Origin of the sequence: Dyella sp. A6 (assembly GCF_036320485.1) — a bacterium.
GTDB lineage: Bacteria > Pseudomonadota > Gammaproteobacteria > Xanthomonadales > Rhodanobacteraceae > Rhodanobacter_A > Rhodanobacter_A aluminiiresistens.
Genome location: NZ_CP132911.1, coordinates 1 through 115,343 on the forward strand (window position 1 = coordinate 1; position 115,343 = coordinate 115,343).

Sequence of the window (115,343 nt, forward strand, 5' to 3'; positions counted from 1 at the left end):
ATGAGTGATTTGTGGCGGCGCTGCCTGGAGCGTCTTGAAGGCGAATTGAGCGCCGAGGATCTGCACACCTGGCTGATGCCGCTGCAGGCCCGCGAGGACGAGACCGGGTTGCAGCTCTTCGCGCCCAACCCCTATACCCTGGATACCGTGCGCGACCGTTACCTTGCGCGCATCGAGGACGTGCTCAGCCAGTTGACCGGACAGGCACAGTCAGTGCGGCTGGATGTAGGTTCCAGCGCACGCGCCACGCCGGGCAAACCCGCGGCCGCGACAACCGCACCGCGCACCCAATCGTCATCGACGGCGGCTACGCCGTTCCCGCACAACCTCGACCCGCATTACACCTTCGAAACCTTTGTCGAGGGCAAGTCCAATCAGCTCGGCAAGGCGGCAGCCATGCAGGTGGCGCAGAACCCTGGGCGAGCCTACAACCCGCTGCTTCTGTATGGCGGCACCGGCCTGGGCAAGACCCACCTGATGCACGCAGCCGGCAACCTGATTCGCCAGCACAAGCCCGATTGCAAGGTGTTGTACCTGCGCTCGGAACAGTTCGTGGGCGCCATGATCGAGGCGCTGCGTACCAAGAACATGGATGAGTTCAAGCGCCGCTTCCGCTCGGTCGACGCGTTGCTGATCGACGACATCCAGTTCTTTGCCGGCAAGGACACCACCCAGGAAGAGTTTTTCCACACCTTCAATGCGCTGTTCGAGTCGAAGCAGCAGATCATCCTGACCTGCGACCGCTACCCCAAGGAAGTGGACAAGCTCGAGCCCCGCCTGAAGTCGCGCCTGGGGTGGGGCCTGTCGGTGGCGATCGAGCCGCCGGACTTCGAGACGCGCGCAGCCATTCTGCTGGCCAAGGCGCACGACAAGGGCGTGGCGGTAAGCGAGGACGTGGCGATGCTGCTGGCCAAGCGCATCCGTTCCAACGTGCGCGATCTGGAAGGAGCGCTCAACACCCTGGCCGCACGGGCCAACTTCTACGGCAAGCCGATCACCACCGCTTTTGCGGAGGAGACCCTGCGCGACCTGCTGGCGACCCATGCACAGGCGGTCACGGTACCGAACATCCAGAAGGTCACCGCGGACTACTTCAACGTGCGCCTGCAGGATCTTCTGTCCAAACGCCGCGTTCGTTCGCTGGCCCGTCCGCGACAGATCGCGATGGCGTTGTCCAAGGAACTTACCGACCACAGCCTGCCCGAGATCGGCGAAGCCTTCGGTGGTCGCGACCACACCACCGTGCTGCATGCCTGCCGCACGATCAAAAAGTTCTGCGAGACCGATACCCGCATGCGCCAGGACTGGGAGCAGCTGATCCGGATTCTGACCGGCTGACCGGTGTCGCAGGATCGGCAATGGGCATAAAGCATTGAACGAAACCGGGGTAAGCTGTGGATAATAGGTGGATGGATGAGCCTCTCGATTTATCCACAACTGGCGCACAGCTTCCGGACCCGTCAAGGCACAGCCTTTTTTTTGAACAATTTGTTGATTCTAAACGAATTATTCTGAGATAAAAGTTATCCACCGTGCCTAAAACAACCACCATAACTTCTTTAAAAAACAGAACAGCAGTGTAGGGGACGCGCATACCATGCAATTCAGCATCCAACGAGAAGTCCTGCTCAAGCCGCTTCAGCAAGTTGTCGGTGTCGTGGAGCGTCGACAGACTCTGCCTGTACTGGCCAACCTGCTCGTGCGGGTCACCGATGGACGCCTTTCGCTGACGGGTACCGACCTGGAAGTCGAGATGGTGGCAACCACCGATGCGGAGAAGCTTGAAGAAGGCGACATCACCATTCCGGCCCGCAAGCTTTTCGATATCGTGCGTGCGCTTCCAGATGGTGCCCGCATCGACCTCAAGCTCAACGGTGATCGCGTGGCATTGAATGCCGGTCGTAGCCGTTTCACGCTGGCGACGCTACCGGCCAGCGAGTTTCCGACCATCGACGAAATCGAACTGGTCGAGAAGGTTGCCTTGCCGGAAGAAGTGCTGCGCGACCTGATGGAACATACCGCGTTCGCCATGGCGAACCAGGATGTCCGTTATTACCTCAACGGCATGTTGCTCGATCTGCAGGAGCACACCCTGCGCTGCGTCGCTACCGACGGCCACCGCCTGGCCCTCAAGGAAACCCAGCTGGACAGCTCGGTCTCCGCGCGTCGACAGATCATCATTCCACGCAAGGGCGTGAACGAGCTGATCGGTCTGTTCGAAACGGGCGATGGCCAGGTCGAACTGGAGTTCGGTCGCAATCATCTGCGCGTACGCCGTGGCGACGTGGTGTTCACTTCGAAGCTGATCGACGGGCGTTTCCCCGACTACGAAGCCGTGATCCCGCTGGGTGCCGACAAGCATGCAACACTCGACCGCGAAGTACTTCGTGGTGCACTTCAGCGCGCAGCGATTCTTTCGAACGAGAAATACCGTGGCGTGAAGCTCGAATTGTCGCCCGGCAAGCTGAAGATCGTGGCGCATAACCCGGAACAGGAAGAAGCCGTCGAAGAAGTCGAAGCCGATACGGTGGTTTCCGATCTGGCCGTGGGCTTCAATGTCGGTTACCTGCTGGATGCACTGTCCGCTCTGAACGGGGAAAAGGCACGACTCAGCCTGCGCGACGCGCAATCGAGCTGTCTGGTGCAGGAAGAGGAAGGTGCCGAAGCTCGCCACGTGATCATGCCGCTACGTCTCTGATCGTTGACGTGTCATCCCTCAGGCTTCACACCAAACCAAGACGCCGGGACCATCGAGGCCCCGGCGTCGTCTTTTGCGGATGTCGTCCGGATGCTGCTTGAACGGCTGAAGGTACAAGGGCTGCGCTGTCTTGCCGACCTGGACCTGTCACTTGAGCCGGGGGTGCAGATGCTTGTGGGCCCCAACGGTGCGGGCAAGACCAGCGTGTTGGAAGCGGTTTACCTGCTTTCGCATGGCCGCTCGTTCCGCACCGGATCACGCGATGCCCTGACGCAGCGTGGCGCGACCGAACTCCACGTTTTCAGCGAGTGGCGAGGCGAGGATGGTTCGCGCTCACGGCTTGGCCTGGGGCGTAACGGAAATCGGTGGCAGGCGCGCCTGAATGGGGAGACGGTGCCTCTAGGCGAGTTGATCCAGGCGTGTGCGGTGGTGTGTTTCGATCCGGGATCGCATGCGCTGATTGCCGGTGGTGCCGAAGAGCGTAGGCGGTTCATCGATTGGGGCGTGTTCCACGTGGAACATGACTTTCTCGTGATATGGCGGCGCTATCAGCGCGCATTGAAACAACGAAACGCACTGCTTCGTGAAGGCGCGATCGATGACGATGCGTTGTTCCTGCCTTGGGAGCATGAGCTGGCCGAGACCGCTCGTGTGCTCGACGCATGGCGGCGAAGATATCTCGACATGTTGCGGCCCCGTATCGAGACGCACAGTAGGGCGCTGTTACCGGAACTGGGTACGCCGGTGCTGCGTTATCGCCCGGGTTGGCCTGAAGAGCGAAACTTGGCCGAGTTGCTCTCAACCCAGCGCGTCCGCGACAGGGCCCGTGGGCATACATCGTACGGAGTACATCGCGCGGACTGGAGCATGGCCTACGATGAAGCTCCGCTACGCGAGCATCTATCGCGTGGGCAGGAAAAGCTCGTGGCACTGACCTGTCTGATGGCGCAGGCGAATCTGATGGCCCTGGACCGTGGCTACTGGCCGTTGGTGTGCCTGGATGACCTGGCATCGGAGCTGGATCGACCGCATCAGGAACAGCTCCTGCAATCGCTGCAGCATAGTGGTGCCCAAGTTCTTATCACGGGGACGGATGTTCCTCCATCGCTCGATACGAATACAGCGCGCGTGTTCCACGTGGAACACGGAACCATCAGCTGATTCAGGGGAGCAAAGCCCTGTGGACGGGTTGGGGGTCAGCCCCTGAGTGGGTATCCGCGCCTGCTATAATGAAAAGCTACGCCCGTGTCTATCCCGGCAGGATTTGCCGAGGAGGGACGATGACGCCAGGATCCGTCGACGCATGAACGAAAACCAGTACGACTCGAGCAATATCAAGGTTCTCAAGGGCCTGGAAGCGGTACGCAAGCGCCCCGGCATGTATATCGGCGACACGGACGATGGCACCGGCCTGCACCACATGGTGTTCGAGGTTGTCGACAACGCGATCGACGAGGCACTGGCCGGGTATTGCGACCGTGTGGTCGTGACGATCCATGACGACGGTTCGGTCAGCGTGAGCGACAACGGCCGCGGCATACCGGTTGATATTCATCCGGAAGAAGGGCGCTCGACTGCAGAAGTGGTCATGACCGTGCTGCATGCCGGCGGCAAGTTCGACGCCAACTCCTACAAGGTCTCCGGCGGCCTGCACGGCGTCGGCGTCTCGGTGGTCAACGCACTCAGTGATCACCTGTGGCTGACCATCCATCGTGACGGGCATGAATATCAGCAGGAATACGCGCTGGGCGAACCGCAATACGCACTCAAGCAGGTACAACCCTCGACCCGCCGCGGGACCATCGTCCGCTTCCTGCCCAGCCCGCAGACGTTCAGTCAGACCGAATTCCACTATGACGTGTTGGCCAAGCGCCTGCGCGAACTGGCCTTCCTCAACTCCGGTGTCACGATCGAGCTGAAGGACGAGCGGGGCGAGCAACGCGCCGACATCTTTGCGTACGAAGGCGGCATTCGTTCCTTCGTGCAGCACCTGGCGCAGATGAAGACGGCATTGCATCCGAATGTGATCAGCCTGAGTTCCGAGCAGGACGGCATCACGGTCGAGGTCGCAATGCAGTGGACCGACTCCTATCAGGAGACGATGTTCTGCTTCACCAACAACATTCCGCAGCGCGACGGCGGTACGCACCTGACCGGGTTCAGGGCGGCGCTGACCCGCTCGCTGCAGAACTACATCGAGAAGGAAGGGCTGGCTAAGAACGCCAAGATCACGCCCACCGGCGATGACATGCGCGAGGGTCTCATCGCGGTGCTGTCGGTCAAGGTGCCTGATCCGAAGTTCTCCTCGCAGACCAAGGACAAGCTGGTTTCTTCGGAAGTGAAGACAGCCGTGGAGCAGGCTGTCGGCGAAAAGCTGGGCGAATTCCTGCTGGAGCATCCGAACGAGTCCAAGGCCATTGCCTCGAAGGTGGTGGATGCCGCGCGTGCCCGCGAGGCTGCACGCAAGGCCCGGGAGATGACCCGCCGCAAGGGGGCCCTGGATATTGCCGGGCTGCCCGGCAAGCTGGCGGACTGCCAGGAAAAGGATCCCGCCTTGTGCGAACTGTTCCTGGTCGAGGGCGACTCGGCAGGCGGTTCGGCCAAACAGGGCCGGAACCGCAAGTATCAGGCCGTGCTGCCGTTGAAGGGCAAGATCCTCAACGTGGAGAAGGCCCGCTTCGACAAGATGCTTTCGTCGGCCGAGGTGGGCACCCTGATCACCGCGCTCGGCACCGGTATCGGCAAGGAAGACTACAACCCGGACAAGTTGCGCTATCACCGCATCGTCATCATGACCGACGCCGATGTGGACGGTTCGCACATCCGCACGCTGTTGTTGACCTTCTTCTACCGGCAGATGCCGGAGCTGATCGAGCGTGGCCATGTCTATATCGGTCTGCCGCCGCTCTACAAGTTGAAGCAGGGCAAGCACGAGCTGTACCTCAAGGACGATGCGGCACTGAACGCCTACCTGATCTCCAACGCCGTGGATGGTGCCGAACTGGTGGCCGATCCGAACGCACCGGCGATCACGGGTGAAGCGCTGGAGAAACTGCTGCGCGACTACCAGACGGCGCTCGACCAGATCGAACGCCTTGGGCATCGCTTCGATGCCAGCGTTCTTGGCGCCTTGCTGGAGCATGCGCCGATAACCTCGACACTGTGGACCGATACCGGCGCCATGCAGGCATGGCTGGATGGCCTGGCGAAAAAGCTGGCCAGCAGTGGCCTGGGCAAGCCGCGTTACCGGCTGTCGTTGCGGCATGCGCAGGACGAGCAACCCACGGCCATCGAGGTGGTACGCGAACAGCATGGCCTGAGCCATACGCTACTGCTGCCGCAGCCGTTCTTTGCCGGCAACGAGTTCCGTTCGATCCTCACCGTCAGCCAGGCACTCGACGGACTGGTACAGCAGGATGCCGTGGTCCGGCGTGGCAATGCATCACGCGGCGTGACGCGCTTCTCCGAAGTCCGCCAGTGGCTGCTCGACGAGGCGAAGAAGGGCCGCAGCATCCAGCGCTTCAAGGGCCTGGGCGAAATGAATCCCGAGCAGCTGTGGGAAACCACGGTGAATCCGGAAACCCGCCGCATGCTGCAGGTCGGCATCGAAGACGCCTTTGCCGCGGACCAGATGTTCTCCATGCTGATGGGTGAAGCGGTCGAGCCCCGCCGCGACTTCATCGAGGCGAACGCGCTGAAGGTCGCCAACCTCGACATCTGATCACGCTGGCCTGCATGCCCATCCGGATCGTCATGTCCGGATGGGCATCAAAATCAGTGTTGAAGTGAGCAATCGGCGCACCGATCAAGCACGTAAATGTATGAATGCATTAATGTGCTCTCATGCGGTCACAGTCGTGCCGACAACCCCGTTCAAGTCACTGGCGATGCAGATCCAACGCTGTGCGGGGAAAAAATGCGCGTGCGTATGGTCTTTGTGTTGCAAGTATTTGATTTGCTTGGTCCTCAATGTCGCGCTGCGACTTGTTATAAGGCGTCAGCTCGGGTTAATCTCCAAGATCCCCTGCACACTTCGTGCATGACACCCGAACACAGAGGAACGCCATGAAACACGCTCCCCTTACCCTGATGCTGACCAGCGCGGCACTAGCCCTGGCGCTGGGCAGTACCCCGGTACTGGCTCGCAGTCACCATGACGAGTCGAAGGCGAAAGCGGCGTCGCTCTATCCCAATGCCACGCGCAAGGCCCCCAAGCTGGACCTCACCAGCGAGAAGGAATCCAAGGCACTCAACGCCGGTCTCCAGGCCGTGAACGCTGGCGACAAGGCCAAGGCCACCCAGCTGCTGCAGCCGATCATCGATGGCAGCAAGAGCAAGTACGCGAAGGCGCTGGCACTGCAGGGCATGGCCAGCATCAGTTACAACGCCGGTGACGTGAAGGGCGCGATCAAGCTGCTGCAGCAGTCGCTCGCCGACGGCGTCATGCCGAACGACACCTACTTCCAGCTCGAGTACGAGTTGGGCCAGTTCTACATGGCCGACCAGCAGTACCAGAAGTCGATCGACACGATCGAGCAGTGGCGGGCCCAGGGCAAGCGCGAGACCGCCGAGTCCTATGCGCTGGAAGGTAACGCCTACTACCGCATGCAGAAGTATCCCGAGGCCATCGCCGCGATCAAGAAAGCGGAGTCGATGAGCACAAAGCCGGAGCCGACGTGGAACGAGATCCTGATGGCCAGCTACTCCGAATCGGGGCAGGGCGATCAGGCCATCAAGATCGCCGAGCAGCAGCTGGCGGCCAACCCCAGCGACCAGACCGCGCTGAATAACGCGGTTACCGTTCTGATGCAGGCGCAAAAGTATCCCGAGGCCATCAAGGTGCTGGAGCAGGCGCGCGCCCAGGGCAACCTCAAGAGCGAGAAGCAGTACATCAACCTGGCTAAGATGTATCTGATCACCGGCCAGAATTCCTCGTCCGATCCCAAGCCGTATGCCGACAAGGCGATTGCCGTGCTGAACGATGGCATGAGCAAGGGCGTGGTCACCTCGACCGCCGCCAACTACACGCTGCTGGGCGACGCTGCACTGATCGGTGGCGAGAAGGCCAAGGCGCTGGCTGCATACAAGAAAGCCATCCCGACGGCCCAGGATGGCGAGGCTGCTGTGCGTGCTGGTCAGGTCATGCTGCTCGACCACCACTACTATGACGCCAGGAAGCTGATCAAGCAGGGCATCGACAAGGGTGGCCTGAAGCACACCGGCACCGCTTACATGATGCTGGCCGAAGCATATCGCGGCATGAAGGACAAGCCGGATGCGATCGCTGCGGTACGCAAGGCTGAGCAATATCCGGAAACCGCAAGCAAGGCCAAGGCATGGCTCCAGAAGGCCCATGTAGGCCGCTAAAAAGCGTTCTGGCGAGGTAAGATCGGTGGGGCAGGATAGACGTCCATTTGAATGCCCCATCGACGCTATACAAACGCCATGTGCTGTTGTACCGTTGGTAATCTCCCGCATTGTCCAGTGGCAAATGTCATCCCTTGGGACAGACCTTTGCCGTCGGGTGCTGCGACCACGTCATTCCCTTGACTAGCTCCTGATCGAAAGTGACAGATGGCCTCAAGTAACGAAGATACCGGCGCCAAGCCGTTCAGTTGGGGACGCACGATCGCGTTAGCGTTCGCGTTTGCCCTGCACGGGTTCGCCTTTCTGGTGCTGCTTGCCCCTGCCGGTCCGCCCTCGGCCGCCAAGGCGAAGAAAGAGCAGATCACGCAGGTGAGCTTCATCGAGCCGCCGCCGCCGCCGCCGCCGCCGCCGCCGCCGCCGCCGGAGCCGCCCAAGCAGCCGCCGCCGAAGATCATCCACCAGGTGATCCCGCCGCCGCAGCCGCCGCCGCCTGCCCCGCCGCCGCCGGTGACCGAGCAGTCGAACAATGCGGTTGCCGCGCCGCCGCCGGCACCACCGGCACCACCGGCACCGCCGACCGATATCACGGCTAGCCAGGACATCAGCTACAACAGCCGGCTGCAGCCTCGCTATCCTCCACAGGCCATCCGTCAGCGCCATCAGGGCGTGGTGACCCTGCTCATTCTGGTTGGTGTCGACGGCAAGCCGAAAGACATCAAGGTCGAACAGTCCAGCGGTTACCGCGAGCTGGATCGTGCGGCCATTGAAGCGGCCCGTAGATGGCGCTTCAATCCTGAGATGAAGAACGGCCAGAAGGTCGAGGGCTACGTACGCGTACCCGTCAATTTCAATCTAAGCCAGCTGTAATCCACCACGTTTACTACTGTTCACGCTTGACTTCCCAAGGGTAGCGTTATGTTCTTCCAAGACACTCCTGTTTCGTCCCCCGCCGCAGGGGCCAACTCCGCCGCCGCTGCCATGCAGCAGATGGGCGTCGGCCAGTTCCTTCGCCACGAAGATCCGCTTGGCTGGATCGTGGTGATCACGCTGTGCCTGATGTCGATCTCCTCGTGGTACTTCATCATTGCCAACGCCATTCGTAATTCGATGGTCAAGAGCCGCGCCGACAAGGTGATCAACGGCTTCTGGAACAACCCGTCCACGCAGGACGCGATTCGCGAACTCGAAGCCCAGCCCAAGGGCGAACCGTTCTCCAAGATCGCACTCGACGCGGCTTCCGCCGTGGCCCATCACCAGCAGGCATCGGCCCAGGCCACTGCCACCGGTGGTCGTCTGGCCGAGTCGCTGAGCCGCTCCGAGTTCGTCGACCGCGCGCTGCGTCAGGCCGTGGATCGCGAAAGCCTGCGCCTCGAAGGTGGCATGACCCTGCTCGCCACGGTGGGTTCGGCTGCACCGTTCGTGGGTCTGCTCGGTACGGTGTGGGGCATCTACCACGCCCTGATCCGCATTTCCGCTTCGGGCAATGCCTCGATGGAAGCGGTGGCTGGCCCGGTGGGTGAGGCGCTGATCATGACCGCGTTCGGTCTGTTCTCCGCGATCCCGGCCGTGTTCGCCTACAACTTCTTCACCCGTTCCAACCGCCTGACCTACGCCCGTTTCGACGAGTTCGCGCACGACCTGCACGACTTCTTCGCCACTGGCTCGCGCGTCGAAGGCAAGTGAGGTACTGACCCATGGCCATGAGTACCGGAGGTGGCGGCGGTTCAATGTCCGACATCAACGTCACGCCGCTGGTCGACGTGATGCTGGTGCTGCTGATCATCTTCATGATTACTGCACCGCTGATGTCTCACACGGTTGTCGTCAAGCTGCCGACCACGACAGCAGTGAAAACCGAAAAAGCTACCGACAACCGCCCGGTGGATCTGGCTATCAAGGACGATGGCAGCACGTACCTCAACGACAATCCGGTGACCGAAGCAGAGTTGAAGGCTAGGTTCGCCGTGTTCGCGAGCATGTCGCCGCAGCCGGAGCTGCAGATCCGCGGTGCCAAGGACACCCAGTGGAAAATCATCCGCAAGGTCCTTGGTGAAGCGAAAAATGCGGGACTGGTGCACGTCGGCTTCATGACGACCCACCCTGCTGCGCAGGTCCAGGAGTAAGCCGATGGCCATGAGCGGAAGCAGTAAGAAAGGGGCCATGGCGGACATCAACGTCACGCCGTTGGTGGACGTGCTGCTGGTGCTGCTGATCATCTTCATGATCACGGCACCGATAGTTACGCAGAAGGTCAAGATCGACCTGCCGCAGCCCAACCCGAACGTGCACCAGCCTGACAATCCGAAGGCGCCGATCCACCTGAAGATCGATCAGGGTGGTCAGCTCTACTGGAACGACACGCCGGTCGACGAGCTGGGCATGCGGGCGCAGATGGCAGTGATCGCCCAGGAAACCAACCAGCCGGAGATCCAGATCTACGGCAACGACAACGTGGCTTATGAGTACGTTGCCGAAGTACTGGCCGATGCCAAGAGCTACAACCTGACCAAGATCGGTTTCACCGACAACGGTCAGTAAGCGCGCAAGCGCTGCATCCAAGCGTTACCCGCAACAACCCCCGCCTGGTGCGGGGGTTGTTGTTTGTGTATTCGGAAAAAAAGTGCGACGTAGAATGTGGCGACCCGTCGCATACAGCGAACTCAGGAAAGTATCTGCAGATAGCTGCGCACCGTGTTGGCAAGGCCGTCGTACAGGGCTTCACCGATCAGCGCGTGACCGATGGAAACCTCGGCCAGACCGGGGATCGCGGCGCGCAGTGTGCCCAGGTTGGCCTGGCTCAAGTCATGACCTGCATTGACGGCCAGCCCGGCCTGTTGCGCACGCCTGGCGGTATCCACACAGCGTGCCAGTTCGCTGCGCGCATCACCGTCGGCAAATGCCTGGGCAAAGGGACCGGTATAAATCTCAACGCGTTCGGCGCCAATCGCGACCGCATGGGCGAAGTCGACTATCCCAGCGTCGACAAACAGGCTCACGCGACAACCCAAGGTGCGCAGCTCCGCCACCAACGGGCGCAGACGCTCGGCATCGCGTTCCAGGTCGAATCCGTGATCCGAGGTCAGTTGTCCATCGCTGTCGGGTACCAGGGTGACCTGGGTCGGCCGCACTTCGCGGGCGAGTTCGATCAGCCCGGGGTAACTGCCGCGGGGCGCGGCAAAAGGATTGCCCTCGATGTTGTATTCCACCCGACCGCGCACAGCCACGGCGAGTGCGCGCACGTCGTCGGGACGCACGTGCCTCTGGTCGGGCCGTGGATGCACGGTGATGCCGCCACAGCCGGCCTCGATACAGGTCTGTGCCGCGCGAATGATGTCCGGTTCGGCATCGCCACGCGAATTGCGCAGCACGGCGATCTTGTTGAGATTGACGCTGAGCAGGGTCATGACGGTGAGTGGCGACCTTTGCGATGGCCGCCCACAGTGCGCCGTTCAGCCCCTCTCGGCAAGTGTCATCGATCGAATGCGGCGCGGAGGCCCGCGCCAGGCCAGCGTGCCGACGTGCGCGGAGTCGCAGGCAAGCGGGTGGACCTGCCAGGCGCTTGCAGCGTCCTCGTCCAATCGAAGCAGACGCAGTGGCTCCGGCAGGACGGTGAATTCCAGCCGGTCGAGGCCGAACGCGAGCCCTCGTCCGGTCGCCTTGAGCACGGCTTCCTTGGCGGTCCACAGCGCGAGGAATGCGGGGTCAAGCAACGCGGGTGCGAGCCGGGCCAATGCCAGGGCTTCGGCAGTACTAAAGAAGCGGTGCGCGAGATCCAGGCTGCGTCGGCGCGGGCGCAAACGCTCCAGATCGATACCCGGGCGGATGCCGCGCGCCACGGCCACTACGGCACGGTCGCCACTGTGCGACCAGTTGAAATACAGACCGGCGTGCGGTGGAGCCAGTTCGGGGCGGCCATGGGCATCGTCGTGCAGCACCAGTGCATCGGCAGGCTCGTCCAGGTAGCTCGCCAGGATCGCGCGCAGAGGCGCACGGCCCAGCTCGCGCCGGTAGCCGAGCCACCAGACGTGAATCTCGTCATCGCCAAGGGGCTCTGTTACTTTCTGCAAGGTTGGTCACCGCTCGCGCACATGGCTGCATGCTGCCGGACGGGGGCGACTAGGTACAAGCGTGATGGGCCGTGGGTCGATCCGGGGAGAGCGCACACTTGATCGCCGGCTGGGTATTGCTGCTGGTTTCCGTTCTGTATGTTGGCCTGTTGTTCGGCGTGGCATTCGTGGGCGACCGGCGCCCGTTATATCCGCGTCAGCCGAAACTGCGGCCCTACGTATACGCGCTCGCGCTGGCCACCTACTGCACGTCATGGACGTTCTACGGGGCGGTCGGCACTGCGGCCCGTTCCGGACTGTCCTATCTGCCAATCTACCTAGGACCGGCCCTGTTGTTCCTGGTCGGCTTCGGACTGATGCGCCGGCTGGTGCGCGTGGCGACACGGCGCAACATCACCTCGATCGCCGACTTCATCGGCGCCCGCTTCGGCAAGTCACACGGGCTGGCTGCGCTGGTAGCGGCGATCGCCGTGGTGGCAGTCGTGCCCTATCTAGCACTGCAGTTGAAAGCCATCGCGATGTCATTCGCGGTGCTGCATGGCAGCTCGGCGCTTCCAGTGACCGGGACCAGCACCGATACGGCATTGTGGTGCGCTTTGTTGCTGGCCTTGTTCGCGATCCTGTTCGGCACGCGCAGCATCGATGCCAGCGAGCATCATCACGGCCTGATGCTGGCGATCGCCCTGGAAGCGCTGATCAAGCTGCTCGCCTTCGTGGCGCTGGCCTGGTACGCGTACCAGCACGGGCCGAGCATGGCCCGCATGATGCAGTTGCCGCTGCAGCATGCCGGTCAGGTGGTGGAGCCGGCCTTCATCGCGCAGACCCTGCTCGGGTTCTGTGCCGTGTTCTGCCTGCCAAGGCAGTTCCAGATCGGCGTGGTGGAATGCGAGGACGCCGATGACGTCGGTCACGCACGCTGGCTGATCCCGCTCTATATGGTCATCATCAGTGTCGCGGTGCTGCCGCTGGTGGCGGCCGGCACCATGCTGCCGCGGGTGAGCGATGGTGCGCCCGATGCCTGGGTGCTGAACCTGCCGATGGCCTACGGCAACCATGGCATGGCCCTGCTGGCGTATATCGGCGGGTTCTCGGCCGGAACCGGCATGGTGATCGTGGCGGCGGTGGCCTTGTCCATCATGGTCAGCAATGACCTGGCGATGCCGTTGCTGTTGCGCATCCGGCGCTTGCAACTGGAACAGCGTAGCGATCTGTCGCAGCTGCTGCTGCGGGTGCGGCGCTGGTCGATCGTGGCGCTGGCCCTGATGGCATACGCCTATTACCGGGTGGCTGCGGATGTCGAAAACCTGGCTGCCACCGGACTGTTGTCGCTGGCGGCGGTTGCCCAGTTCGCGCCCGCGATCGTGGCGGCACTGTACTGGCGTGGAGCCAGCCGCCGTGGCGTCATGCTCGGTCTGAGCGTGGGCTTTGCGGTATGGGTCTATACCTTGCTGCTGCCGGCGATGGATCACGCCGCCCCCTGGCTGCGCAGCGGTCCGCTGGACATAAGCTGGCTGCGACCGCAGGGCTTGTTCGGCACCTGGGGCTGGGATCCCGTGCTGCACTGCGTGTTCTGGTCGCTGCTATTCAACGTCGCCTGCCTGGTGTTCGTGTCGCTGCGCTGGCGGCCGAGTCTCGAGGAACGCCTGCATGCGGCCATGTTCATCGACCCGTATGCGGCCAGCCGCATGGGCGCCGGCGATTGGCGCGGCCGCGTGCGGGTCGCGGACCTGCGCACTATCGCCGAGCGGATCATCGGCGTGCGCGGTACCCAGCGCGCCTTCGAGGAATATGCGCGCCGCCGCGGCAAGCCGCTGCAGCCCGGAGAGGCCGCCGAACGTGCCCTGATCCAGCGCACCGAGCGGCTGATGGCTGGTGCGGTGGGGGCTGCCAGCGCACGCCGCATCCTGATGGGCGTGCTTTCCGGTTCGGGCCTCGACGTCGCCGAGGCAATGGCGCTGATGGATGAGGCTTCGCAGGAACTGCGCTTCAACCGCGAACTGCTGTCCACCACACTGGAAAACGTCACGCAGGGTATCAGCGTGGTCGATGTGGACATGCGGCTGGTGGCATGGAACCGACGCTACCTGGAGCTGTTCGACTATCCGGACGGCATGGTCTACGTGGGCGTGCCGGTGGCCGACCTGATCCGCTGGAATGCCGAGCACGGTGAATGCGGGCCGGGCGAGGTGGAGGCGCATGTGGCCAAGCGCATCGGGCACATGCGGGCGGGTTCGCCGCATCTGTTCCAGCGCATTCGCCCGGATGGCAGCACCATTGAGATGCGCGGCCGGGCGCTGCCGGGTGGCGGCTACGTCACCACCTATTCGGACGTGACCGCCTACAAGCATGCCGAGCAGGCGTTGATCGAGGCCAACGAGACGCTGGAGCAGCGGGTGGAACGACGTACCGCCGAACTGAGCGAGGCGCTGGCCGCCACCGCGCAGGCCCGGCGCGTGGCCGAGGCCGCCAACGTGTCGAAGACGCGCTTCCTGGCCGCGGCCAGCCACGACCTGCTGCAACCGCTGAATGCGGCCCGGCTGTTCACTTCCGCGCTACGCCAGCATCCGGGCCTGGACACCGAGGCGACGCAGCTGGCCGAGCGCATCGAAGTGTCGTTCCGCGCCGCCGAAGACCTGCTCGACGCGCTGCTCGACATCTCGCGCCTGGATACCGGCAGTTACCGGCCCGAAGTCAGTGCGGTGGCGTTGTCAGACATCTTCGAGTCGCTGCGCGCACAGTTCGCCGTGGTGGCCGAACAGCGCGGCCTGCGCCTGCGCGTGGCTGGCACGAAACTGGCGGTGCGCAGCGACCCGCAGCTGTTGCGGCGGATTCTGCAGAACTTCGTCTCCAACGCCTTGCGCTATACCCGCAGCGGCAGCGTGCTGATGGGCGCACGTCGTGTGGGGGAAGAGGTCCGAATCGAGGTATGGGACACCGGTCCGGGCATACCGGCGGAGCAGCAGGCGCGTATCTTCGGGGAGTTCCAGCGGCTGGAACGACCCTCGCCCTGGGGCGAAAAGGGCCTTGGGCTGGGCCTTTCCATCTGCGACCGCATTGCGCACATGCTCGGACACAAGCTCGGTCTGGCCTCACGTGAAGGTCATGGCAGCCGGTTCTCGGTGACCGTGCCGCGAGGCATGGCCGAACCGCGGGCCGCGCACGTGGTCCGCGGGATGGGGCCGTCGACCGAACCATTGTCACTGACGGTACTTTGCCTGGATGACGACGCGGCCATCCTGGACGGCATGCGTGCCCTGCTGGGGCGCTGGGGTGTGGATTGCCGGACCGCCGGCAGCCTGGCCGAGGCGCAGGCCGAACTGCACAAGGGTCCGGTCGACCTGATTCTGGCGGACTACCACCTGGGTGCGGACATCGACGGCTTCCAGGCCCTGAACGAACTCAGTCGTACGTTCGTTCCATTGCCCCCGGCGGCACTGATCACCGCCGACGGCAGCAGCGAGCTGAAGCAGCGGGCCCGTGCCCAGGGTTATCCGGTGCTGCACAAGCCGGTGCGTCCGGCGGCGCTGCGCGCGTTGCTGACGGCTCTCTCGCGGCGGCAAGCGACCCAGGACAGTCCGCGCTGAAGAAACATCGGCTATGGGTCGATGCGTCGTGGGCATAGTCTTCCAGCTGGACGTCCAAACCTCCAAATTTCCAGATGACAAGCTTGGCCGTCCAGACTTATATACGTCTATACAAAGACTAGTTCGTCGAATTGCTTGCCTTTCTGTTGCGGCGCACTATAGTCGGGAGTATTGCTTGTAGTCTTGCGTGCTTCCGGGGAGAGGAAACAATGGGCCAGCCACCTGCGCAGGGTCTCTACGACCCACGCCATGAACACGACGCCTGTGGCGTGGGTTTTGTCGCCCATATCAAGGGGCGCAAAAGCCATACGATCATCCAGCAGGGGCTGGCGATCCTGCGCAACCTGGACCACCGCGGCGCGGTGGGAGCCGACCCGCTCATGGGCGACGGTGCCGGCATCCTGATCCAGATTCCCGACCAGCTGTATCGCGAAGAGATGGCCCTGCAGGGCGTGACCCTGCCGCCGCCCGGCGAATACGGCGTGGGCATGATCTTCCTGCCTAAGGAAGAGGCATCGCGGCTGGCCTGTGAACAGGAGCTCGAGCGCAAGGTCCGTGCCGAGGGCCAGGTCGTGCTGGGTTGGCGCGACGTGGGCGTGGACAGCGAGATGCCGATGTCGCCCACGGTCAAGGCGCGCGAACCGATGATCCGCCAGATCTTCATCGGTCGTGGTCCCGACGTGATGGTGCCCGACACGCTGGAGCGCAAGCTGTACGTGATCCGCAAGACGTCCAGTCATGCGATCCGTGCCTTGAAGCTGAAGCATGGCAAGGAATACTTCGTCCCCTCGATGTCCACCCGCACGGTGGTCTACAAGGGGCTGCTGCTGGCCAACCAGGTCGGCCGCTACTACCTCGACCTGGCCGATCCGCGTGCCACCTCGGCGCTGGCGCTGGTGCACCAGCGGTTCTCGACCAATACCTTCCCCGCCTGGGAGCTGGCGCACCCGTACCGCATGGTCGCCCACAACGGCGAGATCAACACGGTCAAGGGCAACGTCAATTGGCTGAATGCGCGTACCGGGGCGATCGCCTCGCCGGTGCTGGGCGACGACCTGCCCAAGCTGTGGCCGCTGATCTACCCCGGGCAGTCCGATACCGCTTCGTTCGACAACTGTCTGGAGCTCCTCACCATGGCCGGCTATCCGCTGGCCCATGCGATGATGATGATGATTCCCGAGGCGTGGGAACGGCATACCTTGATGGACGAAAGCCGCCGCGCCTTCTACGAGTACCACGCGGCGATGATGGAGCCGTGGGACGGCCCCGCCGCGCTCGCCTTCACCGATGGCCGCCAGGTCGGCGCCACGCTGGACCGCAACGGCCTGCGCCCGGCGCGCTATCTGGTTACCGAAGACGACCTGGTGATCCTGGCCTCCGAGGCCGGCGTGCTGCCGGTGCCCGAGTCCAGCATCGTCAAGAAGTGGCGGTTGCAGCCGGGCAAGATGCTGCTGATCGACATGGAGGCCGGTCGCATCATCGACGACCGCGAACTGAAGGACCAGCTGGCCAACTCGCGGCCGTACAAGCAGTGGATCGAACGGATCCGGATCAAGCTGGAAGATCTTTCCGTCGCACCGGTGGAAACGCACGCTAGCGACAGCCTGCTCGACCGCCAGCAGGCCTTCGGCTACACCCAGGAAGACATCAAGTTCCTGTTGCTGCCGATGGCCCAGGCCGGCGAGGAAGCGATCGGCTCGATGGGCAACGACGCACCGCTGGCGGTGCTGTCGGGCAAGAACAAGCCGCTGTACAACTATTTCCGCCAGCTGTTCGCCCAGGTCACCAATCCGTCGATCGACCCGATCCGCGAACAGCTGGTGATGTCGCTGGTGTCCTTCATCGGGCCCAAGCCCAACCTGCTGGACATCAACAACATCAACCCGCCGCTGCGCCTCGAAGTGCCGCAACCAGTGCTGGGCTTCGCCGAGATGGCGAAGATCCGCAAGATCGGGCGTTACTCCAAGGGCAAGTTCCGCAGCTTCACTCTCGACATCACCTATCCCGCCGCATGGGGCAAGGCCGGTATCGAGGCGCGGCTTGCCTCGCTGTGCGCGCAGGCGGTGGACGCCATCGCGCAGGGCAACAACATTCTGGTCGTTTCCGACCGCGCGGCCGATCGGGAGCGGGTGGCGATCCCCGCCCTGCTGGCCACCTCGGCGGTACACCTGCATCTGGTCGAGAAGGGCCTGCGCACCAGCACCGGTCTGGTCGTGGAAACCGGCTCGGCGCGCGAGGTGCATCACTTCGCCCTGCTTGGCGGTTACGGTGCCGAAGGCGTGCATCCGTACCTGGCGATGGAGACGCTGGCGCAGCACCACGCGCAGGTGCCGGGCGGGATCAGCCCCGACAAGGCCATCGCCAACTACGTCAAGGCGATCAACAAGGGTCTGCAGAAGGTGATGTCCAAGATGGGCATCTCCACCTACATGTCCTACACCGGCGCGCAGATCTTCGAGGCGGTGGGTCTGAACCGCGAGCTGGTGGACAACTACTTCACCGGCACCACGTCCAGCATCGAGGGCATTGGCCTGTTCGAGGTGGCTGAGGAAGCGCTGCGCATGCATGCCGCCGCCTATGGCGGCGACCCGGTACTGGCCGAAGCGCTCGATGCCGGTGGCGACTATGCCTGGCGCGTGCGCGGCGAAGAACACATGTGGACGCCGGACGCGATCGCCAAGCTGCAGCACGCCACCCGTGCCAACAGTGCGCGCACCTACGAGGAATACGCACGCATCATCAACGAACAGAGCCGCCGTCACATGACCTTGCGCGGCCTGTTTGAATTCCGCACCGATCCAGCGGCCGCGATTCCGCTGGAGGACGTCGAGCCGGCCAGCGAGATCGTGAAGCGGTTTGCCACCGGCGCGATGTCGCTGGGCTCGATCTCCACCGAGGCGCATGCCACCCTGGCGGTGGCGATGAACCGTATCGGCGGCAAGTCCAACACCGGCGAGGGCGGCGAGGACGAAGCGCGCTACCGCAACGAACTGCGCGGCATTCCGATCAAGGTGGGCGATACCCTGGCCGGCATCATCGGCAAGGAGCGCATCGAGAGCGACATCGCACTGGAGCCCGGTGATTCACTGCGTTCGCGGATCAAGCAGGTGGCCTCCGGCCGCTTTGGCGTCACGGCCGCCTACCTGGTGTCGGCCGACCAGATCCAGATCAAGGTGTCGCAGGGGGCCAAGCCCGGCGAGGGCGGTCAGCTGCCCGGTCACAAGGTGTCCGAATACATCGCCAAGCTGCGCTTCTCGGTGCCCGGTGTGGGCCTGATCTCGCCGCCGCCGCATCACGACATCTATTCGATCGAGGATCTGGCCCAGCTCATCCACGACCTGAAGAACTGCAACCCCGACGCCTCGATCTCGGTGAAGCTGGTTTCCGAGGTGGGCGTGGGCACGGTGGCTGCAGGCGTGGCAAAGGCCAAGTCGGATCACGTGGTGATCGCCGGTCACGACGGCGGTACCGGTGCCTCGCCGTGGTCGTCGATCAAGCATGCCGGCACGCCGTGGGAACTGGGCCTGGCCGAAACCCAGCAGACACTGGTGCTGAACCGTCTGCGCGGACGCATCCGGGTGCAGGCCGACGGCCAGATGAAGACCGGCCGCGACGTGGTGATCGGCGCCCTGCTCGGTGCCGACGAGTTCGGTTTCGCCACCGCGCCGCTGGTGGTGGAAGGCTGCATCATGATGCGCAAGTGCCACCTCAACACCTGCCCGGTGGGCGTGGCCACGCAGGACCCGGTGTTGCGTCGACGCTTCGCCGGCAAGCCGGAGCACGTGGTCAACTATTTCTTCTTCGTCGCCGAGGAAGTGCGCAGGATCATGGCGCAGCTCGGCATCGCCCGTTTCGATGACCTGGTCGGTCGTGCCGACCTGCTGGACACCCGTGCCGGCATCGAACACTGGAAGGCAAAGGGGCTGGACTTCACGCGCGTGTTCCATCGTCCCGACGTACCGGCCGGGGTGGCCTGGCGTCACCTCGAGGAACAGGAACACGGTCTGGGCCACGCGCTGGATCACGTGCTGATCGAGAAGGCGCAGCCGGCACTGGAACGTGGCGAGAAGACCCGCTTCATCGTCGACGTGCGCAACGTGAACCGCACCGTGGGCACCATGCTCTCGGGCGAGGTGGCGCGTCGTCATGGTCATGCCGGCCTGCCCGACGAGACCATCCACGTGCAGCTGAACGGCACCGCCGGGCAGAGCTTCGGCGCTTTCCTTGCCCGCGGCATCACGCTGGATCTGGTCGGTGACGGCAACGACTACGTCGGCAAGGGTCTGTCCGGTGGCCGCGTGATCGTGCGCTCGCCGAACGATTTCCACGGCTTCGGTCCCGAGCACATCATCGCCGGCAACACCGTGCTGTACGGCGCCATCGATGGCGAAGCCTATTTCAACGGCGTGGCCGGCGAGCGCTTCGCCGTGCGCAACTCCGGCGCCTGCGCGGTCGTCGAAGGCGTGGGCGACCACGGCTGCGAGTACATGACCGGCGGCACGGTGGTGGTCCTGGGCGAGACCGGGCGCAATTTCGCGGCCGGCATGTCGGGCGGTGTGGCGTACGTGTACGACCCGCACGGAACCTTCGAGCGCAAATGCAACCTGGCGATGGTGGCGCTGGAACCGGTGCTGTCCAGCGTCGAGCAGGAACTGCGCATTCCTCGCCAGCACTGGCATACGCCGGTACGCGGCGGGGTGGCGACGACCGACGAGGCGATCCTGCGTCAGCTGCTGGAAGCGCACTTCCGCCACACCGGCAGTTTCCGCGCCAAGGAGATCCTGCACGACTGGCGCGTGGCACGCGCCCGCTTCGTCAAGGTCATGCCGAACGAGTACAAGCGCGCGCTGATCGAAGCGAAGAGCGACGCGGTACTGGAATCCACCGAGAAGGCCACCGCCTGAGGAGCACACTGATGGGCAAGATCACCGGCTTTCTCGACCACCCGCGTCAGCATGAAACCAGCGAGGCGCCGCCGCAGCGCAAGCGACACTGGCACGAGTTCGTGCGCGAACTCGATGACCAGGCCGCGCAGCTGCAGGCCGCCCGCTGCATGGATTGCGGCATTCCGTTCTGCCACAACGGCTGTCCGGTCAACAACATCATTCCGGATTTCAACGACCTGGTGTACAAGCAGGACTGGAAGCGTGCGCTGGACGTGCTGCATTCCACCAACAATTTCCCCGAATTCACCGGACGCATCTGTCCCGCGCCATGCGAGGCGGCCTGCACGCTGAACATCAACAGCGATGCGGTGGGCATCAAGTCGATCGAGCACAAGATCATCGATCGCGGTTGGGAAGAAGGCTGGATCGAGCCGAAGCTGCCCGTGCAGCGTACCGGCAAGCGCGTGGCCGTGGTCGGCTCAGGGCCGTCCGGGCTGGCCGCCGCACAGCAGCTGGCACGCGCCGGGCACGACGTCACCGTGTTCGAGAAGAGCGACCGCGTGGGCGGGCTGTTGCGCTACGGCATTCCCGACTTCAAGCTGGAGAAGTCGCACATCGACCGCCGTACCGAGCAGATGCGCGGCGAAGGCGTGCAGTTCCGTACCAGCGTTTTCGTCGGCAACGCACACGATGCGGCGGCCTACGGCGAGGTGGAGACGGTAACTCCGGCGCAGTTGCGGCAGGACTTCGACGCGGTGGTGATCGCCGGCGGTGCGGAAAACCCGCGTGATCTGCCGGTGCCCGGCCGTGAGCTGGCCGGTGTGCATTTCGCGATGGATTTCCTGCCGCAACAGAACCGCGTGGTGGCCGGCGACGTGCTCGACACGCAGATCCACGCGGGCGAAAAGCACGTGGTGGTGATCGGCGGTGGCGACACCGGTTCGGACTGCGTCGGCACGTCCAATCGCCATGGCGCCGCCACGGTCACCCAGTTCGAGCTGCTGCCGCAACCGCCGAAGCAGGAAGACAAGCCGCTGGTATGGCCTTACTGGCCGCTGCGTCTGCGCACTTCCAGCTCGCACGAGGAAGGCTGCCAGCGCGACTGGGCGGTTGCCACCAAGCGCTTCAACGATGACGGCAAGGGTCGCGTGAAGAGCCTCACCGCGGTACGCGTGGCCTGGCAGGACGGCAAGATGAGCGAAGTCGCCGACAGCGAATTCGAGATTCCGGCCGACCTGGTGCTGCTGGCGATGGGCTTCGTCTCGCCGGTGCAGAAGGTACTCGACGCCTTTGGCGTGGAGCGCGATGCGCGCGGCAACGCCAAGGCGTCCACCGAGGGCGCGGGCTGCTACCGCACCAGCGTCGACAAGGTATTCGCCGCAGGCGACATGCGGCGCGGCCAGTCGCTGGTGGTGTGGGCCATCCGCGAGGGCCGGCAGTGCGCCCGGGCGGTGGACGAGTTCCTGATGGGAGCCTCGACGCTGCCGCGTTGAGTCGGTCCTGCGAGTGTCGGCGCGCTGGCGGGCTGATTGCCGGCGACCGGGCACGGATGGCTTCCGATGCGGCCGGGTCATGCGGTCTGACCATGTAGTCAGGTCAGGATGATCCGGCGCATCGCATGCCCATGGCCGCTTTCACCAACGCAGGCCATGCGATCGAGGTCGTGACTCAGTCCTCGTCGGCAGGCAGCGGCGGTACGGCATCCTGGTCGACGGCGAGCTGACTGGCGAGCAGTGCGACCTGGGTGCGGTTGTTCACGCCCAGCTTGCGCATGATTGCGGTCATGTGCGCTTTCACGGTGGCTTCGGACACGCCCAGGTCCCAGGCGATCTGCTTGTTGAGCAGGCCTTCGGCGATCATCGTGAGCACACGGAACTGCTGCGGGGTGAGCGTGGCGATGCGTGCTGCCGCGTCGGCTTCGTCCGGCTGCAGGGCCTGGTGGCCGCCGAGCAGTTGCGGCGGCAGCCAGGTGTCGCCATCGAGCACGTGACGGATCGCCTCGGCGATGGTGCTGCCGTCGGTGGACTTGGGAATGTAGGCGGCGGCGCCGTGGGCCAGCGCGCGTTTGGCCACAGCCGGTTCCTCGTGGCCGGAAACCACGATGATCGGCAGTCCGGGGTACTGGCCGCGGATGTGTGCCAGCGCGGAGTAACCGCGGGCGCCTGGCATGTGCAGGTCGAGCAGCAGCAGATCGGCGTCGGGGTAGCGCTCGATCAGGCTCATCAGGTTGTGCACGTCGTCGGCCGCATGCACGCGTGCCTGTGGCAGCGCGCCCAGCACGGCGCGCTGCAGGGCGTCGCGGAACAGTGGATGGTCGTCGGCAATCAGGACGTCGGGCATGGGGGAGGAGGAGCCGCTGGGGATCAGTGTGGCGAGGGCTGCATCGGCGGCGCCTCGCCACGTGTCTCTGGATGTGCTGTTCTAGCTGAGTTCGTCCGGATGAACTCGCCGCTTACTTGATCAGGCGTTCCTCGACAAGGTTGCTCACCACGCCGGGGTCGGCCAGGGTGGAGATGTCGCCAAGCTGGTCGGGCTGGTTCTCGCCGATCTTGCGCAGGATCCGGCGCATGATCTTGCCGGATCGGGTCTTCGGCAGGCCGGTGGCCCACTGCAGATAGTCGGGCGTGGCGATTGGACCGATCTCCTTGCGTACCCAAGCGATCAGCTCCTTGCGCAGCTCGTCGCTGCCCTGCTCGCCGGCAACCAGGGTCACGTAGGCGTAGATGCCCTGCCCCTTGATCTCGTGCGGGCAGCCGACCACGGCGGCTTCGGCGACTTTCGGGTGTGCCACCAGCGCGCTTTCCACCTCGGCGGTGCCGATGCGGTGGCCGCTGACGTTGATCACATCGTCCACGCGGCCGGTGATCCAGTAGTAGCCGTCCTCGTCGCGGCGGGCGCCGTCGCCGGTGAAATAGTTGCCGGGGTAGGCGCTGAAGTAGGTTTCGATGAAGCGCTGGTGATCGCCGTACACCGTGCGCATCTGGCCCGGCCAGGAATCGGTGATCAGCAGGTTGCCTTCGCAGGCGCCTTCCTGCACTTCGCCGTTGGTATCGACGATGGCCGGCTTCACGCCGAAGAACGGCTTGGTGGCGGAGCCCGGCTTGGTGGCGGTGGCGCCCGGTAGCGGGGTGATCAGGATGCCGCCGGTCTCGGTCTGCCACCAGGTGTCGACGATCGGGCAGCGCCCATCGCCGACCACGCGGTGGTACCACTCCCAGGCTTCCGGGTTGATCGGTTCGCCCACCGTGCCGAGCAGGCGCAGCGAGGCGCGCGAGCACTTCTTCACCGGCTCCTCGCCTTCGCGCATCAGCGCGCGGATCGCGGTCGGCGCGGTGTAGAACAGGGTCACCTTGTGCTTGTCCACCACCTGCCAGAAGCGGCTGACGTCCGGATAGTTCGGTACGCCGTCGAACATCAGCACGGTGGCGCCGTTGGCCAGCGGGCCATACACCACGTAGCTGTGGCCGGTGATCCAGCCCACGTCGGCGGTACACCAGTAGACGTCGTCCTCGCGCAGGTCGAACACGCATTCATGGGTGTAGCTGGTGTAGACCAGATAGCCGCCGGAAGTGTGCAGCACGCCCTTGGGTTTGCCGGTGGAACCGGAGGTGTACAGGATGAACAGCGGGTGCTCGGCTTCCATCGGTTCGGCCGGGCACTCGGTGCTCTGGCCGTCCATCAGGTTGTGCCAGTAGCGGTCGCGCGGCGATTGCATCGGCACGGCGCTGCCCGTGCGCTGCACCACCACCACGGTTTCCACGCTGCTGGTGCCGGGACGGTCCAGCGAGGCATCCACATTCGCCTTCAGCGGAATCTTCTTGCCGCCGCGCACGCCCTCGTCGGACGTCACCACCACCTTGCACTGCGAGTCGGCGATGCGTCCGGCCAGCGAGTCGGGCGAGAAGCCGCCGAACACCACCGAGTGGACCGCGCCGATGCGCGCGCAGGCCAGCATCGCCACCGCTGCCTCGGGGATCATCGGCATGTAGATCGCCACCCGGTCACCCTTGCCCACACCGAGGTTTTTCAGCGCGTTGGCGAACTTGCACACTTCGCCGTGCAGCTGGCGGTAGGTGAGGCTGCGTGATTCGCCGGGGTCATCGCCCTCGAAGATGATCGCGGTCTTGTCGCCGCGCTTTTCCAGGTGCCGGTCGAGGCAGTTGGCCGACACGTTGAGCATGCCGTCCTCGTACCAGCGGATGTGCAGGTCCCTGGGGTCGTAGGAGACGTTCTTGATCTTCGTCGGCGCCCTGGCCCAGTCGATCCGCTTGCCCACCTCCGCCCAGAAGCCTTCCGGGTCGCTCACCGATTCGGCATACAGCCGTTCGTAGTCGTCCTTGCGAATGCGCGCTTTGGCGGCGAACTCGGTTGAAACCGGATGAGTGGTGGACATGCGTGCCTCCTGCTGGTTTACGGATGGGCAATGCGGATAATGTGTCGTGCCCGATGCGGCGGACGAAGCCCGAGTGTAACGGTTGCCGCAACAGGCGAGCCACGTGCGGATTTCGACTTTGGTCGATTCTCGACCAATGGCCAATAGGCGTGCGCGACAACCCGCATCCATGCTCGCAACCACATATAAGATTTCTGGGGAGACCATCGATCATGAGCACGACTAGCCACCGTCGTCGTCCTGGCGCGCTCGCGCTCGCCGTCGCGTGCGCGCTGGGCCTGCCGCTTGCGGCGCAGGCGCAGACCAGCACGTCCACCAGCAGCACGCGTGAGCAGCAGCTTGAGCAGCGGGTCGACCAGCTGCAGCAGGAAGTGAACCAGCTGAAGCAGATGATCGAGACGCAGCGGGCACAACCCGCCGCCGCGCCGGCTGCGGCACCGGCTGCGCCGGTACAGAACGTGGCCGCGGCCGCGGCACCTAGCAAGCCCGTATTCACCAGCGCGCCGGGCGTTTCGGTAGCGCTGCATGGCTTCATCAGCGCCAGCGCCTTCAGCCAGAACAAGTCCTTCACCTACGGCAACGGCCAGAACGCACTGTTCCCGCAGCCCGGTTCCAACGGAACGCTCAGCGGCTTCGATGTGCGCAACACGCGCTTCTGGCTGGACTTCAGCGGCGCCAAGTTCGCCGGCGACTGGGTCGGCGGGGGTCGTATCGAGATGGACTTCTTCGGTGGCTTCAACGGCACCGGCGCCTACAGCCGGCAGCAGCCGCTGCCGCGCCTGCGTCAGGCCTATATGGACCTGACCAACCCCGATACCGGCAGCACCGTGCGCATCGGCCAGCAGTGGGACCTGATGTTCCCGCTCGACAACGTGACCACGTCACTGGAACACGTCGCATTTCCGCTCGCGTTCGGCAGCGGCATGATCGGCTGGCGTTTCCCCGGCGTGGTCTGGATGCAGGACCTGAACCACGGCAGCACCGGCGCGAAGTGGCGGCTGGATCTGGGCGCCTTCGACGGCTCGTGGGCAGGCCCGGGCAACAACGTGAATTACCTCACCGCCGGTAATGCAGGATTCCGGCCGCAGCTGGAAGCGCGCCTGCATGTGAAGGACAAGGACTGGCTGGCCTACGCGGCTGCGCATTACAGCCAGGTCGACCTGCGTGGCGTCGGCAACGACACCACCGCGCCGATCAAGTCGCAGGTCAAGAGCGTGGGCTACGAAGTCGGTGGCCAGTGGAAGCCCGGCCCGTGGTCGTTCAAGGGGCAGGTGTATACCGGTCAGGGTCTGGGTGAGCTGTTCGGTGCCATGTCGCAGTTCGGTGACATCAAGGAAACCGGCGGTTATCTGCAGGCCGGTTACAGCTTCACCTCGAACTGGAGCATGTTCGGCACCTATGCCTATGCGAAGCCGAACGCGGGTGACGTGATCCGCTGGATGGGTCATGGCGCCACCGGCCTGCTGCGCAACCGCCAGGCTGCGCTGAGCCTGCAGTACGCGGCCGGATCGTATGCGCTGGGCGTGGAACTGCTGCACGACAAGCTCGATTCCACCACCAACGGCAGCGACCGCAAGACCACCAGCGGCAACCAGCTGAGCCTCAACGCGCTGTATCACTTCTGAGCCCGGGGCGGCGGCCGTGCGGTCGCCGCCATGCTTCATCCGGACCCAGGCGTGTCCACGGTTTCATGCATACGGACGCGGCGTCGATGACCCGCGGCGGGTCCGCATGGCCGCGACGACCACGAACCGACCACGGAGAAGTTCACGATGAGCGATGCAAGCACGCAAGCGAAATTTTCCAATCCGGCCCCGTTGGGGCTGGCCGGCTTTGCGCTGACCACCTGGCTGCTCAGCATGATCAACGCCGGCTGGTTCGGCGGCGAGGCGATGGGCATGGTGCTGGCCTGCGCCCTGGCCTACGGCGGCACCGCGCAGGCGATCGCCGGGGTGATGGAATTGCCGCGGGGCAATACCTTCGGTGCCACCGCCTTCATAAGTTACGGCGCCTTCTGGTGGTCGTTCGCGCTGTTCGTGCTGTTCCTGCACGACAAGGTGCCCGCTGCGTTCGTGGGCTGGTACCTGTTCCTGTGGGGCGTGTTCACTTTCTACATGTGGCTGGGCACCCTGCGGGCGCCACGCGCGTTGCAGCTGGTTTTCCTGTCCTTGTGGATCACCTTCTTCCTGCTCGCGGCCGGTGAATGGACCGGCATGGCCGGCCTGCACCATGCCGGCGGTTACATGGGGCTGCTGACCGCGGTGCTGGCGTTCTACCTGTCGGCGGCGGAGATCATCAACGATTCGCAGCAGCGCACGGTGTTGCCGATCGGCGCGCCGCGCGGCTGAACCGGCACGCTTCCAGCAACAGCACGAAAGCGGTGACAGGGTGGCGTCTGCCGGGATGTCGCCTGTCCTGAGACGCCAGCGGCGCACCATGCGCCGATGACCGAATCGCAACCGCGTGCATTCAAGGGCCGGGGCGCCGCCTCCAATCCGGAGGGGCGCTTCGAGTCCATTCGCCATCACGCCGAGGACGACGGCTGGCAGAGCCTGCTGCTCGACGACGAGGCACCGCGTCCGCGTACCGAAGTCACCGACGAACGGGCACGCAGCGTGATCACCCGCAACGATTCGCCCGACATCGCCTTCGAGCAGGCAATGAACCCCTATCGCGGTTGCGAGCATGGGTGCATCTACTGCTTCGCCCGTCCCAGCCACAGCTATCTCAACCTGTCGCCCGGGCTGGACTTCGAAACCCGGATCCGTGCCAAGGGCAACCTCGCCGAGGTGCTGCGTGCCGAACTGGCGAAACCCGGCTACATGCCCAGGCCGATCAACATCGGCAGCAACACCGACCCCTACCAGCCGGTGGAGAAGCGCTGGCGGCTGACCCGCGCCGCGCTGGAAGTGCTGGCCGGCAGCCGGCACCCGTGCACCATCGTCACCAAGAACGCGCTGGTCGAGCGCGACATCGACCTTCTTGCGCCGATGGCGCGCGAGCGCCTGGTGCAGGTGTTCGTCTCGGTGAACTCGCTGGACAACCGGCTCGCGGCGAAGCTGGAACCGCGTGCCAGTGCGCCGCACCGACGCCTGCAGGCAATCCGTGCATTGGCCGAAGCCGGCATACCGGTGGGCGTGCTGGTGGCGCCGATCATTCCCGCGCTCAACGATCGCGACCTGGAGGCGGTGCTGGAACGCGCCCACGACGCAGGCGCCCGCTGCGCCGGCTACACCGTGCTGCGCCTGCCGTGGGAGTTGAAGCAGCTGTTCCGCGAATGGCTGGCGCTGCACGCGCCGCAGCGTGCCGAACACGTGATGAGCCTGGTGCGGCAGATGAACGGTGGGCGCGACTACGACAGCGATTTCCGTACCCGCATGCGCGGCCAGGGCGTGTTCGCCGAGCTACTGCGCCGGCGCTTCGAGGTGGCCTGCCGCCGGCACGGCTACGGGCGTGCGCGCGAGTTGCGGCTGGATACTTCGCGCTTCGTGCCGCCGCGCGAAGTATCGCCGCAGGGCAGTCTGTTCTGAACGACCGGTGTGCATCCGCGATGCACGCATGAACAAAGGGCGTCGATCCTGCAGGATCGACGCCCTTGTTTCGTTTCACCCACATGTCGCTGCATGTTGCAGCGACAACGGGTCATTACTTACTTCGTCGCGGGGAGGTACTTGGCGAACCAGTCCAGCGAGCGTTGCAGCACGTCCCGGATATGTGCCGGGTTGCTGAAGGCGTGGCCCTCGTTGGGGTAAACCACCAGCTGGGTGGGTACGCCGAGCGTCTTCAGGGCATGCCAGTATTCGAACGACTGCGGTGCGGGGCATTCCTCGTCGCGGTCACCGACCACGATCAGCGTCGGGGTCTTCACGTTCTTCACGAAGTTGATCGCCGAGCTCCGCGCATAGGCCGCCGGATCGTCGTACAGCGAGGCACCGAAGTACGGGATCATCCACTGGTCGATGCGGTTCTCGCCGTAATAGCTCTGCCAGTCGGACAGGCCCGCACCGGCCACGGCGGCACGGAAGCGGTGGGTCTGGGTCGGCGCGAACATGCTCATGAAGCCGCCATAGCTCCAGCCGGTCAGGCCGAGGCGATGGTCGTCGACCGGAGCCATCTTCTCCACCGCATCGATGCCGGCGAGGATGTCGCGCAGGTCGCCGTAGCCGAAATCGCGGCGGTTGGACTGCACGAAGGCCTCACCCTGGCCGAAGCTGCCGCGCGGGTTGGGCATGAACTCGAAATAGCCGGTGGCGGCGTACATCGCGCGGGTGCCGGGCCAGCTGGACAGCACGCCCCAGGCCGGGCCGCCGTGCACGTTGACGATCATCGGGTAGGTCTTGTGCGGATCGAAGTGGGCCGGGTACAGCAGCCAGCCCTGCACCTGGCGGCCTTCGTTCGTCCATTCCACCGAAACCGCCTTGCCCCAGCTGGGCTTCAGGCTGGCGTTGTACGCGGTGACCGCGGGCGGCGGGGTGGCGCCGAGCGGACCGGCGTGCACTTCCGGGGCATGCTCGAACGAGCTCTGCTCGAAGGCCACGCTCTTGTGGCCGGCCGACAGCGAAACCGACAGCACAGCACGGCCGTCTCCGATCATCGCCGGCAGCGTGAAGTACGGTGCCTGCGCGGTGGCACGGTCGCCGTGCACTTGGTATTCGGCCAGCTGCACCTTGCCCTTGGCATTCTGGCTGACCAGCAGCGACTGCGGCGAGGACCATGCGAACCATTCCGGCGTGACGTGGATGCCCGGCGTCAGGTTGCTCACCGCGCCACCCATCGACGGCACGCGGTAGAGGTCGCCGCCGGTGGCGCCCTGGTCGCTCATCAGGCCGCCGATGAAGGCGATCCACGAACCATCCGGCGACCAGCGCGGCAGCGCCATCTGCAGACCGTGCAGCGAACCCTTCACCGTGGCGGTGTCGACGATCACGCGCGGCGTGGCCTTGGCCCGCGCGTCCTGCACGTACAGTTTGGCGATCCACCAGTTGTCGTCGCCCGGCGGCGGCGCGGCGGTGTAGGCGATGCGCGAGCCGTTCGGCGACCAGCCGAATTCATAGGCGTACAGCGAGCTGGGCGTCAGGATGTCGACCTTGCCGCTGGCTACGTCCAGACGCGCCACATGCTGGATCTGGATGTCGCCCTCGCCGATCACGCCCACCTGCGGCTTGCCGGCCGCGGTGGCGCGCGCATGACGGGTAGCGCCGGGCACGAACAGGAAGCCCAGCGACTTGCCGTCGCGGGTCCAGGCCAGCGCGCGCGCGAAACCGCTCAGCGCGGCCAGCTCGCGGGGCGCCTTGCGGCTGCCGACGTCGCTCAGGTAGACATCGTTGTGCATCGCCTTGGTGTTGGTGAGGTCGTGGCTGCAGTCGGCGATGAAAGCCAGGTGACGCGAATCCGGCGACCAGGCGATATCGCGTTTGTTGCACTCAGCCAGCTTCGAGCCGACCTCCAGTGTGTGCGCGTGCCGGCCGTTGGCATCGGCCACTTCGATCACCGGTTTGTGCTTCACCGACATGGTCCAGGCCAGCTGCTGGCCATTCGGCGAAATGGCCACCTCGCCGATCCGCTGCACCTTGCCGAGCTGGTTCAGCAGGTGCTCGATGCGCGGATCGGTCGGGTGCGACCCGGGCAGGGTGCCGGCAAACGCGGCGGGAATGAAGGCTGCTGCCGCCAGGGACAGCAATAGATGGGAGCGCTTCAGCATGGCTGAACCTCGTGACGCGGGCGGAAAACCGCCACGCTAGCAGTTCGGTGCGATGCTGCCTATGTGAGTTATGGCATGGGTCCGCGGCCCAGATTGGCGGGATTAGCGCATCATGCGGACATGTTCGTGCCGGCTTCCAACATGCGGCGCAGCGCCCGCAGCGTGATTCGTGGTCCGATCACCTCGCCGCCGGCGCAGCGCACGGTCTGGCTGTCGAAATACAAGGCGCGCGGCACTGACGGAACCCAGCCTGTGATCGTCATTCTATGCCGGTGTCCCGAGAGCCACGCTTCGATGCGTGCCTGATCGCCGGTGGCGATGCGCATGCGCGAAGGGGTGCCGCCGACCAGCGAGGGAAGCATGCCGGCGCAGCAGCCGACGAGCACGATCACTGGCCAGTGCATGAACCAGAGCAGCAGCGCAGTACTCGCGGGAATAAGCAGAAACAACACCACGCGATAGGTATCGCGTGATTGTTCCCGCAAGGGCATCGCGCGAATGGCATATCGTATCGAAGGAGCGGACATATCGTCGTCGACCGGTTGCGAGGGTAGGGTGCTGCTGCGGATGGTGGTGCCAGCCGGATGCGGGGTGCGCATCCGGCTGGCCTTCGGGCAGACCTCAGTTCTTCGGCGCCGGTCCCTTCACTGCGGTGACCAGTCCGTCCGGGCGCACGTACCTGGCGAACGCCTGCTGCACCTGCGGTGCGGTCAACGCCAGGTAGTGCTGGCCGGCGAGGGTCATGCCATCCAGCGGCTTGCCTTCCATCGACAGCGTCAGCAGCTGTCCGCCGATCGCGCTGAAGCTGGATTCGCCCAGCGGAATGCGCCGCAGCAGGATGCCCTTGGCCTGCTTCAGCTCGGTCTCGGTCACCGGCTGCTGCTGCATCTGCTTCAGGTCGCGCACCACCATGGCGCTGGCTGCGCTGACCTTGTCCGGATCGCAGCCGAAGTAGACGCTGTAGGTGCCGCGATGTTTCTCGGGCGAGAAACCGACGCCGACGGTGTAGACCAGGCCGTGCTTTTCGCGCAGATCGCGGGTGAGCCGCGAGGCATAGAAGCCGCCGCCCAGCACCTGGTTGCCCAGGTTGATGGCGAACCGTGCCGGGTCGTTCCAGGTTACGTCGATGGTCTGGGCCATCGTCACAGTGTCCTGTACCGCGCTGCTGTCGGGCACATGCAGCTTGCCGGGCTTGTTCGCCGGTACGGCAGCGTAGTGGGTGTCGGGTTTTGGCCCGGTCGCCTTCCAGCCGCCGAAGGCCTGCTCCACGACCTGCTTCGCCTGTGCCGGGTCGACCTTGCCCACGATCACGATAGTGGTCATGTCAGGACGGAAGGTCCTGGCGTAGTACTGCCTGACCTTGTCCAGGCTCAGGCCCATCACGCCCTGCGGCGTGGCGTGGCGCAGCGAGGGATCGTGCGCGGGCAGCAGCGCCTTGTTCAGGCCGTAGCGGAACAGGAAGCCGGGCGACTGCAGGGCGCCGGCCACTTCACCCGCGGTCTGGTGCTGCACCACCGCGAATGCCTGCGCCGGCAGGGCCGGATGCAGTTCGTTGTCGGCCAGCAGCTGCACGCCCTGGGCGAAGTGCGCTGATGGCACCGACAGCGAGAAGCTGGAACCGGCGTCGACATGGGCGCTGATCTCATCCAGCGCGCGCTGGAACTGCAGCCGGTTCATGTGCTCGGTGCCGAACGGGAACAGGCCGTCCAGCACGTCGGCCACACCCTCTTCGCCCTTGGGCGACTGCAGGTCTTCGTTGGTCTTGATGCTGCCGTACAGCTCCACCGTGTTGCTGACCGACTCCGGCTGCACGATCAGGGTCAGCCCGTTGGGCAGCACGTAGCGGGTCGGGTGCAGGGTGGAGCGCGGTACCTCCAGCTTGCCGAAGGCCTTGGCCGCCCAGGCCGGCAGCTGCACCGGCTTGTCCGGCGTGCTGGCGAAGCTCTCGGCGCCGCCGAAGCCCTTGCCCGCGACCGGCTTGCCAGAGCTTTCCGGGGTGAGGATGGCGGTGATCGCGTGGGCCGGCTCGAAGGTGGCCCTGGCCAGCGCGTTCACTGCGGCCGGGGTCACTGCCTCGATCGCCTGCTTCATCTCATCCGGCGATTCGAGACCCTGGAAAGCCAGTGCCGACGACCAGGCATTGGCCAGGCCGTCCACCGAGTTCTTCTTGAATTCCAGCGCGGCGATGGCCTTTCGCTTGGCCGCGTCGACCAGCGACGGGTCGATGCCCTTGCTGGCGGCCTGGGCCAGGATCGTCTGCATCCGGGTCAGGATCGGCTGCGGGTTGCCGCCCTTGGGGAAGATGCCCACCGCCATGCCCACGCCGGCATGCGGCATGGCCTGGTCGAAGAAGCCGCCGTACAGCGCGGTACCGTCGAAGCGCATGCCGGCCAGCGCGGCCCGCTGCGAGCCCATTGCCTGGCTCAGCACCAGCGCGGTGGCGTAATCCTTCGAGGTGAGCCCGGGCATGCGGTAGCTCAGGTAGACCGAGCCGTAGGGGCTGTCGGTCGGCAGCTTCACCGTCTTCGCCTCGACCGGTTTGAAGTCGAAGCGGGGCCGTGCCGGAATCGTCTTGCGCGGGATGTCGCCGAATTCCGACTTCACCTTCGCCAGCGTGGCGGTGGGGTCGACGTCGCCGGCGATCACCAGGATCGCGTTATTCGGCGCGTACCAGGTGTCGTGGAAGTGCTTGAGCATGCCCGCGGTGGTCTTGTTGAACGAAGGCCGCGTGCCCAGCGGCGTATGCGCATACGGCGTGCCGGCGAACATCTGCTGCAGCAACTGGGTATAGAACTTGAAATCCGGGCTGGACAGGTCGCGCGAGACTTCCTGCTCGATCGCGCCGCGCTCCTTCGACCACTCCTTCGGGCTCATGTCCACGCCGCGCATGCGCAGGCTCTGCACATGCAGGGCTACATCCAGGTCCTGCGACGGCGCCACGAAGTAGTACTGCGTCACGCCCTGCGTGGTATCGGCATTGAAGGCGCCGCCCATGTTCGCCGCGATCGCCGCCAGCTGGTTCTTGCTGAGGCCGGGACTGCCGCGGAACATCATGTGCTCCACCGCGTGCGCGGTACCCGGGAAGCCCGCCGGCGCTTCGTCGGAACCGGCCAGGTAGTTGAGTTCGGTGGTCACCACCGGGGCCAGCGTGTCGCGCACGATCACCACCCGCAGGCCGTTGTCCAGGGTGGCGCGGGTGACGTCGGCTTCATGCGTGGCGGCCATCGCGCCGGTCGCGGCCAGGGCCAGTGAAATTGCCGCCGTCAGGCGGAGCGCTCGCTTCTTCATCGTGCTTTCCTTGTATCAGTTGCGATAAGGGATGCGTGCCTCGCGTCCCGGTGTGAAAGGCGGATCGATACCTTCGCGGCGGTCATCTTGCCGGCCATGTGCATCCATGCCAACCGCGCTTGCGACACATGGCCATGTCGCGTCGTCAGCACAGAGACAGCGCAGGTCATCGTCTGTTCCCATGACTCATGCGCTGGGCATGAATGGGTGCGGAAGGCGTTGCAGCTCGCGCCAGCCGTGCAGCGCCAGTCGTATCAGCAGGGTCAGGAAGGTCGCCCACAGCACCGCGATCACCATGGCTACGAGCGGTCTCCATGCAAGCGCCTGGGGATCGCCGAACAACGGCAGTACCAGACCGCAGGTAATGTTCATAAGTGCATAGCCGTAGGCGACCAGCCACCAGCGACCGTGGTCGACGTGGCCAAGCACCGCCAGGCCGAAGGCCACCAGGATGGCCATGCCGGCCAGCTGGGCGAGCAGCAACAGGGCGCAGCCGGCAGCATTGATATGCAGCTGGCCCGCCAGCAGCAGGGTCACCGGCAACAGCACGGTTTGCACCACCAGCACCGGCAGCAGGGTGGCTGCCAGCACCTTGCTCCGCACGTGTCCGCTATCGCCCATGCCGGGCAACAGCGCCAGCAGCGGCAGCTCGGCACTGTGCCTGCTCCAGCGATGTTGCAACTGCTTGATGTGGATGATGGCCAGCAGCGGATTGAGCAGGACGACGATGGCGAACAGCAGCGTGTTCGCGCCGTTTGCGGCCGACAGCAGACTTTTGTGCATGTCATCGCCGCTCAATGGCAAAGTGATGGTCAAGCCGATGAACAGCAAGCCAGCCAGCAGCAAGCCCGCCTGACGGACGCGGCTGGCTGTGGTCTGCGGCATGCCCCATCCGCCCAGCGCCACGCGCAGGCTGCGCAACGGATGACCTGGGCCGCAGTCGCGCAAGCTGACGCTGGGCTGGAGCCAACGTGCGCGCTGACTTATCAATCGATGCCCGGCGGAGTTGCCGCCTCTGCGGCCGTACCAAATGTTGTTGCGCAGTTGGAGCAGGATCGGTCGATGCAAGCCATGCAGCCCATAATCGCGACGTATCGCGAGGCGCCAGAACCCGGCAATCAGCAGCCACAGCAGCACCGCAGAGGGCACGGCCCAGGCCAGGAAGCGCCCGGCGGCATTGATCGGCATGGGCAGCCAGCGTGCCAGCTGATCGTGCAGCATCGGCACGAATATCACGAAAATCCCCAGATAGGCCGGCAGCGTGGCGTAGGCCATGCCGAGGCCGGCACCCAGGGCAAGTTGCACCAGCGTGGCCATGGCGTTGCCATGCGCGAGCCAGGCCAGCCACAGGGCAGGCAGTGCGATGGTCAGCAACGCATACAGCACGAGGCTGGCGATCACGGAGCGACCCAGGCTCGGCATCCGCAACCGATAGGCTTCGCGTGCCAGCAGCAGCGGTTGCGACAGCACGCCTGCCCACAGGAAGCAGTCGAGCAAGGCCATGCCATGGCTGGCCGTGCTGAGCCAGGTGGCATCGGATACGTGCGCTGATGCATGGGTCAGGATGCAGATCAGCAGTGCAGTGACGGCGATGCCCAGCGTCGTGCCCCAAGCCGCATTGCGCACGGTTTTCGACAGCGCCATCCATGGCAGTGCCAGTAGCTGTGCCGGGTTCATTCCGCGATCTCCACGAACAGGTCTTCCAGGCCGAGCGCGTCGATGCGCGCGCCGGGAAGTTGCGCGGCTTCCGGCCACTGGCCGTGTTCGTCGCGTTCCACCACCAGGCTGAGGCTGCCGTCTTCATGGCGACGATGGCTGAGCGACGCGCCGGGCGCGGCGGCGCTCATGCGCGGCGGCAGCCACAGGCGGGCGTAGCGTTCCTTGGTTTCGTCCACCTCGCAGCGCAGCAGCAGCCGGCCTTCGTGCAGGAAGGCGACGTCCGAGGCGACCCGTTCCAGGTCGGACACGATGTGGGTGGAGAACAGCACCGTGGTGCCCGACTCGCCCGCGCGCAGCGCCACCTCGCGCAGCAGTTCGCGGCGCGCCACCGGATCGAGCGCGGCGGCCGGTTCGTCCAGCACCAGCAGCTCCGGCTGCGAGGCCAGGGCGCGGATCAGGTCGACGCGCTGGCGCTCGCCCGGCGAGAGTTTGGCCAGCAGCTTGTTCGGCGCGATCTTCCAGCGCTCCAGCGTGTTTTTAGCGAAGTGGGCGTCCCAGCGCGGATAGAACCGGCCGACAAAGTCGAGCATCTGCTGCGCGGTGAGCCAGGGCAGTGCTTCGGGCTGTTGCGGCACGTAGGACAGGCGCGCCTTGGCCGCGTCGGAAAGCTTCAGCGCGGGTTCGCCGAAGATGCGCGCCTCGCCGGCCATCGGTTCGAGTAGACCCAGCATGGCGCGGATCAGGGTCGACTTGCCGGCGCCGTTGCGGCCGATCAAGCCGAGCACGCTGCCCGGCTCCAGCGCCAGGTCCACGCCGGTCAGCACGTTGCTGCCTTCGTAGCAATGCATAAGGCCGTGCACGGCGAGCGGAGTGACGGCGACCTGATCGTTTTCCTTGAGCATGGCGTTCATCGTTCTTCCCTCGATGTCGTTCAATGGCAGTGCGGCCAGGGCCGCGAGATTGCGGAGCTGTGGGTCATCCGCGGCTGGCGTGGCGGCATGGCGACATTTCAGTCCTCCAGCAACCGGGTCAGCCGGCGCAATACCGGTTCGGCGGGCAGTTCCAGCTCGCGGGCCTGGCGCGCCAGTGCCTGCAGCTGCGGTTCCAGCAGGGCCAGCCGCTGGGTCTGCGTATGCGCGGCCTTGTGCGTGGCGGCTACCGCCATACCCTTGCCGCGCAGGCGTTCGAGCAGGCCTTCGCCCTCGGCGATGCCGTAGGCCCGCGATACCGTCATCGGGTTGATCGCATGGAAACCGGCCACCTCGCGCACCGACGGCAGCAGTTCGCCGGGTACGAGCTGGCCGCTGGCGATCAGCCGGCGCAACTGCTCGACGATCTGGCGATAGATCGGCTCGGGTGCGGTGGGCTGGATGGTGAGCAGCGAAGCGTTCATGTGTATCAATACAACAATACACATGGAGCGAAGTCAAGCAGGCCAGAGGTCACGTTTCGGGGCGAATGCGGAAAGCATGGCCGGGACATGACCCGGCCAGCTGCGTGCTGGCTGTGCTGTACGACGTGACAATGCGATGACGTGGGCATCGCGACCGGGCTGTCATTCGCCCGATTTGCCGCATCGCCTACAATGGCGTCATGAAAATCGCTTCGTGGAACGTGAATTCGCTGAAGGTGCGTCTGCCGCACCTGCTGCAATGGCTGGAAGAGGCCAGGCCGGACGTGGTGGCCCTGCAGGAAACCAAGCTGGAAGACGCGAAGTTTCCCGTCGACGAGCTGGCCGCCGCCGGTTACCGCAGTGTCTATGCGGGGCAGAAGACCTACAACGGTGTGGCGATCATTGCCCGCGACGAACCGCGCGACGTGGTGACCGATATTCCTGGCCTGGACGATCCGCAGCGGCGCATCCTCGCCGCCACCGTGGGCGACCTGCGGGTGGTCGACCTGTACGTGGTCAACGGCAAGGCGGTCGACGACGAGAAGTACGTCTACAAGCTGCACTGGCTGGAGCGTGTGCGTGAGTTTCTCGCCGCCGAACTGCAGCGTCATCCGAAACTGGTGGTGCTGGGCGACTTCAACATCGCGCCTGACGACCGCGACGTCTATGACCCGGTCGGCTGGGGCGAGGACATCCTGTGTTCGCCGCCCGAGCGCGCCGCGCTGAAAGCGATCACCGACCTGGGCCTGCACGACAGCTTCCGGCTGTTCGAGCCGGAGGCCGGCCACTTCAGCTGGTGGGACTACCGGCAGGCGGCGTTCCGGCGCAACATGGGCCTGCGCATCGACCTGATCCTGATCGGCGAAGCGCTGAAGCCGGCAGCCATGGCGGCGGCCATCGACCGTACGCCCCGTCGCTGGGAGCGTCCTTCCGACCACACGCCGGTAACGCTGGACCTGGATATCTGATGACTGACAAAGCCGATTGGCCCAGCTCGCTGGACGACAACGAACTGGACGAACTCGATCGCTACCTGCGCGCCCATGCCCAGGAGGGCGACGGCCGCCTGCTGCTTGACGGCGTGCACGGCATGCTCAGCGCGCTGACCGTCGGGCCGATGCAGGTGCTGCCGGAAGAGTGGCTGCCCGAGATCCTGCATGAACCCTTCACCGACGAGGACGAAGGCAACCGGGTGCTGGCATTGCTGGCCAAGCTCAACGACTCGATCAGTGCCGAGCTGGAACTGGATGCCTACGAGCCGATTCTCGGCGAAGTGGAAACCGATGCCGGCATGGTGCTGTCCGCCGCGGGCTGGTGCGAGGGCTTCAGCCGCGGCATCGACCTGCGCGCGGGGCTGTGGGAGAAGCGTCTGGCTGACGACCCCTCGCTGATGGAAATGCTCGGTCCGGTGATGGCGCTGGCAGTGGATGAAGGCATCCTCAGTGCCGAAGCCGAGTTCGAACGGCTCACCGAGGACGAGTACGACGAATGCCTGTCGCAACTGCCGGCGGTGCTGCTCGCCGTGAACAGCTACTGGTACCAGCACCCGGTCACCGAGGCCGAAGTCGATGCCGCTGTCCAGCATGCCGATGGGGGCGAACGCACGCCACCGCGCCAGCGCAGCGGTCACTGGGTGCATTAGGGACAAGCGAAAGACATGGTCTAAGGGCGCCAGGCAGGCATTGTTCGCCCGGTGTTCTCCTGGCTTCGCAGTTTCTCTTCCCTCACGCCGGGCCTTGTAGTGCTGGCGAAACAATCCGTTCCGCCGGCACGACTTGGATCGCGAGGTCGATGAGCGCATCTTGGCGCCATCGTTTCCACAGGAGTCAGATCATGAGCGAGCGCCATATCCGCCATCGCGTGCGCGGCGTCGACACTGCCGACGGTGCCGGGGTCAAGCTGAAGCGCATCATCGGCCAGCCGATGCTGGACACGCTGGATCCGTTCCTGTTGTTGGACGAGTTCCGTTCCGACAGCGCCGACGACTACATCGCCGGCTTCCCCGAGCATCCGCACCGCGGCTTCGAGACGGTCACCTACATGCTGGCCGGCCACATGCGTCACGGCGACAACCACGGCAACCGCGGCGACCTCGGTCCCGGCAGCGTGCAGTGGATGACCGCCGGACGCGGCATCCTGCATTCGGAGATGCCGCAGCAGGAGAACGGCCTGATGTGGGGCTTCCAGCTATGGGTGAACCTGCCGGCGAAAGACAAGATGACCGCACCGCGCTACCAGGACATCGCCCCCGGACGGATTCCTTCCGTGCAGTTGGCCGAGGGCGTGCAGGCAAAGGTGATCGCAGGTGAAATGGCGGGTGTCACCGGCCCGGTCGAAGGCATTGCCACCGCGCCGATCTACCTCGACCTTGCGCTAGATCCGGGCGCGCGGGCGGTCATTCCGCTGCCGTCCGGGCATCAGGCCTTTGCCTATGTGTTCGACGGCGAAGCCGCCGAGGTGGCCGGCGCGCGCCTCGGGCGCAGCGAGCTGGCGGTGCTTTCCGAGGGCGAGAGTGTGACGGTTGCCGGTGGCGAGTCTCCCACGCGGGTGTTGCTGGTCGCAGGCAAGCCTTTGCAGGAGCCGGTGGCGCGCTACGGCCCGTTCGTGATGAACACGCCCGAGCAGATCCACGAGGCGATCGCCGACTTCCGCGCCGGGCGCTTCTGATCGCAACCGATCGCGTCCGGATCGGGCGCGACCACGTCAGGCACGCTGTGTCGTGACAGCCAGCCATTGCCGCGCCCGGGCGACCAGTTCGTCCGGTGCGGCGGGTTGCAGCACAAGCGCATTTTCGTCCGGGCCCGGCAGCTCCAGTGTGCTGAGCTGGCTGTCCAGCAGCGACGCCGGCATGAAGTGCTCGCGTTGCTGCATCCGGCGTGCCAGCTCGGTGGTCGGCACCGACAGGCAGATGAAGCGCAGCGCCCCGGCCTGGCGCAGCACGTCGCGGTAATCGCGCTTCAGTGCCGAGCAGGCCGCCACCGCGCTGTGTCCTTCGTGCAGGTGGCTGGCGATCCAGTCGCGCACGGCCGCAAGCCACGGTGCGCGGTCGGCATCGCGCAGCGGCAGGCCGGCGCGCATGCGGGCGATGTTGCCGGGCGGGTGCAGGTCGTCGCCTTCGAGAAACGGCCAGCCCTCAGTTTTTGCCAGGGTCCTGCCGATACTGCTTTTACCGCTGCCGGAGACGCCCATGACGATCACGCCGACGGGACAGTGGGTGCTGATGCGTGATCTGTCGCTCATATCCGTTGCGGAGTGTACGTGGAGGCTTGAAATACGCCATGGATCGTCGTTAAATAAAAATTAATCCAAACAGGTTCAATCGCCTGTAGACTGTTTCTACTCAATCAACGCTAAAAACAAACTGTAAAGTATTGTTTTATATATGATCCTCTGGGCCGCCCTACTGCTTTCGCTTGCCGCCATCGCATTCAGCGCGGTGAAGCGAGTGCCTGTGGGCCAGGTCTACAGCCTGCACCGCCACGGCAAGCCGCTGCGCTTGCTGCAGCCGGGTACGCATGTGGTGCTGCCCTGGCTGGACCGGGTGGCGCATCGTATCGATCTGGGTGGACGGGTGCTGCGCTTCGAGCAGCCGCTGGCCGACGCGCGCGATGTGCGCGGTACGGTGTACTGGCAGGTGCTGGAGCCGGAACGTGCCGACGCCATGATCGATCAGGCCGATCAGCTGATCCGTCATGGCGCGCTGGAAGCCTTGCAGGGCGAGACGCAGGCCCATCCGGACGGACAGGCGCTGGGTACGGCGCTCAAGCAGAGCCTTAATGGCCTGTTGCGCGAGCGCGGCGTGATGGTGACCCGGGTGGAGCTGGAGCTCGCCTGATCCATCCGCAGGATTGCGCAGGGCTGCCCGAGAGCGCCCGCGCGGGGGGAAATTGTCCACTTCACCCGCCCTACGGCGGGTTTTCCTTTTTGGCGGTCCGGCCGGATACTGCACGGTCCGCCCCAGCTACGGACCGTCCGCATGACCGCACGCGCCAACCTGCACCGCCAGCTCGAACAGGGCGTGGCCGCGCTTGGCCTGACGCTGCCGGCCGGTGCGCTGGAACGCCTGCTGGACTACCAGGCGCTGCTGGAGCGCTGGAACGGCGCGTACAACCTCACCGCGATCCGCGACCCGGCCGAGATGGTCACCCGGCATCTGCTCGATTCGCTGGCGATCCTGCCGTTCGTCGAGGGTGCGACCCTGGCCGATCTCGGCACCGGGCCCGGCCTGCCGGGCATTCCGCTGGCGATCGCGGCACCGGGGCGGCAGGTGTTGCTGGTCGATTCCAATGGCAAGAAGGTGCGCTTCCTGCGCGAAGCGATCCGCGCGCTCAGGCTCGAAGGGGTGCGCGCGGTGCAATCGCGGGTCGAGGACGTGGAGGGGCAGTTCGACTGCATTACCGCGCGTGCCTTTGCCAGCCTGGCCGACATGCTGGGCTGGGGCGGCCACCTGTTGGCGCCGCAAGGGACCTGGCTGGCGATGAAGGGGCGGGCACCCGACGACGAGCTTCCTGGGATCCCGCCCGGCTTCGCGGTCCGCGGCATGCATGCACTGGCGGTACCGGGGCTGGACGCCGAGCGTCGGCTGGTCGTGCTCGGCCGGTGATGCCGGCACCGGCCCATCGCAAGAGCGGCCCTGCTAATCTAGCCCTCCTTTCGATCGCGTACGGTACCCACGACCCATGGCCCGCATCATCGCCGTCGCCAACCAGAAGGGTGGTGTCGGCAAGACCACTACCGCCGTCAATCTTGCTGCTGCACTGGCCGCGGCAAAGCGCCGGGTGCTGCTGGTCGACCTGGATCCGCAGGGCAATGCCACCATGGCGTCGGGCGTGGACAAGCGGGACGCCAAGCCGAACGGCTGCGAAGTGCTGCTGGACGAGGCACCGATCGAGCAGGTCATCGTCACCACCGAGGCGCATTACGACCTACTGCCCGGCAACGGTGACCTGACCGCCGCCGAACTCAAGCTGATGGACGCGCTGGCCCGCGAGAGCCGCCTGAAGGAACAGCTGGCCAAGGTGGCTGCGCGCTACGACACGATCCTGATCGACTGTCCGCCGTCGCTGCATCTGCTGACCCTCAACGCGCTGGCCGCCGCCGATGGCCTGCTGATTCCGGTGCAGTGCGAATATTTCGCGCTGGAAGGACTTTCCAGCCTGCTCGAAACGGTCAGTGCCGTGCGCCAGCGGTTGAATCCCTCGCTGGAGATCGAAGGCCTGCTGCGGACCATGTACGACGTGCGCAACAACCTCGGCAACGAAGTCTCGGCGCAGCTCACCGCGCACTTCGGCGACAAGGTGCTGCGTTCGATCATTCCCCGCAACGTGCGTCTGGCCGAGGCGCCGAGCCATGGCCAGCCGATCCACCTGTACGACCGCAGCTCGCGCGGCGCGATCGCCTACATTGGCCTGGCCGGCGAGATCATCCGCCGTGAACGCGGTGCACAGGCGGCGGTGAATGCGCTGCACGACATGCACGATGACGGCGTACACGAAGACGTGGCCGAGGCTGCGTCGTATCCACACCAGGAGCATTAGGAAGCCGATGGCCGCTGCGAAGAAACGAGGTCTGGGACGCGGGCTCGATGCCCTGCTGGGCGGCGAAGGTGCTGCCGCCACGGTGGCGACAGGCGAGCAGGAAGGTGAGCTGCGGACCCTGCCGATCCAGCAGATCCAGCCCGGCAAGTATCAGCCGCGCCGGCACTGGAACGAAGACGCGCTGGACGAGCTGGCCGCATCGATCAAGGCGCAGGGCCTGATCCAGCCGGTGGTGGTCCGTGCCATCGGCAAGAACAGCTACGAGCTGATTGCCGGCGAGCGCCGCTGGCGCGCCGCCCAGCGCGCGCAGATGAGCGAGATCCCGGCGCTGGTGAAGGACGTGACCGAGGCCGCCGTGCCGGCCATGGCACTGATCGAGAACATCCAGCGCCAAGACCTGACCCCGCTGGAAGAGGCCGACGCGCTGAAGCGTCTGATCGACGATTTCGGCCTCACCCATCAGCAGGCTGCCGACGCGGTGGGTCGTTCGCGCGCCTCGGTGTCCAACCTGCTTCGCCTTACCGAGCTGCCTGCACCGATCAAGCGCCTGCTTGACGATGGCAAACTCGAAATGGGGCATGCCCGCTGCCTAGTGACCCTGGACGAAGCCATCGCCCTGACCCTGGCGCGGCAGGCATCCACCCTGGGCTGGTCGGTGCGTGAACTGGAAGACGCCGCACGCAAGGCGCAGACCGCGCCGAAGGGCAAGGCGAAGGCATCCTCAGCACGCGATCCCAATATCGATGCACTGGAGCGCGAGCTGGCCGAGCGTTTCGCGACCCGGGTCGAACTGGCGCAGGGGCGCGGTGGTCGTGGCAAGCTGGTGATCCATTACCACAGCAACGACGAGCTTGACGGCATCCTCGGCAAGTTGCGCTGAAAGGCGGGGAGCGCGTGGAGAGGAACGGAAGTTGAGGGTCGTCGGCCCGCAACCCTGCTCCATCGCATCGCTCGCCGTGCTGCACTCATTTTTTTCCAGGTAACACAGTCATGCCCCAGCTTTCCATCGTCGTGCCGGTCTTCAACGAGCGCGACAACATTCCGCCGTTGCTGGCCGAAATCGCCGCTGCCCTGCGCGGCAAGGTCGACTACGAAGTGATCTACGTCGACGACGATTCCGCCGATGACAGCCGCGCCGTGCTGGCCGCGCAGAAGGCCCAGCATCCGGAGTTGCGCGTGCTGCACCATGTCACCCGCAGCGGCCAGAGCACGGCGGTATGGAATGGCGTGCGCGCGGCGGCGTCGCCGTGGATCGCCACCCTGGACGGCGACGGCCAGAACGATCCGGCCGATATCCCCAACCTGCTCTCTGCCCGGTCGGCGGCTGCGTCGGAGGTGAAGCTGTTCGCCGGCTGGCGCACCACCCGGCGCGACAGTTTCAACAAGCGCATTTCATCGAAGATCGCCAACGCGGTGCGCTCGCGCATGCTCAAGGACGCCACGCCCGACACGGGCTGCGGGCTGAAGCTGTTCGAGCGCGAGGTGTTCCTGCGCCTGCCCTATTTCGATCACATGCATCGCTACCTGCCGGCGCTGGTCAAGCGCGCCGGCTTCCAGAGCCAGAGCGTGCCGGTCGGTCACCGGCCGCGCACCGCCGGTACGTCGAAGTACGGCATGCTCGACCGCCTGTGGGTGGGTCTGGCCGACCTGCGTGGCGTGGCCTGGCTGATGCGTCGGGGCAAGGTGACCCGGGTCGAGGAAGACTGAAGCGGCTGATTGCCGGGTGACATGGATCATGTTCACCTGGACTTGGCGGCGTATGCTGGAAGACCCCGTGCAGGAGGTCAGCCGTGGGCATCAGCATCAAACGCGTCTACGAGCCGGCAGAGCGCTCGGATGGCGTGCGCGTGCTGGTCGACCGCCTGTGGCCTCGCGGACTCAAAAAGGAAGACGCCGCGGTCGACCTGTGGTTGCGCGAGCTGGCCCCATCCGCGGCGCTGCGAGGCTGGTTCGGGCACGATCCGGCGCGTTGGGAAGGCTTCCGTCATCGCTATGCGAGCGAACTGGATGACCAGGTCGATCTCTGGCGCCCATTGGCCCAGCAGTCGCGGCGCCAGCGGGTGACCCTGCTGTTCGGCGCGCGCGACGAGGAGCACAACAATGCCGTGGTGCTGAAGGCCTACCTGGAACACTGGCTGACCACACACGGGCCGGCATGACGCTGTGCGGCGACGCCGGATTCAGGCGCGGGGCAGGCGGGCGTGGCGTTGCCGCCAGCTGTCCAGTACCTCGCGGGTACGTTCGCGGCCAAGTTCGATGAGTTCCCGCGCGCGGTAGAACTCGTAGGCGGTCGAGACATTGCGCGGCAGCTGGATGAGCACGTCGGGTTCGTAGGCGGACAGGCGCAGGCGCGCCAGGTTGGCCTGCATCAGGTCCATCGAGCGGCCGAGCAGTTCGAGCATGCCCGGTTCCGTCACCTTGTCGTCGGCGGCCCTGTCACCGCCCAGCGGCAGCAGCCGGCGAAGCAGGCCATGGCGCTGCGGTGTCCGCTCGTTCTCGTCCAGATTCTCGGGGGTCGAGGATTCGGGCGCGCCGTCCACGCTCACCGCCACCAGATAGTCGGCCGGCTCGCGGATCAGTGGTGTGACCGGCACCGGATTGAGCAGGCCGCCGTCGACCAGCCGGCGCCCCTTCACATGGTGCGGGCGGAATATCGTGGGGATCGCAATCGACGCGCGGATGGCGTCGAACAGCGAACCGCGGCTGAGCCACAGCTCGCGCTCGCGATCAATGTCGGTCGCCACCGCGGTGAATGCAATCGGCAACTCTTCGATGAGTGCATCGCCGACCATGTCGAGCAGGGTGCCGATGAGCTTTTCGCCCTTGATCAGGCCGCCGCCCGAGAGCGTCCAGTCGACCAGTTTCAGTACATCGAACTTGTCCAGGGTGACGACCCAGTCGCGGTATACCTCGAGCTTGCCGGCCGCGTAGATGCCGCCGATCAGCGCGCCCATCGAACTGCCGGCAATGGCCACGATGTCGAAGCCCTGGGCCTCGAGTTCCTCGATCGCCCCGATGTGCGCCAGCCCTTTCGCGCCGCCCGCACCCAGCGCAAGCGCCACGGTAGGCTTGCTTTGGGTATTCCCGCTGACGGTGGCGATCTCGTCCATGGACGGCTCAGCGTGGCACGGACTGATAGCCCGACAGGGCCAGGTGCAGCAGCGACTTCATTTCTTCGCGCAACGGCAGCGGTGCCACGATCTCCGCATCGGGACCGTACTTCAGTACGTCCATCAGCAGTTCCTTCGAGTTCGAATAGGGCAGCTGCAGTTCATAGCGGCCGTCCGGCAGCCAACTGCCTTTCTGCTGCGAATGCCAGTGTTCGTCGGCGACCCAGCGTGCGGCGTGGGCCGAAAACCGGATGGTCGCCCAGGCCTTCGGTGCGCCGGCGAAGATGCCGTAGCTGGAGGCCAGCGTGTCATTGAGCTGGGCCTCGGCAACGTCGGTTGCCGCGGTATCCAGTGCCTGTGGCTCGGCGATGCGGTCTACCGCAAAGCTGCGCAGGGCTTCGCGGTCGTGGTCCCATACGTCCAGATACCAGTTGTCGCGGTAGTGGGTGAGGCGCTGTGGCGACACCGTGCGCCGGCTGTCGCTGTTGGTGGTGCGGGCGCGGTAGCGGAAGCGCAGCTGCCTGCGTTCGAGCACGGCACCGGCGACGACGCGGAATACATGCTGGTCCAGCTGGCGCTCGCCCCAGGGGATCACCCGGATACGCTCGATCGGCAGTGCCTTGCCGCTGCCCTGGTCGGACAACAGGTGTTCGATGCGCGCCTTGAACGGTGCCAAGGCCCCGGCCAGCACGCCCGGGCCGCTGCGTCCGATCAGCTCGTTCAGCGCCAGCAGTGCGGCCAGTTCGTCCGAGGTGAGCCACAGGCCGGGCAGCTCGAACCGCTCGCCGTCACGCAGCTCATAGCGGAAGGCGGCATGCTCGCCACTGGCGCTTTCGATCGGTGCGCCAAGCGCGTCGCGCAGGAAGGCGATGTCCCGGTACAGCGTGGCACGCGAGCATTCCAGCTCGTCCATCAGTTTCGGCAACGGCACCGGGTAATGCGCCGACTTCAGCACGCGATGCAGGGTAAGAATGCGCTCGTAGCGATCCATGGGGGAGGTCATCGTGGGCGGGCTTGTGTAGCATGGGGATGCAACGCCGTGGCTGCAAGCCCGGCATGACTCCCACCCCGGCAACATGAGGACGGCATGCCCGACCAAACCAGGCCCCCGAGCGGACGGGTCGCAGCCCTGCTGTACGCTCTTGTCATCAGCGGTTATGGCGTGTGGGTGTTGCTGGGCGCGCTGCTGACGATGAGGGTTTACAGCGAGGGCCGCGGTCCGGTGCTGGTGCCGTTGCTGCTGGGGGCGCTGTTCGTCAGTCTCGGGCCGTTGCTGGCCACCTTGCGGGTGCCGTTGCTGCGTGGCTGGAGCGGCTGGCGACTAGATTCGGGGTTGCGGCCCAGTCGCGAAACCCTGCTGGCGCTGGCCTGCTATCTGCCGGCGCTCGGTGTGGCGGGCCTGGCTCGTGGCGATAACGATTTCTGGGCGACCCGGCTGCTCAGTGCCGGGCTGGTTGCATGCAGTCTCGCCTGTCTGGCCTATCAGTCGCGGCGTGGCGATGCTGCCAGTCCGCCGCGGCAGATGGTGCCGCTTCCGGTGGAACGGGTGATCGCCGCCTGCTACGGCGGCGGCCTCTGGCTGATGCTCTGCGTGATTCTGCAAAACCCGGATGTGCACAGCACCGATACCCGGGCGTGGACCATCGGCCTGCTGATGCTGGCCTTGCTGTCCGGATTGGTCGAAGGCGTACGTTGGCAGTCGGTGACGGGGCGCGATGTGCTGTCCCGTTGGCGGCAACGTTTTCTTGCAGCAGGCATGACTTACGCGGTGCCATGCCTTGTGTTGCTGCTGCTGCCCGGCAGTAGCGACGGACGCTGGCTGATGCTGGCGGCTGCGGTGTCTTGTGTCTGGGGTCGGGGTATCGATCTCCATTTGCACGAGACCGCGATCAGGCACATGCACGATGCACCGCCGGTGCCAGGTGAAGCCGGCTAGAAGTGTTCATGCCGGATTCAAGCCTTCAGGCTAAGGTGCTCGTCCAACATGAATTTAACATACAAGGAATTTACCCCCATGAAAAAAACCCTGCTTGCCAGTCTTCTGCTTTCATCCCTCGCTTGCTTCGCCGTGCAGGCGCAGACCACCTCGACACAATCCAATGGTGACTGGACCGGTTCGGGCGAACTGGGTTTCGCCTCCACCACCGGCAATACCCGTTCGCAGAACCTGGATGCCAAGCTGGGTCTCAACCAGGAAAACGCGCAATGGAAGAACAGCTTCTTCCTCGACGCCTTGCGCTCGAAGACCCAGGTGAAGGTGCAGCAGCCGAATGGCACCTACACCAAGAAGTACGACACCACGGCCAATCGATATGACGGTGGCGCGTCGGTGGGCTACAAGCTCGACCCGCGCAGCTACATCGTCGGCGCCGGCCGCTACGAGCACGATGATTTTGGCGCCAACACCTGGTCGGCGATCGTCTCCATCGGCTACGGCTACATCGCGCTGAAGACGCAGAGCACCGAGCTGTCGTTCGAAATCGGTCCCGGTTTCAAGGAATACCAGCCAGCCGACACCACCATCACGGTGAATGGCGTCAGCCAGCCGTACTCGCAGAACCGGCAGAAAGAGGCCGTGGCCCGTGGCCTGGTCAACTACAAGTACCGGCTGACCGCGAACACCACCTTCGACAACACGTTCCTGATGGAAGCGGGTTCGAAGGACAAGTACTTCCAGGATGATGCGGGCCTGGTCGTGAGCATGACCAAGAAGCTGTCGCTCAAGGTCGGTTACGAAGTGCGTCACCACAGCACCGTGCTGCCGGGCGTGAAGAAGACCGACACGCTGGCCACCACCAATATCGTCTACAACCTCTGACGACGACGCGGACGCCGTGCCTCGCCAGGCTGGCGAGGCGGTGTCTTGCCGAAGGTTCCAAAGGCCACGCCATCACGGCGTGGCCTTTGTTTTGGTGCTAACTCAGGTTCTGCCGATAGCTCAGCCGCCAAGAAGCGCGCGCGCGCCCTGCGCGAACAGGGCTTCGGCAACCTCGCGGCCGAGCGCTTCCGCGCCGTCGTGCGGACCGGTGGCCTCGGCCTGCAGCAGCCGGCCGTGACGGACATCGCCGACCATGCCGCGCAGGTGCAGGCCGTGTTCGGCCACCACGCACCAGGCACCCACGGGCACGGTGCAACTGCCGCCCAGCGCATGGTTCATGGCGCGCTCCGCCTGCACGGCCAGGCGGGTGTCGGCATCGTCCAGCGCGCTCAGGTGCTTCAGTATCGCGGGGTGATCGATGCGTGCCTCGATCGCGATGGCGGCCTGGCCCGGTGCGGGCAGCCAGTCTGGCGCCACCAGCCGGCTGCGGATGCGCTCGTGCAGGCCCAGCCGTTCCAGTCCCGCGCAGGCCAGGATGATGGCGTCGTAGTCGCCTGCATCCAGCTTGGCCAGCCGCGTCCCCACGTTGCCTCGCAGGTCGAGCAGCCGAAGGTCCGGACGGATCGCGCGCAGCAGCGCCTGCCGCCGCAGCGACGAGGTGCCGACGCGTGCGCCCTGCGGCAGTGCGTCCAGGTCCACATGATGGTTGCTGACGAACGCATCGGCCGCATCCGCGCGGGGCAGGATCGCGGGCAGGCTGAAGCCGGGCTCCAGTTCGGCGGGCACGTCCTTCAGCGAGTGCACCGCCAGGTCGGCACGACCGTCCAGCATGGCCACTTCCAGTTCCTTCAGGAACAGGCCCTTACCGCCAATCGCCGCCAGCGGCTGGTCCAGGATCTGGTCGCCGCGCGTAGTCATCGGCACCAACTCCACCCGCAGGTCGGGATGCGCCGCGCGCAGGCGTGCCGCCACGTGTTCGGACTGCCACAGGGCGAGCGCGCTCTGGCGGGTGGCGATGCGCAGGGTGGTGAGCGTCATGGGGACTCCGTGGAAATAAGGCGCAGGCTCATTGTCGCGCACTTGACCGGGCCTCGCCGGCGTTGGTCGCGCGCAAATCCTGCGCGACCGACGTTCAGCCCATCCGCAGCAGTTTGCGCACGGCCGGGAGGTTGCGCCGGCTGACTTCGGGACTGAAGTCGGTGCCGGCCAGGCGTGCCAGGTGCCTGCCGTCGGCCTCGCTACGCAGCCCGATCAGGCGTGGTGTCGGCACCAGGCAGTTGCGGTGCAGCCGGACCAGCTGATCGGGGTAGGCATCTTCCAGCTGGCGCAGCGAATCGTCGATCAGCAGTTCGCCGCCGGTGTGCCGTACCAGTACGTATTTTTCCTCGGCGAGCAGGCAGACCACCTCGTCGAGAGGCACCCGCACCTGTTCGCCGCGGACACGCGCATGCAGGTGCGCGGCGGGTTCGCGTGGGCCGCTGTCCAGTCGCTGTTGCGCGCGTTGCAGGGCTTCGCGCAGGCGATCGAGCCGTACCGGCTTGAGCAGGTAATCCACCGCACCCAGCTCGAACGCGGCGATGGCATGGTTGTCGTAGGCGGTGCAGAACACCACCTGTGGCCGGACACGCCCGGACAGGCGCGCGGCCAGCGTGGTGCCATCGAGCCCGGGCATGTTGATGTCGAGCAGCAGCAGGTCGGCCTGCACGTCGGCCAGCGTCGCGAGCGCGGTCTCGCCGTCGCCGATGCTGCCGACCACCTCGGCGCCGTCGCATTCGCCGAGCAGGGCGGCCAGGCGCATGCGCGCCAGCGGTTCGTCATCGACGATCAGTATGCGCATCGCCATCGTCCTTGTGCGCCAGCGTGGCCGGTAGCGCATGTTCCAGGGGAAGCTGCAGCGTGACCACGAAACGCCGCGCCTGCGGGCCAGCCTGCACTTTCGCACGGGGGCCGTAGTGGAAGGCGACGCGCTGGCGCACGTTGTCGAGCCCGTGGCCGTTGCCGCCGCGAACCGGTTCGGCCGGCAACGGATTGTCGATGACGATGATCAGGCCATCGTCGTCGCGGCGGATGCGGATGGCCACCTCGCCGCCTTCGCGCAGCGGCTGGATGCCATGGCGGACCGCGTTCTCCACCAGCGGCTGCAGCAGCAGCCGGGGCATCGGGAAGTCGCGCGGAGCGGCATCGGTATCGCGATCTACCCGCAGACGCTCGCCCAGCCGCAGCTGCTCGATTGCCAGATAGCGATCGACCAGCGCCAGTTCCTCGTCCAATGTGCTGTTGCGCGGCCCGTGCTGGCCCAGTGCGGCGCGGAACAGTTCGGACAGATCCTCGATGGTGCGTTCGGCGGCCGTCGGATCGACCCTCACCAGCGCGGCCACCGTGTTCATGCTGTTGAACAGGAAGTGCGGACGGATGCGTGCCTGCAAGGCTTCCACTTGGGCGTGCGCGACCGCGGCCAGGCGTGCCTGCCATTGCGCCAGTACGTAGAAGTAGCGCAGCATCGCCGCGCCGAGCAGGGCCGCGATCAGGGCGTTGTCACTGACGAAGTGCAGGCCGCCATTGCGGATCAACTGCAGTTGCAGGGCGGCGTCCATCCAGTGCGCGACCACGCTGGCCAGCGCCACGATCAGCACCATCCACAACCATGCGCCGGCATACGGCCAATGCCCGGGCAGGCGTTGCAGCTGGGCCGCGAGCTTGCACAGCGTCACGGCGAGTATCAGCGTGGTCCAGGCGACGAAGGCCATTGCCACGCTGAAGGCACGCCAGTTGCGTCCGCTGTCCGGCGCCAGCCACATCACCACCACCGTGAGCCCACCCACCACGAACAGTGCGAACAGCGCGGGCAGGCTGCAGAAGTCCGGCAGCGGGCTGCGTTCGGTGCGCGGTTGGACGATCTCGCTCATGCGGCGAAGTATGCCGCACCGGCCCGCTCAGCCGGCGAATCGCTGCCCCAGCCAGTGACGCAGGTCGACGATTTCCTGCGGGCAGACCGCATGCGCCATCGGATAGGTATGCCAGTCCACCGCATAGCCCAGCGCCTCGAGCCGGGTGTGTGCGTCGGCGCCACGCGGCAGTACCACCACCGGATCGAAGGTTCCGTGACCCTGGAAGATCGGCGTGCCGGCATTGGCGGCGCTGCGCTCGCTGGCCAGCGAGTCGCCCAGCGGCAGGTAGGTGGACAGTGCCACGATGCCGGCCAGCGTGCGCGGATGGCGCAAGCCACCGGCCAGCGCCAGCGCGCCGCCCTGCGAGAAACCGGCCAGTACGATCCGCTCATCGGGTATGCCGCGTTCGTTTTCGCGGTCGATCAATGCTTCGACCGCGGCGATCGAGGCGCGTATGCCAACCTCGTCCTGGCGGGCATGCAGGTCGAATTCGATGATGTCGTACCACGCCCGCATCGGCATGCCGCCGTTGACCGTCACTGGTCGCACCGGTGCATGCGGGAACACGAAGCGCAGCGCCGGCCAGTCCGTGGCCACCAGCTCCGGCACGATCGGCGCGAAGTCGTTGCCGTCCGCGCCCAGACCATGCAGCCAGACGATGCTGTGCTGCGGGTTCGGGGCGGTTTCTTTCTCGACGGTGGGCAGGTGTTCGGACATGACGGGCATCGCTGCGTAAAGCCCGAAGCTTACCGCGTCGGCGGGTGTCGCGGACTGCGGCCGCCGCGTGCGATGCGCGCGACCGCAGGCCAAGCGGTCGCGGCATCCGCAGTCGTGCCGGCGATTATTTCGCCGGCAGGCCCAGCTCCTGCGCGAAGAACGTCAGCATCAGCGCGGTGTTGCCCACGCGCTGACTGAACGGCGCGCCGATGCCGTGACCGGCGTTCATGCGGGTGAGCAGCAACACCGGTTGTCCGGAATCGCTGGCGTTCTGCAGGGCGGCGGTGAACTTGCGCGACTGCCACGGCGCCACGCGCGGGTCGTTGGCCCCGGTGGTCATCAGCACCGCCGGGTAGGCCGTGTGCGGCTTGACGTTCTGCAGCGGCGAGTAGGCCAGGGTGGCCTTGAACTGCGCAGGGTTGGCGATGCTGCCGTACTCCGGCACGTTGTAGGCGCCGTTGGTGAAGTTCGTCTCGTGACGCAGCATGTCGTAGATGCCGACCATCGACACCACAGCGCGGTAGTCGGCCGGGTGCTGCACCAGCGACGCGCCCATCAGCAGGCCGCCGTTGCTGCCGCCGAGGATGCCCAGGTGCTGGCGGTCGGTCCAGCGGGTGGCGATCATTGCCAGGGCGGCGGCGTGGAAGTCGTCGAACACGTTCTGCTTGTGAAGTTTCTGTCCCTCGGTGTGCCAGGCCTCGCCGTCCTCGTTGCCGCCGCGGATGTTGGCGTAGGCCAGCACGCCGCCCCGCTCCAGCCAGGCCAGCATCGGGCCGACGAAGTGCGGTGCGACGGGAATGTCGAAGCCGCCGTAGCCGTAGAGGATGGCCGGCCGTGCACCGTCGGGGGTGACTCCCTTCATCGCCAGCACGGTGACCGGGATGCGGGTGCCATCCTTCGAGGTGCCATTGATGCGATGCACTTCCACGTCCGAATAGTCGGCAGCCGGCTTCACCTCGAACACGGTCTTCAGCGTGCCGGTGCTGGCGTCGTAGTCGGCCCAGCGCGAGGGCAGGGTCCAGCCGCCGAAATCGATCAGCGCATGCGCGCGGCCATGCTCGGCGGCGATGCCGTCGATGCCGATGCCGTGTGCGGGCAGCGGCAGGCGGCGAACCAGCTTGCCGCCGGCATCGTACTGCTCGACCCACCAGTCCGGCCCCCAGCTGCGGGTGACCAGGAAGCCGTCGGCGACCGGCGTGATGGCCTGCACGGCCCCATCGCGCTGCTCCAGCAGTTCGTGCACCCGGCCATGCGCATCGATGCTCAGCAGCTTGCCGCGCGGCGCGCCGGCGAAGCTGGCCACGGCCAGCCGGTCGCCGAGCCAGGCGGCGGTGCGCACGTTGGCATCGTCACCCAGCACCTTCTTCCAATGCGTGCCTTCGCGCAGATAGACCTCGGCCGGGCCGCCGTCGCCCACATTGGCCAGCACCGCCAGCTGTTTCGCGCCGGGCGAGCTGAGCAGTCGGTACTCGGCGATCCTGGAGTAATTCCTGCCGAACACCACGGTATCCGCAGCGGCCGGCTGGCCCAGTTCGTGGTGCACCAGCGCGGCGTGGAACTGTTTCACCTCCTGGCCCGCGGGCGGCGGCGGGAAGCGCACGTAGGTGAAGCCTTTCTCGTTGGCGTCCCAGGCCAGGCCCTGTGGCGTGGTACCGCCACCGGCCCAGGGCAGTGCGTCGGGCAGCGGCTTGCCGGTGGCCACGTCGAGCACGTGGATGGTGGTCAACTCGCTGCCGCCTTCGGCAGTGCCGTAGGCGAGATAGCGGCCGCTGGGCGACGGCCAGTACGCGGTGATCGCGGTGTTGCCGCCGTTCGCGTTGAGATCAACCAGCACGCGCGGCTTGCCGTCGGGCCAGGACTGCGCCATCAGTTCCGGCTGCGGTTGCGGTGGTGTTTCCTGCAGGTAGAACAGCGTGCCGCCGGCCAGCTGCGGCGAGGAACGCGTGGTGGAGGTGATCGCCAGCTGCTGCACGCGCGCAGCCATCGCCTTGCCGTCGGGCATGGCGCCGATCATGTGGTCGGTATAGCGGTTCTGTGCGGCGATCCAGTGCTGCACGGCAGGCGCGTCGGCATTTTCCAGCCAGCGATACGGGTCGGCCACGCGCACGCCATGCAGCACGCTGGCGTCGTCGTGACGGGGAGAGGTGGGTGGTTGCGGCATGGGTCTGTTGATCAGCGGCGCATCGTGGTGCACGGATGTTGGCGGCTGCTGCGCGGCGCAAGCGCCGGTGGCGAGCAGGGCGAGCGAGAAGGCCAGCACGGTGCGCATGCGGATTTCCGGGTAACCAGAGGGCGTTCGAGCGTAGCGCCAGCGCGGCGTGCGCGCACCTGACTTTCGGCACGGTGCGGCGGGTCTGCGCGATACGCTCGGCTATGCTGGTCTTTTACGTTGCAGGGGATTTCACATGCGTCGCAGTGTGCTTGTTGCCTCGCTCCTGTTCACCGCCGCTCCCGTATTCGCCACTGGCCTGACGCTGGACCGGATCATGGCCAATACCGACTGGATCGGGCATGCGGTGGAGAACCCGTACTGGAGCGTGGATGGCCATGCCCTCTACTACGCGCTCAAGCGTGACGGCAGTCCGGTGCGCGACCTGTATCGGGTCGATCCGGCGGATGGCCGTTCGGTGAAACTGACACCGGCCGCCATGGCGAGCGCCGACGGTCCGGCGGTGTACGACCGCAGTCATACGCATGCTGCTTTCGTGCTGCACGGCGATATCTTCATGGTCGACCTGGTCAGCGGTCGCCGCGTGCAGGTGACGCGCACGCCGCAGCGCGAATCGGCACCGCAGTTCTCGGCCGATGGCCGGGCGCTGCAGTTCCGCAGCGGCAACCAGTGGTACAGCTACAGCCTGGCCAGCGGAGTCACCTCGCCGGCGGCGATCCTCAAGTTCGCCGACAACCCGCAGACGAAAAAGCCCGACGCGCTGGGTCGCGAGCAGCTGCGCCTGTTCAAGACGCTGCGCACGATCAAGGCCGACAAGGACGCTGAGCTGGCCGAACAGAAGGCGCTGCAGGCCGCCGATCCCACCCGTGCGCCGGCACCGTTCTGGCTGGGTGACAAGGTCAAGCCGGTCGACACAGAGCTGTCGCCGGATGGCCGCTGGATGCTGGTGGTGACCCAGCCCGCGGACTACAAAGCGGGCAAGGCACCCGACGTCATCCACTACGTCACCGACAGCGGCTACACCGAAGTGCAGAAGGCGCGCACGTATGTCGGCCGCAACATTCCGGCACCGCAGTCGCTGCTGTTGCTGGACCTGGCGTCGCACACGGTCTGGCCGATCGCCACCGGCAACCTGCCGGGCATCAAGGATGATCCGCTGAAGGCATTGCGCGCGCAGCGCGTGGCGGCGCTGGAAAAGGCCGGTGACGACGCCGCGGCGAAGGCGCTGAAGGCACCGGCGGTGCGTCCGGTCACCATCGCCTACGACAGCGGTGGCGGCATCGTCTGGAACAACGCCGGCGACCGGGTTGCGGTGCAGCTGCGCGCGATCGACAACAAGGACCGCTGGATCGCCACCGTCGATCTCGCGCGTCATGTGCTGGTGCCGCAGAACCGCCTGCACGACCATGCCTGGATCAACTGGAGCTTCAACGATTTCGGCTGGTTGAAGGGCGGGCGCACGCTGTGGTTTCTAAGCGAAGCCAGCGGCTGGTCGCGGCTCTACACCCAGCCGCTGGGCGGCAAGCCGAAGGCGATCGCCGGCGGCAAGGGCTACGAGGTCAGCATGCCGCAGCTCAGCCCGGACGGCCGCTGGTTCTACGTGCTGACGAACAAGCTGGCGCCCTACAGCTACGATGTCTACCGGGTGCCGTCCGATGGCGGCACGCTGACCCGCCTGACCCACGACCAGGGCGTGGACGGCTTCATGCTGTCGCCCGATGGCCGGCAGCTGGCGGTGCTGCATTCGGCGCCCTACATGCTCGACCAGCTGGCTGTGCAGGACGCCGCTGGCGGCACGCCGCGCGAGCTCACCCACACCATGAAGCCCGCCTTCACTGGCATTCCGTGGATCGCGCCGAAATTCGTCAAGGTGCCGTCCTCGCATGGTGCCGGCGTGATCTACGCCAAGTACTACGGTCCGGCCAACGAGATCGACGCCGCCGACTCGCGCCCGGCGGTGATCTTCGTGCACGGCGCAGGCTACCTGCAGGACGTATCGATGCAGGAAACCTACTACGTGCGCGAGCAGATGTTCCAGAACCTGCTGGTGCAGCAGGGCTACGTGGTGCTGGACATGGACTATCGCGGCTCGGCCGGCTACGGCCGCGACTGGCGCGACGCGATCTATCGCGACATGGGTCACCCCGAGCTTCAGGATCTGCTCGACGGCAAGGCCTGGCTTGTCAGGCATCATGGAGTCGACCCGAAGCGGGTGGGCATCTATGGCGGCAGCTACGGCGGCTTCATGACCGAAATGGCCATACTGCGCGCACCGGGCCAGTTCGCGGCCGGTGCTGCGCTGCGTCCGCCGGCCGACTGGCGCACCTACAACGACGAGTACACCTCGAACATCCTCAATACGCCCCAGCTCGACCCCGAGGCGTACAAGATCAGCTCGCCGATCGAGTACGCGGCCAACCTGCAGGACCCGCTGCTGATCGAGCATGGCCTGATCGACGACAACGTGATGACCAGCGATTCGATCCGCCTGTACCAGCGCTTCATCGAGTTGCACAAGAAGAACTTCTGGATCTCGCTGTACCCGCTGGAACGCCACGACTTCGAGCATGCCGACGACTGGTACGACGAGTACCGCCGCATCGATGAGCTGTTCAACACCTACGTGAAACCGGTGCACTGAAACGGCCCGACCGCCATCGCCGATCAGCGGCGATGGCGGTGATACCTGCCGCGACAGTCCACCTCGCGGCGTCATGGTTTGCCCTCATCGGGGGGTTGAAGATCGCCCGCCGGTTGGTGGTAGTCTCGTGACCGGGGCCGTTTACACATGTTCGTGACACAGCAGGCCCCATGCTGCATGCATGGCGCGCGCCTTTCGCAGTGGTTGCAGAGCCGGGTCCGCGCCGTGGGGATAAATTGCAAGACACGCTTCAGATCGCCGTCACGTATTCCAACTCGTGTGGATCAGGCAGGTGTCCATGGCGCGTTCGACGAAAACGGTCGTATTCCCGGCGCTCATCGCGTCGTTGCTCAGCGGATGCCATAGCGGGGTGCTGGACCCGCAGGGTCCGGTCGGTGCCTCGGAAAAGCTGATCCTGATCGATTCGCTGGTGATCATGCTGGCGATCGTGGTGCCGACGATCCTGGCCACGCTGGTTTTCGCGTGGTGGTACCGGGCCGGCAACAAGAAGGCCCATTACCGACCCAACTGGGCGTTCTCCGGGCATCTCGAACTGATCGTCTGGGCCATTCCGGCCCTGGTGATCATTTTCCTGGGCGGCATCGCCTGGTTCGGCTCGAAGGACCTGGACCCCTACAAGGCACTTCCCTCGACGCAGAAACCGGTCGAGGTCCAGGTGGTGTCGCTGGACTGGAAATGGCTGTTCATCTACCCCGACCAGCACATCGCCAGCGTGAACCGGCTGGTGATTCCGGTCGGCCGGCCGGTGCACTTCGACCTGACGTCGACCGGCGTGATGAACAGCTTCTTCGTGCCGCAGCTCGGCAGCCAGATCTACACGATGGCGCGCATGGTGTCGCAGCTGAACCTGCAGGCCGACCATGCGGGCGACTACCACGGCTTGTCCGCGCAGTTCAGCGGTGCCGGCTTCTCCGACATGGATTTTCAGGTGCAGGCTGTGTCGCCGGACGATTACGCGAAGTGGCTGGCGACGGCGCAGGCATCCGGAACGGCGCTCGATCATGCGGCCTACAGGCAGTTCCGGGTGCAGAGCAGCCATGTGCCACCGATGACTTATCGCGAGGTGGCGCCGCAGCTGTTCCAGGACATCGTGAACGAGCGCTTTGGACCGGCGCAGGGGCCGCAGGGCGGCGTGGGTGGCCATGATCTTCCGTTGACGGAAAAGGGGTCGTGATGTTCGGCAGACTGAGTTGGGCGGCGATCCCCTTCAACCAGCCGATCCCGCTGGTGACATCGATCGTGATGATCCTGGTCATCGCCGGCATCCTGGCGTGGATCACAGTGAAGGGACACTGGCACTACCTGTGGCACGAGTGGATCACCTCGGTCGACCACAAACGCATCGGCGTGATGTACTGCCTGCTGGCGCTGGTCATGCTGATCCGAGGCTTCGCCGACGCGATCATGATGCGCGCGCAACAGGCGATCGCGTTCCATTCCCCCGGCTACCTGCCACCCGAGCACTTCGACCAGATCTTCTCGGCGCACGGCACGATCATGATCTTCTTCGTCGCCATGACGTTCATGATCGGGTTGATGAACTACGTGGTGCCGCTGCAGATCGGCGCGCGCGACGTGGCATTTCCCACCTTCAACTCGGTCAGCTTCTGGCTGACCGCGGCGGCGGTGCTGCTGGTGAACATCTCGCTGTTCGTGGGCGAGTTCGCGCAGACCGGCTGGCTGGTCTATCCGCCGTTGTCCGAGCTGCGCTTTTCGCCCGGCGTCGGGGTCGACTATTACCTGTGGGCGATCCAGATATCCGGTATAGGCACCTTGCTTACCGGCATCAACTTCGTGGCGACCATCCTCAAGATGCGTGCGCCTGGAATGACGCTGAACCGCATGCCGATCTTCTGCTGGGCCGCGCTGGCGTCCAGCCTGCTGATCGTGGCCGCGTTCCCGATGCTCACCGCCTCGCTGGCGATGCTGCTGCTGGACCGCTACCTGGGCTTCCACTTCTTCACGATCACCTCGGGCGGCGACCCGATGATGTTCGTGAACCTGATCTGGACCTGGGGTCATCCGGAGGTCTACATCCTGATCCTGCCGGCTTTCGGCGTGTTCTCCGAAGTGATCTCCACGTTCTCGGGCAAGCCGCTGTTCGGCTACCGCTCGATGATCGTCGCCACCATGGCGATCTGCATCCTGTCGTTCCTGGTGTGGCTGCACCATTTCTTCACCATGGGTGCGGGCGCCGACGTCAACGGCTTCTTCGGCGTGATGACGATGATCATCGCCGTGCCCACCGGCGTGAAGATCTTCAACTGGTTGTTCACCATGTGGGGCGGGCGGGTGCGTTTCGACACGCCGATGCTGTGGTCGATCGCCTTCATGGTCACCTTCGTCATCGGTGGCATGACCGGCGTGCTGCTGGCCGTTCCGCCGGCCGACTTCGTACTGCACAACTCGCTGTTCCTGATCGCGCACTTCCACAACATGGTGATCGGCGGTGTGCTGTTCGGTGCGTTCGCCGGCTACAGCTACTGGTTCCCGAAAGCGTTCGGCTTCAAGCTGGACGAGCGCTGGGGCAAGGCCGCGTTCGGGTTCTGGGTGGTCGGTTTCTATGTCGCCTTCATGCCCCTGTACGTGCTGGGCATGGAGGGCATGACGCGGCGCATGCAGCATTACGACGTGCCCGGCTGGCATCCATGGCTGATCGTGGCCGCGGCCGGCGCTGGGCTGATCCTGCTGGGCATCGTCTGCCAGGTCGTGCAACTGGTGGTGTCGATCCGTAACCGCAAGAGCGAGCGTCTGGTCGATTTCACCGGCGATCCGTGGGATGGCCGCACGCTGGAGTGGATCACCGGTTCGCCGCCGCCGGCCTACAACTTCCCGGTGCTGCCCAACGTGTTCAACGTGGAAGCCTACTGGGGCATGAAACAGAAGGCGCTGGAGCAGCGCCGGCTGACCGAGCTGCCCGATTACAAGCCGATCGAGCTGCCGCTCAACAGCCCCACCGGTATCGTCACGGCATTCTTTGCGGTGGTCGGCGGCTTCGCCCTGATCTGGCACATCTGGTGGATGGTGACGCTCGGCCTGTTCGGTGCGTTCGTCACCTTCGTGGTCTTCGCCTGGCGCGACCACCACGAGTACGAGATGTCGGCCGAGGAACTCGCGCGGATCGACGGCGAACGTCGGCGTCGACGCATCGCACTGGTGGAAGGGCGCGACCCGAGCATCCGCCAGGTAAAGTACGTCGAACCCACCGAGCACGATCCGCACAAGTTCGGCCCGCGCGCCGCACCCGACGGCGGCTGGAAGGGACCGGCGGCCAAACGCATCATCACCGGCTACGGTTTCTGGCTGTTCCTGCTGTCGGACTTCATTCTTTTCGCCGGCTTCTATGCGGGCTACGCGGTGCTGTCGCATGCCAGGGCGGGCGGACCGGGGCCGAAGCAGCTGTTCGATCTGCACACCGTGGAGATCGAGACGGCCTGCCTGTTGCTGTCCAGTTTCGCCTGCGGCCTGGCGATGATCGCCAGCAATGTGCGCAACATGCTGTGGACCCAGGTGGGCTACCTGATCACCGGGTTGCTCGGCGTCGCCTTCCTGTCGATCGAGATCAGCGAGTTCACGCACATGATCGCTGAAGGTGCCGGTCCCGGTCGCAGTGCGTTCCTGTCGTCGTTCTTCGCGCTGGTCGGCCTGCACGGCTGCCACGTCACCATCGGCCTGCTGTGGCTGGGCACGATGATGGCGCAGATCTGGACCAAGGGCTTCCGCGCCGACATCATGCGCCGCGGCATGTGCTTCGCCCTGTTCTGGCACGCGCTGGACATCATATGGGTCGGTATTTTCACCAACGTCTATCTGCTGGGGACCAGTCCATGAGCGAGGAAGACAACGAACTCGAATGGGGCATGGACCACGACCACGCGCCGGGCGACGAGCCGGAGCCGCATAACGTTGGGCACAGTGTCCGCAATTATCTGATCGGCCTGGTGCTGGCCGGACTGCTGACGGCGGCTTCGTTCTGGGTGGCCAGCGGTACCAGCCTGCTCTACGTGGCGGGCGTGCCGATGGCGCTGGCAGCGCTGGCGATCGGCCAGATGGGCGTGCACCTGGCGTTCTTCCTGCACATCACCACTGGGCCGGACAACACCAACAACATCCTGGCGCTGGCCTTCGGCGTGCTGATCGTGGCCATCGTGATCGCCGGATCGCTGTGGATCATGTATCACCTCAACGCCAACATGGCGATACCGCCGACGTTGATGAACCTGCACACCCAGCCCGGTTAGCCGGACCTGCCTGCCGGGCGACGGCCCGGCACGGCCGCGATGCGGCATCGCATGATGCAGGTACGAGCACGCTCATGCCTGCGTGCATGAACGGGACGACATCTTTCCTGATGTACGCACTCGCCTGCCGCAGTTGACCAGTGCGGCCGGGCGTCTGGTTTACACGTGCTCGATCGAGGTCGCGTGGCGTCTATCCACGACGACAGCAGGATGATTCATCGGCCCGGGCACTGCGCATGCCCGGGCCGAACCGTTTCAGTGAGTCATGGCGTCATCGGCCAGCGGCGCGATATGCAGCGCACCGATGTCCGCGCTGTTCAGTGGGCCGCTGCTGCCGCCGGTACCGCCGGTGTAGTGGGAAAAATGTGCCAGGTCGCTCATGTTGAAGCCCTGCGCCAGCGCGAAACTGCAGCGGGCGCCGGCCTTTGCCATGAAGCGGCCAGTGGTTGAATCCTGCCGGCCGACGCTGTGCGGCATCACCATGATCACCACCTGTGCCGGTTCGCCACTGCACTTCACGTCGAGCTTCTTCACGCCTGCGCTGATGCCGGTGTTGATCGGGCCGTGCGGGTTGTCGTAGTCGAGCCAGATCCGGAAGCGTCCGCTGGACGGCGCCCTCCAGCTACGCGGCCAGGCGCCGGCCACCTGCGCGGTCGTGCCCACGCAGGTCGATCGGCTGGGTAGCGATTCCACCCCGTCCTTGCCGATGCGGGTGAGGTCGAAGCACTGCTGTGCGGCCGTGTGCGCCAGCTCCAGCGAGCCGTCGATCGGGCCGTGACGACGACCGTTCACGTACAGCATGGCCTGGCCGGCCGAGCGGATGCGCCAGTGGTCGCCCACGCGCGTCACCGTGGGCGCAGCGGGTGTGGCCGGTGCGTACATCGGTGCGTGCGTCGCCAGCGGCGACGCATCCACATGAATGGCCTTCAGCGTGATCACGATGTCGTGGCCGACCCGGGTGCGGTGATCGGTCACGAGCAGGTTGCCGTCCAGCGAGGCCGGACGGATCAGGGTGATTTTCCGGCCGGGCAGCTGCAGGCTGATCTGTTCTCCGCTGCCGAACAGCATCGGCACCAGCGAGACCGGCAGTTCCGGATTCACGTGTCCGTCGTTCTCCAGCCCGAACACGCCTTCGGTGACCGCGTCGAGGTAGGCCGCCACCGACCACAACTGGCGCGGCGAATCGACCACCGGTCCGCTGAGCTTGCCTTCGTCGACGTGGATCGACTGCGCGACCAGCGAGAAGTTTTCCATGTTGGAACCGTTCATGGCCGCGCCGCGCATGATCGAGTGCAGTTCGCGGGCAATCAGTTCGGGCTGCCGGGTGACCCGCGCCGCGCGCAGTGCGTAGGCGCTGACAAACGGCCAGATCGCCCGGTTGTGGTAGATCGGCTGGTCGGCGCGTTCGGGCCAGATTACCGGGCTGCCCGAAGGCCAGATCGGGTAGTTTGCCAACGTCTCGCGGGCGCGCTGGGGATCGGCCACGCCGCTGGTCACGGCCAGGGCGATACCGAGCAGGTCGTAGGCTTCCATCGGCTGGCCGTCACCGCCGATGTAGCTCATGTACAGGCCACGGCTGGCACGCCAGAAGTGTTCGTTGATGGCCTTCTTCAGCGCCGTCGCCTGCGCGCGCCAGGTCGCGGCACGCGCGTCGCCGCGCTGTGCGGCAAGCGCGGCGGCGAGCTTCAGAGCCTCGTAGTGCAGCACGTTGGTGGACAGCGAGAACGATTGCGCGATGAACACCACGTTGTTCGCGGTCCATGCCGGATAGGTCTGCTCGCGCCAGTCGAGGAACGAGGTTTCGCCGCGATACAGCCCCATCGCCGGGTCGAAGATGTACTGGCGGTCCTGTGCCAGGGTGTCGCCCAGTGCCGTCCACACCTTGTCGGCGAAAGCCTTGTCGCCGAGCAGGTGGCGTGCGCCGAGGAACCACACGATGCGATCGGTGCTGATCGGCCAGCTGCCGCCGGAGCCGGTGTCCTGCATCGGGTACAGGCCCTGCGGCACGTCCTTGGCGCGCACGCCGGAAAGCTTGAACAGCAGACCGTTGCGCGCACGCGCCGGATCGAAGCGCCACAGCCCGAGGTCGACCGAGTAGGACAGGTCGCGCGTCCACACGTACGGCCATTTCAGGCCGGTCTCGAAGCAGTGGCAGGGCATCGGCTGGCCGTGGTCGAAAGCGCCGTCCTGGATCGAGGTCACCGAATCGAGCTTGAGGTCGTCCTGGGCCATCGCGAACAGCCCGTCGAACAGCGGGCTGGCGGTGCTGGCGCTGGCCGCGCCGGCGGCGATGTGGCGGCTGCCGCCGGGAAAGTTCAGCAGGTAGCTGTCGCCGGTCACCTGCATGGAAGCCTGGTGGCCCTGCCAGTCGACCTGATGATGCCAAGTGCTGTCGCCGGCAGCGGACGCCGAAAGCGCGGTCGCCAGCATCGGCAATGCCAGCCAGCCATGGAGCCGGCGGTGCTGCCGGGGGGAATGGTTCGGATGCGGATGGGTCACGGTACGCCTGCCTCTGGAACTTGGGTGGAACATCCTGGCGGAGTCGCTGCGACTCCGCCAGGACAGCGGATCGACGCTGCTCGCCTACTGCGCCAGGATGGCGCCGTAATGGCCGTCGACCGTCACCGTGACGTTGCCGTTGGTGACGGTGTAGGTGTTGCCGCTGAGCAGATCGGTGACGGTGCTGCCGTTGAGCATGCTGAGCTGCCAGACCGGTACCGTGATGGTGTGCGATACCGAGTCGTTGTTCAACGCCACCGCGATGCGGTTGGTCGCGTCGAAGCGGCCGAACGCATAGAGGTGGTTGGTGTCGTCGGTCAGCAGGGTCATGAACGAGCCGGTGCGCAGCGCCGGGTAGGCCTTGCGGATCGCGATCAGCTTCTGGGTCAGCGCCACCGCGGCATCGGTGGTGGTGGCCTGCGACCAGTCGAAGGTGCGCCGGTTGTCGGGGTCGGCACCGCCCTGCATGCCGTACTCGTCGCCGTAGTAGATGGTCGGCGTGCCGATGTAGGTCATCTGGAAGATCAGGCCCAGGTAGGTCTTCCAGATGTCGCCGCCGCAGCGGGTGGCGAAACGCGGCGTATCGTGCGTGCCCAGCTCGTTAGTCATGGTTTCCTGCACGCTCACTGGCAGGTCGGCGCGGGTGCCGTGCAGCCAGCTGTCGAACTGGCTGGCCGGGATCGACGCGCTGTTGCCGCTCTCGTCCTCGCCGCAGATCCACTCCGACACCGGCTGCAGGAAGCCGTTGTAGTTCATCGCGCCGTCCCACTCGGTGCCGTCGTCCAGCCACGCCGAGGCGTCGCCCCAGTATTCGCCGAGGATCTCGGCGTTCGGGTTCACCGACAGCACGGCGCTGCGCATCTCCTGCATGATCTGGTGATTGGTGGCGTCGCTGCCGTTGTTGCCGTCGGCATCCAGGTACTGCGCGGCATCCAGTCGCCAGCCGTCGATACCGTAGGGCGACTTCAGGTAGGTCTGCATCACCGAGGTGCTGCTGCCGTAGATCTGTTCGCGCACGGCCGAGCCGGTGGTGCCGTAGTCGAGCTTGGGCATCGAGCCGATACCGAAGAAGGTGCTGTAGCTGTCCGGCCACTGCTGGAAGGTGTAGTAGCTGTACCAGGGGCTGGACTGCGACTCGTAGGCGCCATTGGTGCTCCACCAGTTGTACTTGTCGAACCACTGGTTGGTGTCGCCGGTGTGGTTGAACACGCCGTCCAAGATCAGGTAGCCCTCGGGCCCGTTGCTGGTGCTGTGGATGTCACTGATCAGCGTCTGCAGCAGCGCATTCGTGCCGAAGGCCGGGTCGACGGTGTAATAGTCCTCGGTGTCGTACTTGTGGTTGGTGGGCGACTCGAAGATCGGGTTCAGATAGATGATGTCGGCGCCCAGCGTGTTCTTGATGTAGCCGAGCTTGTCGATCACGCCCTGCAGGTCGCCGCCGAAGAACACCTCGCTGTTGCAGCCGTTGACGTTGGCGAACACGCTGCTGCCCCAGGCATGCTGCTCGGTAGCGCAGCCGGCATAGGTGAACTGTCCGTTGGTGACGTCGTTGCTGGTATCGCCGTCGTAGAAGCGGTCGGGGAAGATCTGGTAGACCACGCCATTCTTCATCCAGTCCGGCGTCTTGAAACCGGGGATGATGAAGAAGTCGCCCGCAGACGGCTCGCTGCTGGTGATGCCCGCCGCATTGAGCCACGCAGTGGCGGTGCCGTCGTTGATCTGGAAGCGGTAGTACTTCTCGGAGCTGCTGGCCGGAATGGTGCCCTGCCAGTAATCGAACACGCCGGTGGGGTCATTCGAGACCCAGTGCATTGCCACCCAGTGGAATTGGCCGTCGGCGCTGTCGTAGTACTTGATGTTGGCGCTGGTGATGTCGTTCTTGAAGGTGCGAAGTGTCAGCGTCACCGCCTGGGTTGCGGTGGGCTCGGGGTGGTTGTCGTACAGCGGGCCCTGGTCTGCGAACAGGCCGTTCCACTCTACGTTGTTGTCGTTGCTGGCCGCCGCGGCCGGGCGACTCCACGCCGCCGCCGTGGCGACGAGTGCGAGGCAAAGCGCGGCGGCAATGGGGTTGATGCGATGACGACGTGCATGATCGAGCATGGTGCTTCTCTCCCCTGGGCGCTGGCCGGGGTTTCCGCATCGTCGTGCCTGCCGACCCGCATGCTTCTCGGTCGCGGGTCCCCTGCGGCACCCTGCACGGGAACGGAACAACGCGGACAGGCCCCTCAGTGTCTGGGCGGTGGCCGCCACGCGGGCCGGCGCCCAGGTCCGGCATAGGCGTGCGTGGCGATGGTGTCGATCGGCCGGGCGACCATCCGCGCTGGATGGCCGCCCGGGTGAATCAATGCGCCGTGGCGCCGTGCAGCGTCACGCTGCGCGCCTGGCCGGACGTCAGCCGTACCCAGGTGACCGGACCGTAGCGGTCGGTACCGGTGGCCCAGCCCTCGCCGGTGGCGGCCTTCAGCGCATCGGCGCTGGCGTAGGCGTGCAGGCCACCCTGTCCGCTGTCGACGCTCCTGGCGGTGATGCCGTGGATGGCCACCAGGTAGTCCTTCAGGGCCGGCTTGTAAGTGCCGCTCGGTGCCTTCGTGGTGAATGTCACCTCGTTGCCCGTGCGTTGCGTGCCCAGCTCCTGCGAGAAGTACACGCCATGTTCGTAGGCGTAGGTGCTGCCGTCGTCGTCGTAGTAGTCGAAGCGGGTGGCACGGTCGGCGGGGAACACCTGCACGGTCACCTCGGTCACCGGATGCTCGCCCACGTAGTCCATCACCGGCTGCATCGGAATGATGGCGCCGTCGCGGATGAACAGTGGGATGTCGCTCCAGTGGGTCGCATCGACGGCATAGGCGATGCTCTGGCCACCCTGGTAAACCTTGCCGGTGAACCAGTCGGTCCAGCGACCGGCGGGCAGGTAGATGTGCTTGACCGTCTGGCCCTGCTTCACCACCGGGGACACCAGCAGGCTGTCGCCGAACATCCACGCGCTGATGTCGTTGCGCACCTTCGGGTCGTCCGGCCAGGCGAAGGTCAGCGGACGCACCAGGCCGACGCCGTCGACGTGCAGGCCATGCTCGTAGGCGTAGATGTAAGGCAGCAGCGCGTAGCGCAGGCGGATCGCCTTGGTCGCCGCCGCCTCGGCGATCGGGCCGTAGCGCCACGGCTGGCGCTTCTCGTCATGCGTGCCGTGCACGCGGAAGATCGGGGTGAACGCGCCGAACTCGATCCAGCGGGCGTAGTTCTCGTCTGACGGATGCCCGTTGAAGCCGCCGCCGTCCATGCCCCACTTCATTTCGCCGGTATCGATCGCGCTGAGCATGCGCTGGCGTTGTGCGGCCATGCTGGCGAAGCCGGTGTTGATGTCGCCGGACCACAGACCGTAGGCGTAGCGCTGGGCGCCCAGGTAGAAGTCGCGGTTGATCGACCACACGCGCAGCGGCGAATAAGCGCGCTGGCCGTCGTACAGCGAACGCTCCATGTTGAGGAACTGGGTGCTGGAGCCGGTGTCGTCGGCTTCGTCGTTCCACCAGCCGACGATGCCGGTATCGAACGAATGCTTCAGTGCGGCATTGAAGAACCACGCGCGCACGGCAGGCTTGTCGAAGTCCAGCTCGCGCACCGGCTTGTGCGAGAAATAGTCTTCCTCGGCGGGGAAATCCGGGAACCAGAAGTCATGCGCCTGGGCGTAGCGGCCCTCGACCGTGTCCACGTGGATGCGCGGCTTCATGATGCCGGTGAGGTGCATGCCCTTGGCGGTGAGTTCGGCCTTCAGCTTGCCGTCCGGGCCACCGGGGAACTTGGTGGCGTTCCAGCGGAACTCGCCGTAGTTGTCCTGGCCCCAGGCTTTCCAGTCGAAGTCGATGGTGAAGTTGTCGATCGGAATGTGCTTGGCGCGATACGTGTCGACGATGTCGAGCAGTTCCTTCTGGTCGATGCCCCACTGGCTGTTGGTGAAGCCCATGGCCCATTTCGGGAACATCGGCGACGGCCCGCTGAGCTTGGACAGTGCATCGAAGATCTTCGGCGGCGGGCCCACGATGATGTCGTAGTCGACGTCCTTGCGGTTCAGCTGGTCGATGCTGGCGCTGCCGCCGACCAGATCGAAATGCGCGCCGACGGTGTCGACCAGCACGCCGTAGCCGCGCGTACTCCACACGAACGGCGCGCCGGGGTGGCCCTGCTGCCCGGCGACGGCGATCTGGTTGCCCGCACGCAGGATGCCGCCCGGTGCCGGCTGGAACGCATCGTAGCCACCGATGCCGTAGAACGGGTCGCTGCCGTCGTGGTTAAGCACGATGCGGCCGGCCATCAGCGTGGTCGGGTCGGTATGCAGAAGTTCGTGCCCCTGCGCGTCGGCAACGATGAGCCGCGCCTTGCGCTTGTCCCAGGTCACCACCATGCCGGCGGTGCTGAGCGTGACGTCATGTGCGTCCTGCTTCAGGCTGGCCGTGACGTTGCCGGTGAGCACCGGGTGCGGGTTCATCACGATGCCCGGCGGGGTCTGCTTGCCGTCGGGCATGCCATGCACGTCCAGCACGTTCGGTGCCAGGAAGCGGATCTGGATGCGGTCGGCGCCGCGCGCCAGTTCCAGCCCGTGGGTGCTGGCATGGTCGAGATGGAAGGCACCGTCGTCGAGGCCGGAAGCCAGCGCCGGCACGGTGGACATGAGCAGGCCGCAGGCGGCCATCGCGCGGATCATTGTTTTTTTCATGGTTCGTCCAGTGAAGTCCAGGCGGATCAATGCAGGATCATGGTGGTGTAGGGCGGCAGGTGCAGCGAGCCGTGGTGCAGCGTCGCGGTGGCGCCGGTCTGCAGCAGGATGCGGCCGAAATCGTCGCCGCCGCTGCCATGCACCGCGATCGTTCGCGGCCTGCCGGACAGGTTGTGCACCACCAGCACATGCGACTGCGCATCCTGCAGGGTGTAGGCAACGACATGCACGTCGTCGACCGGGTAGGCATGCAGCACGCCGTCGCGCAGCGCGCTCACCTGCTTACGCCAGCCGATCAGGGTGCGATAGAGGTTGAGCAGCGAGTGCGGGTCAGCCTGCTCCGCTTGCACCGAGACCTGCGGGCCGTCGCCGGCGGTCCAGGGTTCCCAGTGGGTCTGGCCGGGGCCGTTGCCGCTGCGGTACCAGCGCATCGGTTCGCGCAGGTGCGGGTCCGGTTTCTGGCCGCGCATGCCCAGTTCCTCGCCGTAGTAGACGAAGGCATGGCCGGGCACGGTCATCAGCAGCGCGGCGGCCACTCGCATGTGCGCCATGTTGCCGCCAAGCTGGCTCATCACCCGCTCCTGGTCGTGATTGGACAGGAACGGGGCGTCGTCGAAATGGCCGCCGTCCTCCTTGCGGTAGGCGGCGTCGACATAGGCCATGCCGCGGCCGATGCCCAGGTCGCGTTCCTGCTCCACGCTGGTGAGCAGCTGTGTGGACAACGGGAAGTTGAACACCGCGTTCAACTTGCCCATGTAGGGCGTGAGGTTGTCGGGGTTCTGCCGCCACACCTCGCCGACCAGCCATACGTTCGGGTCGACCTTCTTCAGACCCTGGTCGTACTCGCGCCACCAGGCGAGGTTCTTGGCCAGCGCCACCGGGCTGTGCATGTCGCTCAGGAAGTTGTCGTAGATGTGCTGCGCGGCATCCAGGCGGAAGCCGTCCACGCCCTGACGCAGCCAGAATTGGCCCACGCCGATCATGGCCTTGCGCACGGCGGGGTTGTCGTAGTTGAGGTCGGGCATATGGCTGTCGAAAACGCCCAGGTAATACTGGCCGTTGGGCGCGCGGTGCCACGCCGGTCCGTAGGTGGGGCTGAGCGCATGCAGGTCGGTGCCCGGCTTGGCCCACACGTACCAGTTGTGGTGCGGGTCTCGGGGATTCAGCGCGGCCTTGAACCAGGGATGCTGGTCGCTGGTGTGGTTGATCACCATGTCCATGATCACCTTGATGCCGCGTTTGTGCGCGGCGGCGATCAGGCGGTGGAAGCCCTGCATGGTGCCGTACTGCGGGTTGATCGCCTCGTAGTTGGTGATGTCGTAGCCGTGGTAGCTGGGCGAGGCGTTGATCGGCATCAGCCAGATGCCGTCGACACCCAGCGACTTCAGGTAATCCAGCTTGGCGGTGACGCCGTTGAGATCGCCGATGCCATCGTGGTTGGTGTCGTACCAGCTGCGCACGAAGATCTCGTAGTACACGTCGGACGGCGCCGTTTTCGAGGCAACCGCTGGGGTGGGCGTCGTGGCCCGGGCGGGCTGTGCATAGCCGATGCCCAGCGCAAGCATGGCGACGAACAGGCGAGTGACGGTGCGGCGACGGATCATCGTGTACTCCGTTGGATGAGGCTGTGGCCGGGCGTTGCAGGTGCCGGGCGCATCACGCCGGCACCTCGCTGAAATGCCTGGCGATGAACTCGGCATGCGTGGGCATGGTGGCCACGGCGCGCTGCACGATGGTGCGGATGTTGCCGAGGAATTCGTCGAGCTGCGCCTGCGGCAGCGCATCGGCGAGCGGGTGGTAGCGTTCGGGCACGACGCGCTGGCCGATCAGCACCTGCAGCCAGCCCATCTCGGTGAACAGCTCCTCGCCCTCGCGGAAAATGTGCGCGTGCTGGCGGAACAGCTGGATGCGGTGGGCCAGGTCGCCGGGCACCGACATGTTCGCGCACTCGCGCCAGAACGGACTGTCGTCGCGCTGGTTGGCGTGATAGTGCAGGATGATGAAGTCGCGCGTCTGTTCGTACTCGGCGCGGGTCTTGCGGTTGTATTCGGCGATCAGGGTCGGGTCGAACGAGCGGTCCGGGAACATCGTCAGCAGGCGCGCCACCGCCGACTGCATCAGGTGGATGCTGGTCGACTCCAGTGGCTCGATGAAGCCGCTGGCCAGGCCCATGGCGATGCAGTTGCGGTTCCAGATCTGCTTGCGGATGCCGGTGTGGAAGCGCAACTGGCGCGGTTCGCCCAGCGCGGGACCTTCCAGGTTACGCAGCAGGATCGCGGCGCCCTCGTCGTCGCTTAGGTACTGGCTGCAGTAGACATGGCCGTTGCTGGCCAGCTGCTGCAGCGGAATCCGCCACTGCCAGCCCGCCCGCTGTGCGCTGGCCTGGGTGTAGGGACGGATCACGGCGCCGTGCTCGCTGGGCACCACCAGCGCGCTGTCGCTCGGCAGCCAGTGCTTCCAGCTTTCGTAGCCGGTCTTCAGCGCGCCTTCGGTCAGCAGGCCGCGGAAGCCGGAGCAGTCGAGGAAAAGTTCACCGTCGACGATCTCGCCGTTGTCCAGCGTGACCGATTCGATGAAGCCGTCGGTATCGCGCAAGGTGACATCCACCACCTTGCCCTCGGTACGTACCACGCCACGCTGCTCGGCATGCCGGCGCAGCAGCTGGCCGAAGCGGGCTGCATCGAAGTGGTAGGCATAGCGAATGCCGGTCAACGGACTGTTGCCGACCTTGTCCATCCGCGCGAAGCGGTTGGCGTCCGCGGCACCCGCGTTGATCGAATACGCCCACAGGCCGGGTGCCTGCGGGTTCTGCCGCCGGCTGCGCAGCCAGTAGTGCTGGAACGGCAGCAGGCCCAGCGGCAGGCCGATATCGCTGAAGGCATGCAGGTAGCTGTCGCCGAGCTTGCCCCAGTCGTTGAACTGCACCGCCAGCTTGATCGTGCCGTGGCTGGCACGCAGCAGTTCGTCTTCGTCGATGCCCAGGAAGCGGCCGACGTGGCGGATTTGCGGAATGGTGGCCTCGCCGACTCCGACGGTGCCGATCGCATCGGACTCGATCAGGCGGATCGAAAGCCCGGGACCAAAGGCCTGGGCCAGCAGCGCCGCGGCCATCCAGCCGGCGGTGCCGCCACCCACGATCACTACCTTGCTGATGCGTGAATCATTCATGTCGTGTCCCATGCCCCTTCCATCATGACGCCTGCATACCGGTCCGGCGTGCCCGCGATGCGGAAAAAAAGGCCCCGTTGGTTTTTACGCAACGGGGCACCGGGGGAGTCACGCTGAATCGTGTTGCCGTGCTTACTGGAACTTGTACGACAGACCCAGAGAGTAGGTGCGGCCGTAACGCTCCCAGATCAGCACCTGACGCGGATCTTTGTTCTGGTACGTGGAGAAGATCTTGTTCGACAGGTTGGACCCGGTTGCGATCAGGGTCAGGCCCTTCAGCGAGCCGTGCTGGAAGCTGTAGCTCACCTGTGCATCGTAGGTGCTGCCGCCCTTCAGCGACTGCTCGATACGCGATGCGCTGATGCCCGACACCTCGCCCAGGAAGTCCGAACGGTAGCTGTCGCTGATGCGTGCCTCGAAGCCGTCATGCTGGTAGTACAGCGTGCCGTTGGCGACCCACTTCGACAGGCCCGGCACGGTGATCGGCGACGGGTTGTTGCCATACACCAGCGAGCTCTTGGTGCGGTCGCCGGTGAGGATCGTGCCGAAGCCGTCCAGTTTCGGAGTCAGCAGGCCGAACGGCAGGTTCAAGGTCACCTGGGCACCCTTCACGTAGCCATGGCCGTCGTTGGTCGGGCCGGACACGATGCCGTAGGTGGTACCCAGCTGGGCCTGCTGCGCGGCGTTCAGGTACGAAGGCACGAAGGCGCTGAAGTTGTACAGGTACGACGCGTTCGGATCGATGTAGTCACGCAGGCTCAGGAAGTAGCCCGACACCGCGAAGTAGCCGCCACCGCCGCTGCGGCAAAGGTCCGAGTTCTTCGAGTCGGCCGAGCTGCACTTGTAGCCGCTGATCGGACCGGAGAAGTAATGCTCGTAGCTGACGTTGTAGTTGTCGGCCATGGTCGGCAGCAGCCTGGCATTGCCGCCCGAGGAGCTGAAGAACGCCTGGTTCGGATCGGTGGACGTCAGGTGCGTGATGTTGCCGCTCACGCTCTGGCTGGCATTCATCTGATCCATGCGCGGCTGGGCCATCGTGCGGGCCGCGCTGAGGCGGATGTCGTCGCTGCTGGTCAGGCCGAAGATCAGGTTGAAGCTGGGCAGGTAACGGGTGTAAGTGGTACCGCCGCTCACCGGGATCAGCTGGGTATTGCCGCCGGTCACCGAACTGTTCGGTGCCACGCGCTCACCCGTCGAGGTCTGGGTGGTGCGGTCGATCTGCAGGCCGAAGTTGCCGCGCAGGCTGACATTGCCCAGGTAGGTATCGAGGTTGAACTGGATGTACGGGTTCAGGTCACGCTCGTGCACCTTCCAGTTCGGCGGGATCGGCAGCGACGACATGAACACCGGCACTTCGGTCAGGGTGCCGTTGGCGATCAGCGCGAACGGGTTGTAGCAGGTCTCAGCTCCGATGCCCATCCAGGCCAGCGGATCGCAGCTGCTGCCGCCCTGGATCGGTGCTGACATCACGGCATTGCCGCCGCTGATGAAGCCGCCGCCGAGGGTCAGGAAGTTCTGCTCGATGTTGTAGGTCTTGTTGCGGGTGCTGTGCGCGATGCCGAACTGCATGCTGGAGAACGGGCCGCTGGTGAAGTCGCGCTCCACGCTCAGGCGCAGGTTGGCCAGGTAGTCGACGGTGTGCGGGGCATTGATGAAGCCGGCCTGCACCACGTCGTTGCCGGCACCCCAGCCGTCCGGGTCGGTCAGCACGGCGCTGGAGGCGTAGTCGATCGACGGGCTGGCGTACAGCATGCCGTTGCTCAGCTCGCTGAAGCCGACCGTATCGGTGGCGCCGGTACCGTTGTAGCCGGTGCCGGAGTAGCTCTCGAGGTTCACGTCGCGGCGGGTGGCGCGCGAGTAGTTGGCATCCAGGTCGGCCGACCAGTTCTCGTTGATGTGGAACTGGTTGTCGAAGTTGAAGTTGAAGACGCGGGCCGATGTGCTGTTGTAGTCGTTGCGGACGATCGGCTTCACGCCGGTATACGTGCCGCTCTGCACGAACGTTCCCTTGGCGACGGGGTCAGCCACCACGTTGCCCGGCTGAAGCGTCACGTTGGAACCCCACAGCAGCGGCAGCTCCATGCCCTTGGCCTGCTGCACTTCCTTGAAGTTGTCGTAGGTGACATCGACGGTGCCGGTGTAGAACTGGTTCGGCTGCCACTGCACGGTGGCCAGCAGGCCGTTGCGCTTCATCGAGTCGGTGATGCCGTAGTTCTTCGCGCCGCCGACCACGTAGGAGCCGTTGCTGTCGGTCGGATAGCCCCACGGTGCCTGGTGTTCGACCTGCGACGGGTTGTTCTCCAGGTCCACGCCCAGGGTCACGCCCACGGTGTGGTCCGCGAACTGGTGTACCCATACGCCGTCGAGGTTGTAGCCCTTGTTGCTGACGCCCTTGCCCGGGGACAGCTCGTTCATGCCGTTCCAGATGTACTTGGCATTCACCGCCGCTTCCGGGCCGCTCTTCTCGAGCGGGCGGATGGTGTGCATGTCCACGGTGCCGGCCAGGCCCTGGCCGATCAGGTTGGCTTCGGGGCTCAGGTGCACCACCACGTTGTCGAACCAGCTCGACGGATACTGGTCGAACTGCACGTCGCGGTTGTTGGAGGTCGACACCTGCTGGCCGCCATTGATCAGCGCGGTGGAGAAGTCGGGACCCAGGCCATGGATGGTCAGCACCTGCGGACGACCGTCCACGGTCTGCACGGCCAGGCCGGGCAGACGGCCCAGCGCGTCGGCGATGGAGGCGCCGGGCAGCTTGCCGACCTGTTCGGCCGACACCGCCTCGACGATGGTGCTGGCGTTGCGCTTCAGCGCGGTAGCGTTCTCGATACTGCTGAGGAAGCCGTTGACCTGCACGGCAGCCATTTTCTTGACGGCGTGCTTGCCGGACTTCGCATTCTTGTTGTCGGCCTTGGCGTCCTGCGACTGCGGCGCCTGGGCGTCCTGCTGCGAAGCGCCGGTTGCCGGCGCGGTGCCGGCATGGGCCGCGCCGAACATGCCGAAGCAGACGGATGCGATCGCCACGGCCAACATGTTGTGCTTCAGAACCATGTGTTCCCCTCCCACGAAATTTAGGTGTCGCCGCTGATCTTTATTTCCTGGATTCCCCGCGCTTCCGTCGGCGACGACCGTCGGCAGGTGCGCAGCCAGGCTTTATCCGGCAGCGTGGCCGCATGGTAGGCCGGGGATTTCGTGGTCATGCATTTTTTGCATACGTATTCATGCAAGCCCTTTGCGCCCGTTTTTCGCGATGCAACATGGGCTTGCGCAGACCTTGTGCGGCAGGTCGCAAGTGCTGCTGCTGCTGACGATTGCGCTGGCAACGTGATTCGTGCGTGAGCGCTTGCAGGGCATGGCGTGACGCAGGCGCAGCAAGAATGAATACGTATGCATATGCATGCAGGTCGCCCTGAGGCTGCGGCTAAGCTGCATCGCATTCATCGACGGGCGACGACACGCCCGCCTCATGTTCGTGGGGGCTTGTTTCAATGACCGAAGTACCGTGGTGGCGCGGAGCCGTCATCTACCAGATCTATCCACGCAGCTTTCAGGATACGGATGGCGACGGCGTGGGCGATCTGCCAGGCATCATCGAACGGCTCGATTACGTGGCCAGCTTGGGTGTGGACGGTATCTGGATCGCACCGTTCTTTACTTCGCCGATGGCCGATTTCGGCTACGACATCGCCGACTACCGCAATGTGGATCCGCTGTTCGGCAGCCTGGCCGATTTCGATGCGCTGCTGGCCAAGGCGCACCGGCTGGGCCTGAAGGTGATGATCGACCAGGTGCTGAGTCATACCTCGGCCGAACATGCCTGGTTCCGCGAAAGCCGGCAGAGCCGCGACAACCCGAAGGCCGACTGGTACGTCTGGGCCGACGCCCGTGACGATGGCGGTCCGCCGAACAACTGGCTGTCGCTGTTCGGCGGCACGGCTTGGCAGTGGGAGCCGCGCCGTGGCCAGTACTACCTGCACAATTTCTTGACCGCCCAGCCGGATCTCAACTTCCATCATCCGGACGTGCGTGCGGCCGTGCTGGACAACGTGAAGTTCTGGCTGGACAAGGGCGTGGACGGTCTGCGCCTGGACGCGATCAACTTCTGCTTCCACGACGCGCAGCTGCGCGACAACCCGCCCAAGCCGAAAGACAAGCGCGTGGGGCGCGGCTTCAGTCCGGACAACCCCTACGCCTTCCAGTACCACTACTACAACAACACCCAGCCCGAGAACATTCCGTTCCTGGAGCAGCTGCGCGTGTTGCTGGACCGCTACCGCGACGTGGCCGCACTCGGCGAAATTTCGTCCGAGGATTCGCTGGCGACGATGGCCGAATACACCAGCGGCCGGCGCCTGCACATGGGCTACAGCTTCGAGCTGCTCACCGACGATTTCAGTGCGGCCTATATCCGCGGCACCGTGCAGCGACTCGAGCAGCAGATGCGCGAGGGCTGGCCGTGCTGGGCCATCTCCAATCACGACGTCGAGCGCGTGCTGTCGCGCTGGGGCGACGGTCATCCGTCCGCGCCGATGGCGAACATGCTCACCGCGATGCTGTGCTCGCTGCGCGGATCGGTCTGCGTCTATCAGGGCGAGGAGCTTGGCCTGACCGAGGCCGACGTGCCCTACGAAGCGTTGCGCGACCCTTACGGCATCGCGTTCTGGCCGCAGTTCAAGGGACGCGACGGCTGTCGCACGCCGATGCCGTGGCGCGACGATTCGCATGCCGGCTTCAGCAGTGGCGCACCGTGGTTGCCGGTACCGGAAGAACACCGCGTGCTGGCGGTTTCGCATCAGGAAAAAGATGCGTCGTCCACGCTCAACGGCTTCCGAGCCTTCATGCGCTGGCGGCGCGATCAGCCGGCACTGCGCTGGGGCGAAATCCAGTTCCTAGATACGGTCGAACCAGTGCTGGCGTTCGTGCGTTCGCTGGGCGACGAGGCACTGCTGGTGGCCTTCAACCTGTCGGGCGAGGACATTGCATTGCCGCTGGCCGTGACGGACACGCTGCCATTGCTGGAAGGGCACGGTCTGCCGCAGGGGCGGGCCGCCGGCGGCGAACTGCGCCTGCCCGGCTACGGCACGGTTTTCGCGCGACTGGATGCCGCGCAGAGCAAGGCCCTCGATCCGATGCGTTGAACCTGCGCCTGCGCTGCAGGCCGCGGCAGACGGGTTCGGTGCATGGGCGTACCAGCGGCCATCGCATACGTATCCCTGGGGTTCGTGATGCGCTTCATGCATGGGGCCGAGGGCATGCAACCGGGTGCCATGCGGTGTGAGCAGAACCGGCCTTGCTGCGCAGCAGCACGGGATTGCCGCGATTGCGGCTAGGATCAAAGCGTAAGCGCGGTGCAAGCAAGCTCCGCCTGGCGTGTGCGGGAACTCCTGGCAGGCATGGGTACGAAAAAAAGAGTCACCTCGTTCGATATCGCTGACCTGGCTGGCGTGTCCCAGTCCACGGTGTCGCGCGCCTTGCGCGGCAGTCCGCTGGTGAACGAAGAGACGCGACGTCGCGTGCAGGCCGCGGTCGAATCGCTCAACTACACGGTGGACAAGAACGCGTCCAACCTGCGCCGCAAGTTTTCCGGCACGCTGGCGCTGCTGTTCTTCGAGGACCCCACCGCCGACGAATCGCATATCAACCCGTTCTTCCTGTCGATACTGGGCTCGATCACCCGCGCCTGCGCGCGGCAGGGTCACGACCTGCTGATCTCGTTCCAGCAGATGTCGCGCGACTGGCATGCCGACTTCGCCGACAGCAAGAAGGCCGACGGCATCATCCTGCTGGGTTATGGCGATTACCTGGTCTATCGCGACCGGCTGGAAAAGTTGGCGGCGCAGGGCACCAGCTTCGTGCGCTGGGGGGCCGTGCTGCAGGGCCAGCCCTACGTCACCATCGGTTGCGACAACTACCAGGGTGGACATGCGGCCGCGACGCACCTGGTCGAACAGGGCTGCCGTCGCATCGCCTTCCTGGGCGATGCGTCCAGCCACTACCCGGAATTCTTCGAACGTTACCGCGGTTATGCGCATGCGCTGGAAGAGCACGGACTGGTGGCCGAGGCGATGCTGCAGGTCGATGCCGAAAGCACCGAAAGCTCGGGGCACGATGCCATGACCACCCTGCTGGCGCGGCATGTGGAATTCGATGCGGTATTCGCCGCCAGCGATCTGATCGCGATCGGTGCATTGCGCGCGATGGGTGCGCAGGGCGTCAGTGTGCCCGGCGACGTGGCGCTGGTCGGCTTCGACGACATCCCGGCCTCCGGCTTCGTCAATCCGTCGCTGACCACCGTGCACCAGGACACCAAGCAGGCCGGCGAAGTGCTGGTCGACAATCTGCTGCGGCTGATCCGCGGACAGCCGGCGGAAAGCACGGTGCTGCCGGTGAAGCTGGTGGTGCGCCAGTCCAGCCTGCGCCCGCCGACGAAGCGGCGTGCTGCCAGGAAGCCGACCTAGGGATCGCTGACCGCGCTATCCTCCCGGCGTGTTCGTGTGCCGGTGCGCCGTCGTCCCGCCATGCTCGGCGCAACGACCGGATCGACGCATTCAGGCGTCAAGCCAGGCTTCCAGGGGGTGGTCTTTGTCACGTGTTTCCGGTCTCGATCTGCTGCGCGCGATCGCTATTGTCTGGGTGATGGTGTTCCACAGTTATCTGGCCGGCTACATGGGCGGCGGAGTGCTGCGCTGGAGCGGCTGGATGGGCGTGGACCTGTTCTTCGCGTTGTCCGGATTCCTGATCGGCTGCCAGGTGTTCGCGCCGCTGGCTGCGGGCCGGCGACTGGATTTCGTGGACTTCTACCTGCGGCGTAGTTTCCGCACGCTGCCTGCCTATTTCGTCGTGCTGGCGATCTACGTCGCCTGGCCGGCGGCGCGCGAAACCAGCGGCATGATGCCGTTGTGGCAGTTCCTCACCTACACGCTCAACCTGTTCATCGACCCGGGTCGCAGCGCCTTCTCGCATGCCTGGTCGTTGTGCGTGGAGGAACAGTTCTACGTGCTGTTCCCGCTGCTGGCGGTGCTCCTGGCATGGCGCGGCAGCTGGCGCCAGACCGCACTGGTGATGGCGCTGCTGGTGCTTGGCGGCATGCTGTTGCGGGCCGTGCTGTGGATGCATGGCCTGCAACCGGTGCTGGCGCGTGGCGGTGATGCCAGCAGCACCTATCTGCGCCTGCTGTACTACCCCACCTATGCGCGACTGGACGACCTGCTGGCCGGCGTGGGGCTGGCGGCCATGCGCTGCTACGGCACGCGCGGCTGGGCCTGGGTCCAGCGTCATCCGAACGGTGTCGCCGGGCTGGGTATCGTGCTTACCGCGATCTGCATGGCCGGCTTCGACGGGCATCGCTACAGTTTCGCGGGCAATGTCTTCGGTTATCCGCTGCTGGCATTGGCGATGATGGCCCTGGTGGCGTCGGCCGCCACTGGCCGCGGGGTGCTGTCGCGGTGGCAGGTGCCTGGGGTTCGCTGGCTGGCGCTGGCGTCGTACAGCCTCTACCTGAGCCACAAGATGGTCTACGGCGCGTTGCACAAGCATTTCGCGGCCTGGGTCGACGGCCACGGCTACGCCACGGTGTTGATCTATGCCGCGGCCGTGCTCGCGGTCGGGGCAGGTCTGCACTACGCGGTGGAGCGACCCTTCCTGCAACTGCGCGAGCGGGTACGGCGGTGGCGCAGGCAACGGCTGGAAGCGAGTGATGCCGCTGCGCTGGTGCCGGCCGTGGAAAGCGTCGCGGTCGACTGACAGAGCGCCAGCCAGAAGCTCGTCGATCAACGCGTCCGCGCCGCAAGACCCATCCGCGATGTCACCGGTGCCGGTTGGCGGCGGGGTCTATACTGGGGCGTGGTGCCGGTCGGGGAGTCAACGATGCGCCATACCGCCAGCATGCTTGCCTGGGTCGTATGCGCTATCGCGATAGCGATGCCAGTGGTCGCTCACGGCAAGGCCGCGCCGGCCTTCGACGTGGCGCCTGCGCGCGGCGTGATCCAGCGGCTGGTGCCGGGCCTGGCCGCGCAGATCCGGCTGGGCACGCTGCCGGCCGACCGGGGGCACGAGCGTTTCCGCATCGCCGACGAGCATGGTGCGATCAGTGTGCGCGGCAGCTCGATCAGCGCGCTGCTGTACGGGGTGAACTGGTATCTGAAATACGTGGCCAGGGTGCAGATATCCACCGACGGCGACCGGCTCGGGCACTTCACCCGGTGGCCGTTGCCGGACCACGTGATCGAGCGCGAGACGCCGTATCGCTACCGCTATGCGCTGAACGAGAACACCTCCGGCTACAGCACGCCGTACTGGCACTGGGCGCGCTGGCAGCACGAGATCGATGTGATGGCTCTGTCCGGCATCAATGCGATGATCGTCGAGCGTGGCAGTGCGGCAGTGCTGTATCGCACCTTCCGCGACTTCGGCTATTCCGATACGGCGATCCGCCGCTGGCTGACCCAGCCGGCGCACCAGAACTGGCAGCTGATGGGCAACCTGTGCTGTTTCGACGGACCGATGAGCCAAGCGCTGATGGACCGGCGCATGCACTCGGCGCAGCGCATCATCCGGCGCCTGCGTGCGCTGGGCATCACGCCGGTGCTGCCGGGTTTCTACGGCATCGTGCCGGCCGACTTCGCCACGCGCTTCCCGCACAGCCACGTGATTCCGCAGGGCCGCTGGGCCGGGTTCATTCGGCCGGGCTGGCTGGATCCACGCGACCCGATGTTCGCGCGCATCGCCGCCGACTACTACAGGCACCAGCGCGAACTGTTCGGCGACAGCTCGATCTACGACATGGAAGTGTTCCAGGAAGGCGGCACCTCCGGCGACGTGCCGGTGGGGCCCGGTGCGCATGCGGTGCAGGCCGCACTGGAGCGAGCCCATCCGGGGGCGTCGTGGATGATGCTGGCGTGGCAGGGCAATCCGCGCCAGGCGCTGCTTTCGGGCGTGGACCGCGCGCACCTGCTGATCGTCGACATCGACCACAACCGGGTGCGCCGCGATCATCGCTGGAAAGACTTCCAGCACGCGCCGTTCCTGTTCGGCGGCATCTGGGAATTCGGGGGGCGCACCACCCTCGGTACCGATCTGGCCAACTACACCACCCGCCTGCCGCGGATGGCGCGCACCAACCCGAACATGGTCGGTACCGCGGTATTCACCGAGGGGCTGGACACCAACCCCTTCATCTTCGACCTGTTCACCGAGATGGCCTGGCATCGCGCGCCGGTGGATGCCCGGGTGTGGACCGCCGCGTATGTGCGGCGCCGCTACGGCGCGGCCGACCCGCACGCGCTGGCGGCCTGGCGCATCCTGCTGCGCACGGCCTACGCGCTGCGCACGCACAGCGTCGTGTTCAACAGCGAGCGCGACGCAGCGCAGGAATCCCTGTTCGACGCCCAGCCCAGCCTCGACGCGAAGCAGGCGTCGCACTGGTCGCCCGAGTCGATGCGCTACGACCCGGCAGAGTTCAGAGGTGCGCTCACGCAGCTGCTGGAGGTCGCGCCCGCGCTGCGCGACACCGCGACCTACCGCTACGACCTGGTCGACGTCGCCAGGCAGGCGCTGGCCAACGAAAGCCGTGTGCTGCTGCCGCGGATAAAGGTCGCCTTCGACGCGAGGGACCGCCCGCGATTCGAACGTCTCAGTGCACGCTGGCTGCAGCTGATGGATCTGCAGGACGCGCTGCTCGCCACCGACCGCCACTTCCTGCTGGGCAGCTGGCTGAAGCACCTCGAAGGCTGGGCCAGCAGTCCGGCCGAGCGGGCGAAGCTGCAGTACGACGCGCGTTCGCTGCTGACCACCTGGGGCCACCGCCAGGCCAGCGAGGGTGCCGAGCTGCACGACTACGGCAACCGCGACTGGGCCGGACTGACCCGCGACTACTACCGCCGTCGCTGGCAGCTGTATTTCGCTGCGCTGGACGACAGTCTGCGCAGCGGCAAGCCGGTGCGCAGGATCGACTGGTACGCCTTCGGCGAGGCCTGGAACCGCCGCGACACGGTCTATCCGGACCGGCCGCTCGGGAACAGTCATGCGGTCGCGCTGCAGGTGGCGCAGGCACTGGGCGTGGCGCCATCGCCGTAAGGCCCGGGTCGGCCGTTGGCAGGGTCGAAAGCAGTGTATTGTCTGCCGACGCCCTGCTCCGAGAACCCGGCCATGAACACCACGTCAACGACCCGATTCACGCCCGAGTACGATGCCTTTGCCTTTGGCGACGACCAGGCGGTCTACAAGACCTTGCTGGAATCGACCAACGCCATTCCCTGGAAAATCGACTGGACAAGCATGCGGTTCGCCTACATCGGTCCGCAGATCGAGCCGTTGCTGGGCTGGGAGCAGGGCAGCTGGGCCACCGTCGAGGACTGGGCCATGCGCATTCATCCGGACGACCGCGAGCGGGTGGTGAACTTCTGCGTGTCGCAGTCCAAGGCCGGCGTAGACCACGAAGCGGACTACCGCGCGCTGACCAGCGACGGCGGTTATGTCTGGATCCGCGACGTGGTGCATGTGGTCCGTACCGAGGATGGCGAGGTCGACTGCCTGATCGGTTTCATGTTCGACATCAACGAGCGCAAGAAGGCCGAGGACGAACTGCTGCGGCTGCAGAAGGAACTCGAACAGCTTTCCCTGACCGACGGCCTGACGGGTATCTCCAACCGGCGCATGTTCGACCAGCGGCTCGACGTGGAATGGAGCGAGTCCAGGCGCAGCGGCAAGCCGCTGTCGCTGATCGTGCTGGACCTGGACTACTTCAAGCAATACAACGACTGCTACGGGCACATCGCCGGCGACGCGTGTCTGAAGGCCGTCGCCGGCGTGCTGAAAGATGTTGCCGGACGGCCGCGTGACGTGGTGTCCCGCTTCGGTGGCGAGGAGTTCATCCTGCTGCTGCCGGAAACCGACGAAGCCACCGCACGCGCGCTGGCCGAGGAGTGTGCCGAACGGATTCGCCAGCTGCGTATCGACCATGCACAATCGGCGGTCGGCGACTACGTGACCGCCAGCTTCGGCGTCGGCACCACCGTGGCCGCCAGGACCGAGGCCAGCGACTACGTCGAGCAGGTCGACCGGCTGCTGTATGCCGCCAAGCGCAACGGCCGGAACCGGATCGAGGCGGCCCGGCTGCATCTGACGCAGGCACCCGACGAGGATCCGGCCGCGCTGGTGACGCACTAGCGCGCCACGCCGCAGGTGCGGGCCGGTTGCGCCATGCCGTGGTCTGCGGCTGCCCGGCCGATGGCACAATAGGCGATCGACAGGGGGCCTCGACGATGAATGAAAAGAACCTGCGGCGCCTGATCCTGGGCGCCTACGACACCACCATCGACATCATCGTGATCGGCCTGGTGCTGACCATGCTGGTGCTGCTGGTGTTCGCCTTCGTCGACGTGCTGATCACCTTGTTGCACCTGATTCCGACGATACGCGGCGGCGCGCTCGACGAGGGCGATTTCCGCGACATGGTGACGAGCGTGCTGGACGTGTTCGTCATCATCGAGCTGTTCAGCACGTTCATCGATTACGTCAAGGAACGGCGCATACGGATTACCCGCCTGATCGACGTCACGGCGGTTTTCGTGCTGCGCGAAATGCTCATCAAGGTCTACGCCAAGGCGTTTTCCACCAACGAGCTGCTGGTGCTGGCCTTGCTGTTGCTGGTGCTGGTGATCGCGCGCAGTGTGACCGGACGGTTTCCGCCCAAATCGCGCGACGAGGTATAGACGCGGCCCGCATCGGACTGTTTCACCGGCATCCTCGATGGGGGTGTTATCTTGACCGGGTCATGACCGGCGCAACGCCGATGCGGCCGCGCACCCCTGCCTCACACCCGCCTGACTGATGCCGATCCATCGCCGCTCCCTGTCGCGCATCGCTGCGACCGTACTCGCCGCCGGGCTCGCGACTCTGTCCGGGCCATGCACGGCGACGGCGACCGTGGATACTCCACTGAAACCCGGCGTGGCCCTGCTGTCCAATGCCTACGACAACCTCAGCGGCGGCCAGCGGAGCGGACTCACCGGGCTGTGGAATCTCTACGGTTCGCTGCGCTACAAAGCCGTATCGGGGCCGGCCGCGGGGCATCTGAGCGCGTTTGCCCAGGTGCTGGCCAGTCGCGGCGGTTTCCCCAGCAGCTATACCGGCGATGCGCAAGGCACCAGCAACATCGAAGCGCCGCATCTCACCCGCGTCTACGAGGCCTGGGTGCAGTACAACGGGCGGCATTCGCGCTGGTCGGTGTTGTTGGGCCGCTACGACCTCAACAGCGAGTTCGATCGCCTGCAGACCGCGTCGTTGTTCCTCGACAGCTCGTTCGGCGTGGAACCGGCGTTCTCGCAAAGCGGTGGCGGCGGGCCGTCGATTTTTCCGCGTCCACGCATGGCGCTGCGGGTCGCGCTCAAGCTTGCACACGGTGTGGTCTGGCGTAGCGCGGTGGTGCAGGGTGGCGTGCCGCTGGACCGGAGCCTGCCGCCTGCGGCCGAGCGCGCGCGCTTCGGCGACGCACTCTTCGTTACCGAGCTGGCGCTGCTGCGGCGTGGCCCGGTGGAAGATCCGAAGGCGGGCGATCCGGTCGACGACATGATCGGGCGACAGGCACGTCTGCCGCCCTACAGCGGCAAGCTGGCGCTCGGTGCCTGGCGCTACGCCCGGCGCCAGATCTGCCTTGAGCCATCGATCGCTGCGCGCGCGTGCACGGCCAGCGGAGCCTACCTGCTGCTCGACGATCCGCTGCTCCAACGGATCGGCACGGCGGGGCGGCAACTGGCCGCGTTCGCCCAGCTCAGTGTGGCCAGCGGTGCGGCGGATCGCTTCCACCGCTATGTCGGCGTGGGCCTGTCGCTGACCCCCTTGTTCGATGCCGGTGCCGACGACGCGCTGGGGCTGGCCGTGGCCACCGTCTGGAATGGCCGCCCCTATCTGCGCGCGCAGCATGCGCTGGCGCAGCCGGTTTCGTCGGACGAGCGCATCTACGAACTGACCTATCAGCGCAGCATCGGCGCACACCTGACCGTGCAGCCGGACCTGCAGTACGTGGTGCATCCGGATACCCGCAGCGACGTGCCCGATGCCCTCGCGCTGCAGTTCGAGGTGCAGCTCAGTTACTGAGCCGGGTGCGGTCCAGGTCGTCGGCGAAGTGCCAAGCCATCAAGCGCGTCGCGCCTCGCGCAGGATGCCAGCCGCTTCCCTGATCACATAGAGTGCGATGGCTGTGCCGATCACCAGGTCGGGCCATGGCCGGTGCCACCACCAGACCAGCATGCCGGATGCGATGACGGCCAGGTTGGCGACGACATCCGTGCGGGTGAAAAGCCACGTGGCGCGAAGGTGCACCTCGCCCTGGCGAAAGCGCTGCAACAGCACCAGCACGGTGGCGTTCACCAGCAGCGAGAGGCAGGCCACCGCCATCATCCATCGCCCGTCCGGCGTGCTGCCGTTGAACGCCCGCCAGGCGACGCCGAGCAACACGCTGGCGCCGAGCACCGACAGCAGCGAACCGCTGAGCGTGGCGGCACGGGCCTTGAAGGCATGGCTGCGATGCACGGCCATCAGGGCGATGCCATAGGCTGTCGCATCGGCAAGCATGTCCAGCGCGTCGGCGAGCAGGCCCATCGACTGGGCGACCAGGCCGGCGACCAGGCCGATCACGAACATCGTGGCGTTCAGGGCCAGGGCGATGCGCAGGATGCGGCGCTCCGCCGCGTTCGTGGCCTCGGCGTGGCAGCCGCAGTCGCTCATGCGTCCCGCTCTCCGTTGGCGGCGATCAGCGCCGCCGCATGGCCGTGCAGGACCGGATGGCACGGCAGGTGTGCCATCCGGTTCGCAGGCCCGGCCCGCTTACATGGCATGTACGCGGGCCACGGTCATTTGCCGCAGCTCAGCGACGGGATCGCGGCGGCAGCCTGTCCGCCGGTCGATGGCTGCGCATTCCAGGCGCTGGCGGTGGCGTTGAAGTCCCCGCACAGCTCGCGGTAGGTGCGGTACAGCGATGCGGTGGGCGCGCCCTGGGCGGTGTAGTTGATCATGCCCAGCAACGCGGCCGCTTGACCGTTGATCCGGCTGAAGCTGGTGTCGCCCTTGACCGGCGGTACGGCGTAGGGTCCGCCGGACAGACCGATGGTCGCATCGGCCAGGGTGCCGGTGAGCTTTGCGATCTGCTGCTTCGAGGCCTGCGCTTCGTGACCGTTCGACAGCAGCGCGGTGCCGCGGTCGTAGGCGCGCCGGCTGGCGGCGATGACGGTGATGACCTTCTGCGCGAGCGCCAGTTGCTTGCGCATGCCCGCCTGGTCGGCCGGCGACAGCTTGATCCGCGGGTCCGGCACCAGCGTCAGCGGCTGCGTATAGGACTGGCCGTCGACGGTCAGCTTCACCAGGTAATGGCCGGGCAGGGCCATCGGTCCCTGCGGCACGAACGGGGTCTCGTGCGGTACCGCGCCCATCGACTGGTCGAAGTACAGCGCCGGCGGTGTCGCGTAGCGCAGGTTCCAGGTCACCCGATGTGCGCCGGCCGTGGCCGGCAAGGGCCGGTGCCGGCCGATCCAGAACGCCGGCGCCGGCGGCGCGGGCTGATCCAGCGCCGGAATCGGCGCGTTCGAATAGGTATGCACCACCGCACCCTTGTCATCGACAATCTGCAGCAGCACGTGCTGCGCCGGCTGCTTGAGGTAATAGTCGATGACGGCACCCTGCGGCGGATTTTCCGCGTGCGGAACCTCGGGCGGGAACGGCGTGTCCTGGTTGACGTTCGCCTGCACCAGCACCGCTGGCCGGGGGCGGAACATGTGCACGGCCTGGTCGGCGGTGGCGGCGGTCATCTGTTCCAGCGGGGAGATGTCGTCGAGGATCCAGATGGCACGGCCGTAGGTCGCGGCGATCAGGTCGCCGTCGTGGATCTTCAGGTCCGTGTAGGCGGTGGTCGGCAGGTTCAGCCGCAGCGACTGCCAGTGGTCGCCATCGTCGAACGACACGTATACCGACGTTTCGGTGCCGGCGAACAGCAGGCCGTGACGGTGCGGGTCGTCCCGCACCACCCGCACGAAGCTGCCGGTCGGCTGGTCGGTCGGTAGGCCGGTCACGATCGGCTGCCAGGACTTGCCGTAGTCGCGCGTGCGATAGATGTGCGGCGCGTCGTCGCCCGTCGCCGAGGCGTCCACGGCGGCATAGGCTTCGGCCGGGTCGACCCGGGACGCCTGGATGTTGACGATGCCATGGATGGAGATGCCGGGAGGCGTCACGTCCTGCCAGTGCTGGCCGTCGTCGCGGGTCAGGTAGATCACGCCGTTGTTGCTGCCGGTCCAGATCACCCCGGCCTGCAGGCGCGACGGCGACAGCGACACGATGGCGTCGCCGTGGTGCACGCCCTTCGGCGGCGGCACCGGGTCCTTGCCGGGGTGCGCGGTGAGGTCCGGGCTGATCTTCGTCCAGTGGTCGCCACCGTCACGCGTGCTCCAGACGTTCTGCGTGCCGTAGTAGAGGGTGTGCGGATGCTGCGGCGAGAACACGATGGGTGGCGAGATGGCTCGCCGGTAGTCGGTGTCGCTGACAGCGCTGATCGCGCCTACGCCCGGGTCGACGATGCGCGCGCCCCAAGTCCGGCGGTCCAGCTTCTGCAGGAAGCCCATGTTGCCGCTGCTGAAAATGACATTCGGATCGGTCGGGTCGAGAGCCTCGAAACCAGTTTCCCAGCCCGGCAGCGGGAACCAGTCGAGGTTGGAGACCTCGCCCATCGGGCCGCGGCTGGCCACGGCGACCGCGCCACTGTCCTGCTTGGTGGCATAGACCCAGTAGGGAAAGCGGTTGTCGGTGGCGATGCGGTAGATCTCCGCGGTGGGCTGGTTGTACCAGAGGCTCCAGGTGTGGCCGCTGTCGAGGCTGATCGATGCGCCCTGGTCGCCGCCGTACACGATGTGCCTGGGATCAGTCGGGTCGATCCACCACTGGTTCGGATCGTCGCCACCCGGCGCACCCTTGAACGCCACCAGCGTGTGGCCGCCGTCGGTGGAGCGGTACACGCAGGTGCCCATGGTGTAGACCACGTCCGGATTGGCCGGGTCGACCAGCACCTGCTTGCTGGACGTATAGATGGTCTTCGTGGCGAGCGACCAGTGCTCGCCGCCGTCGTTCGAGCGGTACAGCCCGTGCTGGTTCAACAGGTAGACGCGCTGCGAGTGGGTGCCGTTGGCGACGGCGGTGGGCCCGGCCATCGCCGGCAGGCCGTGGCCCTGCAGCTTGGTCCAGGTCAGGCCCTCGTCGGTGGATTTGTACAGCGTGCGCGGTGCCGGGTGCTTGAACAGCGAATAGCCGGTGGTGCCGGGCGGGTGGTAGGTCTGCGCCACCGTGGCGAAGACCACGCGCGGGTTGTCGCTGGCCCAGGACAGGTAGGTGGCGCCGAAATTCGGCTCGGCGGCCAGCACCAGTTGCCAGCTGCGCCCGCCATCGGTGCTGCGGAACACGCCGCGCTGGCCGCCCTGCTTGTGCTGCGTGCCGCGCACGGCGGCCAGCAGTAGGTCGGGGTTGTGCGGGTCGACCAGCAGCCAGCTGATGGCGCCGACATGTTTCAGGCCGGTGTTGTGCCAGGTCACGCCGGCGTCGGTCGATTTCCACAGCCCGCTGCCGTACTGCACACCGAAGACGCTGCCGGTGCCCGCGTAGATGACCGACGGCTTGGACGGCGCCACGGCCAGCGCGGTGATGCCGCGGATCGCATGCACGGCATCGGTGACCGGGTGCCAGGTCACGCCGGCGTTCTCGGTCTTCCAGACACCGCCGTTGTCGGTACCCACGTAGCCGAGCGCCGGTTGTCCGGGTACACCGGCGACCGAGTCCACCTTGCCGGCGATGAACGGGCCGATGTTGCGCCAGTGCATGCCCTGCAGCAACGACGGACTCACTTGGGCCTGCGCCACGGGTGCGAAACAGAGGGTGGCGGCGATCAACGCCACGGGTCCGATGGCACGGACCGCATTCATTCCAAACCGCAGGGTCATGGCAGGCAGGCTCCAGATTCGATGTGTGGCTGTGCGTCGACGGTTTGCACGGCATGCGAGAGACTTATCGTGTCGAGTATAAGCGCGCCGTGGCACGGACATGCCGGTGTTGCGACAGATCGACGCCAGTTCAAATGCCGAACTGGCGACATGCGCACATGCCGGGTGTGCATGCCCTGTCTTGCGGCGCGTGCAGAGATCGTCGTCGATCAGCATGCCGGCGAGTATGATCGGCCCCCGGTTGCTGTCCGGTGCAGGTCGACCACCCGCGCAGACACCGTGATGTGGCATGCAGAAACGTCAATGAGAACGGTCTTGCCCAAGGATCATTCATGACACGTGGAAGTGCGTCGTTGTGTTCACCCACCGATGCCGTGGTACGACCCGTTGCGGACAGGGACCGCATCCGCTCCATCGACATACTTCGTGGCATCGCCCTGTTCGGCGTGCTCGTGGTCAACCTGGTCGACGAGTTCCGGGTATCGTTGTTCCGGCAGTTCCTTCCGCATCGGCCCTCGCCGTTTCCGCTTGAACATGCCCTTGCGCAGGGCATCTCCATGTTCGTCGAGATGAGAGCATTTGCGCTGTTCTCGATACTGTTCGGTGTCGGGCTGGCAATCCAGTTCGAACGGCTGGCCCGCAGCGGGTCGCGGCTGCGTCTGCTGCTCCGGCGCCTGCTGGTATTGCTGGCCATCGGCCTGGTGCATCTGCTGCTGATCTGGAACGGGGACATCCTGACCGAGTACGCGCTGGCAGGTTTCGTGGTCCTGCCGTTCCTGTGGCTGCCGACAAGGGCCGCAGTGCTCGTCGCCATGGGCCTGCTGGCTTTTTACACGGCGATCCCAGCCCTTGCACTGCCGATCGCCTGGCCTTCCGCGGTGTGGCTGCAACAGCATGTCATGGCGGCAAACCACGTCTATGCGACCGGCGGATACGGAAGCATCGTGCGCTTCAGCTGGGGCGAGCTGCCCTACATCTTGCCGCTGCACGAGAATGTATTTCCACGCACCCTGGGGCTGTTCCTGCTTGGCATGGTGGCGTGGCGTAGTGGTGTGCTGCGGGAACCGCATCGGTACCGGCGACGGCTGTCGGCGGTGGCGGGCGTCGGGCTGATACTGGGTACGCTGATGGGTTTGCCGGAGGCACTACCCGCAATGGCACCCTGGCTTGCGTCCGCCGCGACAAGAGCCTGTCTCTCGAACGCAGCCAATGTCCTCATGGGCCTGGGATATGGAGCGACGGTCATCGTGCTGGTCGAGTTCACCCGCGCTTCGCGCGTGCTCGGGATCTTCGCGCCGCTTGGCCGCATGGCCTTTACTAATTACCTGATGCAGTCCGTGATCTTCAGCTGGGTGTTCTACGGCTACGGACTGGGTTGCTTCGGTCGAATGGGCCTGCTCGAGGCGCTTGCTCTTGGCCTTGCTGTCTACGTTGGCCAGATCGTCCTCAGTGCGATCTGGCTGCGCCGATACCGATTCGGTCCCATCGAGTGGCTGTGGCGTACCCTGATGTACGGTGTCCGCCAGCCGATGCTGATGCCCGGAACCGCTGGATAACGACTCGTCAAACAAGACTGGCTCGCAAGGAGGTGTGAGATGAAACGTTTCGTCACCGCTGTACTGTGCCTTTGTGTTGCGATCGCGGCATCGGCAGGTACGCCATCATCGGTCCAGTTCAGCGGGCTGGTGCGCAGCAACGATGGCATGCCCACGCGCTTCGACCTCGACGTGCCAACCGGCCAGCAGGTGACCCTGATCATGGGCGACGGAACCCGGCTGGAACTGGCTGCATCGGGTAGACGCGGCCATGCCCGGACCCCGATGGCGCAGCTGGTGTCGGCCAAGGGGAAGGTTCTGCACACGGCGACCTTCACCAAGCATGGCGTTGCCGTGGTTTCCCTCGACTACGTGGTGTGCGGCAAGCGGGTGATGTACGTCAGCCCGGCGCCTTCAACGATGCCGTCGTGTCACGCCGGGTAAGCGGTGCGCCGACTGCCGCCGATAGCGTCGATTCGCCGGAATGGGCGCAGGCAAAGGCCTCAGTCCAGGGCATCGAGGAACGATGACGAAGGCACGAAGAACAGGCAGCCGGTAACGGCGCGGCTGTAGTCCAGCAGCCGGTCGTAGTTGCCCGGAGGGTTGCCGACGAACATGTTGTCCAGCATCCGCTCGATCCGGCTGGGCGACCGTGCATAGCCGATGAAATACGTGCCGAACTCACCCTTGCCCGCATCGCCGAAGGGCATGTTGTCGCGCAGGATATCCAGCTCCTCGCCATTCTCCTCGATCGTGGTGAGGACGTTGTGCGCATAGGGCGCTTTCTCGGCGTCCGCGAACTCGATGTCCGAAAGCTTGGTCCGGCCGATGATCCGTTCCTGCGTTTCGACGGCCAATGCGTTCCAGCGGCTCAGGTCGTGCAGGTACTTCTGCACGATCACATAGCTGCTGCCGCTGAAGGCGGGGTCTTCGTCGCCGATGAGCGTGGCGTCGAGTGCGGCCTGGTCCACCGGGTTTTCGGTGCCATCGACGAAACCGAGCAGGTCGCGTTCGTCGAAGTACTTGAAGCCATGCACTTCATCGGTCATGGCGACGGCATCGCCCAGCCGCATCACGATTTGCGTCGCCAGCTCGAAGCACAGGTCCATGCGCATGGCGCGAATGTGGAAAAGCAGGTCCCCGGGCGTGGAGACCGCATGATGCTGGCCGCGGATTTCCCGGAACGGGTGCAGCTCTTTCGGCCGAGGCGTGTCGAACAGCCGATCCCAGGCCACCGAGCCGATGCCTGTAATGCACGACAGCATGCCCTCGGGAGAACGGAAGCCGACGGCCCTGGTCAGGCTGGCGATATCGCTGCATAGCGACTTTGCCGTCTGGGCATGCGCGGGTTCGGGCTTCAACGTCACGACCAGGAAGATGGCGGCACGCGTCAGTTTGGATGTAACGGGTTGTGGCGTGGTCGATGACATGTACTGGTCCTCCGATGCCCAGGGCATCCACAGCCTAGCGCATGCAAAATTGCGTGCGTAAAGCCAGCGTGAGCCGCGAATTACCGGGTATACAGGCTGCCGCCCATGGTCAGTTCATGGCGGTTGCCGTTATCCATTCCGACCGGCGCAGCGCACCGGGCCGTACCGCGAAACGACGCTGGATGGCGCGGCTCAGGGCGGCTTTGGACTGGTGGCCGGCATCTGCCGCGATGTCGGCCAGCGCATCGTTCGTCTGCATGATGCGGTTGCGCGCGACTGCAGCATAAAAACACGCGTGCGCCGGGCATGGCGCACGCGTGTGCGGTACGAGCTTTCCACGCACACTGGACGCAGGCGCTCAGTGGCCGATCTGCTGGCTGTTCGCGTTGAGTTGCTGGTTCATGGTTCTCTGCTGCGATTTGGTGATATAGCCGCCGTTGACCTTTGCGTCGGCGCGCTGCTGCTGCACCACAGAGCGGTCACTGGCACGTATCGCGTGCGCCTGGGCGTGGGTGAGCTCTCCCTCGCGGACCTGGTGAGTAATGCGACGGTTCTGCCGATGGGTGCGGTCGACCAATTGGTCACGACGCGGATGCCGATGATCGAAACGGTGGTCGTGGCGCTCACCCGCCATGCCTGGCGCGGCGACCGCAATCGCGGTCAGGCCCAGAAGGATCAGGCAGCTGAAACGAGTCGAAAGGCGCATTGTGATTTCCCCGCTGAAGGGAGCCGTGGGCTCCGGTGCCAGCTGGGAACGCGGTCGAAGCGCGGGCGTTGACCGGGCGTGCTTTTCGCAGGCCTGTCGTTCATGTTTGCTTTGCCACGTCCTGCGCGCTGATCTGACTGGCCATCGCACCCGAGGCCATGCCGGTCGCCTGGCAGGTGGCACCGGGCGTCGATACCGACCATGATCGCATCCGATGCATCGATTTCGACGTATACATAACAGCCGAGCAAGCTGAACGGATTCAAGCCCATGGCATCGATGCCGATAGTATCTGTATAGCTACGTACCGATCCCGTATCCAGCCCGAAGCACGACCGGTTGGACCGCCAACGTTCCGACCGATTGAATCCCCATGGCCACAGCCCTGATGCATCCGACCTACGACCCCTACGTGGTCGGGCTGTCCCTGCTGATCGCGACCTATGCGTCCTATGTGGCGCTGGACGTAGCCCGCCGGGTACACGAGAGCGACGCCTACGCCAAGCGGCTGTGGACCATCGGCGGCGGACTGGTGATGGGCTCGGGTATCTGGTCGATGCACTTCGTCGGCATGCTGGCCATGTCGCTGCCCATCGTGGTGACCTACGACCCGTGGCTGACCCTGGCGTCCTGGCTCGCCGCCGTAGCGGTTTCGGCGACGTCGCTGCGGATCGCCTCCGGCGAACGGCTGGCGCGTCGCACCCTGGTCGCCGGCGGCGTCGGCATGGGACTAGGTATCTGTGTCATGCACTACATCGGCATGATGGCGATGCAGCTGGTCCCGGCCGTCGAATGGAATGACTGGCTGGTAGCGGCGTCGGCGCTGATCGCCGTCGGTGCCTCGGCGACGTCACTGTTGATCTTCTTCGGTCTGCGCCGCCTGCATGGGTTGCGTCGTGCGCAGGCGCAGGCCGGCGCCGCGCTGGTCATGGGCGTGGCGATCTGCGGCATGCACTACACCGGTATGGCCGCAGCCAGTTTTCCCGCGGGCGCCCACTGCATCGATGTCAACGGGCTGGGTGGCCACAGCCTTGTCGCGATGGTGGTGCTGGCCAGCGTGGTACTGCTGTCGATGACCCTGTTCACGTCGATCATCGACACGCGCCTGCGTACCCGCGCGCAATATCTGGCCACGTCATTGCAGGAGGCCAACCAGGAGCTGGCTGGCGCCAATGAGGCACTGCAACGCATGGCGTACTGCGACCTGCTGACCGGGCTGGCCAACCGGACGCTGCTGGAAGAACGCCTGGCAGCCGCCCTGGACAAGGTCGATCGGCGCATGGCCATGCCCGGCAAGCGTCCGCTGAGCCGTGCGGCCCTGCTCTTCATCGATCTCGACGGCTTCAAGCCGGTGAACGACAGCTACGGCCACGCCGCCGGTGACGAGGTGTTGCGCCAGGTTGCCGCCCGTCTGCTGGGCGTGGTGCGAGGCATGGACACGGTGGCGCGCATCGGTGGCGACGAGTTCGTGCTGCTGCTGGAAGACGTCAGCGGCAACGCCGACGCGGTGGCCATGGCGGAGCGCATCCTGGATGTGCTCGCGGAGCCCTACCGGTTAACCGGGCGCGAGGCTGGCTTGTCCTGTTCGATCGGCGTGGCGCTGTATCCGGAGCATGGCGACCGCAGCCAGTTGACGTTGCACGCCGACGCGGCGATGTACGCGTCCAAACGCGCTGGCGGCAACACCTACGCGGTCTACGAGCCGCACATGCACAGCAGCGCCAGCGAGCAGATGGTCCTACAGCAGGCGCTGCGCGGTGCCATCGCCCGCGACGAGCTCAGCCTGTATTACCAGCCGAAGATGAGTCGCAGCGGTGAGCCGGTGGGGATGGAAGCCCTGTTGCGCTGGCATCACCCTGAGCTGGGCACGGTCGACCCCGATGTTTTCATTCCCCTGGCCGAGCGCTTCGGCCTGATCGTCACGATCGGCGACTGGGTGATCGAGGAAGCCTGCCGCCAGCTGGGCGAGTGGCTACGCGATGGCTTCCGGACCTGCGTGGCGATCAATCTGTCGGCCTACCAGCTGCGTCAACCGGATCTGGTCGAACGCCTGCGCGCAGCGCTGGCTCGTCACGGCGTCGATCCCGCACAACTGGAATGCGAGGTCACCGAAACAGTAGCGATGGAGGACACCGCATCCACCCAGCGCATCATGCGCGAACTGGGCGAGCTGGGTGTGTCGCTGTCGATCGACGACTTCGGCACCGGCTATTCCAGCCTGTCCTACCTGCGCCAACTACGCGTCCAGCAGCTGAAAATCGACCGCAGCTTCATCCGTGACCTGGACAGTTCCACCGACGCCCATGCGGTGGTCGACGCGGTGATCCGGCTGGCCCATTCGCTGGGCCTGAAGGTGGTGGCCGAAGGCGTGGAAACCACGGCCCAGCAGCTTGCCCTGCTCGACATGGGCTGCGACGAGCTGCAGGGGTTCCTGTTCGCGCGGCCAGCACCGGCCAGTGCGCTGAACCTGAAGACCGCTAACTTGTCGGCTGCCAGCCAGCCTCTGGCCGTCACCCCCTAAAGCACGCGCCACCGCACAAGGGCGTGCGGCCATGAGGTCTGCGGTGGCTTCCATCGCCGTGACCAGCGCACGGCGGCATGCCGGGTCAGATGCGGCAATGACGTCGCCGCGCCCGCAGAAAATCCTGCACAGATTCAATCCGCGACGTGCCCTTTCACGGATCAGTGGCGAGCGCTCGCTCACGACATGTCATTAATCGTATGCATCAGCAAAAAAATGATATTTGTTGTGTATACATGCGCACACCAGAATGAGGAATGAGCGGATCAGGTGTGGTCGGATGCTGGTGACCGGGTGAAACACCGTTCTGCGCCAGCAGACAGACAAAGCAGGGTCGACGCATGCGCCTCATTCAGTTTTTGGACGATACCCATGCTCCTCGCGTGGGCCAGGTTTCTCCCGATGGAACGACGGTGCGCGAAGTCACCGGGCATGCTTCGGTCTACGATCTTGCAAGTTATGCCCTGGCCCATCAGCGGTCGCTTGATGATCTCGTGGCCGCACACCTGGGCGGGCGGAGCTACGACTACGCAAAGCTCCTCGATGAGTTGCGCGTGCTTGCGCCGCTCCGGCATCCGGACCCGGCTCACTGCCTGGTGACCGGTACCGGCCTCACCCATACGGGCAGTGCGTCGGCTCGTGATGCCATGCACCAGAAGCAGGCCGCCGCCGGTGACGATGATGCATCGCTGACCGATTCGATGCGGATTTTCCGCTGGGGGATGGAAGGTGGTCGTCCGACGGATGGTCGCCCCGGCGCGCAGCCGGAGTGGTTCTACAAGGGCAATGGCGACATGGTGGTTGCACCGGGTGCACCCCTGCATTCCCCCGCTTTTGCACTCGATGGCGGCGAGGAGCCCGAACTGGTCGGCCTCTACCTGATCGACGGGGAAGGCTGTCCACGACGGATTGGTTTTGCCCTGGGCAACGAGTTTTCCGATCACGTCACCGAGCGTCAGAACTACCTCTATCTCGCGCATTCCAAACTGAGGCAGTGCGCCATCGGCCCCGAGATCTGGACCGGGCCGCTTCCCGCCGATCTGCGTGGCACCAGCCGCATCCGTCGCAACGGCAACGTCATCTGGGAAAAGCCGTTCCTGACCGGTGAGGCCAACATGTGCCACTCGCTGGCAAACCTCGAATACCACCATTTCAAATACGCCGCGCATCGACGCCCTGGCGACGTGCACATGCACTTCATGGGCACTGCGACGCTGAGTGTTGCCGACGGCATTCGAACCGAACCCGGTGACGAGTTCGAGATCGACCTGCCGGCGCTTGGTGCCGCTCTGCGCAATCCGCTGAAAGTCGCCGACGCCGAGTTCGCGATGGGCGACGTACGACCGCTGTAGGAGCTTGACCCGATGACGCAGAAATACGAGAGCTACATCGCCGGCCGCTGGGTCGGTGGCAAGAGCTTTTCGCCGGATGAAAACCCTTCCGATCTGGACAACCCGGTCGGCGAGTTCGCCGATGCCGACGCGGCGGATGTGGCAGAAGCCGCTGCAGCCGCCAAGGTCGCCCAGCGAGCCTGGGCTGCAACGACCCCGCAGCAGCGCGCCGATATTCTGGACCGGATCGGCAGCGAGATACTGGCGCGCAAAGAGGAGTTGGGTCGGCTGCTGGCGATGGAGGAAGGCAAGCGCCTGCCCGAGAGCATGGGCGAGGCCGCACGCGCCGGACAGATCTTCAAGTTCTTCGCGGGCGAAGCGCTGCGTATTCCCGGTGAACGCCTGGCCTCCACCCGCCCTGGGGTCGATATCGAGATCACCCGCGAGCCGGTCGGGGTGGTGGGCATCATCGCTCCCTGGAATTTCCCGCTGGCCATTCCGGCGTGGAAGATCGCGCCGGCGCTCGCCTATGGCAACAGCGTGGTGTTCAAGCCCGCCGAGTCGGTGCCGGCCTGTGCCTGGGCGCTGGCCGAGATCATCAGCAGGGCCGGCGTTCCCGACGGCGTGTTCAATCTCGTCATCGGCACTGGCGGCGTGGTGGGCAAGGCGATCGTCGACGCGCCCGAGATCGATGCGCTGAGCTTCACCGGCTCCGTTGCCACGGGAAACCGCTTGCTGCAGGACGCCGCGGCGCGGGGCCTGAAGATCCAGCTCGAGATGGGCGGCAAGAATCCACTGGTGGTGATGGCCGACGCGGATCTTGATCAGGCCGTGCGATGCGCCATCGATGGAGCATTCTTTTCCACCGGCCAGCGCTGCACGGCATCGAGCCGCCTGATCGTCGAGCGCCCGGTCTACGACGCCTTTGTTGAGCGCATGCAGAAAGCGATGCAGGCGCTCAAGGTCGGGCCGGCTCTGGCTGGCGACACCGATATCGGGCCGGTCGCCAGCGCCCGGCAATTCGAACAGGATCGGTCCTACATCCAGATTGGCAGGGATGAGGGCGCCCGGCTGCTGTGGGGCGGGGAGACGGTCGACGTGGGGCCGCGGGGCTACTACCTGCAGCCGACCTTGTTCGAGGCACGCCCGGATCACCGGATCAGCGTCGAGGAAATTTTCGGTCCGGTGGCCTGCGTGATGCCTGCCGACGATTACGAGCACGCATTGAGTCTTGCCAACGACACCCGATACGGCCTGTGTGGCGGAATCTGCACCACATCGTTGCGGCACACTACGCATTTCAAGCGGCATGCGCAGGTTGGCATGGTCATGGTCAACCTGCCCACGGCAGGTGTCGATCCGCATGTTGCGTTCGGTGGACGGAAGGGATCCAGCTATGGCCCGCGCGAGCAGGGCCGCTACGCCGCCGAGTTCTACACCACGGTGAAAACTGCTTACACCGCAGCTTGAGGCCAACGATCGAGATGATAACGTCCGTCTGACGGACATGGCGTACCCAGTCCGCAGTCACCCATACCAAAAGAAAGAAAAATAGCGTTGCTCTGCCCCGGGGGGTGGCTAACGCATCCATGAGGGGAGAGTGAAATGGATCAAGCAGGTGGAAACGACACCGTGGCACTGGGCGGCATGGCGAAGGCCGCCCACCCGAAGAAAATCCCGATCATCTACATCGTCGGGCCAATTGCCGCGCTGGCAGGCCTGCTGTTCGGCATGGATATAGGCATCATCTCCGGTGCGTTGCCGCTGATATCCAAGACCTTCAACGCGTCCGACACCATTCAATCTTCCGTGGTGGCTGCGATGATGGCCGGCGCGGCACTGGGTGCGGCCGGTGCGGGCTGGCTGTCGCACCGTTTCGGGCGCCGTACCACCTTGCTGATAAGCGGCCTCGTGTTTGCCCTTGGCGCGGTCGGCTGCGCGCTGGCCGCGAGCGCCTACATGCTGATCGGCATGCGCGCGGTTCTTGGCATGGCGGTCGGCATCTCCTCCTACATCGCACCGATCTACCTGTCCGAAATCGCACCGGAAAAAAGCCGTGGAGCGCTGATCTCGGGCTATCAGCTCTGCATCATGCTGGGCATCCTGGTGGCTTATCTCGTCGATGCCGCGCTGAGCTACTCGGGCAACTGGCGCTGGATGCTGGGTTCCATGGCGCCACCGGCGCTGCTGATGGTACTGGCCATGCTGTTCCTGCCGCGCAGCCCTCGCTGGCTGATGTCCAAGCAGCGCGAGGACGAGGCCATGAGCACCCTGCTCACCTTGCGCCAACACGATCACGATATGGCGCGAGTGGAGATGGTCGCGATCCGCGAGAGCCTGGCCGTGGAGGGCAGCGGCCTGCGGCTGTTCCTCAAGAACGCCAATTTCCGCCGTTCCACCTTCCTGGGCATGCTGCTGCAGGTGATGCAGCAACTCACCGGCGCCAACGTGATCCTGTATTACGCACCGAGGATCCTCGGCATGGTCGGCATCACCACCGGCACCGAACGGATGTGGGGCACCGTGGCCATCGGTGCGCTGATGACGCTGGCCACGTTCATCGCCGTGGGCCAGGTCGATCGCGCCGGCCGCAAGCCGCTGCTCTACATCGGCTACAGCGTGATGGGCGCCTGCATGCTCGGCATGGGCATCCTGTTCAAGGTCGGCCTGGGCGGCAGCGCCACTGCTTATATCGCCATCGGCCTGCTGGTGGCCTTCGTGATCAGCTATGCCATGTCTGCCGCGCCGGTGATGTGGATCCTGTGCTCGGAAATCCAGCCGCTGAAGGGCCGCAACTTCGGCGTGTCGGTATCGACGGTGACCAACTGGGTGAGCAACACCTTTGTCGGCTTCACCTTCCTGCTATTGCTCGACTCCGTCGGCACCAGCCAGACCTTCTGGATGTATGCCGCACTCAACGTGCTTTTCATCTTCCTGGTCTACCGCTTCCTGCCCGAGACCAAGGGTGTGGCGCTGGAGCATATCGAACGCAAACTGATGTCCGGCACCCGGCTGCGCGATATCGGTGTCTAGGCCTGCGGGGATGGACCTGCGTCCGTCCCCGCAATCGTTTTCGGTGCGTGCAGTGATGTCGGTCGATCGGGCCGGTGCCGCGAAGCGGGTGCCGTTGGTGACAAGGAGTGATCTGTGATGCAGATGTATCGACGTATTCTTGGCGTGTCTCTGGCGGGCGTCCTGCTGATGCCTGCGCTGGCGCTGGCCGCCACGGCGCAAAAGTCGCTGTTCGGCACGCTTCCGGACGGAAGGGCAGTGGACGCGGTGACACTGGATAACGGACATGGTATCCGCGTGCGGGTGATCACCTTCGGCGCACGCGTCCAGTCCATCGTCACCCCCGATCGCAACGGCCACCCCGCCGACATTGCGCTGGGTTACGGCAGCCTGGAGGGCTACCTCGGCAAACGCCAGTTCTTCGGCGCCACGGTGGGCCGTTTCGCCAACCGCATCGCCAAGGGACGCTTCACCCTCGACGGCAAGACCTACCAGCTGCCGACCAACGACGGTCCCAACTCGCTGCATGGCGGAACCAAGGGCTTCGACATGCAGCTGTGGAAGATCCTTTCGATCAAGCAGGGCAAGGCCGCCAGCGTCAGCATGCGCTACGTCAGTCCCGATGGCGACCAGGGATATCCCGGCACGCTGACAGTGACCGCGACCTACACGCTTTACCCCGATGACCGTCTGACGATCGACTACCAAGCCACCACCGACAAGCCGACCATCGTCAACATCTCCAACCACACCTACTGGAACCTCAACGGCGAGGGCTCCGGCACGGTCTTCAACCAGCGGATGATGATTCCCGCGGCGCAGATCACCCCGGTCGACGCCACCCAGATTCCGACCGGTGCGTTCCGCGACGTCGCCGGTACGCCGTTCGACTTCCGCAAGGCCAAGCCGATCGGGGCGGATATCCACGACGGTCATTCCAGGCAGCTGCTGATCGGCCTGGGCTACGACATGAACTGGGTGATCAGTCGCCAGGCCAGCGCCAAGCCGCGCCTGGTGGCACGGATCGTCTCGCCGAGCAGTGGCCGCGTGCTGAGCCTGTACTCGCGCAAGCCCGGCCTGCAGTTCTATTCCGGCAACTTCCTCAACGGTTCGACCGTCGGCATTTCCGGTCATACGTATCGGCAGGGCGATGCTTTCGTGCTTGAACCGCAGCTGTTCCCGGATACGCCCAATCACCCGAACTTCGGCTCGGCCCGACTCAACCCCGGCCAAGTCTACCGTAACCGCATTACCTACCGGTTCTCGACCGTGGGCGCCGGGCGCTGAAGGGGCGGCGCATGTCTGCATGTCGATCCATGCCGTTGCGGCAGGCCGCTTCGATCCTTCGTGGGCTTACCGGCGCCGTGCTGCTTGGCGCGTTGTCGATCGGCACCCCGGCGGCCCACGCCGATGCTCCGGTCATCCCGCTCGGCAAGGTCATCGTCCACGACCCGATGATGATACGTGACGGGGCTATCTGGTACTTGTACGGAACTGGCCGCGGCATCCCTGTCTACAGCTCCGCCGACCTAGTTCACTGGCACCCGCGACCGCGAGTGTTCCAGGCGGCGCCGGCCTGGGCGCACCGCACCATCAAGGGCTTCGACGGCTCGATCTGGGCGCCCGAAGTAGCACATGTCGACGGCCGCTACGTGCTGTATTACGCAGTGTCGGCATTCAAGAAGAACACCTCGGCCATCGGCGTGGCCACCAACGTCACCCTGGACAGCAGCTCGCCGCGCTATCACTGGGTCGACCACGGCATCGTGGTTCAGTCGATGCCGTATCGCGACCTGTGGAATGCGATTGACCCGGCGGTGATCCGCGGACGCGACGGTGGCCTGTGGATGGCTTTCGGCTCGTTCTGGGCGGGCCTGAAAATGGTGAAGCTGCGGGCCGACGGTCTGCGACTTGCCACGCCGCAGCAGTGGTATGGCATCGCCCGCCGCGAACGTCCGCCGTTCTTCCCGGAAACGCGTCCGGGCCCGGCTGCCGAGGAAGCGCCGTATGTGTTCCGCCATGGTGGCTGGTATTACCTGTTCGTGTCCTGGGACTACTGCTGCCGGGGCGTGAAGAGCAACTACAAGGTCATGGTGGGCCGCTCGCGCAGTGTGCACGGCCCCTATGTGGATCGCAGCGGCAAACCCATGGAACAGGGTGGCGGCACGCTCGTGGTCGGTGGTGATGCACTGTATCCGGGCGTCGGCGGCAACGGCGTGATCACCTCCGGGGGCACCGACTATCTGGTTTTCCACGCCTACGATGCCAGCGACCATGGCATGCCCAAGCTGAAGATCAAGGCATTGCACTGGAGCGCCGATGGCTGGCCGTCGGTAAGCCAGGCAGAACTTGATCGCCCTGGCCTGGGCAGGAGCGGGCACACCGGCACCGCGAAGTAACCGTCATGTCCGCATCGCCCGACACCCCATCGCGCAGGCGCTTCATGAAGCTGGCGGCGGGCGCGACGTTCGCGCCATTGCTGGTCGGGACGCGGAACGCCGGCAGCACGCCGACCGGTGCCGCCGATCATGACGGCGCGGAAGCGCCAGCGCCAGCAGAGTGGGGCGACGGAACCCGGGTACTCGATCACCAGCGTCTGGCCGAGGCGCACTTCGGCAATGACGCGCCTTGGTACCTGGACAATATTCCGTTCTTCGAAGCGTCCGACGCCCGCCTGACGCAGGTCTATTACTACCGCTGGCAGGTGTTCCGCGCGCACATCCGCGATCTCGGCGCACATGGCCATGTGTTCACCGAGTTCCTCGACGCAGTGTCCTGGGAGCGCAAGCCCTACGGCACCCTCAACGACTCGGCCATCTTTCCCATTCACGATGGCCGCTGGTTGCGCGACCGGCGCTACGTGGACCGGTTCATCGATTATCTGTACGAAGGTGGCGGCAACGACCGGCATTTCAGCGAGTCGATTGCCGACGCGGTCCACGCACACTACCTGGTGCACGGCGACGAGCGTCGGGCAGTGCGCCATCTGGCCGCGATGAAGTACGTCTTCAACCGCTGGGATGACCACTACGATTTCGACAAGCGGCTGTACTGGGTCGAGCCGCTTTACGACGCGACCGAATACACGATCGCCTCGATCGATGCCAGCGGCGGCACTGACGGCTTCAGCGGCGGGCAGGCGTTCCGGCCGTCGATCAATACCTACATGTTCGCCAATGCGCGTGCCATCGCCCGGCTGTGCAGACTATCCGGTGACGAGCGCGCGGCCGCCTGGTACACGGGGCGCGCGCAGGATCTGAGAGAGCGTATCGTCAAGGACCTGTGGAACCCCGATTTCCTGCACTTCACCGACCGCTACCAGGTCAGCAACACGCATGTGCACTACTGGGACTTCATCCGCGGGCGCGAGCTGGTCGGCTACCTGCCCTGGTATGCCAATGTGCCACCCGACCGTGGCGGTTACGCACAGGCATGGCGGCACCTGCTGTCGCCGCAGCAACTGCGCGGCGCTTATGGCATGCGCACGGTGGAGCCGTCCTATCCGCACTACATGCATCAGTACCGCTACGACCAGGCCACCGGTCGTCCCGAATGCCAGTGGAACGGACCTGCCTGGCCGTTCCAGACCGCGCAGGCACTGACCGGCATGGCCAATCTGCTCAACGACTACAGCCAGGACGTGGTCACGCCTTCGCACTACGCGATGTTCCTGCGTCAGTTCGCCGACCTGCACATGCTCGATGGTCATCCGGACATCCAGGAGGACTACAACCCGGACACCGGCAGGGTGATCGTCGGCCTGCCGCGAAGTCACCACTACTACCACTCGAGTTTCGTCGACCTGGTGATCAACGGTCTGGTCGGTGTGCGGCCCGGCGAGGGCGACACGCTGGTGGTACGACCGCTGGTGCCGCCGGATGCGTCGGACCCGCACCATCTGGCCTGGTTCATGCTGGAAAACGTGCCGGTGCGTGGTCATCTGCTCAGCGTGCAATGGGACGCCGATGGTCGCCGTTACCAGCGTGGTGCCGGCCTGTCGGTCTACCTCGACGGCAAGCGCGTTGCGCATGCGGCCGGGCTGGCGCGTCTGCAGGTGTCGCTGTCCACGCGCCAGGAACCGACGTCACCACGGCGCATCAACCGTGCCGTCAATGTGTCCGGCAAGGGTTATCCGATTCCCAGTGCCTCGCGCCACACCGATCCGGCCGAGCTGTACGCCGCGGTCGACGGGCGTCTGTGGTTTTTCGACAACATGGTGCGCGGCTGGGGCGTGGATGCCTCGCTCGGCGACGACTGGTTCGCGCTGGAGTTTGCCGGGCCGGTCACGCTCGATGCGATGGAAGCGGCCTTCTTTGCCGACGGCAAGCTGGTCGAGGCGCCGCAGCGCTACGAGATCCAGTATCGCCACCACGGGCAATGGTTCAGCGTGACGCGTACCGACGGTGCCAGCCGGCCGGTGCTTGCCAATGGCGTGGAAACGGCGCGATGGACAGCGGCCACGGCACGCCACTGGCGCCTGCGGTTGTGGCACCGGTCGGCGCTGCGGCTGGTGGACTGGCGGCTGTATTCCAGTAACACCGAGGTCGCGCTCGACGGCTGAGCGATCCGGCATCACATGTCGCACTCAATTCATTGCAAGAACGATATGTTTGAAGGGGAATAATTCATTAGATTGATATATGTCATGCTGACTATGCTTTGAACGTATTCCTGCTTTTGAGCGTATTCACACAAGCAAAGAAGCGGTGTGCTGTTCCGAAACCGGTGCCGGCACGCCACGCGCAACGCAAGTCGTGGGGAAGCGAAAGGTTCGGCGAGTGCCCGATGTCCAGCAGGTCGATGTCCGCGGTGCGCCGTGCCGGGCATCGGTCCATGGCATCGTGACCCGCGCCGCGCAGCGACCCCGAACCGAACCAGGTCCCATGTGGAAATCACTATGAAATCAAGTTTCCGGCGTCTCGTTAGCGGTACCACCCTGGCTCTGACCATTGCGGTCGGCATGCCGGCTGCCTCGGCGGCCGATGCTCCGGTGCACGTCTCGGCCACGCTGAGGGCGAACGCGTCCGGTCCGACCGTCAATCCGGCTGTCTTCGGCCAGTTCGCGGAAGACTTGGGCCACAGCATCTATGGTGGGGTCTGGGTCGGACCGAAGTCCAAGATCCCCAACACCGACGGCTACCGCACCGACGTGCTGCACGCGCTGCAGGCGCTGAAGGTGCCCGTGGTGCGTTGGCCTGGCGGCTGCTTTGCCGACCGCTACGACTGGCGCGACGGTGTCGGCCCGGCCGACAAGCGGCCGATGACCGAGAATGTGTCCTGGGGTGGCGTCGACGACGACAACAGCTTCGGCACGCCCGAGTACATGAAGTTCATGCAGCTGATCGGGGCCAGGACCTTCGTTGCCGGCAACGTCGGCAGCGAACCGCCGAGTCTGCTGGCGCACTGGGTCGACTATATGACCTCGACCTCGCATTCGAAGTGGGCTCAGATGCGACGCCGTGACGGACGCGACAAGCCCTGGCGTCTGAATTACCTAGGTGTAGGCAACGAGCTGTGGGGCTGTGGTGGCAACATGACGGCCGACTACGCGGCTGACCTGCTGCGCCGCTACGTGACCTTCGTGCATGTCGACGGTCCGCAGCACACGGACATCATCGGGCCGGGAGCCAACGGCGACGACTACGCCTGGATCGACACCCTGATGAAGAAGGCTGGTCGCTTCATGAATGGGATCGGCCTGCATTACTACGTGATCCCCGGTGGCTGGAGCCACATGCAGCCGGCCAGCCAGTTCGACGAGGCGGGCTGGATCGACACCCTGTCCAAGGCGCTCTACATGAACACGCTGGTCAGCAAGGACAGCGCGATCATGGACAAGTACGACCCGAAGAAGCGCGTTTCGCTGGTGGTCGACGAGTGGGGCACCTGGTTCAAGGCCGAGCAGGGTACCAACCCCGCCTTCCTGTACCAGCAGAACACGTTGCGTGACGGCATGGTGGCCGCGCTGACGCTGAACATCTTTGTCCATCACGCCGATCGCGTGCGCATGGCCAACATCGCGCAGATGGTCAACGTGCTGCAGGCGATGATCCTGACCAAGGGCGACAAGATGATCCTGACGCCCACCTACTACGTGTTCAAGATGTTCATCCCCTACCAGGGCGCCGAAGCCCTGCCGCTTAAGCTGGACACGCCCGCATACACCCTGGGCAAGGTCAGCGTGCCCGCGGTGCAGGGCTCGGCCGTGCGCGGCAAGGATGGCAAGGTGCACATGGTGCTGGTCAACCTGGACCCGCACAAGGCCGCGCAGGTCGCGGTGCGTCTGGAAGGCATGTCGGCGCATGGCGTGAGCGGACAGATCCTCACCGGTCCGCAGATGAACACGCACAACACCTTCGCACATCCGGACACGATCAAGCCGGAGGCATTCGATGGTGCGCACGTGCGTGGAGCCTCGCTGGAGGCGAAGCTGCCGGCGAAGTCGATCGTGGTGCTGGACGTGGATTGATGCATGCTTGAAGTCGGCTTCACGCATGCGTGTCCACGCGCTGCGTGAAGCCGGCAAGATTTCTCCCCGATGGGGTGGCCGGCGACATGATTGTGGCGGCCCCCCATTTTTTTTACTTGCCGTCCTGGTGCCATGAATCTGCGGTCAGAAATCCGGGCCAGGACATGGGACCGGGCCAATCGCACGGGAAAATGGATGGAGCGCATACGGGACGATTCGAGCGATATGTATTCCCCGGTGCCGTCGCGAAGGCGGTTCATCGCGGGCATGGCCGTGCTCGTGACTTCGGCACTGGCCTCAGGGCGCACCTTTGCCAGTGCCGCCCGTCCGCGATTCCGGGTCATCATCGACAACGATTTCTCGGGCGATCCGGACGGACTTTTCCAGCTTGCCCACCATCTGCTGTCGCCATCGATCGAAATCCCCTTCATCGTCGGATCGCATATCCACGTGAACGATTTCCTCGATCCTTCCCGCACCCAGGCGGAGGATGCGGTATCCCGTGTGCACGGACTGATGTCGGCCATGCGGCTTTCCACAGTGCCGACCGTGCTGGCAGGCCGCGATGCGGCGGCAGCCCCTGGAGCAGCGCCGGTGCGCAGTGCTGTAACCGATCGCATCATCCGCGAAGCCCGCCGCAGCGATACACAGGTCCCGCTGGTCTATGCCGCCGGGGCGGGACTGACCGAACTGGCCGAGGCCCTGCGCATCGCGCCGGACATCGCCACACGCATGAGGCTGGTCTGGATCGGTGGTAGCGAATGGCCGGACCTGGTCCATGGTATGCCACGCCGCAACGACCCGGAATACAACTTCACCATCGACGCTGGCGCGGCCCAGACGGTATTCAACGACGCCGGCATCGAAATCTGGCAGGTGCCACGAAATGTCTATCGCCAGATGCTCGTGTCGATGGCCGAGCTCGGCTTGCGCCTCGGTCGTGCCGGCGATCTTGGCCGCTTCCTGCTCGATGCGCTCGATGCGGTGCGGTATCGCTACCCGGACCACATGGGCGAGACCTACATCCTCGGCGACAGTCCACTGGTCACGCTGACCGCGCTGCTCAGTGCCTTCGAGCCCGACAGCTCGTCCAGCCGCTACGTGGTACGCCCCACCCCGCTGCTCGGCGCGGACGGCACCTACCGGCAGCGCGAGGGGTCACGACTGATGCGGGTCTACACCGGCATCGATACACGGCTCACGTTTGCCGACATGTTCGCCAGGTTTGCCAGTCACCAGACCGCGCAGTCTGCCTGAAACGTCGTGCCTTACGGGCCGACGGATGATTCGACGATGGCGACGCCCCACGCGCCCAGGTGGATCGTCTGGCCGGCGTGGATCGCGCGGCCCGACAGAAGCTCGGTGCCGGCAAAGGGCGTGGTTACGTTCTGCGGGTTTCGGGAGTAATTGAGCAGGTAGCGCACCGCGTGGCCGTTGTGCAGGGTGCCGCCGCGGACGATGACCGGGAAGTGCACGTCGGGCAGGCGCGGCTTCACGTCGGCCTCTGCGGTCTCGCGGGCCATCAGCTTGGCGAGGATGGCGCGGGACGGCATGAAGCCGACGTAGGTGACCTCGCCCTTGCCCCAGTGGTTCTCGGTGATCGCCGCGTAGGCCGGCCACGACGCGTGCTGGTAGCGGGTGATGATCCGGGCGGTGGTCGGCTTGAGGAACTCCATCCACCAGCGGATCGTGTTGCCCTTCTTGCCGACGTTGAACGGATCGCCGGCCAGCGAAACGTCGTGGGGGATGGTGAACTCGTGATAGACGACGCCAGCCGCCTTGCTGATGTCGCCGGGTTGCACCGTATAGCGCACCTTGGTGTTCTGATCGGAGAAGCCGCTCTTGAACGTGTACAGCAGATGCCCACCGCGTCGTGCATAGTCGTTGAGCCGCTGGATCTGTGCATCGGTGGCGGCATACAGGGCTGGCACGATGATGAGCTTGTACTTGTCCAGGTCGACTTTCGAATCCGGCGAGATGATGTCGGTTTCTACGTTCATGCGGTAGAGCGCGTCGTAGAACGGTCGCATGATCTGGTTGTAGCCGATCCACTGGCCGTCGGCGTGGATCCTGAATGCGTCGAATGCGCTCAACGCAGTGTTGCTGACGTAGATCGCGACCTGGTTGTGCTTGGTCATGTCGACTAGGGTCGGACCCAGTCGCCTGAGGTCGGCGCCGATGGTTTTTGCCTCGCGGTAGACAGCGTTGGGCTGGTAGTCCTGCGATAGGATGCCGCGCCAGTAGGTCTCGGCGGCGTTGGCCGTAGTCGCCCAGTGCCAGTACTCGACCATGTTGGCGCCCGAGGCAAGATGACTGAAGGCCTGCAGCCGCAACTGGCCAGGATAGGGCGTCCAGTCCGGGAAGCCCTGCGCCTCGGTCTCCATCACCAGGTAGTTCTGCCCGTTGCGCAGCGAGCGCGCCAGGTCGCCGCCGAAGGCGATGTCGGCGCCGGTGAGCTTGTCCTGAGTCGGGTGGTAGATGTCCACGCCGGCCACGTCCAGGGCACGCGCCGCACGCCACTGGTTGACCTCAGGTTGCACACCGTAGGAGTAACCGCGCCAGCCGAGGTCGAAGTTCTGGGTGATGAACTGATCGGGCCGTGCGTGTGCACGCACGAGTTTGGCCTGCCAGGCCAGGAAATGGGTCACCAGGCCACGCTGGTAGGCGGCGAAGGCGTTGCTCATGCTGGCATTGATGGAGCCGGTGACGTCAGGGAAGTCCTGCCAGCGGTTGATCCGATTGCTCCAGTAGTTCAGGCCCCAGGCCGTGTTGAGTGCGTCAAGGGTGCCGAACTTCCTTCGCATGGCGGCGACAAACGCCTTCTGCACGTTCGGTCCGCTGGTTCCGTAGGCCTTGGTCTCGTTGTCGATCTGGTAGCCGATCACCGCGGGGTTGTCGCGCACGTGGTCGACCAGCGCCACGACCACCCGCCGGGCCGCCGCCAGGTAGTGCGGGTTGGTGATGTCCATGTTCTGCCGGCGGCCATACTTGGCGCGGCCCTGTGCCGTGACCACCAGCACGTCCGGATGCTCGCGTGCCAGCCAGGCGGGAATGGCGTAGGTTGGTGTGCCGATGATGACCTTGATGCCGTGGCGGTTCATCGCCGCCAGCGTGCGGTCGATGTCGCTGAAGTCGAACACGCCCGGTTGCGGCTCCAGCGTGCCCCAGGTCGACTCGCCAATGCGCACCACGTCGATGCCGGCAGCCTGCATCATCTGCGCGTCCTTTTCGATGCGGTCGACAGGCTCGTACTCCGGGTAGTAGGCGGCGCCGTAGAGGATCGTCTTCGGCAGGGTCGCCGAGGATGCCAGGGCAGGAGCCGCGGCCATCATGGCGAACAAGATGCCGATCGCGATGAGGCAGGTGTGCTTCATGGTCTGGTCCGGGTGTCGGGAGGCGTGGCACGGCGGCGAGGGCGTGAGCGTGCGGGTAGTGGCGGCACCGGGTGGGTTTCGCCGTCCAGTTCGACCGCCTCGCGCACGATGCGCACGCGGTCGTCGGTATCGCGCATCAGATAGAGCTTGCCGCGCGCGTGGCGGAACGGGCGGTGCAGCACCATCATCAATTGGCCGTCGAAGCGATGGAACAGCATGCCGTGGCCGCTGTCGGCGCGCACCAGCGGGGGCAGTTGCTGCCAGGGGCCGAGGATTGAGCCACTGCGCGAGCGGGCCAGGCCCTCCACGTAACCGTGGCGGTCGTAGCTCGACCACAGCATCAGCAGGGTGCCGCTGCGGGTGCGGAACAGTTCTGGTCCATCAGTGACGTAGATGGTGTTGCCGTTGGGCTGCTTCTTGCCGTCCACCCAGGGTGCGTCGGAAGCGTGGAACAGCACCTTCGAGGGGCCGGCTCGGGCCAGAGCGTCGTCCAGCGGCATGGCATCGATGGTGCCGTCGCCGATCTGCACCCACTCGTGTGCATACACCAGCCATGGATGCCCCGAAGGGCCGATATACAGTGTGCCGTCCAGGGTCATCTTCGCCTTTGGCACGATAGGTTGGCCATGACGCACCAGACGGAACGGGCCATCAAGGCTGTCGGACACTGCCAGCACGGTGGCGCGACGTATCGGCCGATGATGACCGTGGGCCGGCAGCGGCCGGTGCGGATTGTAGAAAGTGCTGAACAGGTACCAGCGTCCGCGCCAGCGGTGCACCTCCGGCGCCCAGGCGCCAGCGTCGGCCCAGGTGCCCGGCGGCAGCGTGAACACCACACGCGGGTGGGTCCAGTGTTTCAGGTCGCGGCTGGTGTACTCCATGATGCCGAGCCGGGGGTCATGGGTCATGCGCGCGCGGTTGCGCGTGTACAGGTGGTAGGTGTGTGTGGCGGTGTCGGCGACGATCCACGGGTCGTGAAGCGGCATTACCGGCAGGCGCAGCGGCGCGTTGGCGTGCGCTGTTGCAGCGGCGGTCGGGTGCAGGGCGAGCACACTGCCCAGTACGGCCAGACACAACGCGACCCGCTTCACGGATGCGTCCCGCAGTGCGGCGCGTGCGACCCGCGACGGAGTACCAGCGTCACGATCGAGCGCGGCGGTGCGTACATCCGGTTGCCGCAGGCCAGGGCGTGGTGGGCGTCGGTGAGGATGGCAATGCCGTGCCAGCCCGACGGGATCCCGAGCCGGCGCGGTGTGATGCCGCCGTTGACGTGGACCAGGACCAGGGTTCGGCCGTCGGGCGAGAGGGCACCGGCCGTATCCATGTCCTGCACCGGGATCAGTCGGTAGCCGGGCCGGATGTAGCGGCTGAACTGGGCCATGGCCCAGTACTTGCGGGTGATGTGCAGCACATGGACCGTATCGGCGGGGGCAAGCAGGTCGGTCTTGATCAGCCCCCAGTTGGAGCCACCCCGGCCGTGTCGCGCGCTGATGTTCTCAACCGCCTGCCAGAACACCCACGCCGCCGGCTGCAGGCGCTTGAGGTCCAGCACCACATGCTCGGCGAAGGCCAGCGGCGAGGCCATGCCCTGGAAGTTCTCCGGATCGCCGCGCAGCGGGGTGTCGTTCTCGCTCATCCACAGGCGGATGCCGGCAGCGCGGGCCGCGTCGCGTACGCCGGTCTGGTGGACGGTACCGTAGCTGTGCACGTTGATCTGGCCGACGCGCCTGCGCGTGGCCGGCGGGTAGGCGGCCCAGTCCTTCAGAAACAGGTGCGAGTTGGTCTCGTCCGGCGCCGACACCACCGTTGCCAGGCCCTGCCGTTTCAGCGCGGCGGCGGTGGCGTCGATCATGTTCGCCTGCAGCGCCGGGCTCCAGTGCGAACCTTCCTGGCGGTTTCCAAGGTACCAGTAGTCGGTGTCTGGTTCGTTGAACGGCGACAGCGTGCGGAAGCGGATGTGTTCGCGTAGCTGCAGCTGCGCCACCACCCGTGCCAGGTAGCTCGCGAAGGCGTCTTCCATGCCGGGGCGGAGGTTGTTCTGCGTCGCTTTGGCCGCCCCCGAAGTGCGGCCGCTCACCGTCATGAACCACGGTGGCGAGTTGGAGAAGGCTTCGAAGATCGGTGTCGCCACCCGCCTGCGCACGGCCTCGAGCCACCAGCGCTGTCCGGGGTCGGCCGACCGGTTCCACATGGCCGGATTGTCGGGATTCCATGCGTGCGCGCTGTCGCCGCTTGGCAGGTGCCAGAAGCCCGGCACGTCGGCACCGGGTTGCGAGAATGGTGCTGTGCCGGCCGGATTGCCGCCGCCGATGTTGTAGCGCGCGATGGTGAAGCCCAGGCCGTCGGGTCCGTACAGCAGATCGGCCAGGTGCTGCTTCTGCGCCAGCGGCCAGCGGCCGGTGACGTTGGCGAACCATGCCAGTGCCGTACCCCAGCCTTCGAAGCGCGTGGTGGGGTGGGCGATGTCAGGGCGCAGTGGCACGCTGACCGAAGGTCCGGCAGCCAGTGCCGGGACACTGGCCGCCAAGGCCAGCGCAAGCAGACATCGCACCCTCACGCCCGCTCCAGCCGATAGAGGCCGGCGCCGTGGGGCGGAAGCGTACGCGAGAGCGAGCCCTTCGCGGTGCCGTCGGGTCGACGCTGCCAGAGATCACGCACTGCCACGCTGCCGGTGATGTTCAGCAGCGCCAGCTCGATGGCCACGTCGCGGGTCTGGTCGCTGGTGTTGAACAGGCCGACATAGACCTCGCCCCCGGGCGAGCGTGCGGCCCAGACGCTGGTGCCGTCGGCGACGAAGTAGGGCCGGTTGTCGCTGGAGGCCTGGTTGACGGCGATCACCTCGGGGTTGGTCAACAGGGCCAGGGTCGGTATATCCAGATGGCGCAGGTCGCCGCCCATGATCAGCGGCGAGCGGGCAATCGACCACAGCGACATCAGTGTGCGTTGCTCGTCCGGGGTGAAGCGGGTGTTGCGCGTGCCGAGCTTGAGCCGACCCAGCGGCAGCATGTCGGCGTCCGGCCAGCCACCGTCTCCGCAGTAGGGGCTCCAGTTCTCCAGCCGGGTGAACTGTGCCTTGAGCATCGGCCAGTGGTCCCAGAAGTCGTCGGAGATGCGCCACATCTGTGCGTGCTTGCGCGCGTGCGTGGCGCGTACCAGCGGTGTCGGTCCCGGCGACATGCTCAGCACCATCGGCCGGCCACTGCGCTCGATGGCGGAGGCGATGGCCTCGATTTCGGGTGCATGGGCGTCGTAGGGCCGGCTGAGGTCGTCGAGCTTGACGAAATCCACGCCCCACGAGGCGAGCAGGGCAAACACGCTGTCGTAGTAAGCCTGCGCACCGGGCCGTGACATGTCGACGCCATACATGTCGGGGTTCCACGCGCAGGTGCTGGAGGTGTCGGCAATCTCGCGCGCGGTGAATTTTGTGCCCAGCACCGGGCAGTCGCGTTCGACCGCCAGCCGCGGAATGCCACGCATCAGGTGTACGCCGAAACGCAGACCCAGCGCATGGACATGGCGTGCCAGCGGCGCAAAGCCGTGCCCGCCGGCACTGGAGGGAAACCGGTTGGGCGCGGGCAGCAGGCGGCCGTAGCGGTCCAGTGTCGGTATCGGATGGGCTGCATAGGCGTAGCCGGTGGCGTCGGGTTCGTACCACTGGATGTCGACCGTGAGGACGTCGTAGCCGGCCGGCAACAGCTCACGCGCCATGATGGCGGCGGTCTCCCGCGTCTGTGCCTCGGTGATGGTGGCGCCGAAGCTGTTCCAGCTGTTCCATCCCATCGGTGGCGTCGGCGCCAATGGGCTATGTCGTGTGGGCGATTTTGGCGACATCGCAGCCAGGGCCGCCCACGCGCCCGGACCTTGCGCCAGGCCGGCGAGGACCGCCCCGGCCTTGAGGAAAGTACGACGTGAGGTTTTCACTGAATCACCTGCTCGGTCACCATCAGCTGCGTGCCGTCGTGAGGAAAGATCAGGCCGAAGGCGGTCTCGTCGCCATTGAGCAGGCGATCGGTAATCCACCGGCCGTGTTCGACGTGCCCCTGCTCGACGGTGAGCAGTTCCACGTGGCCCATAGTGCCCAGCTTGGGCGCGAACTTCACATTGGCCGAGGTGCCCAGCAGCAGGAAGCGATGCGGTGCCACCTGTGCGGCGATGACGCGGCCGGAGACGTCGGCATTGCCCTGGCCGCGAGGTCCGCCGTAGCCATCGCGTACTTCGCCGAAGCGCGCCACCAGGTCGACGTCGTCAAAGTGCATGGGAATGTTGGCGAGGCCGCGTTCCTCGATCGCGGTGCGCACCTTGCCGGCATTGCGCAGCGGGATCAGAAACGATGCGGCGCGACGCAACAGGTGGTAGTTCACCGCCATTGGCGACGACTTCCAGTCGCTCTTGCCGCTGGCGAAATCGTCGGTGATGCCGAACATCGAGATGCCCACGGCATCCGGTCGCATCACCGTCCAGATGGCGTGGCGTGCATGCGCCATGCTGTGGCCGGTCTCCGGCACGAACAGCGGGTTGCCCTTGATGCGGTAGGCGTCGGCGATGGCGGTATAGGGCGCGACGTTGGTGTCGTAGTTGTCCACGCCGACCACGTCGATGGCCGGTGCCAGCGCCTTCCACTGCGGCAGCAGCCACGACACCGCGCCGCCGCTGGGGCTGCTCTGGCCAGGACGCAGCAGACCTGGTTGCTGGCGTGGCCACACGTTCACGTACAGCGGCAGGTCGTACACCTTCTTGCCCGCTGCCGCCACTGCGCCGATGTAGCGCGCGGTGTAGTAGGCCATGAAAGCTTCGGGCGCACGCACGCCGTAGTCCTGCGTCCAGGTTCCCGGCTTGGCGTCCGGCATGTCCGCAGGTACCTGTCCGTCGAACAGCGCGTTGGCGCGTGCGGAGTGGTCACGGTCGGCACCGAGCGTGCCGGCCTCGTTCTCGACCTGCACCATGATCACCGTCCGCTGGCGACCGTCGATCTGCTTGAGGTGACCCATCAGCGCCGCGAACGCATGGGCGTCGGCATCGCGGCTGGCGCCGGCGATCGGGGTGAGCACATCGATCGGGTGGCCGTCGGCGTCGATCACACGCGGGAAGCGCCGGGTGTCCCGCTTCACCCATGCCGGTACGTAGGACATCGTGGCGTTCTTCCAGGTGCCGAACCACAGCAGGGCCAGGCGCACATGCTGGGCACGCGCCTCCTTCACCAGACCGTCCAGCACCGAGAAGTCGAAATGGCCCTCGCGGGGCTCGATCGACTCCCACCCGATCGGCACCATCACCGTGTTCGCACCGCTGCGTGCGATGGCCGGGGCCAGCCGGTGCAGGATGGCGGGGAAGCCGCTGGAGTTGTGCAACTGGATGCCGAGCACCAGATACGGCTTGCCGTCGACGGTGAGCTGCCTGCCGTTGGACGACATCACGAATTGGCTGTCGTGGGTATTGGCCGTCGCCGAGGCGGTTATCGCCATCAGCAATCCGGCGAGGACGGTGGTCAGGTATCGGCTCATGGTCGTTTTCTCGCTGGCTGCAATGAATGCGATGGTGTGTCGTATCGCATCTCAGTGCCGAATATCGTGATCTGTGAGGGCGTCAGGTAAAGGAGTTGCCGGATCTGGTTTTAGTGGCGCGCTGCAGGTCGACAAATATCCATGCCCTCAGGTGTCGCTTTTTCATCATGTCGGTCATCGCTTGGTGGCATGCCGCGACCTATTCGACAAATGGTTCGACCTCGATCCGGCGCGCGCACAGGAAGGCGTCGGCCACCAGTCGAAGCGGACGCAGGTCCACGTCCGAGATGCCCTCGCGGATGATGTCGGCGAAGCGCCGATAGAGTCCGGGATATTCGCCGGCTAGGTCGAGGCCGCGTGGGCTGTCGGTCGTGCCGTCGACGTGCAGCACCGAGCCGCCCTCCGACAACGTCAGGATGCCGCTGTCGGTCCGTACCACGATGTCCCAGCTCTGCTTGCCCTCCTGGCGGAAATCCAGGTCCATGTCGATGACGGCGCCCGAGGTGTCGCGGAAGGCCACGCGTGCGGCGATCGGCGCATCGCGGTTGGACGGCATGTCGAGCTCGCAGCGCTGGACAAAGAAGGGCGATGGAAGAATGCGGGTGGCGATCGAAAGCGCGTTGATGCCCGGATCGAACACGCCGAAGCCGCCGGGCTCCCAGATCCAGGTCTGTCCCGGATGCCAGACGCGGACGTCTTCGCGCCAGGTGATGGTCACGCGCTCGATGGTGCGTTTGCTGAGCCATTCGCGGGCCGGCTCGACGCCAGCAGCGTAGCGCGAGTGCCAGCTGGCGAACAGGCTGACACGTTGAGCCTTGGCCGCCTCCTGCAGGGCGATGACCTCGCTCAGCGTTTCTCCGGGCGGCTTCTCCAGGAACGTATGCCAACCCTGTTCGATGGCGAATTGCGCGATGGCCCAGCGGACCTGCGGTGGCGT

84 protein-coding genes and 1 pseudogene (1 of these 85 running past the window's edge) are annotated in these 115,343 nt (G+C 65.5%); 49 read left to right on the forward strand and 36 right to left on the reverse strand.

The features are described 5' to 3' along the window. The 9 genes from dnaA (at nt 1) to RA164_RS00045 (ending at nt 10,603) form a co-directional block, all read left to right on the forward strand. A complete protein-coding gene (gene dnaA / locus RA164_RS00005) occupies nt 1-1,338 on the forward strand; it encodes a chromosomal replication initiator protein DnaA (RefSeq protein WP_329741943.1) in 1,338 nt (445 codons plus the stop codon). Between the two features lie 259 nt (nt 1,339-1,597). Beyond that, complete coding sequence (dnaN, locus tag RA164_RS00010; protein WP_329741944.1) at nt 1,598-2,698, forward strand: DNA polymerase III subunit beta; 1,101 nt, start codon at nt 1,598-1,600, stop codon at nt 2,696-2,698. 90 nt (nt 2,699-2,788) lie between these two features. Next, complete coding sequence (recF, locus tag RA164_RS00015) at nt 2,789-3,859, forward strand: DNA replication/repair protein RecF (RefSeq protein WP_329741945.1); 1,071 nt, start codon at nt 2,789-2,791, stop codon at nt 3,857-3,859. A gap of 142 nt (nt 3,860-4,001) precedes the next feature. Next, nucleotides 4,002-6,419 (forward strand): DNA topoisomerase (ATP-hydrolyzing) subunit B, encoded by a 2,418-nt coding sequence (gyrB, locus tag RA164_RS00020; protein ID WP_329741946.1) that lies wholly within the window; start codon nt 4,002-4,004, stop codon nt 6,417-6,419. Between the two features lie 344 nt (nt 6,420-6,763). Further along, a complete protein-coding gene (locus RA164_RS00025; RefSeq protein WP_329741947.1) occupies nt 6,764-8,065 on the forward strand; it encodes a tetratricopeptide repeat protein in 1,302 nt (433 codons plus the stop codon). A 207-nt stretch (nt 8,066-8,272) separates the two neighbouring features. Beyond that, complete coding sequence (locus tag RA164_RS00030; RefSeq protein ID WP_329741948.1) at nt 8,273-8,932, forward strand: energy transducer TonB; 660 nt, start codon at nt 8,273-8,275, stop codon at nt 8,930-8,932. Nucleotides 8,933-8,980: 48 nt separating this feature from the next. Next, nucleotides 8,981-9,748: a MotA/TolQ/ExbB proton channel family protein gene (locus tag RA164_RS00035; RefSeq protein WP_329741949.1), complete on the forward strand. Its 768-nt coding sequence runs from the start codon at nt 8,981-8,983 to the stop codon at nt 9,746-9,748. An 11-nt stretch (nt 9,749-9,759) separates the two neighbouring features. Continuing rightward, entirely contained in the window at nt 9,760-10,188 is a 429-nt protein-coding gene (locus RA164_RS00040; protein WP_329741950.1) for an ExbD/TolR family protein, read from the forward strand. Nucleotides 10,189-10,225: 37 nt separating this feature from the next. After that, nucleotides 10,226-10,603 carry an ExbD/TolR family protein gene (locus tag RA164_RS00045; protein WP_329741951.1) on the forward strand — a complete coding sequence of 126 codons (378 nt, stop codon included), beginning with the start codon at nt 10,226-10,228 and terminating at the stop codon, nt 10,601-10,603. A 122-nt stretch (nt 10,604-10,725) separates the two neighbouring features. Here RA164_RS00045 and RA164_RS00050 read toward each other — a convergent pair whose 3' ends face one another. Beyond that, nucleotides 10,726-11,469, reverse strand: a complete 744-nt coding sequence (locus RA164_RS00050; RefSeq protein ID WP_329741952.1) for a pyridoxine 5'-phosphate synthase — start codon at nt 11,467-11,469, stop codon at nt 10,726-10,728. Nucleotides 11,470-11,514: 45 nt separating this feature from the next. Next, a complete protein-coding gene (locus RA164_RS00055) occupies nt 11,515-12,132 on the reverse strand; it encodes a 4'-phosphopantetheinyl transferase family protein (protein ID WP_329741953.1) in 618 nt (205 codons plus the stop codon). Nucleotides 12,133-12,230: 98 nt separating this feature from the next. Between RA164_RS00055 and RA164_RS00060 the strand changes: the two genes are divergently transcribed. The 3 genes from RA164_RS00060 to RA164_RS00070 all read left to right on the forward strand — a co-directional run bounded on the left by RA164_RS00060 (nt 12,231) and on the right by RA164_RS00070 (nt 22,095). Next, complete coding sequence (locus RA164_RS00060) at nt 12,231-15,716, forward strand: hybrid sensor histidine kinase/response regulator (RefSeq protein WP_329741954.1); 3,486 nt, start codon at nt 12,231-12,233, stop codon at nt 15,714-15,716. Between the two features lie 209 nt (nt 15,717-15,925). Then, nucleotides 15,926-20,620: a glutamate synthase-related protein gene (locus tag RA164_RS00065; protein WP_329741955.1), complete on the forward strand. Its 4,695-nt coding sequence runs from the start codon at nt 15,926-15,928 to the stop codon at nt 20,618-20,620. A gap of 11 nt (nt 20,621-20,631) precedes the next feature. Beyond that, nucleotides 20,632-22,095, forward strand: coding sequence for a glutamate synthase subunit beta (locus tag RA164_RS00070; protein ID WP_329741956.1), 1,464 nt, complete (start codon nt 20,632-20,634; stop codon nt 22,093-22,095). A gap of 175 nt (nt 22,096-22,270) precedes the next feature. On the opposite strand, the gene RA164_RS00075 is transcribed toward RA164_RS00070, so the two are convergent. Together RA164_RS00075 and acs are read right to left on the reverse strand one after the other, a co-directional pair. After that, nucleotides 22,271-22,942, reverse strand: a complete 672-nt coding sequence (locus tag RA164_RS00075) for a response regulator transcription factor (RefSeq protein ID WP_329741957.1) — start codon at nt 22,940-22,942, stop codon at nt 22,271-22,273. Nucleotides 22,943-23,054: 112 nt separating this feature from the next. Beyond that, nucleotides 23,055-24,995, reverse strand: a complete 1,941-nt coding sequence (gene acs, locus RA164_RS00080) for an acetate--CoA ligase (protein ID WP_329741958.1) — start codon at nt 24,993-24,995, stop codon at nt 23,055-23,057. Nucleotides 24,996-25,207: 212 nt separating this feature from the next. On the opposite strand from acs, the gene RA164_RS00085 reads away from it, so the two are divergent. The 3 genes from RA164_RS00085 to RA164_RS00095 all read left to right on the forward strand — a co-directional run bounded on the left by RA164_RS00085 (nt 25,208) and on the right by RA164_RS00095 (nt 28,525). Next, nucleotides 25,208-26,620, forward strand: a complete 1,413-nt coding sequence (locus RA164_RS00085; RefSeq protein WP_329741959.1) for a hypothetical protein — start codon at nt 25,208-25,210, stop codon at nt 26,618-26,620. 147 nt (nt 26,621-26,767) lie between these two features. Continuing rightward, nucleotides 26,768-27,343 carry an acetate uptake transporter gene (locus RA164_RS00090; RefSeq protein ID WP_329741960.1) on the forward strand — a complete coding sequence of 192 codons (576 nt, stop codon included), beginning with the start codon at nt 26,768-26,770 and terminating at the stop codon, nt 27,341-27,343. A 96-nt stretch (nt 27,344-27,439) separates the two neighbouring features. Beyond that, nucleotides 27,440-28,525, forward strand: coding sequence for a PA0069 family radical SAM protein (locus RA164_RS00095; protein WP_329741961.1), 1,086 nt, complete (start codon nt 27,440-27,442; stop codon nt 28,523-28,525). 119 nt (nt 28,526-28,644) lie between these two features. Here the strand turns inward: RA164_RS00095 and RA164_RS00100 are convergent, their stop codons facing one another. From RA164_RS00100 to RA164_RS00125, 6 genes are all read right to left on the reverse strand, one after another. Next, nucleotides 28,645-30,696: a S9 family peptidase gene (locus tag RA164_RS00100; protein WP_329741962.1), complete on the reverse strand. Its 2,052-nt coding sequence runs from the start codon at nt 30,694-30,696 to the stop codon at nt 28,645-28,647. Between the two features lie 110 nt (nt 30,697-30,806). Then, a complete protein-coding gene (locus tag RA164_RS00105) occupies nt 30,807-31,295 on the reverse strand; it encodes a hypothetical protein (RefSeq protein WP_329741963.1) in 489 nt (162 codons plus the stop codon). A 22-nt stretch (nt 31,296-31,317) separates the two neighbouring features. After that, nucleotides 31,318-33,984: a M16 family metallopeptidase gene (locus RA164_RS00110; RefSeq protein ID WP_329741964.1), complete on the reverse strand. Its 2,667-nt coding sequence runs from the start codon at nt 33,982-33,984 to the stop codon at nt 31,318-31,320. Between the two features lie 186 nt (nt 33,985-34,170). Next, nucleotides 34,171-35,661 (reverse strand): hypothetical protein, encoded by a 1,491-nt coding sequence (locus RA164_RS00115; protein ID WP_329741965.1) that lies wholly within the window; start codon nt 35,659-35,661, stop codon nt 34,171-34,173. After that, a complete protein-coding gene (locus RA164_RS00120; protein WP_329741966.1) occupies nt 35,658-36,554 on the reverse strand; it encodes an ABC transporter ATP-binding protein in 897 nt (298 codons plus the stop codon). The genes RA164_RS00115 and RA164_RS00120 overlap by 4 nt, the downstream gene beginning before the upstream one ends. A gap of 98 nt (nt 36,555-36,652) precedes the next feature. Further along, nucleotides 36,653-37,036 (reverse strand): GntR family transcriptional regulator, encoded by a 384-nt coding sequence (locus tag RA164_RS00125; protein WP_329741967.1) that lies wholly within the window; start codon nt 37,034-37,036, stop codon nt 36,653-36,655. 200 nt (nt 37,037-37,236) lie between these two features. Between RA164_RS00125 and xth the strand changes: the two genes are divergently transcribed. The 3 genes from xth to RA164_RS00140 all read left to right on the forward strand — a co-directional run bounded on the left by xth (nt 37,237) and on the right by RA164_RS00140 (nt 39,703). Further along, nucleotides 37,237-38,004, forward strand: a complete 768-nt coding sequence (gene xth / locus RA164_RS00130) for an exodeoxyribonuclease III (protein ID WP_329741968.1) — start codon at nt 37,237-37,239, stop codon at nt 38,002-38,004. After that, complete coding sequence (locus RA164_RS00135; protein ID WP_329741969.1) at nt 38,004-38,678, forward strand: YecA/YgfB family protein; 675 nt, start codon at nt 38,004-38,006, stop codon at nt 38,676-38,678. Before xth ends, RA164_RS00135 begins: the two co-directional genes overlap by 1 nt. A gap of 191 nt (nt 38,679-38,869) precedes the next feature. After that, complete coding sequence (locus tag RA164_RS00140) at nt 38,870-39,703, forward strand: pirin family protein (protein ID WP_329741970.1); 834 nt, start codon at nt 38,870-38,872, stop codon at nt 39,701-39,703. A gap of 36 nt (nt 39,704-39,739) precedes the next feature. Here RA164_RS00140 and RA164_RS00145 read toward each other — a convergent pair whose 3' ends face one another. Further along, complete coding sequence (locus RA164_RS00145; RefSeq protein ID WP_329741971.1) at nt 39,740-40,276, reverse strand: gluconokinase; 537 nt, start codon at nt 40,274-40,276, stop codon at nt 39,740-39,742. Nucleotides 40,277-40,418: 142 nt separating this feature from the next. On the opposite strand from RA164_RS00145, the gene RA164_RS00150 reads away from it, so the two are divergent. The 6 genes from RA164_RS00150 (at nt 40,419) to RA164_RS00175 (ending at nt 44,732) form a co-directional block, all read left to right on the forward strand. Next, a complete protein-coding gene (locus RA164_RS00150; protein ID WP_329741972.1) occupies nt 40,419-40,871 on the forward strand; it encodes an SPFH domain-containing protein in 453 nt (150 codons plus the stop codon). A 141-nt stretch (nt 40,872-41,012) separates the two neighbouring features. After that, nucleotides 41,013-41,639: a 16S rRNA (guanine(527)-N(7))-methyltransferase RsmG gene (rsmG, locus tag RA164_RS00155; RefSeq protein ID WP_329741973.1), complete on the forward strand. Its 627-nt coding sequence runs from the start codon at nt 41,013-41,015 to the stop codon at nt 41,637-41,639. A gap of 76 nt (nt 41,640-41,715) precedes the next feature. Next, a complete protein-coding gene (locus tag RA164_RS00160; protein ID WP_329741974.1) occupies nt 41,716-42,573 on the forward strand; it encodes a ParA family protein in 858 nt (285 codons plus the stop codon). 7 nt (nt 42,574-42,580) lie between these two features. Further along, nucleotides 42,581-43,453, forward strand: coding sequence for a ParB/RepB/Spo0J family partition protein (locus tag RA164_RS00165; RefSeq protein WP_329741975.1), 873 nt, complete (start codon nt 42,581-42,583; stop codon nt 43,451-43,453). A 110-nt stretch (nt 43,454-43,563) separates the two neighbouring features. Further along, complete coding sequence (locus RA164_RS00170; RefSeq protein ID WP_329741976.1) at nt 43,564-44,280, forward strand: glycosyltransferase; 717 nt, start codon at nt 43,564-43,566, stop codon at nt 44,278-44,280. An 83-nt stretch (nt 44,281-44,363) separates the two neighbouring features. After that, complete coding sequence (locus RA164_RS00175; protein WP_329741977.1) at nt 44,364-44,732, forward strand: DUF488 domain-containing protein; 369 nt, start codon at nt 44,364-44,366, stop codon at nt 44,730-44,732. Between the two features lie 21 nt (nt 44,733-44,753). On the opposite strand, the gene RA164_RS00180 is transcribed toward RA164_RS00175, so the two are convergent. Then, nucleotides 44,754-45,683 (reverse strand): patatin-like phospholipase family protein, encoded by a 930-nt coding sequence (locus tag RA164_RS00180; protein WP_329741978.1) that lies wholly within the window; start codon nt 45,681-45,683, stop codon nt 44,754-44,756. 7 nt (nt 45,684-45,690) lie between these two features. Next, complete coding sequence (locus tag RA164_RS00185; RefSeq protein ID WP_329741979.1) at nt 45,691-46,674, reverse strand: helix-turn-helix transcriptional regulator; 984 nt, start codon at nt 46,672-46,674, stop codon at nt 45,691-45,693. Nucleotides 46,675-46,770: 96 nt separating this feature from the next. Here RA164_RS00185 and RA164_RS00190 point away from each other — a divergent pair, with 96 nt between their 5' ends. Both RA164_RS00190 and RA164_RS00195 read left to right on the forward strand, forming a co-directional pair. Next, nucleotides 46,771-47,619, forward strand: a complete 849-nt coding sequence (locus RA164_RS00190) for a hypothetical protein (protein WP_329741980.1) — start codon at nt 46,771-46,773, stop codon at nt 47,617-47,619. A gap of 78 nt (nt 47,620-47,697) precedes the next feature. After that, nucleotides 47,698-48,501, forward strand: coding sequence for a DUF481 domain-containing protein (locus RA164_RS00195; RefSeq protein ID WP_329741981.1), 804 nt, complete (start codon nt 47,698-47,700; stop codon nt 48,499-48,501). 120 nt (nt 48,502-48,621) lie between these two features. Here the strand turns inward: RA164_RS00195 and hemC are convergent, their stop codons facing one another. The 5 genes from hemC to RA164_RS00220 all read right to left on the reverse strand — a co-directional run bounded on the left by hemC (nt 48,622) and on the right by RA164_RS00220 (nt 54,375). Further along, complete coding sequence (gene hemC, locus RA164_RS00200; protein ID WP_329741982.1) at nt 48,622-49,539, reverse strand: hydroxymethylbilane synthase; 918 nt, start codon at nt 49,537-49,539, stop codon at nt 48,622-48,624. A gap of 94 nt (nt 49,540-49,633) precedes the next feature. Continuing rightward, nucleotides 49,634-50,338 (reverse strand): LytR/AlgR family response regulator transcription factor, encoded by a 705-nt coding sequence (locus tag RA164_RS00205; protein WP_329741983.1) that lies wholly within the window; start codon nt 50,336-50,338, stop codon nt 49,634-49,636. Beyond that, the gene (locus RA164_RS00210) at nt 50,316-51,407 is read right to left on the reverse strand and encodes a sensor histidine kinase (protein WP_329741984.1); all 1,092 of its coding nucleotides are present in this window, start codon (nt 51,405-51,407) and stop codon (nt 50,316-50,318) included. The genes RA164_RS00205 and RA164_RS00210 overlap by 23 nt, the downstream gene beginning before the upstream one ends. A 27-nt stretch (nt 51,408-51,434) precedes the next feature. Further along, a complete protein-coding gene (locus tag RA164_RS00215) occupies nt 51,435-52,106 on the reverse strand; it encodes an alpha/beta hydrolase (protein WP_329741985.1) in 672 nt (223 codons plus the stop codon). Between the two features lie 124 nt (nt 52,107-52,230). Next, entirely contained in the window at nt 52,231-54,375 is a 2,145-nt protein-coding gene (locus tag RA164_RS00220) for a prolyl oligopeptidase family serine peptidase (RefSeq protein WP_329741986.1), read from the reverse strand. A gap of 136 nt (nt 54,376-54,511) precedes the next feature. Here RA164_RS00220 and RA164_RS00225 point away from each other — a divergent pair, with 136 nt between their 5' ends. The 5 genes and pseudogenes from RA164_RS00225 (at nt 54,512) to cyoD (ending at nt 61,179) form a co-directional block, all read left to right on the forward strand. Next, the gene (locus RA164_RS00225) at nt 54,512-56,917 is read left to right on the forward strand and encodes a S9 family peptidase (RefSeq protein WP_329741987.1); all 2,406 of its coding nucleotides are present in this window, start codon (nt 54,512-54,514) and stop codon (nt 56,915-56,917) included. Between the two features lie 298 nt (nt 56,918-57,215). Further along, the gene (cyoA, locus tag RA164_RS00230; protein WP_329741988.1) at nt 57,216-58,112 is read left to right on the forward strand and encodes a ubiquinol oxidase subunit II; all 897 of its coding nucleotides are present in this window, start codon (nt 57,216-57,218) and stop codon (nt 58,110-58,112) included. Then, nucleotides 58,112-60,073: pseudogene (cyoB, locus tag RA164_RS00235) on the forward strand (cytochrome o ubiquinol oxidase subunit I); the annotation flags it as partial. The gene cyoA and the pseudogene cyoB, both read left to right, overlap by 1 nt. A 21-nt stretch (nt 60,074-60,094) precedes the next feature. Next, complete coding sequence (locus tag RA164_RS00240; RefSeq protein ID WP_329743574.1) at nt 60,095-60,769, forward strand: cytochrome (ubi)quinol oxidase subunit III; 675 nt, start codon at nt 60,095-60,097, stop codon at nt 60,767-60,769. Beyond that, nucleotides 60,766-61,179 carry a cytochrome o ubiquinol oxidase subunit IV gene (cyoD, locus tag RA164_RS00245; protein ID WP_329741989.1) on the forward strand — a complete coding sequence of 138 codons (414 nt, stop codon included), beginning with the start codon at nt 60,766-60,768 and terminating at the stop codon, nt 61,177-61,179. Before RA164_RS00240 ends, cyoD begins: the two co-directional genes overlap by 4 nt. 255 nt (nt 61,180-61,434) lie before the next feature. On the opposite strand, the gene RA164_RS00250 is transcribed toward cyoD, so the two are convergent. From RA164_RS00250 to RA164_RS00280, 7 genes are all read right to left on the reverse strand, one after another. After that, nucleotides 61,435-63,609: an alpha-L-rhamnosidase-related protein gene (locus tag RA164_RS00250; protein ID WP_329743575.1), complete on the reverse strand. Its 2,175-nt coding sequence runs from the start codon at nt 63,607-63,609 to the stop codon at nt 61,435-61,437. A gap of 153 nt (nt 63,610-63,762) precedes the next feature. Next, nucleotides 63,763-65,778 carry a glycoside hydrolase family 13 protein gene (locus tag RA164_RS00255; RefSeq protein ID WP_329741990.1) on the reverse strand — a complete coding sequence of 672 codons (2,016 nt, stop codon included), beginning with the start codon at nt 65,776-65,778 and terminating at the stop codon, nt 63,763-63,765. Nucleotides 65,779-66,019: 241 nt separating this feature from the next. Continuing rightward, on the reverse strand, nt 66,020-68,386 hold the full coding sequence (locus RA164_RS00260) for a TIM-barrel domain-containing protein (RefSeq protein WP_329741991.1): 2,367 nt from the start codon (nt 68,384-68,386) through the stop codon (nt 66,020-66,022). 26 nt (nt 68,387-68,412) lie between these two features. Next, nucleotides 68,413-69,990, reverse strand: a complete 1,578-nt coding sequence (locus RA164_RS00265; RefSeq protein ID WP_329741992.1) for an alpha-amylase family glycosyl hydrolase — start codon at nt 69,988-69,990, stop codon at nt 68,413-68,415. A gap of 52 nt (nt 69,991-70,042) precedes the next feature. Continuing rightward, nucleotides 70,043-71,554, reverse strand: a complete 1,512-nt coding sequence (locus RA164_RS00270) for a tryptophan halogenase family protein (RefSeq protein WP_329741993.1) — start codon at nt 71,552-71,554, stop codon at nt 70,043-70,045. A gap of 132 nt (nt 71,555-71,686) precedes the next feature. Continuing rightward, complete coding sequence (locus tag RA164_RS00275; RefSeq protein WP_329741994.1) at nt 71,687-74,605, reverse strand: TonB-dependent receptor; 2,919 nt, start codon at nt 74,603-74,605, stop codon at nt 71,687-71,689. 20 nt (nt 74,606-74,625) lie between these two features. Beyond that, entirely contained in the window at nt 74,626-74,754 is a 129-nt protein-coding gene (locus RA164_RS00280; protein WP_329741995.1) for a hypothetical protein, read from the reverse strand. A 288-nt stretch (nt 74,755-75,042) separates the two neighbouring features. On the opposite strand from RA164_RS00280, the gene RA164_RS00285 reads away from it, so the two are divergent. The 7 genes from RA164_RS00285 to RA164_RS00315 all read left to right on the forward strand — a co-directional run bounded on the left by RA164_RS00285 (nt 75,043) and on the right by RA164_RS00315 (nt 84,649). Next, nucleotides 75,043-76,692, forward strand: a complete 1,650-nt coding sequence (locus RA164_RS00285; protein WP_329741996.1) for an alpha-glucosidase family protein — start codon at nt 75,043-75,045, stop codon at nt 76,690-76,692. A 255-nt stretch (nt 76,693-76,947) separates the two neighbouring features. Further along, nucleotides 76,948-78,012: a LacI family DNA-binding transcriptional regulator gene (locus tag RA164_RS00290; protein ID WP_329741997.1), complete on the forward strand. Its 1,065-nt coding sequence runs from the start codon at nt 76,948-76,950 to the stop codon at nt 78,010-78,012. Nucleotides 78,013-78,136: 124 nt separating this feature from the next. After that, the gene (locus RA164_RS00295; protein ID WP_329741998.1) at nt 78,137-79,297 is read left to right on the forward strand and encodes an acyltransferase family protein; all 1,161 of its coding nucleotides are present in this window, start codon (nt 78,137-78,139) and stop codon (nt 79,295-79,297) included. Between the two features lie 123 nt (nt 79,298-79,420). After that, nucleotides 79,421-81,628: an alpha-N-acetylglucosaminidase gene (locus RA164_RS00300; RefSeq protein ID WP_329741999.1), complete on the forward strand. Its 2,208-nt coding sequence runs from the start codon at nt 79,421-79,423 to the stop codon at nt 81,626-81,628. Nucleotides 81,629-81,700: 72 nt separating this feature from the next. Then, on the forward strand, nt 81,701-82,720 hold the full coding sequence (locus tag RA164_RS00305; protein ID WP_329742000.1) for a GGDEF domain-containing protein: 1,020 nt from the start codon (nt 81,701-81,703) through the stop codon (nt 82,718-82,720). Nucleotides 82,721-82,815: 95 nt separating this feature from the next. Beyond that, on the forward strand, nt 82,816-83,265 hold the full coding sequence (locus RA164_RS00310) for a phosphate-starvation-inducible PsiE family protein (RefSeq protein WP_329742001.1): 450 nt from the start codon (nt 82,816-82,818) through the stop codon (nt 83,263-83,265). A gap of 214 nt (nt 83,266-83,479) precedes the next feature. Then, entirely contained in the window at nt 83,480-84,649 is a 1,170-nt protein-coding gene (locus RA164_RS00315) for a carbohydrate porin (protein WP_329742002.1), read from the forward strand. Nucleotides 84,650-84,688: 39 nt separating this feature from the next. Here the strand turns inward: RA164_RS00315 and RA164_RS00320 are convergent, their stop codons facing one another. After that, complete coding sequence (locus tag RA164_RS00320) at nt 84,689-85,279, reverse strand: cation diffusion facilitator family transporter (RefSeq protein WP_329742003.1); 591 nt, start codon at nt 85,277-85,279, stop codon at nt 84,689-84,691. Between the two features lie 125 nt (nt 85,280-85,404). Next, complete coding sequence (locus RA164_RS00325; protein ID WP_329742004.1) at nt 85,405-88,527, reverse strand: beta propeller repeat protein; 3,123 nt, start codon at nt 88,525-88,527, stop codon at nt 85,405-85,407. 332 nt (nt 88,528-88,859) lie between these two features. Between RA164_RS00325 and RA164_RS00330 the strand changes: the two genes are divergently transcribed. Next, a complete protein-coding gene (locus RA164_RS00330; protein ID WP_329742005.1) occupies nt 88,860-90,083 on the forward strand; it encodes a DUF418 domain-containing protein in 1,224 nt (407 codons plus the stop codon). A gap of 39 nt (nt 90,084-90,122) precedes the next feature. Then, on the forward strand, nt 90,123-90,506 hold the full coding sequence (locus tag RA164_RS00335) for a hypothetical protein (RefSeq protein WP_329742006.1): 384 nt from the start codon (nt 90,123-90,125) through the stop codon (nt 90,504-90,506). Nucleotides 90,507-90,565: 59 nt separating this feature from the next. Here RA164_RS00335 and RA164_RS00340 read toward each other — a convergent pair whose 3' ends face one another. From RA164_RS00340 to RA164_RS00350, 3 genes are all read right to left on the reverse strand, one after another. Beyond that, entirely contained in the window at nt 90,566-91,492 is a 927-nt protein-coding gene (locus RA164_RS00340; RefSeq protein WP_329742007.1) for a Dyp-type peroxidase, read from the reverse strand. A gap of 109 nt (nt 91,493-91,601) precedes the next feature. Continuing rightward, nucleotides 91,602-91,751 carry a hypothetical protein gene (locus tag RA164_RS00345; RefSeq protein WP_329742008.1) on the reverse strand — a complete coding sequence of 50 codons (150 nt, stop codon included), beginning with the start codon at nt 91,749-91,751 and terminating at the stop codon, nt 91,602-91,604. A 99-nt stretch (nt 91,752-91,850) separates the two neighbouring features. Next, on the reverse strand, nt 91,851-92,198 hold the full coding sequence (locus RA164_RS00350) for a hypothetical protein (RefSeq protein ID WP_329742009.1): 348 nt from the start codon (nt 92,196-92,198) through the stop codon (nt 91,851-91,853). A gap of 373 nt (nt 92,199-92,571) precedes the next feature. On the opposite strand from RA164_RS00350, the gene RA164_RS00355 reads away from it, so the two are divergent. From RA164_RS00355 to RA164_RS00395, 9 genes are all read left to right on the forward strand, one after another. Continuing rightward, nucleotides 92,572-94,719, forward strand: coding sequence for a putative bifunctional diguanylate cyclase/phosphodiesterase (locus RA164_RS00355; protein ID WP_329742010.1), 2,148 nt, complete (start codon nt 92,572-92,574; stop codon nt 94,717-94,719). Nucleotides 94,720-95,060: 341 nt separating this feature from the next. After that, nucleotides 95,061-96,071 (forward strand): AraD1 family protein, encoded by a 1,011-nt coding sequence (gene araD1, locus RA164_RS00360; RefSeq protein WP_329742011.1) that lies wholly within the window; start codon nt 95,061-95,063, stop codon nt 96,069-96,071. Between the two features lie 12 nt (nt 96,072-96,083). After that, on the forward strand, nt 96,084-97,520 hold the full coding sequence (locus RA164_RS00365) for an aldehyde dehydrogenase family protein (protein WP_329742012.1): 1,437 nt from the start codon (nt 96,084-96,086) through the stop codon (nt 97,518-97,520). A gap of 135 nt (nt 97,521-97,655) precedes the next feature. Then, complete coding sequence (locus RA164_RS00370) at nt 97,656-99,083, forward strand: sugar porter family MFS transporter (protein WP_329742013.1); 1,428 nt, start codon at nt 97,656-97,658, stop codon at nt 99,081-99,083. A 117-nt stretch (nt 99,084-99,200) separates the two neighbouring features. Continuing rightward, complete coding sequence (locus RA164_RS00375) at nt 99,201-100,349, forward strand: aldose epimerase family protein (RefSeq protein ID WP_329742014.1); 1,149 nt, start codon at nt 99,201-99,203, stop codon at nt 100,347-100,349. Nucleotides 100,350-100,360: 11 nt separating this feature from the next. Beyond that, nucleotides 100,361-101,461 (forward strand): family 43 glycosylhydrolase, encoded by a 1,101-nt coding sequence (locus RA164_RS00380; protein ID WP_329742015.1) that lies wholly within the window; start codon nt 100,361-100,363, stop codon nt 101,459-101,461. Nucleotides 101,462-101,466: 5 nt separating this feature from the next. Continuing rightward, entirely contained in the window at nt 101,467-103,623 is a 2,157-nt protein-coding gene (locus RA164_RS00385) for an MGH1-like glycoside hydrolase domain-containing protein (protein ID WP_329742016.1), read from the forward strand. A 336-nt stretch (nt 103,624-103,959) separates the two neighbouring features. Continuing rightward, nucleotides 103,960-105,531 carry an alpha-N-arabinofuranosidase gene (locus tag RA164_RS00390; RefSeq protein ID WP_329742017.1) on the forward strand — a complete coding sequence of 524 codons (1,572 nt, stop codon included), beginning with the start codon at nt 103,960-103,962 and terminating at the stop codon, nt 105,529-105,531. A 267-nt stretch (nt 105,532-105,798) separates the two neighbouring features. Then, nucleotides 105,799-106,788, forward strand: coding sequence for a nucleoside hydrolase (locus RA164_RS00395; protein WP_329742018.1), 990 nt, complete (start codon nt 105,799-105,801; stop codon nt 106,786-106,788). A gap of 11 nt (nt 106,789-106,799) precedes the next feature. On the opposite strand, the gene RA164_RS00400 is transcribed toward RA164_RS00395, so the two are convergent. The 6 genes from RA164_RS00400 to RA164_RS00425 form a co-directional block, all read right to left on the reverse strand. Continuing rightward, nucleotides 106,800-108,905: a beta-galactosidase gene (locus RA164_RS00400; RefSeq protein ID WP_329742019.1), complete on the reverse strand. Its 2,106-nt coding sequence runs from the start codon at nt 108,903-108,905 to the stop codon at nt 106,800-106,802. After that, nucleotides 108,902-109,996, reverse strand: coding sequence for a glycoside hydrolase family 43 protein (locus RA164_RS00405; protein WP_329742020.1), 1,095 nt, complete (start codon nt 109,994-109,996; stop codon nt 108,902-108,904). Before RA164_RS00405 ends, RA164_RS00400 begins: the two co-directional genes overlap by 4 nt. Continuing rightward, a complete protein-coding gene (locus RA164_RS00410; protein ID WP_329742021.1) occupies nt 109,993-111,462 on the reverse strand; it encodes a glycoside hydrolase in 1,470 nt (489 codons plus the stop codon). Before RA164_RS00410 ends, RA164_RS00405 begins: the two co-directional genes overlap by 4 nt. After that, entirely contained in the window at nt 111,459-112,685 is a 1,227-nt protein-coding gene (locus tag RA164_RS00415; RefSeq protein ID WP_329742022.1) for a glycoside hydrolase family 27 protein, read from the reverse strand. Before RA164_RS00415 ends, RA164_RS00410 begins: the two co-directional genes overlap by 4 nt. 137 nt (nt 112,686-112,822) lie before the next feature. Continuing rightward, nucleotides 112,823-114,406 (reverse strand): DUF5597 domain-containing protein, encoded by a 1,584-nt coding sequence (locus RA164_RS00420; RefSeq protein ID WP_329742023.1) that lies wholly within the window; start codon nt 114,404-114,406, stop codon nt 112,823-112,825. 199 nt (nt 114,407-114,605) lie between these two features. Next, a protein-coding gene (locus tag RA164_RS00425; protein WP_329742024.1) for a Gfo/Idh/MocA family protein crosses the window boundary here: on the reverse strand, nt 114,606-115,343 show its 3' portion. The gene runs 204 nt beyond the window's last position; the window shows 738 of its 942 coding nt (coding positions 205-942); its start codon lies off the right edge, out of view; its stop codon occupies nt 114,606-114,608.

Bases quoted from the DNA above. Each gene is read 5' to 3' on its own strand.
- dnaA (WP_329741943.1), top strand. From the start codon at position 1: ATGAGTGATTTGTGGCGGCGCTGCCTGGAGCGTCTTGAAGGCGAATTG.
- dnaN (WP_329741944.1), top strand. From the start codon at position 1,598: ATGCAATTCAGCATCCAACGAGAAGTCCTGCTCAAGCCGCTTCAGCAA.
- recF (WP_329741945.1), top strand. From the start codon at position 2,789: ATGCTGCTTGAACGGCTGAAGGTACAAGGGCTGCGCTGTCTTGCCGAC.
- gyrB (WP_329741946.1), top strand. From the start codon at position 4,002: ATGAACGAAAACCAGTACGACTCGAGCAATATCAAGGTTCTCAAGGGC.
- RA164_RS00025 (WP_329741947.1), top strand. From the start codon at position 6,764: ATGAAACACGCTCCCCTTACCCTGATGCTGACCAGCGCGGCACTAGCC.
- RA164_RS00030 (WP_329741948.1), top strand. From the start codon at position 8,273: ATGGCCTCAAGTAACGAAGATACCGGCGCCAAGCCGTTCAGTTGGGGA.
- RA164_RS00035 (WP_329741949.1), top strand. From the start codon at position 8,981: ATGTTCTTCCAAGACACTCCTGTTTCGTCCCCCGCCGCAGGGGCCAAC.
- RA164_RS00040 (WP_329741950.1), top strand. From the start codon at position 9,760: ATGGCCATGAGTACCGGAGGTGGCGGCGGTTCAATGTCCGACATCAAC.
- RA164_RS00045 (WP_329741951.1), top strand. From the start codon at position 10,226: ATGGCGGACATCAACGTCACGCCGTTGGTGGACGTGCTGCTGGTGCTG.
- RA164_RS00050 (WP_329741952.1), bottom strand. From the start codon at position 11,469: ATGACCCTGCTCAGCGTCAATCTCAACAAGATCGCCGTGCTGCGCAAT.
- RA164_RS00065 (WP_329741955.1), top strand. From the start codon at position 15,926: ATGGGCCAGCCACCTGCGCAGGGTCTCTACGACCCACGCCATGAACAC.
- RA164_RS00070 (WP_329741956.1), top strand. From the start codon at position 20,632: ATGGGCAAGATCACCGGCTTTCTCGACCACCCGCGTCAGCATGAAACC.
- RA164_RS00075 (WP_329741957.1), bottom strand. From the start codon at position 22,942: ATGCCCGACGTCCTGATTGCCGACGACCATCCACTGTTCCGCGACGCC.
- acs (WP_329741958.1), bottom strand. From the start codon at position 24,995: ATGTCCACCACTCATCCGGTTTCAACCGAGTTCGCCGCCAAAGCGCGC.
- RA164_RS00085 (WP_329741959.1), top strand. From the start codon at position 25,208: ATGAGCACGACTAGCCACCGTCGTCGTCCTGGCGCGCTCGCGCTCGCC.
- RA164_RS00090 (WP_329741960.1), top strand. From the start codon at position 26,768: ATGAGCGATGCAAGCACGCAAGCGAAATTTTCCAATCCGGCCCCGTTG.
- RA164_RS00095 (WP_329741961.1), top strand. From the start codon at position 27,440: ATGACCGAATCGCAACCGCGTGCATTCAAGGGCCGGGGCGCCGCCTCC.
- RA164_RS00100 (WP_329741962.1), bottom strand. From the start codon at position 30,696: ATGCTGAAGCGCTCCCATCTATTGCTGTCCCTGGCGGCAGCAGCCTTC.
- RA164_RS00105 (WP_329741963.1), bottom strand. From the start codon at position 31,295: ATGCGCACCCCGCATCCGGCTGGCACCACCATCCGCAGCAGCACCCTA.
- RA164_RS00110 (WP_329741964.1), bottom strand. From the start codon at position 33,984: ATGAAGAAGCGAGCGCTCCGCCTGACGGCGGCAATTTCACTGGCCCTG.
- RA164_RS00115 (WP_329741965.1), bottom strand. From the start codon at position 35,661: ATGAACCCGGCACAGCTACTGGCACTGCCATGGATGGCGCTGTCGAAA.
- RA164_RS00120 (WP_329741966.1), bottom strand. From the start codon at position 36,554: ATGAACGCCATGCTCAAGGAAAACGATCAGGTCGCCGTCACTCCGCTC.
- RA164_RS00125 (WP_329741967.1), bottom strand. From the start codon at position 37,036: ATGAACGCTTCGCTGCTCACCATCCAGCCCACCGCACCCGAGCCGATC.
- xth (WP_329741968.1), top strand. From the start codon at position 37,237: ATGAAAATCGCTTCGTGGAACGTGAATTCGCTGAAGGTGCGTCTGCCG.
- RA164_RS00135 (WP_329741969.1), top strand. From the start codon at position 38,004: ATGACTGACAAAGCCGATTGGCCCAGCTCGCTGGACGACAACGAACTG.
- RA164_RS00140 (WP_329741970.1), top strand. From the start codon at position 38,870: ATGAGCGAGCGCCATATCCGCCATCGCGTGCGCGGCGTCGACACTGCC.
- RA164_RS00145 (WP_329741971.1), bottom strand. From the start codon at position 40,276: ATGAGCGACAGATCACGCATCAGCACCCACTGTCCCGTCGGCGTGATC.
- RA164_RS00150 (WP_329741972.1), top strand. From the start codon at position 40,419: ATGATCCTCTGGGCCGCCCTACTGCTTTCGCTTGCCGCCATCGCATTC.
- rsmG (WP_329741973.1), top strand. From the start codon at position 41,013: ATGACCGCACGCGCCAACCTGCACCGCCAGCTCGAACAGGGCGTGGCC.
- RA164_RS00160 (WP_329741974.1), top strand. From the start codon at position 41,716: ATGGCCCGCATCATCGCCGTCGCCAACCAGAAGGGTGGTGTCGGCAAG.
- RA164_RS00165 (WP_329741975.1), top strand. From the start codon at position 42,581: ATGGCCGCTGCGAAGAAACGAGGTCTGGGACGCGGGCTCGATGCCCTG.
- RA164_RS00170 (WP_329741976.1), top strand. From the start codon at position 43,564: ATGCCCCAGCTTTCCATCGTCGTGCCGGTCTTCAACGAGCGCGACAAC.
- RA164_RS00180 (WP_329741978.1), bottom strand. From the start codon at position 45,683: ATGGACGAGATCGCCACCGTCAGCGGGAATACCCAAAGCAAGCCTACC.
- RA164_RS00185 (WP_329741979.1), bottom strand. From the start codon at position 46,674: ATGGATCGCTACGAGCGCATTCTTACCCTGCATCGCGTGCTGAAGTCG.
- RA164_RS00190 (WP_329741980.1), top strand. From the start codon at position 46,771: ATGCCCGACCAAACCAGGCCCCCGAGCGGACGGGTCGCAGCCCTGCTG.
- RA164_RS00195 (WP_329741981.1), top strand. From the start codon at position 47,698: ATGAAAAAAACCCTGCTTGCCAGTCTTCTGCTTTCATCCCTCGCTTGC.
- hemC (WP_329741982.1), bottom strand. From the start codon at position 49,539: ATGACGCTCACCACCCTGCGCATCGCCACCCGCCAGAGCGCGCTCGCC.
- RA164_RS00205 (WP_329741983.1), bottom strand. From the start codon at position 50,338: ATGCGCATACTGATCGTCGATGACGAACCGCTGGCGCGCATGCGCCTG.
- RA164_RS00210 (WP_329741984.1), bottom strand. From the start codon at position 51,407: ATGAGCGAGATCGTCCAACCGCGCACCGAACGCAGCCCGCTGCCGGAC.
- RA164_RS00215 (WP_329741985.1), bottom strand. From the start codon at position 52,106: ATGTCCGAACACCTGCCCACCGTCGAGAAAGAAACCGCCCCGAACCCG.
- RA164_RS00220 (WP_329741986.1), bottom strand. From the start codon at position 54,375: ATGCGCACCGTGCTGGCCTTCTCGCTCGCCCTGCTCGCCACCGGCGCT.
- RA164_RS00225 (WP_329741987.1), top strand. From the start codon at position 54,512: ATGCGTCGCAGTGTGCTTGTTGCCTCGCTCCTGTTCACCGCCGCTCCC.
- cyoA (WP_329741988.1), top strand. From the start codon at position 57,216: ATGGCGCGTTCGACGAAAACGGTCGTATTCCCGGCGCTCATCGCGTCG.
- cyoD (WP_329741989.1), top strand. From the start codon at position 60,766: ATGAGCGAGGAAGACAACGAACTCGAATGGGGCATGGACCACGACCAC.
- RA164_RS00250 (WP_329743575.1), bottom strand. From the start codon at position 63,609: ATGCTGGCGACCGCGCTTTCGGCGTCCGCTGCCGGCGACAGCACTTGG.
- RA164_RS00255 (WP_329741990.1), bottom strand. From the start codon at position 65,778: ATGCTCGATCATGCACGTCGTCATCGCATCAACCCCATTGCCGCCGCG.
- RA164_RS00260 (WP_329741991.1), bottom strand. From the start codon at position 68,386: ATGAAAAAAACAATGATCCGCGCGATGGCCGCCTGCGGCCTGCTCATG.
- RA164_RS00265 (WP_329741992.1), bottom strand. From the start codon at position 69,990: ATGATCCGTCGCCGCACCGTCACTCGCCTGTTCGTCGCCATGCTTGCG.
- RA164_RS00270 (WP_329741993.1), bottom strand. From the start codon at position 71,554: ATGAATGATTCACGCATCAGCAAGGTAGTGATCGTGGGTGGCGGCACC.
- RA164_RS00275 (WP_329741994.1), bottom strand. From the start codon at position 74,605: ATGGTTCTGAAGCACAACATGTTGGCCGTGGCGATCGCATCCGTCTGC.
- RA164_RS00280 (WP_329741995.1), bottom strand. From the start codon at position 74,754: ATGACCACGAAATCCCCGGCCTACCATGCGGCCACGCTGCCGGATAAA.
- RA164_RS00285 (WP_329741996.1), top strand. From the start codon at position 75,043: ATGACCGAAGTACCGTGGTGGCGCGGAGCCGTCATCTACCAGATCTAT.
- RA164_RS00290 (WP_329741997.1), top strand. From the start codon at position 76,948: ATGGGTACGAAAAAAAGAGTCACCTCGTTCGATATCGCTGACCTGGCT.
- RA164_RS00300 (WP_329741999.1), top strand. From the start codon at position 79,421: ATGCGCCATACCGCCAGCATGCTTGCCTGGGTCGTATGCGCTATCGCG.
- RA164_RS00305 (WP_329742000.1), top strand. From the start codon at position 81,701: ATGAACACCACGTCAACGACCCGATTCACGCCCGAGTACGATGCCTTT.
- RA164_RS00310 (WP_329742001.1), top strand. From the start codon at position 82,816: ATGAATGAAAAGAACCTGCGGCGCCTGATCCTGGGCGCCTACGACACC.
- RA164_RS00320 (WP_329742003.1), bottom strand. From the start codon at position 85,279: ATGAGCGACTGCGGCTGCCACGCCGAGGCCACGAACGCGGCGGAGCGC.
- RA164_RS00325 (WP_329742004.1), bottom strand. From the start codon at position 88,527: ATGACCCTGCGGTTTGGAATGAATGCGGTCCGTGCCATCGGACCCGTG.
- RA164_RS00330 (WP_329742005.1), top strand. From the start codon at position 88,860: ATGACACGTGGAAGTGCGTCGTTGTGTTCACCCACCGATGCCGTGGTA.
- RA164_RS00335 (WP_329742006.1), top strand. From the start codon at position 90,123: ATGAAACGTTTCGTCACCGCTGTACTGTGCCTTTGTGTTGCGATCGCG.
- RA164_RS00340 (WP_329742007.1), bottom strand. From the start codon at position 91,492: ATGTCATCGACCACGCCACAACCCGTTACATCCAAACTGACGCGTGCC.
- RA164_RS00345 (WP_329742008.1), bottom strand. From the start codon at position 91,751: ATGCAGACGAACGATGCGCTGGCCGACATCGCGGCAGATGCCGGCCAC.
- RA164_RS00350 (WP_329742009.1), bottom strand. From the start codon at position 92,198: ATGCGCCTTTCGACTCGTTTCAGCTGCCTGATCCTTCTGGGCCTGACC.
- RA164_RS00355 (WP_329742010.1), top strand. From the start codon at position 92,572: ATGGCCACAGCCCTGATGCATCCGACCTACGACCCCTACGTGGTCGGG.
- araD1 (WP_329742011.1), top strand. From the start codon at position 95,061: ATGCGCCTCATTCAGTTTTTGGACGATACCCATGCTCCTCGCGTGGGC.
- RA164_RS00365 (WP_329742012.1), top strand. From the start codon at position 96,084: ATGACGCAGAAATACGAGAGCTACATCGCCGGCCGCTGGGTCGGTGGC.
- RA164_RS00370 (WP_329742013.1), top strand. From the start codon at position 97,656: ATGGATCAAGCAGGTGGAAACGACACCGTGGCACTGGGCGGCATGGCG.
- RA164_RS00375 (WP_329742014.1), top strand. From the start codon at position 99,201: ATGCAGATGTATCGACGTATTCTTGGCGTGTCTCTGGCGGGCGTCCTG.
- RA164_RS00380 (WP_329742015.1), top strand. From the start codon at position 100,361: ATGTCTGCATGTCGATCCATGCCGTTGCGGCAGGCCGCTTCGATCCTT.
- RA164_RS00385 (WP_329742016.1), top strand. From the start codon at position 101,467: ATGTCCGCATCGCCCGACACCCCATCGCGCAGGCGCTTCATGAAGCTG.
- RA164_RS00390 (WP_329742017.1), top strand. From the start codon at position 103,960: ATGAAATCAAGTTTCCGGCGTCTCGTTAGCGGTACCACCCTGGCTCTG.
- RA164_RS00395 (WP_329742018.1), top strand. From the start codon at position 105,799: ATGGCCGTGCTCGTGACTTCGGCACTGGCCTCAGGGCGCACCTTTGCC.
- RA164_RS00400 (WP_329742019.1), bottom strand. From the start codon at position 108,905: ATGAAGCACACCTGCCTCATCGCGATCGGCATCTTGTTCGCCATGATG.
- RA164_RS00415 (WP_329742022.1), bottom strand. From the start codon at position 112,685: ATGGGATGGAACAGCTGGAACAGCTTCGGCGCCACCATCACCGAGGCA.
- RA164_RS00420 (WP_329742023.1), bottom strand. From the start codon at position 114,406: ATGAGCCGATACCTGACCACCGTCCTCGCCGGATTGCTGATGGCGATA.